Annotated in this window: 101 protein-coding genes and 1 tRNA gene (1 of these 102 only partly in view); 30 read left to right on the top strand and 72 right to left on the bottom strand. The window is 64.6% G+C overall.

Going from position 1 to position 115343, the window contains the following annotated elements:
• The 4 genes from BB934_RS27600 to tpiA form a co-directional block, all read right to left on the bottom strand.
• Positions 1-561 carry the 5' portion of a VOC family protein gene (locus tag BB934_RS27600; protein ID WP_099512534.1) on the bottom strand. 303 nt of this gene lie to the left of the window's left edge, so the window shows 561 of its 864 coding nt (coding positions 1-561); its start codon is at positions 559-561; its stop codon lies off the left edge, out of view.
• Between the two features lie 345 nt (positions 562-906).
• A complete protein-coding gene (locus tag BB934_RS27595; protein ID WP_099512533.1) occupies positions 907-2535 on the bottom strand; it encodes a CTP synthase in 1629 nt (542 codons plus the stop codon).
• 105 nt (positions 2536-2640) lie between these two features.
• Positions 2641-3039: a preprotein translocase subunit SecG gene (gene secG / locus BB934_RS27590; RefSeq protein ID WP_099512532.1), complete on the bottom strand. Its 399-nt coding sequence runs from the start codon at positions 3037-3039 to the stop codon at positions 2641-2643.
• Positions 3040-3309: 270 nt separating this feature from the next.
• A complete protein-coding gene (gene tpiA, locus BB934_RS27585; RefSeq protein WP_099512531.1) occupies positions 3310-4077 on the bottom strand; it encodes a triose-phosphate isomerase in 768 nt (255 codons plus the stop codon).
• A gap of 148 nt (positions 4078-4225) precedes the next feature.
• Here tpiA and BB934_RS27580 point away from each other — a divergent pair, with 148 nt between their 5' ends.
• The 7 genes from BB934_RS27580 to BB934_RS27550 are packed head-to-tail and all read left to right on the top strand — an operon-like array spanning position 4226 to position 11878.
• The gene (locus tag BB934_RS27580) at positions 4226-6109 is read left to right on the top strand and encodes a SurA N-terminal domain-containing protein (protein ID WP_237050118.1); all 1884 of its coding nucleotides are present in this window, start codon (positions 4226-4228) and stop codon (positions 6107-6109) included.
• 3 nt (positions 6110-6112) lie between these two features.
• On the top strand, positions 6113-7633 hold the full coding sequence (trpE, locus tag BB934_RS27575; RefSeq protein ID WP_099512529.1) for an anthranilate synthase component I: 1521 nt from the start codon (positions 6113-6115) through the stop codon (positions 7631-7633).
• A 58-nt stretch (positions 7634-7691) separates the two neighbouring features.
• Entirely contained in the window at positions 7692-8321 is a 630-nt protein-coding gene (locus BB934_RS27570) for an anthranilate synthase component II (RefSeq protein ID WP_099512528.1), read from the top strand.
• A 5-nt stretch (positions 8322-8326) separates the two neighbouring features.
• On the top strand, positions 8327-9340 hold the full coding sequence (trpD, locus tag BB934_RS27565; protein ID WP_099512527.1) for an anthranilate phosphoribosyltransferase: 1014 nt from the start codon (positions 8327-8329) through the stop codon (positions 9338-9340).
• An 11-nt stretch (positions 9341-9351) separates the two neighbouring features.
• Positions 9352-10152 (top strand): indole-3-glycerol phosphate synthase TrpC, encoded by an 801-nt coding sequence (gene trpC / locus BB934_RS27560; protein ID WP_099512526.1) that lies wholly within the window; start codon positions 9352-9354, stop codon positions 10150-10152.
• The gene (gene moaC, locus BB934_RS27555; protein ID WP_099512525.1) at positions 10149-10625 is read left to right on the top strand and encodes a cyclic pyranopterin monophosphate synthase MoaC; all 477 of its coding nucleotides are present in this window, start codon (positions 10149-10151) and stop codon (positions 10623-10625) included. Before trpC ends, moaC begins: the two co-directional genes overlap by 4 nt.
• The gene (locus BB934_RS27550; RefSeq protein ID WP_099512524.1) at positions 10622-11878 is read left to right on the top strand and encodes a molybdopterin molybdotransferase MoeA; all 1257 of its coding nucleotides are present in this window, start codon (positions 10622-10624) and stop codon (positions 11876-11878) included. Before moaC ends, BB934_RS27550 begins: the two co-directional genes overlap by 4 nt.
• Positions 11879-12215: 337 nt before the next feature.
• On the opposite strand, the gene BB934_RS27545 is transcribed toward BB934_RS27550, so the two are convergent.
• Complete coding sequence (locus tag BB934_RS27545) at positions 12216-12788, bottom strand: hypothetical protein (RefSeq protein ID WP_157934342.1); 573 nt, start codon at positions 12786-12788, stop codon at positions 12216-12218.
• Positions 12789-13365: 577 nt separating this feature from the next.
• Here BB934_RS27545 and lexA point away from each other — a divergent pair.
• Positions 13366-14070 (top strand): transcriptional repressor LexA, encoded by a 705-nt coding sequence (lexA, locus tag BB934_RS27540; RefSeq protein ID WP_099512522.1) that lies wholly within the window; start codon positions 13366-13368, stop codon positions 14068-14070.
• Here lexA and BB934_RS27535 read toward each other — a convergent pair.
• Positions 14048-16309 (bottom strand): ComEC/Rec2 family competence protein, encoded by a 2262-nt coding sequence (locus BB934_RS27535; RefSeq protein WP_099512521.1) that lies wholly within the window; start codon positions 16307-16309, stop codon positions 14048-14050. The two genes, lexA and BB934_RS27535, sit on opposite strands and share 23 nt — an antisense overlap.
• Before the next feature lie 220 nt (positions 16310-16529).
• Between BB934_RS27535 and gltX the strand changes: the two genes are divergently transcribed.
• The gene (gltX, locus tag BB934_RS27530; protein WP_099512520.1) at positions 16530-17960 is read left to right on the top strand and encodes a glutamate--tRNA ligase; all 1431 of its coding nucleotides are present in this window, start codon (positions 16530-16532) and stop codon (positions 17958-17960) included.
• A 170-nt stretch (positions 17961-18130) separates the two neighbouring features.
• On the top strand, positions 18131-19423 hold the full coding sequence (gene gltA / locus BB934_RS27525; protein WP_099512519.1) for a citrate synthase: 1293 nt from the start codon (positions 18131-18133) through the stop codon (positions 19421-19423).
• A 197-nt stretch (positions 19424-19620) separates the two neighbouring features.
• On the opposite strand, the gene lpxB is transcribed toward gltA, so the two are convergent.
• The 46 genes from lpxB to BB934_RS27290 form a co-directional block, all read right to left on the bottom strand.
• A complete protein-coding gene (gene lpxB, locus BB934_RS27520; RefSeq protein WP_099512518.1) occupies positions 19621-20799 on the bottom strand; it encodes a lipid-A-disaccharide synthase in 1179 nt (392 codons plus the stop codon).
• Complete coding sequence (locus BB934_RS27515) at positions 20792-21655, bottom strand: LpxI family protein (protein ID WP_099512517.1); 864 nt, start codon at positions 21653-21655, stop codon at positions 20792-20794. The genes lpxB and BB934_RS27515 overlap by 8 nt, the downstream gene beginning before the upstream one ends.
• Positions 21655-22464, bottom strand: a complete 810-nt coding sequence (lpxA, locus tag BB934_RS27510) for an acyl-ACP--UDP-N-acetylglucosamine O-acyltransferase (RefSeq protein ID WP_099512516.1) — start codon at positions 22462-22464, stop codon at positions 21655-21657. The genes BB934_RS27515 and lpxA overlap by 1 nt, the downstream gene beginning before the upstream one ends.
• Entirely contained in the window at positions 22464-22928 is a 465-nt protein-coding gene (fabZ, locus tag BB934_RS27505) for a 3-hydroxyacyl-ACP dehydratase FabZ (protein WP_099512515.1), read from the bottom strand. Before fabZ ends, lpxA begins: the two co-directional genes overlap by 1 nt.
• Positions 22929-22968: 40 nt before the next feature.
• On the bottom strand, positions 22969-24033 hold the full coding sequence (gene lpxD / locus BB934_RS27500; RefSeq protein ID WP_099512514.1) for a UDP-3-O-(3-hydroxymyristoyl)glucosamine N-acyltransferase: 1065 nt from the start codon (positions 24031-24033) through the stop codon (positions 22969-22971).
• 38 nt (positions 24034-24071) lie between these two features.
• Positions 24072-26456 carry an outer membrane protein assembly factor BamA gene (bamA, locus tag BB934_RS27495; protein WP_099512513.1) on the bottom strand — a complete coding sequence of 795 codons (2385 nt, stop codon included), beginning with the start codon at positions 26454-26456 and terminating at the stop codon, positions 24072-24074.
• Positions 26457-26622: 166 nt separating this feature from the next.
• A complete protein-coding gene (gene rseP / locus BB934_RS27490; RefSeq protein WP_099512512.1) occupies positions 26623-27786 on the bottom strand; it encodes an RIP metalloprotease RseP in 1164 nt (387 codons plus the stop codon).
• A 37-nt stretch (positions 27787-27823) separates the two neighbouring features.
• Positions 27824-28990 (bottom strand): 1-deoxy-D-xylulose-5-phosphate reductoisomerase, encoded by a 1167-nt coding sequence (dxr, locus tag BB934_RS27485; RefSeq protein ID WP_099512511.1) that lies wholly within the window; start codon positions 28988-28990, stop codon positions 27824-27826.
• 6 nt (positions 28991-28996) lie between these two features.
• Entirely contained in the window at positions 28997-29854 is an 858-nt protein-coding gene (locus BB934_RS27480; protein WP_099512510.1) for a phosphatidate cytidylyltransferase, read from the bottom strand.
• 2 nt (positions 29855-29856) lie between these two features.
• Entirely contained in the window at positions 29857-30564 is a 708-nt protein-coding gene (locus tag BB934_RS27475) for an isoprenyl transferase (RefSeq protein ID WP_237050388.1), read from the bottom strand.
• 88 nt (positions 30565-30652) lie between these two features.
• Positions 30653-31213, bottom strand: a complete 561-nt coding sequence (frr, locus tag BB934_RS27470; protein ID WP_099512508.1) for a ribosome recycling factor — start codon at positions 31211-31213, stop codon at positions 30653-30655.
• Between the two features lie 70 nt (positions 31214-31283).
• On the bottom strand, positions 31284-31997 hold the full coding sequence (gene pyrH, locus BB934_RS27465; RefSeq protein ID WP_418294768.1) for a UMP kinase: 714 nt from the start codon (positions 31995-31997) through the stop codon (positions 31284-31286).
• 72 nt (positions 31998-32069) lie between these two features.
• Positions 32070-32999 (bottom strand): translation elongation factor Ts, encoded by a 930-nt coding sequence (tsf, locus tag BB934_RS27460; RefSeq protein ID WP_099512506.1) that lies wholly within the window; start codon positions 32997-32999, stop codon positions 32070-32072.
• Positions 33000-33104: 105 nt separating this feature from the next.
• Positions 33105-34127 carry a 30S ribosomal protein S2 gene (locus tag BB934_RS27455; protein ID WP_099512505.1) on the bottom strand — a complete coding sequence of 341 codons (1023 nt, stop codon included), beginning with the start codon at positions 34125-34127 and terminating at the stop codon, positions 33105-33107.
• Positions 34128-34290: 163 nt separating this feature from the next.
• Positions 34291-34755, bottom strand: a complete 465-nt coding sequence (locus BB934_RS27450) for a GNAT family N-acetyltransferase (RefSeq protein WP_099512504.1) — start codon at positions 34753-34755, stop codon at positions 34291-34293.
• A 58-nt stretch (positions 34756-34813) separates the two neighbouring features.
• Complete coding sequence (gene dnaE / locus BB934_RS27445; RefSeq protein ID WP_099512503.1) at positions 34814-38287, bottom strand: DNA polymerase III subunit alpha; 3474 nt, start codon at positions 38285-38287, stop codon at positions 34814-34816.
• A gap of 379 nt (positions 38288-38666) precedes the next feature.
• Positions 38667-39992 carry an MJ1477/TM1410 family putative glycoside hydrolase gene (locus BB934_RS27440; protein ID WP_099512502.1) on the bottom strand — a complete coding sequence of 442 codons (1326 nt, stop codon included), beginning with the start codon at positions 39990-39992 and terminating at the stop codon, positions 38667-38669.
• Between the two features lie 176 nt (positions 39993-40168).
• Positions 40169-42226, bottom strand: coding sequence for a calcium-binding protein (locus tag BB934_RS27435; RefSeq protein WP_162299199.1), 2058 nt, complete (start codon positions 42224-42226; stop codon positions 40169-40171).
• A gap of 948 nt (positions 42227-43174) precedes the next feature.
• The gene (locus BB934_RS27425) at positions 43175-43870 is read right to left on the bottom strand and encodes an ABC transporter ATP-binding protein (RefSeq protein WP_099512500.1); all 696 of its coding nucleotides are present in this window, start codon (positions 43868-43870) and stop codon (positions 43175-43177) included.
• Between the two features lie 2 nt (positions 43871-43872).
• Positions 43873-45162, bottom strand: a complete 1290-nt coding sequence (locus tag BB934_RS27420; protein WP_099512499.1) for a lipoprotein-releasing ABC transporter permease subunit — start codon at positions 45160-45162, stop codon at positions 43873-43875.
• Positions 45163-45168: 6 nt separating this feature from the next.
• On the bottom strand, positions 45169-46497 hold the full coding sequence (gene proS / locus BB934_RS27415; protein WP_099512498.1) for a proline--tRNA ligase: 1329 nt from the start codon (positions 46495-46497) through the stop codon (positions 45169-45171).
• A 396-nt stretch (positions 46498-46893) separates the two neighbouring features.
• Entirely contained in the window at positions 46894-47229 is a 336-nt protein-coding gene (locus BB934_RS27410) for a DUF1467 family protein (RefSeq protein ID WP_418294726.1), read from the bottom strand.
• A 10-nt stretch (positions 47230-47239) separates the two neighbouring features.
• Positions 47240-47644 (bottom strand): methylmalonyl-CoA epimerase, encoded by a 405-nt coding sequence (gene mce / locus BB934_RS27405; protein WP_099512496.1) that lies wholly within the window; start codon positions 47642-47644, stop codon positions 47240-47242.
• Between the two features lie 20 nt (positions 47645-47664).
• Positions 47665-49338, bottom strand: coding sequence for a ribonuclease J (locus BB934_RS27400; RefSeq protein WP_099512495.1), 1674 nt, complete (start codon positions 49336-49338; stop codon positions 47665-47667).
• A gap of 5 nt (positions 49339-49343) precedes the next feature.
• Positions 49344-50168 (bottom strand): biotin--[acetyl-CoA-carboxylase] ligase, encoded by an 825-nt coding sequence (locus BB934_RS27395; protein ID WP_099512494.1) that lies wholly within the window; start codon positions 50166-50168, stop codon positions 49344-49346.
• Between the two features lie 2 nt (positions 50169-50170).
• Positions 50171-51613 carry an NADH-quinone oxidoreductase subunit NuoN gene (nuoN, locus tag BB934_RS27390; protein ID WP_099512493.1) on the bottom strand — a complete coding sequence of 481 codons (1443 nt, stop codon included), beginning with the start codon at positions 51611-51613 and terminating at the stop codon, positions 50171-50173.
• Positions 51614-51620: 7 nt separating this feature from the next.
• Positions 51621-53132: an NADH-quinone oxidoreductase subunit M gene (locus BB934_RS27385; RefSeq protein ID WP_099512492.1), complete on the bottom strand. Its 1512-nt coding sequence runs from the start codon at positions 53130-53132 to the stop codon at positions 51621-51623.
• A gap of 2 nt (positions 53133-53134) precedes the next feature.
• Positions 53135-55192, bottom strand: a complete 2058-nt coding sequence (gene nuoL / locus BB934_RS27380; protein ID WP_099512491.1) for an NADH-quinone oxidoreductase subunit L — start codon at positions 55190-55192, stop codon at positions 53135-53137.
• 106 nt (positions 55193-55298) lie between these two features.
• Positions 55299-55607: an NADH-quinone oxidoreductase subunit NuoK gene (nuoK, locus tag BB934_RS27375; protein WP_099512490.1), complete on the bottom strand. Its 309-nt coding sequence runs from the start codon at positions 55605-55607 to the stop codon at positions 55299-55301.
• An 11-nt stretch (positions 55608-55618) separates the two neighbouring features.
• The gene (locus tag BB934_RS27370; protein WP_099512489.1) at positions 55619-56233 is read right to left on the bottom strand and encodes an NADH-quinone oxidoreductase subunit J; all 615 of its coding nucleotides are present in this window, start codon (positions 56231-56233) and stop codon (positions 55619-55621) included.
• A gap of 138 nt (positions 56234-56371) precedes the next feature.
• A complete protein-coding gene (gene nuoI / locus BB934_RS27365; protein ID WP_099512488.1) occupies positions 56372-56860 on the bottom strand; it encodes an NADH-quinone oxidoreductase subunit NuoI in 489 nt (162 codons plus the stop codon).
• Between the two features lie 14 nt (positions 56861-56874).
• Positions 56875-57900, bottom strand: a complete 1026-nt coding sequence (gene nuoH, locus BB934_RS27360) for an NADH-quinone oxidoreductase subunit NuoH (RefSeq protein ID WP_099512487.1) — start codon at positions 57898-57900, stop codon at positions 56875-56877.
• Positions 57901-57912: 12 nt separating this feature from the next.
• Entirely contained in the window at positions 57913-59991 is a 2079-nt protein-coding gene (nuoG, locus tag BB934_RS27355; protein WP_099512486.1) for an NADH-quinone oxidoreductase subunit NuoG, read from the bottom strand.
• 8 nt (positions 59992-59999) lie between these two features.
• Positions 60000-61301: an NADH-quinone oxidoreductase subunit NuoF gene (gene nuoF, locus BB934_RS27350; protein WP_099512485.1), complete on the bottom strand. Its 1302-nt coding sequence runs from the start codon at positions 61299-61301 to the stop codon at positions 60000-60002.
• A gap of 14 nt (positions 61302-61315) precedes the next feature.
• Positions 61316-62368: an NADH-quinone oxidoreductase subunit NuoE gene (gene nuoE, locus BB934_RS27345; protein ID WP_099512484.1), complete on the bottom strand. Its 1053-nt coding sequence runs from the start codon at positions 62366-62368 to the stop codon at positions 61316-61318.
• A 114-nt stretch (positions 62369-62482) separates the two neighbouring features.
• Entirely contained in the window at positions 62483-63673 is a 1191-nt protein-coding gene (locus BB934_RS27340) for an NADH-quinone oxidoreductase subunit D (protein ID WP_099512483.1), read from the bottom strand.
• Positions 63674-63691: 18 nt separating this feature from the next.
• A complete protein-coding gene (locus BB934_RS27335) occupies positions 63692-64294 on the bottom strand; it encodes an NADH-quinone oxidoreductase subunit C (protein ID WP_099512482.1) in 603 nt (200 codons plus the stop codon).
• A 14-nt stretch (positions 64295-64308) separates the two neighbouring features.
• Positions 64309-64893, bottom strand: coding sequence for a NuoB/complex I 20 kDa subunit family protein (locus BB934_RS27330; RefSeq protein WP_099512481.1), 585 nt, complete (start codon positions 64891-64893; stop codon positions 64309-64311).
• Complete coding sequence (locus BB934_RS27325) at positions 64884-65249, bottom strand: NADH-quinone oxidoreductase subunit A (protein WP_036351452.1); 366 nt, start codon at positions 65247-65249, stop codon at positions 64884-64886. The genes BB934_RS27330 and BB934_RS27325 overlap by 10 nt, the downstream gene beginning before the upstream one ends.
• A gap of 462 nt (positions 65250-65711) precedes the next feature.
• Positions 65712-65788 (bottom strand) — tRNA-Asp (locus BB934_RS27320).
• 158 nt (positions 65789-65946) lie between these two features.
• Positions 65947-66450, bottom strand: coding sequence for a MerR family transcriptional regulator (locus BB934_RS27315; protein WP_099513253.1), 504 nt, complete (start codon positions 66448-66450; stop codon positions 65947-65949).
• Positions 66451-66472: 22 nt separating this feature from the next.
• Positions 66473-66784: an integration host factor subunit alpha gene (locus BB934_RS27310; RefSeq protein ID WP_009491113.1), complete on the bottom strand. Its 312-nt coding sequence runs from the start codon at positions 66782-66784 to the stop codon at positions 66473-66475.
• 123 nt (positions 66785-66907) lie between these two features.
• Positions 66908-67885 (bottom strand): beta-ketoacyl-ACP synthase III, encoded by a 978-nt coding sequence (locus BB934_RS27305; RefSeq protein WP_099512480.1) that lies wholly within the window; start codon positions 67883-67885, stop codon positions 66908-66910.
• 12 nt (positions 67886-67897) lie between these two features.
• Entirely contained in the window at positions 67898-68932 is a 1035-nt protein-coding gene (gene plsX, locus BB934_RS27300; protein ID WP_099512479.1) for a phosphate acyltransferase PlsX, read from the bottom strand.
• A 139-nt stretch (positions 68933-69071) separates the two neighbouring features.
• Positions 69072-69587 (bottom strand): YceD family protein, encoded by a 516-nt coding sequence (locus tag BB934_RS27295; protein ID WP_099512478.1) that lies wholly within the window; start codon positions 69585-69587, stop codon positions 69072-69074.
• Positions 69584-70129 carry a ubiquinol-cytochrome C chaperone family protein gene (locus BB934_RS27290; protein ID WP_099512477.1) on the bottom strand — a complete coding sequence of 182 codons (546 nt, stop codon included), beginning with the start codon at positions 70127-70129 and terminating at the stop codon, positions 69584-69586. The genes BB934_RS27295 and BB934_RS27290 overlap by 4 nt, the downstream gene beginning before the upstream one ends.
• A 102-nt stretch (positions 70130-70231) precedes the next feature.
• Between BB934_RS27290 and BB934_RS27285 the strand changes: the two genes are divergently transcribed.
• Positions 70232-70687, top strand: coding sequence for an outer membrane protein assembly factor BamE (locus BB934_RS27285; RefSeq protein WP_099512476.1), 456 nt, complete (start codon positions 70232-70234; stop codon positions 70685-70687).
• 125 nt (positions 70688-70812) lie between these two features.
• On the opposite strand, the gene BB934_RS27280 is transcribed toward BB934_RS27285, so the two are convergent.
• The 12 genes from BB934_RS27280 to BB934_RS27225 form a co-directional block, all read right to left on the bottom strand.
• Entirely contained in the window at positions 70813-72939 is a 2127-nt protein-coding gene (locus tag BB934_RS27280) for a sodium-translocating pyrophosphatase (RefSeq protein WP_099513252.1), read from the bottom strand.
• Between the two features lie 155 nt (positions 72940-73094).
• Positions 73095-74327, bottom strand: coding sequence for an MFS transporter (locus BB934_RS27275; RefSeq protein WP_099512475.1), 1233 nt, complete (start codon positions 74325-74327; stop codon positions 73095-73097).
• Positions 74302-75291 carry a thiamine-phosphate kinase gene (gene thiL / locus BB934_RS27270; RefSeq protein WP_099512474.1) on the bottom strand — a complete coding sequence of 330 codons (990 nt, stop codon included), beginning with the start codon at positions 75289-75291 and terminating at the stop codon, positions 74302-74304. The genes BB934_RS27275 and thiL overlap by 26 nt, the downstream gene beginning before the upstream one ends.
• Positions 75292-75319: 28 nt before the next feature.
• Positions 75320-75802 carry a transcription antitermination factor NusB gene (gene nusB, locus BB934_RS27265; protein WP_099512473.1) on the bottom strand — a complete coding sequence of 161 codons (483 nt, stop codon included), beginning with the start codon at positions 75800-75802 and terminating at the stop codon, positions 75320-75322.
• A gap of 2 nt (positions 75803-75804) precedes the next feature.
• Complete coding sequence (ribH, locus tag BB934_RS27260; RefSeq protein WP_099512472.1) at positions 75805-76293, bottom strand: 6,7-dimethyl-8-ribityllumazine synthase; 489 nt, start codon at positions 76291-76293, stop codon at positions 75805-75807.
• Positions 76294-76544: 251 nt separating this feature from the next.
• Positions 76545-77180 carry a riboflavin synthase gene (locus tag BB934_RS27255; protein ID WP_099512471.1) on the bottom strand — a complete coding sequence of 212 codons (636 nt, stop codon included), beginning with the start codon at positions 77178-77180 and terminating at the stop codon, positions 76545-76547.
• Positions 77180-78328: a bifunctional diaminohydroxyphosphoribosylaminopyrimidine deaminase/5-amino-6-(5-phosphoribosylamino)uracil reductase RibD gene (ribD, locus tag BB934_RS27250; protein WP_099512470.1), complete on the bottom strand. Its 1149-nt coding sequence runs from the start codon at positions 78326-78328 to the stop codon at positions 77180-77182. Before ribD ends, BB934_RS27255 begins: the two co-directional genes overlap by 1 nt.
• The gene (gene nrdR, locus BB934_RS27245; RefSeq protein WP_099512469.1) at positions 78325-78834 is read right to left on the bottom strand and encodes a transcriptional regulator NrdR; all 510 of its coding nucleotides are present in this window, start codon (positions 78832-78834) and stop codon (positions 78325-78327) included. The genes ribD and nrdR overlap by 4 nt, the downstream gene beginning before the upstream one ends.
• A 16-nt stretch (positions 78835-78850) precedes the next feature.
• A complete protein-coding gene (gene glyA, locus BB934_RS27240; RefSeq protein ID WP_099512468.1) occupies positions 78851-80155 on the bottom strand; it encodes a serine hydroxymethyltransferase in 1305 nt (434 codons plus the stop codon).
• A gap of 366 nt (positions 80156-80521) precedes the next feature.
• Positions 80522-81787 (bottom strand): L,D-transpeptidase family protein, encoded by a 1266-nt coding sequence (locus BB934_RS27235; RefSeq protein WP_099512467.1) that lies wholly within the window; start codon positions 81785-81787, stop codon positions 80522-80524.
• A gap of 258 nt (positions 81788-82045) precedes the next feature.
• A complete protein-coding gene (locus tag BB934_RS27230) occupies positions 82046-82507 on the bottom strand; it encodes a DUF6163 family protein (protein ID WP_099512466.1) in 462 nt (153 codons plus the stop codon).
• Positions 82507-83559 (bottom strand): enoyl-CoA hydratase/isomerase family protein, encoded by a 1053-nt coding sequence (locus BB934_RS27225; protein WP_099513251.1) that lies wholly within the window; start codon positions 83557-83559, stop codon positions 82507-82509. Before BB934_RS27225 ends, BB934_RS27230 begins: the two co-directional genes overlap by 1 nt.
• Positions 83560-83873: 314 nt before the next feature.
• Here BB934_RS27225 and hemB point away from each other — a divergent pair, with 314 nt between their 5' ends.
• From hemB to BB934_RS27200, 5 genes are all read left to right on the top strand, one after another.
• On the top strand, positions 83874-84917 hold the full coding sequence (gene hemB / locus BB934_RS27220) for a porphobilinogen synthase (protein ID WP_099513250.1): 1044 nt from the start codon (positions 83874-83876) through the stop codon (positions 84915-84917).
• A gap of 414 nt (positions 84918-85331) precedes the next feature.
• Positions 85332-86681, top strand: a complete 1350-nt coding sequence (locus tag BB934_RS27215; RefSeq protein WP_157934340.1) for a branched-chain amino acid ABC transporter permease — start codon at positions 85332-85334, stop codon at positions 86679-86681.
• Positions 86682-86690: 9 nt separating this feature from the next.
• Entirely contained in the window at positions 86691-87953 is a 1263-nt protein-coding gene (locus BB934_RS27210; protein WP_173909498.1) for a threonine ammonia-lyase, read from the top strand.
• A gap of 10 nt (positions 87954-87963) precedes the next feature.
• On the top strand, positions 87964-88446 hold the full coding sequence (locus BB934_RS27205; RefSeq protein ID WP_099512464.1) for an RDD family protein: 483 nt from the start codon (positions 87964-87966) through the stop codon (positions 88444-88446).
• Between the two features lie 315 nt (positions 88447-88761).
• Complete coding sequence (locus BB934_RS27200) at positions 88762-89508, top strand: arginyltransferase (RefSeq protein WP_099512463.1); 747 nt, start codon at positions 88762-88764, stop codon at positions 89506-89508.
• Positions 89509-89653: 145 nt separating this feature from the next.
• Here the strand turns inward: BB934_RS27200 and parC are convergent, their stop codons facing one another.
• The gene (parC, locus tag BB934_RS27195) at positions 89654-91900 is read right to left on the bottom strand and encodes a DNA topoisomerase IV subunit A (RefSeq protein WP_099512462.1); all 2247 of its coding nucleotides are present in this window, start codon (positions 91898-91900) and stop codon (positions 89654-89656) included.
• A gap of 66 nt (positions 91901-91966) precedes the next feature.
• A complete protein-coding gene (recO, locus tag BB934_RS27190; protein WP_099512461.1) occupies positions 91967-92698 on the bottom strand; it encodes a DNA repair protein RecO in 732 nt (243 codons plus the stop codon).
• A gap of 199 nt (positions 92699-92897) precedes the next feature.
• Between recO and BB934_RS49325 the strand changes: the two genes are divergently transcribed.
• Entirely contained in the window at positions 92898-94748 is a 1851-nt protein-coding gene (locus tag BB934_RS49325; protein ID WP_237050116.1) for an OmpA family protein, read from the top strand.
• Positions 94749-94795: 47 nt separating this feature from the next.
• Here the strand turns inward: BB934_RS49325 and BB934_RS27175 are convergent, their stop codons facing one another.
• Positions 94796-96568, bottom strand: coding sequence for an adenylate/guanylate cyclase domain-containing protein (locus BB934_RS27175; protein ID WP_099512458.1), 1773 nt, complete (start codon positions 96566-96568; stop codon positions 94796-94798).
• 204 nt (positions 96569-96772) lie between these two features.
• Here BB934_RS27175 and BB934_RS27170 point away from each other — a divergent pair, with 204 nt between their 5' ends.
• Positions 96773-98521 (top strand): methyl-accepting chemotaxis protein, encoded by a 1749-nt coding sequence (locus BB934_RS27170; protein ID WP_099512457.1) that lies wholly within the window; start codon positions 96773-96775, stop codon positions 98519-98521.
• Here the strand turns inward: BB934_RS27170 and era are convergent.
• The 5 genes from era to BB934_RS27145 form a co-directional block, all read right to left on the bottom strand.
• On the bottom strand, positions 98518-99435 hold the full coding sequence (era, locus tag BB934_RS27165) for a GTPase Era (RefSeq protein ID WP_099512456.1): 918 nt from the start codon (positions 99433-99435) through the stop codon (positions 98518-98520). The genes BB934_RS27170 and era overlap by 4 nt on opposite strands.
• On the bottom strand, positions 99422-100132 hold the full coding sequence (gene rnc, locus BB934_RS27160) for a ribonuclease III (protein WP_237050115.1): 711 nt from the start codon (positions 100130-100132) through the stop codon (positions 99422-99424). Before rnc ends, era begins: the two co-directional genes overlap by 14 nt.
• Positions 100133-100136: 4 nt before the next feature.
• The gene (lepB, locus tag BB934_RS49320; protein WP_162299198.1) at positions 100137-100913 is read right to left on the bottom strand and encodes a signal peptidase I; all 777 of its coding nucleotides are present in this window, start codon (positions 100911-100913) and stop codon (positions 100137-100139) included.
• Between the two features lie 165 nt (positions 100914-101078).
• On the bottom strand, positions 101079-101477 hold the full coding sequence (acpS, locus tag BB934_RS27150) for a holo-ACP synthase (protein WP_099512453.1): 399 nt from the start codon (positions 101475-101477) through the stop codon (positions 101079-101081).
• Entirely contained in the window at positions 101474-102232 is a 759-nt protein-coding gene (locus tag BB934_RS27145; protein ID WP_099512452.1) for a pyridoxine 5'-phosphate synthase, read from the bottom strand. The genes acpS and BB934_RS27145 overlap by 4 nt, the downstream gene beginning before the upstream one ends.
• 442 nt (positions 102233-102674) lie before the next feature.
• On the opposite strand from BB934_RS27145, the gene rpsF reads away from it, so the two are divergent.
• From rpsF to BB934_RS27085, 12 genes are all read left to right on the top strand, one after another.
• Positions 102675-103079: a 30S ribosomal protein S6 gene (gene rpsF, locus BB934_RS27140; protein ID WP_099512451.1), complete on the top strand. Its 405-nt coding sequence runs from the start codon at positions 102675-102677 to the stop codon at positions 103077-103079.
• A 2-nt stretch (positions 103080-103081) separates the two neighbouring features.
• Positions 103082-103342 carry a 30S ribosomal protein S18 gene (rpsR, locus tag BB934_RS27135; RefSeq protein WP_036353512.1) on the top strand — a complete coding sequence of 87 codons (261 nt, stop codon included), beginning with the start codon at positions 103082-103084 and terminating at the stop codon, positions 103340-103342.
• Between the two features lie 259 nt (positions 103343-103601).
• A complete protein-coding gene (locus BB934_RS27130; protein WP_099512450.1) occupies positions 103602-104564 on the top strand; it encodes a DUF2232 domain-containing protein in 963 nt (320 codons plus the stop codon).
• A gap of 23 nt (positions 104565-104587) precedes the next feature.
• On the top strand, positions 104588-105154 hold the full coding sequence (rplI, locus tag BB934_RS27125; protein WP_099512449.1) for a 50S ribosomal protein L9: 567 nt from the start codon (positions 104588-104590) through the stop codon (positions 105152-105154).
• Positions 105155-105561: 407 nt separating this feature from the next.
• Complete coding sequence (locus BB934_RS27120) at positions 105562-107055, top strand: replicative DNA helicase (RefSeq protein WP_099512448.1); 1494 nt, start codon at positions 105562-105564, stop codon at positions 107053-107055.
• Complete coding sequence (alr, locus tag BB934_RS27115; RefSeq protein ID WP_418294725.1) at positions 107052-108218, top strand: alanine racemase; 1167 nt, start codon at positions 107052-107054, stop codon at positions 108216-108218. Before BB934_RS27120 ends, alr begins: the two co-directional genes overlap by 4 nt.
• Positions 108218-109627 carry a DNA repair protein RadA gene (gene radA, locus BB934_RS27110; RefSeq protein WP_099512447.1) on the top strand — a complete coding sequence of 470 codons (1410 nt, stop codon included), beginning with the start codon at positions 108218-108220 and terminating at the stop codon, positions 109625-109627. Before alr ends, radA begins: the two co-directional genes overlap by 1 nt.
• A gap of 144 nt (positions 109628-109771) precedes the next feature.
• Positions 109772-110992, top strand: a complete 1221-nt coding sequence (locus tag BB934_RS48850; RefSeq protein ID WP_099512446.1) for a calcium-binding protein — start codon at positions 109772-109774, stop codon at positions 110990-110992.
• A gap of 332 nt (positions 110993-111324) precedes the next feature.
• Positions 111325-111936, top strand: coding sequence for a CvpA family protein (locus BB934_RS27100; RefSeq protein WP_099512445.1), 612 nt, complete (start codon positions 111325-111327; stop codon positions 111934-111936).
• A gap of 110 nt (positions 111937-112046) precedes the next feature.
• Positions 112047-113534: an amidophosphoribosyltransferase gene (gene purF / locus BB934_RS27095; RefSeq protein ID WP_099512444.1), complete on the top strand. Its 1488-nt coding sequence runs from the start codon at positions 112047-112049 to the stop codon at positions 113532-113534.
• A 3-nt stretch (positions 113535-113537) separates the two neighbouring features.
• On the top strand, positions 113538-114284 hold the full coding sequence (locus tag BB934_RS27090) for an SDR family NAD(P)-dependent oxidoreductase (RefSeq protein WP_099512443.1): 747 nt from the start codon (positions 113538-113540) through the stop codon (positions 114282-114284).
• A 423-nt stretch (positions 114285-114707) separates the two neighbouring features.
• Positions 114708-115328 carry a LysE family translocator gene (locus tag BB934_RS27085; protein WP_099512442.1) on the top strand — a complete coding sequence of 207 codons (621 nt, stop codon included), beginning with the start codon at positions 114708-114710 and terminating at the stop codon, positions 115326-115328.
• Positions 115329-115343 lie beyond the last annotated feature (15 nt).

Raw genomic sequence — 115343 nt, 5'->3', positions numbered from 1 at the left:
GCGGAACCGGTCCGGGTCCGGGGCCGCCAGGGTCACGGACGAAATGCGGGACGCCCTGTTGTCGTGGCGCTGGAATTCCGGATTCCAGAAATTCTCCGGGTAGTGCTGCTGGCACACGAAGAAGCCGGCCTTGGGAGAATTCTGTGCCGAGGCGAAAGCCAGGGTGAAGGCGACCTTCGTCTCGCTGCCGTCAGGGCGGCGGCCGCTGCGCTCGAAGTGGAAGGGCTCGAAGGACCCGATGCCCTTCTCGGAGAACACGGCCGCATCGGCCTTGGCGTCCTGGCTGTCGAGGACGAGCATGGCCAGCCCCTCGCGATCCAGCAGGTAATCCTTGACGAAGGCGCCGAAGCTGAAGGCGCTGGCCTGGTGAGGGGCGATGGCGGCGCCCTCGCCCACCGTGATCAGCTCGATGAAGGAGCCTGAGAATTGCACGAGCCGGTTTTCGGTGCCCCACGGATGCCGATTGCGCGCTCCGACCTGGAATCCCAGACGCCGATAGAAGCTTCCGGCTTCGTCGAGATCGCGAACGGCAACGACGAGATGATCGATCCGGCGGGTCATCGAGCTCTTTCCTGTGACGAGAGCATAGACTTAGGCAGGAAGTCGGGTTTGGCCAATATGTGCTCCTGTCGTCCTCCTTCCCATAAGTCTCTGCTAGCCCGAGACTTGTCTTCGGCCTGCCGCGAGTTGGGCGCCCCTCCTCCCCCTTGAGGGGAGGAGTTGGAGGTGGGGGTGTTGGCGCCAGAGCCTGATCGGCTATCGCCCACACCCCCACCCTGACCCTCCCCACAAGGGGGAGGGAAATAACGCCATACTTTCATGAGGCGAAAAAGCCGAACTGCCACTCAAAACGAAAATCACCGGCACAAGGCCGGTGATGACGTGGCAGTGTGGCAGCATGGACGCCTAAACCAGCCGGCTTTGCTCCACGGCCGCGTGGATGAAGCTCTTGAAGAGCGGATGCGGCTCGAAGGGGCGCGACTTCAGCTCGGGGTGATACTGGACGCCGATGAACCAGGGATGGTTCTCGTATTCGACGATCTCGGGCAGCACGCCGTCGGGCGAGACGCCGGAGAATCGCAGGCCTTTCCCTTCGAGCTTGTCGCGATAGGTCATGTTGACCTCGTAGCGATGGCGATGGCGCTCGGAGATTTCCGTGCCGCCATAGATCTCCGCCACCTTGCTGCCGGGCTCGAGGCTCGCCTGATAGGCGCCGAGCCGCATGGTGCCGCCGAGATCGCCGCTGGAGGTGCGCTTCTCGAGCTCGTTGCCGCGCAGCCATTCGGTCATCAGGCCGACGACCGGCTCGGAGGTCGGGCCGAACTCGGTGGAGCTTGCATCCTGGATGCCGGCAAGCGAGCGCGCCGCCTCGATGACGGCCATCTGCATGCCGAAGCAGATGCCGAAATACGGCACCTTGCGCTCGCGGGCGAAGCGGGCCGCCCGGATCTTGCCCTCGGCGCCGCGCTGGCCGAAGCCGCCGGGAACCATGATGCCGTGAATGCCCTCCAGGAACGGGGCCGGATCCTCATGCTCGAAGATCTCGCTCTCGATCCATTCCAGGTTCACCTTGACCTGGTTGGCGATGCCGCCGTGGTGCAGGGCCTCGATGAGCGACTTGTAGGCGTCCTTCAGGCCCGTGTACTTGCCGACGACGGCGATGGTGACCTCGCCCTCGGGGTTGTGCACGCGCTCGGAGATCTTGGTCCAGCGGGACAGGTTCGGCACCTTAGCCGTGTCGAGACCGAAGGCCGCCAGGACCTCGCTGTCGAGCCCGGCCTGATGATAGGCCAGCGGCACGTCGTAGATGGAGCGGGCGTCCCGCGCCTCGATCACCGCCGTCTCGCGCACGTTGCAGAACAGGGCGAGCTTGCGGCGCTCGTCCTTCGGGATCTCGCGGTCGGTGCGGCAGAGCAGGATGTCGGGCTGGATGCCGATGGAGCGCAGCTCCGCAACGGAATGCTGGGTCGGCTTCGTCTTCAGCTCGCCGGCGGACGGGATGAATGGCAGCAGCGTCAGGTGGACATAGATCGCCTGCCCCCGCTCGAGATCGTTGCCGAGCTGGCGGATCGCCTCGAAGAACGGCAGGCCCTCGATGTCGCCGACCGTGCCGCCGATCTCGACCAGGACGAAATCGAAGCCCTCGTTGCCGGTGAGAACGAAGTCCTTGATGGCGTTGGTGACGTGCGGGATCACCTGGATCGTGGCGCCGAGATAATCGCCGCGCCGTTCCTTGGTGATGATGTCGAGATAGATGCGCCCGGTGGTGATGTTGTCGGCCTTGGTGGCCGGAACGCCGGTGAAGCGCTCGTAATGTCCGAGATCCAGATCGGTCTCAGCGCCGTCGTCGGTCACGAAGACCTCGCCGTGCTGGTAGGGACTCATCGTCCCCGGATCGACGTTGAGATATGGGTCGAGCTTGCGAAGCCGGACCTTGTAGCCGCGTGCCTGGAGAAGCGCTCCCAGGGCCGCCGAAGCCAGTCCCTTGCCGAGCGAAGACACCACGCCGCCGGTGATGAATACGTACCGCGTCATGGACCCCTATCCATAAACATCGGGGGCCGATTCGCAATCGCGAACCGGACCACCCGAAAGCCATCCACAAAAAGAGAGGGCCGGAAGGTCCGGCCCTGGTATCGTTTACTGCTGAGGCGCTGCCGGTGCCGGAGCGCCGGGAGCCGGAGCCGCCGGCTGCTCGCCCTGGAGCCGCTGCAGCTGCTCGAGGACGTTGCCGCCCTGCGGAGCCGCCGGCGCCTGCTGGCCCGGCGCCGGAGCGGCGCCATCGAGAATCGAGCGAGGAGCACGCGTCGAGGTCGCCATCACGGTGAGCGCGATGCTCGTCACGAAGAAAAGTGCCGCCAGGATCGCCGTCGCGCGGGTAAGTGCGTTGGCCTGCCCGCGACCGGTCATGAAGCCGGACACGCCGCCGCCTCCGCTGCCGCCGAGACCCATGCCACCGCCCTCGGAGCGTTGCAGCAGAACCACGCCGATCAGGGCAAGCACGATGATCAGGTGGACAATGATGAGAACTGTTTGCATCGTTTTCCAAAAACCTCAAGCGGCTGCGCACAAGGCGTCAGCCGCTCGCAATCCGTTCGTTGCGGCGGCCTGTAGCATAGGTGGGCGCAGGATCAAAGACCCGCAAGGGCGCTTTTGTTGAAGCGCTCCCCTGTCATCCCCGCGAAGGCGGGGATCCATAACCACGCCGTCTCAAAAAGGGGCGATCAGCGTGGCGCGTTTTTCTGTGCTGTCAGCGGCTATGGATCCCGGGCTCCGCTGCGCGGCCCCGGGATGACAGTAGCGGACAATTTACCCCAGATAAGCCCCGGCAATCGCCAGGAAATCGGCTGCGACGAGGCTCGCGCCGCCGACCAGGGCGCCGTTGACGTTCTCGACCGCCATCAGCTCGGCCGCGTTCGAGGGCTTCACGGAGCCCCCATAGAGGATGCGGACCCGGGCTGCATCGGCCTTGCCGACGAGGCGGCGCAGCTCGTCGCGGATCAGGGCATGGACCTCCGCCACGTCCGCCACGGTCGGAGTCAGGCCGGTGCCGATGGCCCAGACCGGCTCATAGGCCACCACGAGGTTGTGGCTGTTCGAATCGACCGGGATCGAGCCGCGCAGCTGCTTGCGGACCACGCTGAGGGTCTTGCCGGATTCGCGCTCTTCCCGGGTCTCGCCGACGCAGACGATGGCCGTGAGGCCCGCCCGGTGCGCGGCGACCGCCTTCGCGCAGACATCCACGTCCTTTTCCTTATGGTACTGCCGCCGCTCGGAATGGCCGGCGAGCACATAGGCCGCGCCTGCATCGGCCAGCATCTCGGCCGAGAGGTCGCCGGTATAGGCGCCCGATTCCTTGGCGTGACAATCCTGACCGCCGATGGCGATGCGCGAGCCGATGGCGCGCTTGGCAAGCAGGCCGATCAGCGTCGCCGGCGGGCAGATTGCCAGCTCCACCTTGGCCTTCAGGCCGGGCGTGTATCCGGCATGGATCTCCTCCAGCACCTTGGCCGAGCTCTTCAACCCGTTCATCTTCCAGTTGCCCGCAACCAGCGGGCGCGGCCTATCGACGCTCATGTGAGGCACTCCTGTCACGCTTGATAAGTTGGCACTAGCAGAGGCTTACGCCCTCTTTCAACCAGACTTGCCCTTTTCGTAGAGGCGCTGATCGTTTATCGGCAGGTTTAACGAGTTTTTGGGAAACGGGTTCACGATGCTTCGGAACATGCGCAAGGCTGGGCAGACCGCGGTCGGCAAAGCCATCGCCACGATCTTTTTCGGCGCTCTCATCGTCAGCTTCGCCATCTGGGGCATCGGCGACATCTTCCGGGTGACGCCCGCCTCGACGGTGGCGGAGGTGGGCAGCACCAGCATCTCGGTCAATCAGGTGCGCAACGCCTATACCAACGAGATGCAGCGCCTTGGGCGCCAGTTCCGCACCGTCATCACCGCGGAACAGGCCCGGACGTTCGGCCTCGACCAGCAGGTGGTCAACAATCTGGTGACCGAGGCGGTTCTGGCGGAGCAGGCCAAGCAGATGGGGCTCTCCGTCTCGGACCAGCTCGTCGCCGCCTCGATCATGAACAATCCGACCTTCAAGGGCGCCGACGGCCAGTTCAACCGGGGGCTCTTCGATCAGGCCCTGCGCAATGTCGGCATTTCCGAGGCGGGCTTCGTGCAGGAGCAGCGCGCCGCCATGGCCCGCCTGCACCTCGCCGAGGCGATCGCCGGCGACATCAATGTGCCGGTGGCCGCGAAGGAGGCCATGCATCGTTATGCCAGCGAGCGCCGCGCCGCCTCCTACGTCCTGCTCAACCAGGCTGCGGCCGGCGAGATCCCCGCCGCCACGCCCGAACAGCTTCAGAGCTTCTTCAACGAGCGCCGGAGCGAGTTCCGCGCGCCGGAATACCGGGCCGTCAGCGTCATGGCCCTCGATGCGGCAGCGCTTGCCAAGCCTGACACCGTGTCCGATGCGGATGCCCGCCAGGCTTACGAGCAGCAGAAGGCCAGGTACGGCTCGCCCGAGCGCCGCACGATCCAGCAGATCACCTTCCCGTCGCCGGCCGAGGCCGAGGCTGCGGCCGCCAAGCTGAAGGAAGGCACGACCTTCGAGGCGCTTGCCGCCGAGCGCAACGTCTCTCCGGGAAGCCTTGATCTGGGCACCTTCACCAAGGCGGAGATGCTCGATCAGGCCGTGGCCGACGCGGCCTTCGCTCTCGAGCAGGGCGCGACGAGCGCGCCGGTCACCGGCCGGTTCGGGCCGGTGCTGGTGCGCGTCACCCAGATCCAGCCAGAGGCCGTGCGCCCCTTCGAGGAGGTTGCCGCGGAGCTTCGCCAGGGCCTCGCCGTGCAGCGCGCCCAGGGGCAGATCGAGCGGATCCACGACGAGATCGAGGATCTGCGCGCCGGCGCCAAGCCGCTGGCTGATATCGCCAAGGAGAAGGGCCTGACCCTGATCCAGGTCCCGGCCGTGGATTCCAGCGGCCTCGACAAGGCCGGCAACCCGGTCAACATCCCCGAGAAGGACCCGGTGGTGAAAGCCGCCTTCGCCTCCGATATCGGCGTCGATAACGAAGCGCTGCGCACAGGCACCGGCTATGTCTGGTACGACGTGACCGGCATCGAGGCTTCGCGCGAAAAGAACCTCGACGAGGTGCGCGATCAGGTCGCCGCCCGGTGGCGCGAGGATCAGGTCGCCCAGCGCCTGTCGGAGAAGGCCCGGCTGATGACCGAGCGTCTCGACAAGGGCGAGGCCATCGAGGCAGTGGCGCAGGAAGCCGGCGCCTCCGTCGTGAATGCCACGGACCTGGCCCGCAACACCGCGAAGGACGATCTCGCGGCCGAGGCGGTCAACCGCATCTTCGCGGTGCCCGTGGGCAAGGCAGGCAATGCCGCGAACGGGGCGGATTCCCGCGCGGTGTTCAAGGTGACGGCCGCCACGGTGCCGCCGCTGGTCACCACGACGCAGGCGGCCCAGAACGTCGAGAACCAGCTCCGCACCGGCTTCGGCGACGACCTGATCAGCCAGTACATCGCCCGGGTGCGCCAGGATCTCGGCGTGACGATCAACCAGCAGGCCCTGAGGCAGGCGACCGGCGGCGAATTGTAGGCCATGACGATCGCGCCCGATTTCGACACCTTCGCCACGGCCTACGAGGCTGGCGAGGCCGGCGTTCTGCGAGCGACCCTTGTGGGCGATCTGCTGACGCCGGTCGCGGCTTTCCTGAAGCTGCGGCACGAGCGGAAAGGTTCGGCCTTCCTGCTCGAGTCCGTCGAAGGAGGCGCGACCCGCGGCCGCTTCTCTATGATCGGGCTCGATCCCGACCTCGTCTGGCGCTGCCAGGACGGTGTCGCCTCGATCGACCGGCATGCCTTGAGCCGCATGCAGGAATTCCAGGTGGACAAGCACCCGCCCCTGGAGAGCCTGCGCGCGCTGATCCAGGAAAGCGCCCTGCCCCTTTCCGACGATCTGCCACCGATGGCGGCGGGGCTCTTCGGCTATCTGGGTTACGACATGGTGCGCCTCATGGAGCGGCTGCCCGAACCCAATCGGGATGTGCTGCAGGTCCCGGACGCGATCCTGATCCGCCCCACCGTGATGGTGGTGTTCGATGCGGTGAAGGACGAGATCTCGCTCATAACGCCCGTGCGCCCGCAAGGAGGCACCTCGGCCAAGGCGGCCTACGAGACCGCGCTCTCGCGCCTCGACGAGGTGACGGCGGCGCTCGAGCGCCCGTTGCCGATGGACGACCGCAGCGATCCGACGCAGATCCATTTCGAGCCGCCGGTCTCGAACACGACGCCCGCGGAATTCGAGGCGATGGTCGCGAGGGCCAAGGACTACATCCGCGCCGGCGACATCTTCCAGGTTGTGCTGTCCCAGCGCTTCGAGGCCGCTTTCCCCCTGCCCGCCTTCGCGCTCTACCGCTCCTTGCGGCGGGTCAATCCGGCTCCCTTCCTCTGCTATCTCGACTTCGAGGATTTCCAGATCGTCTGCTCCTCGCCGGAGATCCTGGTCCGCATGCGCGACGGCAAGGTCACGATCCGCCCCATCGCCGGCACCCGCCCACGCGGCGCGACGGCCGCCGAGGACAGGGCCCACGCGGAAAGCCTGCTCGCGGACCAGAAGGAGCGCGCCGAGCACCTGATGCTGCTCGATCTCGGGCGCAACGATGTCGGCCGCGTAGCCGAGATGGGTTCCGTGCAGGTCACGGATTCGTTCTTCCTCGAATATTACAGCCAGGTGATGCACATCGTCTCGAACGTTGAGGGACGGCTCGACCCGAGCTTCGACGCCCTCGACGCGCTCGTAGCGGGCTTTCCGGCCGGCACGGTCTCGGGAGCGCCCAAGGTGCGCGCCATGCAGATCATCGACGAGTTGGAGAAGGACAAGCGCGGTCCCTACGCCGGCTGCATCGGCTATTTCGGCGCCAACGGCGAGATGGATACATGCATCGTGCTGCGCACCGCCGTGGTGAAGGACGGCCGCATGGCGGTCCAGGCCGGCGCCGGCATCGTCTACGATTCCGATCCGGCCTCCGAGCAGCAGGAATGCATCAACAAGGCTAAGGCGCTGTTCCGCGCGGCGGAGGAGGCGGTGCGTTTCGCAAGCCAGGCGAGGGTCGGGCAGTGACACCGTTCGAAACGCTTCCCTTGACCGGGGCCGCCGCTTACGCGAACGTCGGCGCGCCATGACCCGCGTTCTCGTCATCGACAATTACGACAGCTTCACCTGGAACCTGGTGCATCTGCTAGGTCCCCTTGCCACCTCCGTCGACGTGGTGCGCAACGATGCGATCACGACCGACGAGGTGCTGAGCCATCCGCCGGATGCCATCGTGCTTTCTCCCGGCCCGTGCACGCCCAACGAGGCAGGGATCTGCCTCGATCTGGTGAAGCGCGCCTCCCCCGACATCCCGACCTTCGGCGTCTGCCTCGGGCTGCAGGCCATCGGCCAGGTGTTCGGCGGCACGGTCTCGCGGGCGCCGATGCCGATGCACGGAAAGGTCTCGGATGTCGAGCACGGGGGTCAGACGGTTTTTCGCGGCATCAACGGCCCGTTCAAGGCGACCCGCTACCATTCGCTGATCGTGGATCGCGAAACCTGCCCCGACGATCTGCTCGTCACGGCCGAGACGTCGGACGGTCTCGTCATGGGTCTGTCGCATCGCTCGCTGCCGATCCATGGGGTGCAGTTCCACCCCGAGAGCATCCTGTCGGAGCACGGGGTGACGATCATGCGCAATTTCTTCGAACTCGCAGCGGACTGGAATGCCAGGCACCGCGCGACCGGCGGCCCGGCCGCCCAAGCAGGATTGTAAGAAAGATGGAATCCTTCAAGTCCTACCTCGCCAAGGTCGCCACGGGCGCATCGCTCACCCGCGAGGAGGCACGGGATGCCTTCGACGACCTGCTCTCCGGCGAGGTCACCCCCGCCCAGGGCGGCGCCTTCCTGATGGCCCTGCGGGTGCGCGGCGAGGCCCTCGACGAGATCGTCGGCGCGGTCACGGCCATGCGCGGACGCATGCTGCGGGTCAATGCGCCGGACAAGGCGATCGACATCGTCGGAACCGGCGGCGACCACAAGGGCAGCTACAACATCTCGACGCTCGCCTCGATCATCGTAGCCTCCTGCGGCGTTCCCGTCGCCAAGCACGGAAATCGCGCGGCGTCCTCGAAATCCGGAACCGCGGATGTGCTCTCGGCGCTCGGCGTGAAGCTCGGGCTCGCTCCGGAGGATCTGGGGCGCTGCCTCAACGAGACCAAGCTGTGCTTCATGTTCGCCCAGACCCATCACGCGGCCATGCGCCACGTGGCTCCCACCCGCGTCGAGCTGGGCACGCGCACGATCTTCAATCTGCTCGGCCCGCTCGCCAATCCGGCCGGCGCCAAGCGCCAGCTTCTCGGCGTGTTCTCAGAGGCTTGGATCGAACCGCTCACGCAGGTTCTGAAGGAACTAGGTTCCGAAAAAGTCTGGACCGTGCACGGCTCCGACGGGCTCGACGAGATGACCACGACCGGCCCGACCTTCGTGGCGGCCCTGGAGAACGGCGCGGTCCGGCGTTTCACCGTGACGCCCGAGGAGGTCGGCCTTCCGACCGTTACCCTGGACGAGCTTCGCGGCGGCGATCCGGAACACAATGCGGCGCAGCTGCGCGCCGTTCTGGACGGAACCCGCACGCCCTATCGCGACGTGTCTCTGCTCAACGCGGCTGCGGCCCTCGTCATCGCGGACGAGGCTGCGAACCTGCGCGATGGTCTCGACCGTGCGTCGCGGGCTCTCGACAGCGGCGCCTCCAAGGCGACCCTCGAGCGTCTCGTCAAAACCTCGAATGCCTGAGCGGGATTGTCATGAGCGACGTTCTCAGCAAGATCGAGGCCTATAAGCGCCGGGAGATCGCAGCCGCAAAAGCCGCGATCCCGCAGGCCGAGATCGAGCGCCGCGCGCGTGCGGCCTCGCCTCCGCGCGGTTTCGCGAAAGCCATCGAGCGGCATCTCGATGAAGGACGGCCCGCGCTCATTGCGGAGGTGAAGAAGGCCAGCCCCTCGAAGGGCCTGATCCGCGCCGATTTCGATCCGCCAAGCCTCGCACGCGCCTATGCGGAGGGCGGCGCCACGTGCCTCTCCGTTCTCACCGACGAGCCCTCGTTCCAGGGCAAGCCCGAATACCTCGCCCAGGCCCGCGAGGCATCCGGCTTACCCGCCCTGCGCAAGGATTTCCTGTTCGAGCCCTATCAGGTCTACGAGGCCCGCGCCTGGGGCGCCGACTGCATCCTCGTGATCATGGCGAGCGTCTCCGACGAGGAGGCCCGCGCGCTGATCGACACCGCTCACGACCTCGGCATGGACGTGCTGGTCGAGGTGCACGACCGGGCGGAGCTGGACCGCGCCCTGCCTCTCAACACCAAGCTGGTCGGCATCAACAACCGGAATCTTCGCACCTTCGAGGTCTCGCTTAGCGTCAGTGAAGAGCTGGCGCCCCTGATCCCCTCCGACCGCATCGTCGTCGGCGAGAGCGGGATTTTCACGCTTGGGGATATCGAGCGCCTGACGAAGGTGGACATCCGCACGTTCTTGGTCGGCGAGAGCCTGATGCGGCAGGCGGATGTGGCGGCGGCCACCCGCAAGCTCCTGTTCGGCGAAGCCGCATGACGACGCTCACGCATCTCGATGCGGCGGGCGAGGCCAACATGGTCGACGTCTCGGAGAAGGATGTCACCAGCCGCACCGCGATAGCGGAAGGATGCGTGATCATGCGGCCGGAGACATTGAGCCTGATCCGCCAAGGCGACGCCAAGAAGGGCGACGTGCTCGGCACGGCGCGGCTTGCCGGGATCATGGCCTCCAAGCGCACGCACGAACTCATTCCCCTGTGCCACCCGCTTCTGATCTCGAAGGTGAAGGTCGATTGCGCCCTCGACGAAAGCCTTCCCGGCGTTCGGGTGACGGCGGAGGTGAAGGTGTCCGGCCAGACGGGCGTCGAGATGGAGGCTCTGACCGCCGTGTCCGTCGCCTGCCTGACGATCTACGATATGGTGAAGGCCGCGGATAAGGGCATGCGGATCGAGAGCGTCCGTCTGTGCCGCAAGAGCGGCGGCCGCTCGGGAGACTTTGAGGCGCCATGAGCCTGATATCGGTCGAGGATGCCCTCTCCCGCGTGCTGGCGAATGTCGCGACGCCGCTCGGGATCGAGGCTGCCCCCCTCGCCGCCAGCGCCGGCCGCACCCTCGCCGAAGATGTCGGCGCCCTGCGCGACCAGCCGCCCTTTCCGGCTTCCGCCATGGATGGCTATGCGGTGCGCAGCGCCGACTGCGTTCAGGTTCCGACAACCCTTCATGTGATCGGCACCAGCGCGGCCGGATCCCGCTTCACGGGAACGGTCGGAGCCATGGAGGCCGTGCGGATCTTCACCGGGGCGCCCGTTCCGGATGGCGCCGATGCGGTGGTGCTGCAGGAGGACACGGAGCTCTCCGGCGACCGGGTGACGGTGAAGGAGGCGGCTCGCGCCGATCGCCATATCCGCGCCGCCGGTCTCGACTTCCGCGCCGGCGACGTGCTCCTGCAGGCAGGCCTTCGTCTGGATTCGCGCCATATCGCGCTTGCCGCCGCCATGGGGCACGGCACGCTCGATGTCCGCCGCCGGCCTAAGGTCGCCGTCCTCGCCACGGGCGACGAGCTGGTGCGGGCGGGCGAGCCCGTAGGGCCGGACCAGATTACGGCCTCGAGCCTTCCCGCCACTCTGCTGATGGCCACGAAGGCCGGTGCCGAGGCCATCGATCTCGGCATTGCCCGGGACACGCTCGAATCCCTCGACGAGCGCATCCAGGCGGCAAGGGATGCGGAGGCCGACATCCTCGTCACCCTGGGCGGCGCCTCGGTCGGCGAGCACGATCTGGTGCAAAAAGCCCTGAGCCGCCAAGGCATGGATCTCGGCTTCTGGCGCGTAGCCCTGCGGCCCGGAAAGCCGCTCATGCACGGACGCCTCCGCGAGACGCTGCTGCTGGGCCTTCCCGGCAATCCGGTGTCCTCGCTCGTCTGCGCCGTTCTCTTCCTGATCCCGGCGATCCGCGCCCTCCTCGGCGACCAGCGCGCCGCGGACGATCCCACGGAGGACGCGATTCTGGGCGCCGACCTGCCCCCGAACCGGGAGCGGCAGGACTACATGCGCGCCTCGCTCGCCCTCAAGGACGTGCCTCTGAGCCTCGCCAAGGGCAGCGAGCGTGTCATGCTCCCGGTTGCGACACCGCACCTCATGCAGGATTCGTCCATGCTGAGCATCCTGGAGCGTTCCGACGCCCTCCTCGTCCGCCCGCCCCACGCTCCTGCGGCGACAGCCGGCGAGCCCTGCCGGATCATCCGGTTGGAACGGTTTTGTTAGACCAGCTGGCTAAATTGCCAAGCTACTTTGCTGCGGTCGCTCTTCAGTTGGGAAGGCAAATTTATGCTCGCCCGCTCATGGATTTTTTGTCGCTTACCCTCTCAATAGACGTTTGCCCGGGCATATGAAATAATACTATATTGCATTATAGATGTAGCCTGAAAGTCAGGCTGCGAGGGGGCTTCATGACTGCTTTCACGTACGGTAACTTTCCCAACCTTTCTCTCGATGAGATTCTCGTCGGCGCCGTTGCTCAGGGCACTTCGAACGCCAACATTTTCACGCTGACAAACCCGATCAACGGCTACACGATTAATTTCATCGGTACTGGGTTCACTTATAATGGCGCTGTTCCTACCGGCGGTACCATCCAGGAAGTAGCAGCTGTATTCACCCGAGTTTCGAATTCGACGAGATTTCCAGCATAGTCGAACTTCTGGGACATTATGTTGCCATTGGCTTCCCAGATGACCATGTAGCCGCCGTTGAGCGGTATTGTTCTAGCATCTTGCAAGGCGCCTGAGGATGCATTGACCTGACGCTGGGAGAAGATCACTGCTCCCGAGCTATCCAACATGGCCGTATAGATCGCGCCATTCGTCTCGGTTCCGGCTTGATAGCTGATGACGAAATTGCCGTTGGCCAATGCGGTGACAGATGCATTCGACGGCCAGCCGCCGGCAGGAGCAGGACCGACATGATTGGCGATGACATGGGTATCGCTGACGACCGTACCATCGAAGGCCAACACCTTGGCTTTGATTACTGTTCGTCCCAGTGCTGGATCATACTCGGTCCAAGTGCTGACAAAGTTCCCGTTTGCGGAGACGGCCGTGCCCGGTCCAGACTGTGTCTGAATAGTCTGATTGATGTATGAAGCATTGTTCCAGGGAGTCACTCCGCCAGCCATGCTCATCTCCGTTCATCGTAGTTACTAAACGTTATAATAGAGCGTTTATGGCACCAAAGCGGGATGGAAAGCAACCCTCCGAGTCTCAAAAGTTCACTTTTGGTTTACGCTATCGGTTAAAGGCCGAATTTTCCGCGCTTTCACAGAAAGATCAGCAACGCGATCGCAGCGAAAGCGAGATCAGAGATTATGCCAGCCTGTATTCTACGTCCCATCTATTTATATAGGCTCGCAGGAAATATTGTCCCCACATAGGACAGACAATTCCTATTCGATCTTACTTTTCGTAAGGAGCAGTGAATTAAATTTATATTATACTCACCATATCTTCCGCATTCATCGCAATAATCCGGGTTGTAGGATTATTTGCATGAGAATAAGCGCAGGATGACCTTGGACTTCGTCGGAGGTCCATAGCAGACGCGTCTCATGGGGCGATCGAGGCTGGAGCACGCAAGTTTCGTCGAGGTCGGTTTCGCCGAAGCTTAGCGGCACACTTGCGGAACACAGCGAGAACGGCTACCTTGTTCCTGCTTTGTTTCAGAATCGCTCCCGTGTGGAGCAGTAAGGGCCAGCCATGCTGACGCGTAAACAGCACGAATTGCTCCGCTTCATTCATGAGCGGCTGCGTGAAACCGGGGTTCCACCGTCCTTCGACGAGATGAAGGATGCGCTCGATCTCAAGTCGAAATCCGGCATCCACCGGCTCATTACCGCGCTCGAGGAGCGTGGGTTCATCCGGCGCCTGCCCAATCGGGCCCGGGCGCTCGAGGTGATCCGCCTGCCCGAGAGCACCAGCGGCGCCGGCAGCCAGCGCCGCTTTACCCCGAGCGTGGTCGAGGGCGGTCTCGCCGGCAAGGCGAAGACTGCGCCGCAGCCGCAGGCGGATCCGCGCGACCGGGAAATGTCGATCCCGGTCATGGGCCGGATCGCGGCCGGCGTGCCGATCTCGGCGATCCAGACCCGGAGCCATTCGATCACTCTGTCGGGCGATTTCCTCTCGCAGGGCGATCACTTCGCCCTGGAGGTGCGCGGAGACTCGATGGTCGAGGCCGGCATCCTCGACGGCGATCTCGTGGTGATCAAACGCCAGGACACGGCCAATACGGGCGACATTATCGTGGCGCTCATCGACGACGAGGAGGCGACCTTGAAGCGCTTCCGCCGCCGCGGCTCGTCGATCGCGCTGGAAGCCGCCAACCAGGCCTACGAGACCCGCGTGCTCGGCCCCGACCGGGTCAAGATCCAGGGCAAGCTCGTCAGTCTGGTTCGCCGGTACTGACATCCTCGTCAGGGAAATCCTGCTCGGGAACCGGCCGCGCGTGTCGCGGCCTGTCCTGAGCGGGCAAGACGGCGGGTGGAGCGGTGTTTGCCGTCACCAGAGGCAGCACTTCCCGCCCCTTCCGGACCGACAGGATCTCGACGGTTTGCGTCCCGAAGCGCAACGTCACGGCGCCACGCTCCTTCAATGCATCGCGGTCGAGCAGAAGGCTGACCGAACAGTTCGGCGGCGCCTGAATCCGACTGACGATCACAGCGGCGCGGCGGCAATCCTCCTCGAAGGCTGCGAAATCCTGCACGAAGGCGATCCGCCTTCCCTCCCCGGCGATCACGACGCATCCGGCACTATCGCAGCGGGAATCCTGTCTGAGCCCCGCATCGTCGACGCTTCTATCATCTCCATCGGCGCGCAGCCATTGCTCGGCAACGAAGTCGGACGGACGGCCGACCAGCGCGAGTTGCCCGCCGGCGCTGCGAATGGCGGCGCCCGCCCCGTCCCGGTCAGCGAAGATGTCGTAGCGCGGCGGCGTTGCAGCCATGACGAGGCCCGCTCCCGCAGGGAGCACGGCCAGCCAGCGCAGGGCGGACGCCGGGATTGTCAGCACGAGCAGCGCTAGGCTCAGGAGCGCCAGCGCGCCGATGCTCAGAGCCGGTACCACAAGCGTCGATCCGCTGAAGTTGCCCACCCAGGCGGACACCTCGAGCACCTGCGATACGGCGGCTCCCATGAGCTGCCAGACCGGCCTGTCGAGTCCGAACGGATAGGCCAGCACGCCGAGGACCGCCGAGGGCATGACGACAAGCGAGACGAGCGGCAGGGCCAACGCGTTGCCGACAAGCCCGTAAGGGTTGAGGCTCTGGAAGTGGTAGGCCGAGAAAGGTGCTGTCGCCAGGCTCGCCACCAAGGTCGTGATCAGCAATCCGAACAGCGCCTGCCCGCTCCATTTTAAGGACCGCTCGAGCACGGCCGAGGGCCCGCTTTCGCCCTTCAGATGCATCAGCGGCACGAGCGCCATCATCGCCGCAACGGCGCCGAAGGACATCTGGAAGCTCGGCCCCAGCAAGGCCTCCGGCTCGCGGGCAAGGACGATGAGCGCCGCGATCGACAGGTTGCGGATGCTCAGGGCGGGCCGGTCCACGAGCATCGCGCCGAACATCACGAGGGTCATGACGAGGGAGCGCTCCGTGGCAACGTCCGAACCGGAAAAGATGCAGTAGACCGTCGCACCGACCATGGCCGAGACGGCAGCGATCTTCTTCACCGGCCAGAGCAAGGCGAATGCCGGTGCGAGAGCGAGAAGAGCGCGCACCAGCCAGAAGAACGTGCCGGCCGCGAGCACCATGTGGAGCCCCGAGATCGACACGATGTGATAGATGCCCGCTCCGCGCAGCACGTCGTTCGTGGGCTCCGGAATGAGTCCGCGCTTGCCCGTCACGAGCGCCGCGCCGACGCCGCCGGCCGGCCCGCCGATGGCGGACGCAATGCGTTGGGTCAGCACATTGCGCGCCGCGTCGACCTGTGCCGCCAGCTGCAGGGTCCAATCCGGCTTTACGGCCGGTTCGAGAACCCGCACCTGCCCGACCATGGATCCCACGGCCCCGATCCCCTTGTAATAGGCGTCGCGCGCAAAATCGTAGCCACCCGGCCAGGCGGCCTCGGGCGGCGGCAGCAGTCGGGCGGTGCCGGCAACGAACTGCCCTGCGCTAAGCTGTGCCCCTTTACGAACCGAGACGCGTACGAGACGCGGCCGCTCGGTTTGCGCGCCATCCTTCAGCTCAACCAGCCGCAGGAGCAGCCGCTGCCCTTCCTCGCGATCGATGAAGCCCGTGAGGGGCGCGATGACGACGCGGTTGAGAACGGGCGCGGCAACGCTGCCGGTCCGAATGGCGCCGGCAGCGAAACCGGCAAAGATCGCGGCAAGGGCAATCGTCGCGGACAGCGCCCATACGCGGCCGCGCAGGACGAAGGCACCGATGCAGGAGATCGCAAACGCCCCAATGGGCGCCCAGAGGGCCGGTGTCCCGTCGGCCTGGAAGAACAGGAGGATGCCGATCCCGAAGCACACGGCGATCCAAGGGAACAGCCGGCGCTGCTCGATCTCCCGGGCGATGGCCCGCGAGAGCCGGCCGCGCCCGTCGAAAGGGCCCCAATCGATGCCGGCGCTCCAGGCCCGCGGCAAAGCCACAGCCCGCGCCGAAGCATGCGGGATCCTGCGAGACTTTGCCTGGGTGTCTTCCATCGTCGCTTCGGCTTAACGCGGGTTCCGATGCCTATTCTATAGACAGGCGCATCGTCATTGCGGACCCAGCGGGCCACGCCAGTGAAAAACGGGTCCACTTTTCCGCACGATGCGCTAAACACCGCACTCTCCGGCCCAAACCGCCCTATGGATTGAGTCGGATGACGCCGCGGCCGGATACGCCGCGCGACCTCACATTCCTCAGTCAAGGTTTCCCGCGATGACCGTCGTCACCCGCTTCGCCCCCTCGCCCACCGGCTTCCTGCATATTGGAGGGGGACGCACGGCCCTGTTCAACTGGCTCTATGCCAAGCGGCATGGCGGCAAGATGCTGCTGCGTATCGAGGACACGGACCGGGAACGCTCCACGAATTCCGCCATCGCCGCAATCCTCGATGGCCTGACATGGCTCGGCCTGGATTGGGACGGCGACGCGATCTACCAGTTTTCCCGGGCTGGCCGGCACAAGGAGGTCGCCGAAAGCCTGCTTGCCCAGGGCCGCGCCTATTACTGCTATGCCAGCCAGCAGGAGCTGGAGGAGATGCGCGAGAGCGCCCGCAAGGAAGGTAAGCCCCTGCGCTATGACGGCCGCTGGCGCGACCGCGACCCATCCGAGGCTCCGGCGGGCGTGAAGCCCGTCATCCGCCTGAAGGCGCCCACAGAGGGCGAGACGGTGGTCGAGGACGAGGTCCAGGGCCGCGTGGTCTGGCAGAACAAGGATCTCGACGATCTCGTGCTCCTGCGCTCGGACGGGACGCCGACCTACATGCTTGCGGTGGTGGTGGACGATCACGACATGGGCGTGACCCATGTGATCCGCGGCGACGATCATCTCACCAATGCCGCACGCCAGACGCAGATCTATCAGGCGCTCGGCTGGGACGTGCCGACCATGGCGCATATCCCGCTCATCCATGGGCCGGACGGCGCCAAGCTGTCGAAGCGTCACGGAGCATTGGGCGTCGAGGCCTATCGCAGCATGGGCTACCTTCCAGAAGCCTTGCGCAACTATCTCGTGCGCCTCGGCTGGAGCCATGGCGACCAGGAGATCTTCTCGACCCAGGAGATGATCGACGCCTTCGATCTCGGCAGCATCGGGCGCTCGCCCGCCCGCTTCGATTTCGCCAAGCTGGAGAACATCAACGGCCACTACATGCGCCAGTCCGACGACGAGCGGCTGGTGCGCGCTTTGGAAGATCTGCTGCCGGAACTGGATAAGGACGAGCACCATCTCGGCCGCACCTTCAAGCCGGCCCTGCGCGAGAAGCTACTCGCGGCGATGCCCGGCCTGAAGGAGCGCGCCAAAACGCTCGTGGAGCTTCTCGACAGCGCCTATTACCTCTATGCCCAGCGCCCGCTGCATCCGGACGAGAAAGCGGCGAGCCTCCTCGCGGACGGCCGTTCGCGCCTCGCCGGCCTCGACGCAAAGCTCGACGCCGTTTCCGACTGGTCGGCGCAGAGCGTGGAGGCGGTGGTCCGCGAGCATGCTGAGGCGATCGGGGTCAAGCTCGGCCAAGTGGCTCAGCCGCTTCGAGCGGCGCTCACCGGGCGGGCGACATCCCCGGGTCTTTTTGATGTGATGGCGGTGCTGGGCAAGGACGAAACGCTGTTGCGCTTGAGAGACCAGTTCAAGGATGCATCTGCCGCATAGCAAGCATTTCTCGCCTTTAGACGTGCTTGCTCCCACCATACGGATAAGCTACCGAAGGCGCCATAATCCTACCCGACCGGCAAACCCTGGTCTGGCAGCCCGGAGGCCTACCCTGCTCCCTTGGTTGCCCTAGGTTCTGCCCGGCCTCCGTTTTGAAAGGGCCATGACGCATGAGTTCCCCCACCAGCACAGTCACCGTTGACAACAAGTCCGTGGAACTGCCGGTAAAAGAAGGCACGATCGGCCCGAGCGTCATCGACATTTCCAAGCTCTACGGCCAGACCGGGATGTTCACCTACGATCCCGGCTTTACCTCGACGGCCGCCACCGAGTCGAAGATCACCTATATCGATGGCGACGCCGGCATCCTGCTCTATCGCGGCTATCCCATCGACCAGCTCGCCGAGCACGGCGACTTCCTCGAGACCTGCTATCTGCTCCTCTACGGAGAGCTGCCGACCGCAGCCCAGAAGGCCGATTTCGACTATCGCGTCACGCGCCACACCATGGTGCACGACCAGATGCACCGGTTCTTCACCGGCTTCCGCCGCGACGCGCATCCGATGGCGATCATGGTGGCCTGCGTCGGCGCGCTCTCGGCCTTCTATCACGACTCGACCGACATCTCCGACCCGCACCAGCGCATGATCGCCTCGATGCGCATGATCGCGAAGATGCCGACGCTCGCCGCCATGGCCTACAAGTACTCCATCGGCCAGCCCTTCGTGTATCCGCAGAACGATCTGGACTATACCTCCAACTTCCTGCGCATGTGCTTCGCGGTGCCGGCCGAAGAGTACAAGGTCAACCCGGTGCTCTCGCGGGCGCTCGACCGGATCTTCATCCTGCATGCCGATCACGAGCAGAACGCCTCGACCTCGACGGTGCGGCTCGCCGGATCCTCGGGCGCGAACCCCTTCGCCTGCATCGCGGCCGGCATCGCCTGCCTGTGGGGGCCTGCCCATGGCGGCGCCAACGAAGCGGCGCTGAAGATGCTTGAGGAGATCGGAACGCCCGACCGCATTCCGGAATACATCGCGAAGGCCAAGGACAAGAACGACCCGTTCCGTCTCATGGGCTTCGGCCACCGGGTCTACAAGAACTACGACCCGCGCGCCCGCATCATGCAGAAGACCACCCACGAGGTGCTCAACGAGCTCGGCATCAAGGACGATCCGCTCCTCGATGTGGCCGTGGAGCTCGAGCAGATCGCGCTGAAGGACGATTACTTCGTCGAGAAGAAGCTCTATCCGAACATCGATTTCTATTCGGGCATCACGCTGAAGGCAATGGGCTTCCCGACCTCGATGTTCACGGTGCTGTTCGCGCTCGCCCGCACGGTCGGCTGGATCGCCCAGTGGAGCGAGATGATCGAGGACCCGTCCCAGCGCATCGGCCGCCCGCGCCAGCTCTATACCGGCGCGACGGAGCGCGACTACGTGACGGTCGCGCAGCGCGGATAAGCGACGCAGACATGCTGGAACTGAAAAGGGGCCGAAAGGCCCCTTTTTGCTTTCGATTGTTCTCGCAATCGGGACATTTATCGCGTCATGGCCGGCCTTGTGCTGGCCATCTCGATTGGAATACCGCTGCGCCTTTCGCATCGGGATCACCGGCACAAGGCCGGTGATGACGTGGTGGTGCCACCTCTGCGACTCTTTTAGACGCGTTCTTTCGAGCCGAGCACATCTTCCACGACCCGCGCCGCCCGCTCGCTCGGCATCTCATTGCCAATCTTCATCAGCTCATCGAGTCTGCGGAAAGCCTCGATCTGTCTTTGGCGCTCGGGCGTGTCGCTCAGAAGCGGCAGGAGCGCATCAGCGAGCTTTTCGGGCGTGCAATCCCACTGGATCAGCTCCGGGATGACGTTCTCGCCGAGCACCAGGTTGGTGAGGACGATGGAGGGTGCCTTGATGAGATATTTCAGGACCTCCTCGATCTTCGAGACCCGGTAGGCGACGACCATCGGCACGCCGGAGAGGCCGAGCTCAAGCGTCACGGTCCCTGACGCGGCAAGGGCGGCATCGGCCTCGCGGAAAGCCGTCCATTTGGCAGCCTCCCCCTCGACGATCCGCGGCTTCACGCTCCAGCCCTCGGCCTGTGTCCTGATCTCCTGCGCGAGATGGGAAACCGCTGGAATCGTGACCTCGAAAGATCGCGGCGAGCGCTCCTTCAGCAGCGCCAGAGCCGCGCCGAACGGCTCCATCAGGCGGCTCACCTCGGAGCGGCGGCTGCCGGGCAGGACGAGAAGCCTGATCGGCCCGTTGTCCTTGCCCCCTCGCTCTCCGGGCACCGGTCGGATCTCGTCGAGGCGCTCGATCAGCGGGTGACCGACGTAAGTTGTCGGCGGACCACCGAGGCGCCTGTGTGCCTCCGGCTCGAAGGGCAGCAGGGCCAGAAGGTGATCGACATAGGCGCGCATCTTCGGAGCGCGGCCCGGCCGCCAGGCCCAGACGGAGGGGCTGACATAATCGACGATGGCGATCTGCGGCGCGCGTTGCCGGACCGCCTTGGCGACCCGGTGGGTGAAGTCCGGACTGTCGATGATGATGAGCATGTCCGGCCTCGCCTTCACGATGGCGTCGGCGGTGAAGCGGATGTGCCTGAGGATCGACGGCAGCCGCGCGATGACGGCGGAAAATCCCATCACCGAAATCTCTTCGAGCGGAAACAGGCTGGCCAAGCCTTCCTTTGCCATCGCGTGGCCGCCCACGCCGCCGAAGCTCACGCGGTCGGCTCCGAGGCGCGTCTTGAGCGAGCGCATCAGCTTGGCACCGAGCTGGTCGCCCGATTCCTCGCCCGACACGATCCAGATCGTCAGCGGCTCTGTGTCAGCCAAGAGGTCGCTCCATCCAGGGAAGGTCGACAGTCGTGAGAAACAGTCCCAGACGGTCGGCCGTGCGCAGGGTTTCGTCCTGCTCCAGCACGAAGGTGGAGCCTGCGCCGATGGCGATCCCGGACAGGCCTGCGCTGGCTGCTTCGACCACGGTCTTCGGCCCGATTGTCGGCATGTCGACGCGCAGATCCTGCCCACGCTTGGCCGCCTTGATCAGCACTCCGCCCTCTTCCCGACGGCGCAGACCGAACCAGGCTTGCCGCATCTTCCTGACCCGCCGCATCATCCTGTCGGTGCCCTCGGGCCCCTCGATCGCCAGGACATGGCGGTGAGCGACGATGGCGCCCTGGCCGATATCGAAGGCGGACAGGGATGCGAGAAGATCGAGGCCGAAGCCGATGGCGTCCCAGTCGTCGGCGCCGGGCTGCAGCGCACCGGTCAGGGCGCGGGACGCGACGAGGTCGGGGGCAAGCTCATGAGCGCCGACGACCCTGTGCCCCCGCTCCTCGAGCAGCATCACCGCCCCGCGAAGAACCTGATCGTCCCCGCGGCTGATGACTTCCTTCACCTCCTGCATGTTCCGCAGCAGCGAATAGGCGCTAAGAAGCGCGGAGAAGCCGGGACGGCGCACGGCGCCGACGAGGGAGACGGCCTGCGGCCGCCACCCTTCGAGGGTGCTCGTGATGGTCTTGAGGTCGAGAAGATCGACGGTGGCGTGGGCGCGGCGCTGCAGCTCGGCCTCAGCGAAGCCGCGGAACGCCATTACACGCACCTCCTGTCCCGTCCGCTCGAGATGGTTCACGAGTTGGATGGGAAGCTGCCCGGCCCCGGCGAGAATCGCGATTGGGCCTGCGGGCATCAGGCGACCGAATTGACCGGGTCCCGCGGCGTGCAGATGGCGCGATCCTTGCCCTCACGGATGAAGTCGAGGATCTCGTGCACGAAGGGATGATCGTCGAACTCGCCGGCGACGTCTTCGACACGCTCGGACAACGTGCCCTCATCCGCAAAGAGCAGGCGATAGGCGCGGCGGATGTCGTGGATCTGCTCGCGGGTGAAGCCGCGCCGGCGCAACCCAATGATGTTGAGGCCGGCGAGATGCGCCCTGTTGCCCATGGCCATGCCATAGGGGATGAGATCGTTCTCCAGTCCCGACATGCCGCCGACGAAGGCGTGTGAGCCGACGCGTGCATATTGGATCACGGCCGAGCCGCCGCCGAAGATCACGAAATCGCCCACCGTGACATGGCCTGCCAGCATCACGTTGTTGGACAGGATGCAGTCGTTGCCGACCTTCGTGTCGTGGCCCACATGGGAATTGGCCAGGAAGGCGCAGCGGTCGCCGATGATCGTGCGCAGACCGCCGCCCTCGGTGCCGGGATTCATGGTCACGCCTTCGCGGATCATGCAATCGGAACCGATCTCGAGGGTCGACGACTCGCCCTTGTATTTGAGATCCTGCGGGATGTGGCCGATCGAGGCGAAGGGGAAGATGCGCGTCCGGGGGCCGATCTTCGTGCGTCCGGCCAGAGCCACATGGCTGAGGAGCTGGCAGCCCTCGCCGAGCTCGACCTCGGGACCGATCGTGCAGAACGGGCCGATCTTTGCGCCGGCGCCGATCTTCGCACCGTCCTCGATGACGGCGGTCGGATGAATTACGGTTTCCATTATTCGAGCACCAGCATGGCACTGACCTCGGCCTCGCAGACGATCTTGCCGTCGACCTTCGCTTCGCCCTTGTACCACCACATGTTGCGGCGGTTGTTCAGCTTGCGCATGTGGAACTCGACCCGGTCGCCCGGCTCGACAGGCTTGCGGAACTTCACCTTGTCGATGGTCATGAAGAACACCTGCTTTGGCTTGGCCTGCTCGGCTATCTTCGCCTTGACGCAGATGGCTCCCGCCGTCTGAGCCATCGCCTCGATCAGGAAAACGCCCGGGAAGATCGGACGGGAGGGAAAATGGCCGCTGAATTGTGGCTCATTGAAGGTGACGTTCTTGATGCCGATGCAGGACTTGTCCCCGTCGATCTCGATGATCTTGTCGACCAGGAGGAAGGGATACCGGTGCGGCAGGAGCTCCAGAATCTCCATAATATCGGCGGTTTGAAGCGTGTTGGGCGCTTCGGACATGGCTTGAACTCCGGACGATAGTGGATGCCTTCAACGAACGTTACGAAGACGCGTCGTCGTCTTTGGCGGAATTGTCTCCGGATGCAAGCTTTTTCAGAGCCGTGATCTCACGGAACCATTCGCGCATCGGGCGTGCCGGGATGCCGCCCCACCGTGCCCCTGCCGGAACATCCCCGTTGACACCGCTGGTTGCGGCGATCTGGGCGCCCATGCCGATCCGCACATGGCCCTTCACGGCAACCTGGCCGCCGATAGCGGCGTAGTCCTCGACGGTCGTGGAACCGGCAATGCCGACCTGGGCGACGATGACGCAATGCCGCCCGATCACCACGTTGTGCGCGATCTGGACTAGGTTATCGATCTTCGTCCCCTCGCCGATCACCGTATCCCGGCTCGCGCCGCGGTCGACGGTGGTGTTGGCGCCGATCTCCACGTCGTCCTGGATAATCACTCGCCCGACCTGGGGCACCTTCAGATGCCCCTGCGGTCCCATGGCGAAGCCGAAGCCGTCCTGGCCGATGCGCACGCCGGGATGGAGGATGACCCGATTGCCGATGAAGGCGTGGGAAACGGTCACGTTGGCGGCAATCGAGCAGTCCCGTCCGATCTTCACCTGAGGACCGATCACCGCATGGGCCCCGATCAGGGTGCCGGATCCGATTTCCGCATGCGGACCGATGACGGCGCCGGGATCGACCCGGACCCCGTGTTCCAGCCGGGCCGAGGGATGGACGAAGGAGCCCGGTGAGATTCCCGCCGCGGCGAAGGAGGATTCCGGCCGCAGCGCAGATGGGAACAAGAGGCCCAGCACCTGCGCGAAGACGCGATAGGCCAGCGGGGTAACGATCGCCACCGTATGGGCGGGCACCTTGGCGGCAAAGCGCGGCGTGACCAGGCAGGCGGCGGCGCGAGTGGCTGCCAATGCGCTCCCGTAGGCGGGATTGTCCATATAGGCGAGATCGCCCGGGCCTGCGCTCTCAAGGGGAGCGACGCCACGAAGCAAAAGCTCCCCGTCGATACCGTCGGGGAGCGCTGCATTCGCCATCTCCGCCACCTGACGTAAAGTTAACGTCTGGCTTTGCGGAAAGAAATTGGATTCTGTCATGAAGAATAAGTGAGGGCGCCGGTAGGCGCCCTCCCCGATTAGAAGCGTGTGCCGCCCGTGAAGCGGAACGCCTGAGTCTGATCTGCACCGATCTTGACGCCGTTCGCCAGAGGAACGCCCTCTTCCTTCGAGAGAGCATACGCGTAGTCGAAGCGGATCGGGCCGAGGGGCGAGGACCACAGGATGGAGGCGCCGATCGAGGACCGGATCATCTTGCTGTCGAGCACGTTGATGCAGTTCTGCGGCTCGTTCGGGTTCTGCACGCAACCACTGATCGGATCGAGGATGCTGCCGCCACTCACGCCGAACGTGGTCGGGCCGTCGTAGCCGTAGAGTGTACCGGCATCGGCGAAGATGGCGCCCTTCAGGCCCAGCTCACGCGGCAGACCCCAGATCGGGAACTGCACTTCGAGCGTACCGCCGAAATACGTGGTGCCGCCAACTGCGTTCGCACGGCTGTCGAGGCTCGAGATGTCGCGCGGGCCGATGCCGTTCGGGGCGAAGCCGCGAACGAGAGACGGTCCCATGAAGAAGTGGTCGACGATGCGCAGATCGCCGTTATCGCCACCGTCGTCTCCGCTTTCGAAGCCCATGATATGGCCACCCTGGATTCGGGCGATACCGACGACATCCTCGAACAGCTCGCGATAGTACCGGGCATCGCCGGTGACGCGGAAGTAACGGGAGTCACCGCCGAGGCCGGCGAAGTCCGTCTTCACTTCGGCATAGAAGCCGTTGCGCGGCTCGCGAATGCTATCGAGCGTGTTGTAGTTGAAGGTCAGGCCGGCGAGCGACGTGAGCGTGTCGCCCTGCGATTCCTTGATGGCCAGCGAGGCCTCGCCATTGCCTTCGCAGAACGCACGGTTCGGCGTGTTGTTGGCGTTGAGCAGGGTATAGCCTGGGATCGGCGCCGAGCAGTCGTTGAACGGCTGGTCGACGTCGTTCGGGATGGTGAGATTCTGCTGGTACAGCGAGTAGCGGGCCGTGACCGTGAACTCTTCCGTCATCGGAAGGCCGAGGCGCAGCGTACCGCCGGTCATCCGGTTCTCGTAACGGGAATACCGGGTCTGGTCGCTGAACTTGGAGAACAGGTCGATACCCGCCGACATCCGGTAGCCGAGGAAGTACGGCTCGGTGAAGGAGAAGTCGACGCCGTAGGCGCGTTGGCCGAGCTGGCCGGCGAGACGGACGAACTGGCCGCGACCCAGGAAGTTGGTCTCGGTGACCGAGACTTCGCCGATGAAGCCGTCGGCCGTCGAGTAGCCGCCCGAAATCGCGAACGAACCCGTGGACTGATCCTCCACATCCACGTTCACGATCACGCGGTCGGCCGAGGAGCCCGGCTCGTTGGAGATGCGGACGCGCTTGAAGTAGCCGAGGCTGTTCAGGCGGCGCTCGGCACGGTTGACGAGCACCTGGTTGTAGGCGTCGCCCTCGCCGAGCTCGAACTCGCGACGGATCACGTAGTCGCGGGTACGGCTGTTGCCGCGCACATTGATGCGTTCGACGTAGATCCGAGGGCCTTCCTCGATCACGTAGCCGATGTTGACCGTGCGGGTCGCGGGATCGCGGGTGCCGACCGGACGCACCAGGGCGAAGGGGTTGCCCTGGCGGCCGACGCTGATGGTGAGCGCCTGGACCGACTTCTCGACGGCGTCCGCGTTGTAGATGGAACCGGCAGAGGTCGAGACGTCCCTGCGGACGGTCTCGGCATCGACGCCAGGCAGCCGGGAATCGACGCTCACATTGCCGATCCGGTACTGCTCGCCCTCTTCGACGGCGATGGTGATCACGTAGCCGCCGGCATTGGGGTCGAACTGAACATCGTTCGAAACGATCCTGAAGTCGGCATAGCCGTTCTTCAGGTAGTAGCGGCGGATCAGGTCCAGATCGTTCGAAAGCCGATCGGGATCGTAGACATCGGTGCTCTTGAGGAAGCTCAGGAGGTTCGTCTCGGTCGTCTGTATGATGCCGCGCAGGCGGCTCGACGAAACCTGGTTGTTGCCGACGAAGCGGATTTCCTTCACGCCGGTCTTGTCACCCTCGTTGATGGTGTAGACCACGTCGACCGTGCCGTTGGGCAGATCGACGATGCGCGGAGTCACCGAGGCAAGGCCGCGTCCGGAACGGCGGTAGACCTCGAGGATCCTCTGGACGTCGGCATCCACGGCTGCCTGGTTATAGGGAGCGCGGGCGCGGGCCTGCAGCTGGTCTTCGATGAGGGCCTTTTCGACCCTCTTATTTCCCTCGAGCACGACGCGGTTGACGACGGGACCCTGTGCAGCCGAAACGCGGCGATTCCCCGGGGCCGCCTGCTGCGCGAAGGCGCTGTCCGCGGCGGTCATCCCTGCCATCAGCGCGCTGATCGCGATAATGGCGGTGGTGGCCGGCATTTTCCGGCGAGGCGTGGTCGTCGACATCATCAACTGGCCCGTTTCTTTATCTTCTGTCCTTAGCGAGGAAGGCCCCGCAGGTTGGAGACGAGTGCCGCCAACCTTATCCATGTGGACGCTTGTACAAACTTTCGCCGTCATTGCAAACGGCACATCCACAACAGAGTACCAATTTTTAAAGGGCGTGGCGTCCTTGTCACGATCCCTGCGCTAGGAAACTACTGCCAAGGTGAACGAGGTCATTCCAAGTGGCGAAAAGCATGAGCATCGCCACCAGGGCAAACCCGATTCTGAAGCCGATTTCCTGTGCTTTCTCGCTCAGAGGACGTCCGCGAACCGCTTCAATGGCATAGAACAGAAGATGGCCGCCATCCAGCAGCGGAATGGGAAAAAGGTTAATGAGGCCTATCGAGACGGACATGAAGCCGATCAGGCTGACGAGACTGTAGACCCCACCCAAGTCGAAGGCGGTCCCGGAGGCGCGGGCGATTCCGATAGGCCCGGAGAGCTGGTCGGCCGATTCCCATCCCAGCACGAGGCGGCGGATGAAGTTGAGGGTTCGATCGACCAGATTCCAGGTCTCCACCACCGCCGCCTTGAGCGCTCCCCAGGGGGTATAGGTCAGGCGTTTGATCGCCGAGGGGTCCCTGGACGCCTCGACACCGAGAAGGCCGATGCGCTGCTTGCCGAAGGGGCTGGTCCGCTCCACGAAGTTGGGAATTGCCGTTAGGGCAACAGTTTCGCCGCTACGCTCGACCGTAAAATTCAGGGGTTCGCCTGCGCTTGAGCTCACGATGAGCTGCATGTCGGCAAAGGTCTGGATCTGCCGTCCGTCGACCGTCAGGATCAGATCCTTGGGCTGGAAACCGGCCTTCTCGGCGGCGCTGCCGGCCTGAACCGCCTCGATCCGAGGCTCCAGGACTTGCCGTCCGTTGAAGTAGTTGAAGCCGGCGAAGATGGCGATTGCCAGGATGAAATTGGCGATCGGGCCCGCAGCGACGATGGCTGCACGCTTGGCCACATTCTGATGGGGAAAACTGATCGCCCTCTGATCCAGGGGCATCCGGTCGAGCTGGTCCTGGTCGGGCACGCTGGCGGCGTTGAGGTCGCCCACGAACTTGACATAGCCGCCAAGCGGAATCGCCGAGATCTTCCAGCGGGTGCCCTTTTTATCGGTCCAGCCGACCAGCTCGCGCCCGAATCCGATGGAGAAAGCGGTAACGCCGACACCGCAGAGGCGCCCGACCCAGAAATGGCCGAACTCGTGGATGAACACGACCACCGTGAGCACCACAAGGAATGAGATCAGGGTCAGGAACAGAGACCCTGTCGCCCCGCTGATCATGGTGAAAAATTCCATCTTCGTCCCTTTCGCGCTCGGTCAGAGCTGCGTTGTCTCAAGCATGGGCAGGTATGAGGCTCCGTGCCGCTACCCGTGTCTCCCGGTCGATCTCCAGGGCGTCCGCAACGGCGGCAGGTGCCAAAAGTCGTCTTCCCGAAAAGGTGGAGCAGACGCTCTCAACCAATTCTGAAATATCGTAAAAACGGATGTGACCAGCCATGTAGGCCTCGACGGCGATCTCGTTGGCGGCGTTCAGGACGGTCGGCATAGCACCGCCTGCCTGCAGCGCGGCCTTGGCCAGAGATAGGCACGGAAATCGTTCCTCGTCAGGCCGGTCGAAGCTTAAACGGCCAATCGCGGCAAGATCGAGACGCGGCAGGTCCATCCGCAGCCGTTCCCGATGACGCAGGGCGTTGGCGATGGGTACCTTCATGTCCGGCAGGGCTAGGCCGGCGGTGACGGCACCGTCGCACCATTGCACCAGCCCGTGAACGATGGCCTCGGGATGGACCAGAACGTCCAGGCGCTCCGCCTCGAGATCGAACAGGTAGTGAGCCTCGATGAGTTCGAGGCCCTTGTTCATCAGGGTGGCCGAGTCGATGTTGATCTTGGAGCCCATGGACCAGACCGGATGAGCCGAAGCCTCCCTGGCATCGGCCATCGCGATGCGCTCTTTCGTCCATGTGCGAAACGGGCCACCTGATGCGGTGATCACCGCTTTTTCCACATCGCGGTTCGAGCCGGCCGCAAGAGCATGGTCCAAGGCATTGTGCTCGGAATCCACCGGCATGATCTCGACCCCGAGGCGGCGGGCATCGGCCATGAAGGCGGAGCCGGCGCAGACAAGGCTCTCCTTGTTGGCCAGGGCAATCCGCCTGCCCGGCTTCAGGGCTGCGTGAGTGGGGGCTAGACCGGCGGTCCCGCTGATCGCGGCAAGGACGACATCGGCCTCGCGCCCGACCGCTTCGAGCACGGCGGATTGGCCTGCCCCGCTCGCGATCCCGGTGCCGGACAATGCGTCTCTGAGAGTTCCGCCTCCGCGCTCATCTGCGAGGGCTGCGAACTTCGCCCCAAGGCGCCGGGCGACCTGGGCCAGGCCGGCAGCATCGTGTCCTCCGACGACAGCCTCGACGCGGAGTTCGCCCCGGTGGGCCAGGACGACGTCGGCCGTCGAGCGGCCGATCGAGCCTGTGGCGCCGAGAATCGTGAGAGAGCGGGTCATCGATCCCTATGCGGTGAAACGAGCGGTCAGAAGTGCGAGCGCTACGATGAGGCACACGGCCCAAAAGCCGTCGAGACGGTCCATCACGCCACCATGTCCTGGAATGAGATGGCTCGAATCCTTGACGTCGCAATGGCGCTTGAGAGCGGATTCTCCGAGATCCCCGATCTGGCTTGCAATGGAGGCGACAATGGAGAGAACCGCGATGCCGGGCAGGCCAAACGGCAGGCTCAGACCGTAACGATTGCCGGCCGTGGCCACCAGGAGCCCGCCGAGCGCCGCAGCGATAACTCCGCCGATGAAACCGGACCAGGTCTTCTTCGGGCTGATCGCCGGGCACAGCTTCGGCCCACCGAAGGTCCGGCCGGTGAAGTAGGCGGCAATATCAGTCGCCCAGACGACTGCGAACATCCACAGAAGGCCGAGGATCCCGAGATCGAGGTGGTCGCGCACCATGGGTGGGATCAGGACGATCACGGCGGCATAGGCGAAGCTTGCAACGGCCCACACCTTGCCGGTTGTCCCGCGGGCCGCGAGAGCGGCCGCCGCCGGGAAGGCAATCCCCGCCGCGAGGAAAAGGCCCGGACCGGCATCGACCATGAAGAGAATGCTCAGAACGGCAAGGCCAATTCCGAGGATGGCCTGCACCAAACGGCGCGGCTCAGCGCCCGTCATGCTCGTCCACTCGACCATGACGGCAATGCCGGCAGCGAGCCAGAGCAGTGCGAAGGGCCAGCCGCCCCAATAGGCGGTCAGGAGAGCGACGGCGATCATGACGATGGCGGAGAGAACCCGGGTCGTCAGTTCCTGCGATGGGGCCGGCTTCGGTTTGGAGGGCAAGGACGAGCCTTGGTCTGAGACCATCGTCAGCCCGCCCGGGCGCTCAAGCCGCCGAAGCGGCGGTCGCGCCTGCAGAACTCGTCGATCGCCGCCTTGAATGCCGCCTCGTCGAAATCCGGCCAGAAGCAAGGCAGGAAGACGAATTCGGAATAGGCCGTCTGCCAGGTCAGGAAGTTCGACACCCGCTGCTCGCCCGAGGTGCGGATGACCAGATCGGGATCCGGGATGTCATGAGTGTCGAGAGCGGCTCCCACCGTATCCATATCGATGGCAGCGGGGTCGAGCGTGCCCTCCTTCACCCGGCGGGCAAGGGCACGCATAGCGGAGACGATTTCCTGGCGCCCGCCATAGTTGAAGGCGATGACGAGGGTCAGGCCCGTATTGACGCGCGTGAGGTGCTCGGCCTCGTCGAGCAGCAGCCGGATGTCGGAGGCCAGCCCTTCGCGCTCGCCGATGATCCTGACGCGGATGTTGTTGGCGTGGAGTTCTGCGAGATCGTGCCGGACGAAGCGTTTCAGCAGGCCCATCAGGTCCGAGACCTCCTGGGCCGGACGGCGCCAGTTCTCGGCCGAGAAGCTGTAGACGGTCAGGTAGCGGATGCCGAGATCGCCGGCGGTGCGCACGGCCCGGCGGATCGCCTCGACCCCGCGCCGGTGACCCTCGAACCGGGGCAGCCCCCTCTGGGCTGCCCAACGGCCGTTCCCATCCATGATGATGGCAACATGGGCCGGCATCCCCTCGCCTGCTTCCTTGCCGGCCAGGTCGGGAGCCGTCCGTTTGGCTTCACCGCTCATGTTTCCATCCCGATGCACGCCTTAAGGATCAGACGTGCATGATTTCCTTTTCCTTCGCCGCCAGAAGGGTGTCGATCTCGGCGACGAACTGGTCCGTCGCCTTCTGCACCTGGTCGGCGTGGCGCTTTCCGTCATCCTCGCTGATGGCGCTGTCCTTCTCAAGCTTCTTGAGCAGGTCGAGACCGTCGCGGCGCACGTGGCGGACCGCGACCTTCGCCTCTTCGGTGTATTTGTGCGCGACCTTCACCATCTCCTTGCGGCGCTGCTCGTTCATCTCAGGGATGCGCAGGCGGATCACCTGACCCTCTGTCTGCGGATTGAGGCCGAGGTCGGATTCCCGGATCGCCTTCTCGACGGCGGCGACCATGCCCCGGTCCCAGACCTGGACGCTGAGCAGGCGCGGCTCCGGCACGTTCACGGTGGCAACCTGCGAAATCGGCATCATAGCGCCATAGGCATCGATCTGGAGCGGATCGAGCAGGTTCGGCGAGGCGCGCCCGGTCCGCAGGCTGGCCAGGTCGTTCTTGAAAGCGTTGATGGCGCCCTGCATGCGGCGCTTCACATCGGCGAGATCAAAGGTCGTAGCCATCAGATTCTGTCCTTACGCGAACTATTTAACGGGCTTACGCTTCCAAGGGTCCTGCATCAAGACCCTTGGATCAAGGGGCGACGACCGTAGACGGCACTTTCCCCTGAAGAAGGGCGGTCACGGAGCTGGGAGCATGGACCGAGCCCACGATGATCGACAGCCTGCTCTCGCGGGCGAGCGCGAAGGCCGCCGTGTCCATGACCTTCAGGTCCCTGGCGATGGCCTCGTCATGGGTCAGGCGGTCGAATCGGATCGCATTGGGATCCTTCTTAGGATCGGCCGAATAGACGCCGTCGACCTGCGTGGCCTTCAGGACGGCATCGCAGCGCAGCTCGGCCGCCCGGAGCACGGCGGCAGTGTCGGTGGTGAAAAACGGGTTGCCGGTGCCGCCGGCGAGGACGACCACCTGACCTTTGTCGAGATGGTGCAGGGCCGGCTGGCGGGCGTAAGTCTCGCAGATGGTCGGCATGGAAACGGCCGACATGGTCCGGGCCGGAACGCCAGCCGCGTTCAGGGCGGTCTCGATGGCCAGCGAATTCATGACCGTGCCGAGCATGCCCATGGAATCGGCGGTGGGTCGGTCGATCCAGCCGGCAGCGCTCATGCGGGCGCCGCGGATGATGTTGCCGCCGCCGATGACGACGGCGATCTCGAAGCCGGCGCGGGTGGCTGCTGCGAGGTCCGCCGCCAGGGACGAAAGAATCTGCGTGTCGAGCCAATACCCGTCGGGGGCCATCAGGGCCTCTCCCGAGAGCTTCACCAGGATGCGCCGGAACGTTGCCATCATCAGACCTTTCTTTTCGAATCCTCTCATGAAAACGGCGGCTGGAGAGCCGCCGTTTTACCTGGGTTCGATTTAGGCCTTGAGACCGGCCTGGGCGGCGACTTCCGCTGCGAAGTCCGGAGCCTCTTCCTTCTCGATGCCCTCGCCGAGGGCGTAGCGGACGAAGGCCTTGAGGGTCACCGGCTTGCCGGCCTTGGACTCGGCTTCCTTGAGCACCTGGGTCACGGTCTTCGAAGGATCGTGCACGAAGGGCTGCTCCAGGAGGGTGACCTCCTTAAAGTAGCTCTTCAGGCCGCTCTCGATGATCTTCTGCATGACGTGATCCGGCTTGCCGGCGTTCTTGTCGCGCAGGATGGCGCTCTCGCGCTCGACGGTCGCCTGGTCGACGCCGGAGGCATCGAGGGCGACTGGGTTCGTGGCAGCCACGTGCATGGCGATCTGGCGGCCGAGCGTGCCGAGAACGGTCACGTCGCCCTCGGACTCGAGCGCCACGAGGACGCCAATCTTGCCGAGGCCTTCCGTCACCGCGTTGTGGACGTAGGACGCAATCACGCCCTTGGACACTTCGAGCTTCGCGATGCGGCGCAGGGTCATGTTCTCGCCGATGGTGGCGATCAGCTCCTGCAGGCGATCCTTCACGGTCGTCTGCGAACCGGGGAAGTGAGCAGCCTCGAGTGACTCGATGGTGCCGTTGCCCATCAGGCCGATCTTGGCGGCTTCGCGGACGAAGGCCTGGAACCCATCGTTGCGGGCGACGAAGTCGGTCTCGGAGTTGACCTCGAGGATCGTCGCGGTGTGACCGGACGACTCGACGGCAACCAGACCCTCGGCGGCCACGCGGCCAGCCTTCTTGGCGGCCTTCGACAGGCCCTTCTTGCGGAGCCAGTCGATCGCGGCCTCCATGTCGCCGTTGGTCTCGGCGAGCGCGGTCTTGCAGTCCATCATGCCGGCGCTGGTCGTCTCGCGCAGCTCTTTCACCATCGCAGCGGTGATGTTCGCCATGGCTTTTCCTTTCAAAGGTTCATGCATAGAGGGAGCCCGGCGCTCGTGGAACGCCGGGCTCGATCAATCGTTCAAGCGGCGCTGCATGATGCTGCGCCGGGACAGTTACGCAGCAGCGGCTTCGATCATCGAGCGGGACTGGTTGATCCAGCCATCACGCTCGAGACGGCCGTTCAGCTTAAGGTCCTTGTCGAGCTGGGCGACATCGCCCGGCTGCATGGCGGCAAGCTGCCAGTAGTGGAAGATGCCGGCTTCGTTCAGCTTCTTCTCGAGCTGCGGACCGACGCCGTTCAGCTTGGTCAGGTCGTCCGGAGCGCCGCGGGGGGCGGCCAGACGCTCGAACTGCTCGCCTTCGTAGGCGGCGGTCGCCGTCTCGGCTGCCGGAAGCTCCTCGGCCATCGGGTTCTCGGACTCGCCGATATCGATGCCCATGGCGCCGGCGCCGCGGGAGATGCCGTCGAGAGCGGCGCGGGCGACCAGATCGCAATAGAGCGAAATCGCGCGGCCGGCGTCGTCGTTGGCCGGGACCGGGAAGGTGATGCCGTCCGGATCGCAGTTCGTGTCGACGATGGCGGCCACCGGGATTCCGAGGCGCTTGGCCTCCTGGATCGCCAGCTGCTCCTTGTTGGTGTCGATGATGAAGATCAGGTCGGGCGTGCCGCCCATGTCCTTGATGCCGCCGAGAGCGCGCTCGAGCTTCTCCTTCTCGCGGGCGAGCATGAGGCGCTCTTTCTTCGTAAGGCCCTGGCCGCCGCCGGAAAGGATCTCGTCGACCTTGCGCAGGCGCGAGATCGAGCCGGAGATCGTCTTCCAGTTGGTCAGCATGCCTCCGAGCCAGCGGGCGTTGACGTAGTACTGAGCCGAACGCTTGGCCGCATCGGCGACGGCGTCAGCAGCCTGACGCTTCGTGCCGACGAAGAGCACGCGGCCGCCCTTGGAGACCGTATCGCTGACGGCCTGGAGGGCGCGGTGCAGCATCGGAACCGTCTGGGCGAGGTCGATGATGTGGATGTTGTTGCGGGTGCCGAAGATGTATTGACCCATCTTCGGGTTCCAACGGTGGGACTGGTGTCCAAAATGCGCGCCAGCCTCGAGCAGGCTGCGCATCGAAAAATCGGGAAGCGCCATAGTTTATTCTCCGGTTAAGCCTCCGCGGAACAGTGGACCGGTCGAGCCGGCCACCGGGGTTTCCTCATGGGCTCATGAGGGGATTCCGCGTGTGGGATGTGGGCGCATATAGGGGTAAAGGCGCCGAAATGCAAGCCGGGGAATGCCGGCACCAAGTGGAGGCTCAGGGCCCCTCCTCCGGAGGCGCAAAACGCTTGCCCAGAAAGAAGCGGGCGTGGCCTTCAGGCCTCTCGCCATCCCGATTCTCCAATATTCCAAAGGCTTCATAGCCAAGCTTTTCATAGAAACGCCTGGCGCGCCGGCTCGACGTGTCGAGCCACGCCCCATGACATCCCCGCTCGCGGACAACGTCCTCCGCGAGTGTCATGATTCTCGTGCCCAGACGCTGCCCGCGGGCCTCGTCGGCGACCCACAGCATCTTGACGAGCAGCCAGCCATAGGAGGTCCCGCCGATCAGGCCGCCCAGGATCTCGCCCTGCGCGTTCCGGGCCACGATGCCGAAGGGGGCATAGTCGCTTGCGGGAATGTTCTGCCGCAGGGACGCAAGGAGATGCGCCTCGATCTCCTCCGCAAAGGCATCGGGATCGGCCTCGACGGTGAGGAGGACATCGGAGAGCGGGCTATCCATGGCGGCACGTATTCCGGTGGCTTTCGAACGGGGATTCCCGCGTGTCCGGCAGGCGCCCCTAGTTCATATGCACGTCTACGACGCCCGGGACCGCGCGCAGCGCTCCGGCGATCTGGGGCGTCGCCATGTACTTGCCGGGCAGCTTGACCTCGACCTCCCGGTCGCCGTCGTCGAGAATGAGAACGAGGGACACCTCTCCCTCACCCCGTCCCTTGAGCCGCTCATAGACGCTCATGATCGGACGTTCGTCGCGCAGGAAGATGCGCATGCTCTTCTGGTGCTTGGCGACCGCCTCGTCGAGCGGCTCCGCCATGCCGATGCGCGCCCTCACCTCCTCGCCCTCGAGGCCGGCCTGCAGCATGAGGACCACGGCGGATCCGGGCTCAAGGACTTCGCGGAGGCGCTGAAGGCCCTCCGAGAAGATGATGGCCTCGAACTGCCCGGTCTGATCCGATAGGGTGAGAATGCCCATCTTGTTGCCGGTCTTGGTGCGGCGCTCCTGCCGATCGAGCACCGTTGCAGCCACCCGGCCGACGGAATTGCCGGCCTTCACCGAGCGGCAGAATTCCACCCAGGTCTGTACCCTCAGCTTCTTGAGGAGATCTCCGTATTCGTCGAGCGGATGGCCGGACAGGAAGAATCCGACGGCATCGTATTCCCGCTGCAGCCGCTCAGCCGCGGGCCATGGCTCGTAAGGTCCGATGCGCAGCTGCACGCCCGCCGCGGCAACGCCGCCGAACATGTCGACCATGCCGCCGTTCGCGGCCTCGTGGGATTGCTGCGCGAGGCTCATCATCGCGTCGATGGAGGCGCAGGCCCTCGCCCGGTCCGGCTCCAGCTCGTCGAAGGCGCCGGCCGCGATCAGGTTCTCCAGCGTTCGCTTGTTGAGCATGCGCGGGTTGATGCGCCGGGCAAAATCCGCGAGATCCGTGAACGGCTTGTCGCCCCTCGCCTCGATCACGCTCTCGATGGCCTGGCGCCCCACGCCCTTGATGGCGGCAAGCGCATAGAGAATCTCGCCCTTGCCCTCGGAATCGTATTGAACGTCGAAGACCACGCGGGAGCGGTTGATCGACGGCGGGATGACCTTGAAGCCGAGACGCTGCGCCTCGCGGCGGAATTCGGAGAGCTTGTCGGTGTTGTCGAGATCGAGCGTCATGGACGCCGCCATGAACTCGACCGGGAAATTGGCCTTCAGATAGGCGGTCTGGAACGCGACCAGCGCATAGGCGGCAGCGTGGCTCTTGTTGAAGCCGTAATCCGCGAACTTCGCGAGAAGATCGAAGATCTCGTTGGCATTCGCCTTGTCGAGGCCGCCCTCCTTCGCACCGGAAACGAACCGCTCGCGCTGGGCGTCCATCTCGGACTTGATCTTCTTGCCCATGGCGCGGCGCAGAAGGTCGGCATCGCCGAGCGAATAGCCGGAGAGGACCTTCGCTACCTCCATCACCTGCTCCTGGTAGACGATGATGCCGAAGGTCTCGCGCAGGATCGGCTCGAGCTTGTCGTGGGGATACCAGTGCTTCTTGTTGTGCTCGTCCTTACCGAGCTTGCGGGCGCAATAGACCGGGATATTGGCCATCGGGCCCGGGCGATAGAGCGCGACGAGGGCGATGATATCCTCGAAGCGGTCGGCCTCCATCTCGACGAGGGCCTTGCGCATGCCGGCCGATTCCACCTGGAACACGCCGACCGTCTCGCCGCGCTGGAGCATCTCGTAGGTTTTGCGGTCATCCAGCGGCAACGCCGAGAGATCGACCTCGATCCCTTTTCGCCGGATGAGATCGACAGCGGTGCGCAGGACGGTCAGGGTCTTCAGGCCGAGGAAGTCGAACTTCACGAGGCCCGCCTGCTCCACCCATTTCATGTTGAACTGGGTCACGCGCATGCCGGTCTTCGGATCGCGATAGAGCGGCACCAGCTCCTGCAGTGGCCGATCGCCGATCACGACGCCGGCGGCATGGGTCGAGGCGTGCCGGTGCAGGCCTTCGAGCTTCTGCGCGATGTCGAGCATGCGCTTGACGACCGGCTCCTCGTCGATGGCCGCCTGGAGCTTCGGCTCGCCCTCGATGGCTTGCGCGAGGGTGACCGGATTGGCCGGGTTCTGCGGCACGAGCTTGGTCAGCTTGTCGACCTGGCCGTAGGGCATTTCGAGCACGCGGCCGACGTCGCGCATCACGCCGCGGGCGAGCAGCGTACCGAAGGTGATGATCTGCGCGACCTGCTCTTCGCCATAGCGCTGCTGCACGTATTCGATGACGCGCTCGCGCCCCTCGACGCAGAAGTCGATATCGAAATCCGGCATCGACACGCGTTCCGGATTGAGGAAGCGCTCGAAGAGGAGCGCGAAGCGCAGGGGATCGAGATCGGTGATGGTCAGCGCGTAGGCAACCAGCGAGCCCGCGCCCGAACCGCGGCCGGGGCCCACCGGAATATCGTGGTCCTTCGCCCATTTGATGAAATCGGCCACGATCAGGAAGTAGCCGGGGAACTTCATGTTCCGGATGATCGTGATCTCGTAGTCGAGGCGGTCGCGGTAATCCTGCTCGGTCAGGCCCGGTGCGGTGCCGTGCACGGCGAGGCGCTCGGCGAGCCCCTCCTCCGCCTGGCGCTTCAGCTCCTCGCCTTCGTCGAGGCTGGCGGCGTCGGCGCCCGTTCCGAAACTCGGGAGGATGGGTTTGCGGGTCTTCACGCGCGTGGCGCAGCGCATGGCGATCTCGACGCTCGCCTGCAGCGCGTCCGGCAGGTCCGCGAACAGCTCCATCATCTGCTGACGCGTTTTGAAATGATGCTCCGGCGACAGGCGGCGGCGTTTGTCGTTGGAGACGATCTGCCCCTCCGCGATCGCAAGCAGCGCGTCGTGCGCCTCATAATCCTTCGACGCCGAGAAAAAGGGCTCGTTCGCCGCCACGACGGGCAGGCCATTGCGTTCGGCGAGCGCCAGCATTTCTCCCTCGATCGGCCGCTCATCCTGCAATCCGTGCCGCTGGATCTCGACATAGAGCTGATGGCCGAAGGCGCTCTTGAGGATGTCGAGCCGCGCTTGGGCCAGATCCTGGCGTCCGCCGTGGCGCAGCGCAGAATCGAGGGGGCCGGTGAAGCCGCCCGTCAGCGCGATCAGGCCCTCGCTGTGAGCGGAGAGGACCGGAGCCGCAACGCGCGGATCCTCCCCGAGCGGCACGCCGAAATAGGCGTGGCTGACCAGGCGCATGAGATTGCGGTAGCCCTCCTCGTTCTGAGCCAGCAGCACGATGTTCGCAGGCTGCGGCACCACGCGGGCGACCGGGTCCGCCTCCTCGAAGCAGACCGAGAGCTGCACGCCGGCGATGGGCTGGATGCCGGAACCCGCGAGCTTTTCGGAAAACTCGAGGGCGCCGAAGAGATTGTTGGTGTCGGTGAGCGCGAGCGCCGGCTGCTTGTCCGCCGCCGCGAGCTTGGCGAGCTGCGCAATCTTCAGGGCACCCTCGAGCAGCGAATACGAGGAATGCACATGCAGGTGGACAAAGCCGATATCGTGAAGAATGCGCGCCATGAAACTCTACTCGTCGATGGCGCGCATAGTGGCACGATTCTTTTCTAAGAAAGGATTGAAGGACTTCCTTCCTGTGAATCCACAGGATCTCCTGTGGACGGCTGCTATCAAGCGATGGGAGAAAGAACCAGAGCCCAGATTGCCACGGCGGACCCGAACATGGCGAGCGAAGCAATTTCGGCGGTGGTCTCGAGGATGAAGCGAAGCATGGTCTGATCTCCGTGTTCCCAATATGTTCATATTTGTTCATTGGATGTTCTGTGTAAAGCGCGTGAACAACCTGCCGTTGGGACGGAGTCAACAAAGCCTTAATGGCTTGAAACGCAAACGGCCGGCGCTTGGACGCCGGCCGTTTGCGTTCAGATGATCGAAGGACGCTTCAGAGCGTGAAGAGTTGGAAATGCGCCGCGCTCAGCACGGTGCCGGGAGCCAGCTTGGCAAAGGGCGCCTGCCCGGTCGGACCGGACCCATCGGCATCGTAGTAGAGGGTGCCGCTCGCCTGGTCGTAGACGATCCGCTGCGCACCGGTACTTGCCTTAAGCCCGACATGGAACAGGCTCGGGGAGAGCGTGCCGCCTGTCTGGCTCCACCAACCACCATTCACCCCGGGATCGAGGCCGAACGACGTCGTCTCCAGCGCAATCCTGTCTTCCATCGGATTGAAGTCCGCAATCATGTCGACATTCTTGGCACGTGGCTGCGTATCGAAACGGAACACGTCCCACCCGGCGCCGCCCACCAGCAGGTCGCTACCCTCGCCGGACAACGTGTCGGCGCCATCCCGGCCGTTCAGGGCATCGTTCGCGCCCGCTCCCTTCAACAGGTCATCGGAAGCACTGCCCATCAGGATCGCATCTCCGGCGGCGATGCTGCCGGCGGCAGCCTGCGCGGCCTTCGACGACGCGTACGGCACGTCGTAACTGAGCTTGTCGAGATCGCGCGGACCGACATAGGGCACATATCCCGTCTTGGAGACATCCTTCAGATAGGTCGAGACCGCGCTCTTGTCCGACAGATACTCGACGTTGAGGACGAACTTGCCCGCCTTGCGCGCGATGTCGAGATACTTGCGGCTATAGGCAATCTCCTGGGACGCATTGCGGATGCCGTCGCCGTCGAGGCCGTAATAGAGGTCCTCCTTGGCGATCCCATCGATGACGCTCAGATACTTGCGGTATTTGAGAAGGCCTTCGCCGTTCTGCGGGATGATGAGGAAGTTCGGGTTGATCTCCCGCGCAACCGCCGCGATCTTCGCGACGAAATCGACCATGTCCTTCGCCGCGCTGGAACGCCGCGGCGCGAAGTACTCGTAGGCATCGACGATATCGAGATAGGCCCCGTCATAGCCGGCCTTCGCCACCTCGCGGATTCGATCCAGCGTCAGCTTCTGCCAGTCGGGATGCCAGTAGCGGACCTTGTAATTGCCGTCCCAGTCGGGATTCTCGCGCTCGAGCCATGCGGGCTTCTTCGTCGCCCAGCCCTTCTTCCAATAGTCGCGGTAGTCCTCGGCCTCGCCGATGCTCACATAGGAGACGAGCTTGTGCGCCCCCTTGGCCTTCATCAGTTTGATCTGGCTGGCGCTGAAGCTGCCGTGGCCGTCCTGCTCGTAATCGATGACGACCAGGTCGTGTCGCGATTTGGCAATGGTCGTCGGTTTCGCATTCTGAAGCTGATAGCCCCAATCTTTCGGCTTGTATTTGGGCATCTCCGCTCCCGCACGACGTCACTCGCGTCATGTGATCTAAAAGGGCGATTTGACGCAACGGAAATATTCCCTTGATGTCAGGGCAGGCTCGTTCCGGTGGAATGCGCTGGACAGTGGTCAAAAAGAAGCCGGCGCTTTCGGCGCCGGCTTCTGACATTGCTCTGGGATCAGTTGCGTCAGAGGGTGAAGAGCTGGAAGTGCGCAGCGGTGAGCGCCGTGCCGGCATTCACCTTGGCGAACAGGATCTGATCGTTCATCCGCCCGGCTCCATCCGCATCGAAGTAGATCGAGCCGCTTGCCTGATCGTAGACGATCCTATGGGCCGCCGAAGTGGCCTGCGCTCCCATTGCGAACACGCTGCTCTGAAGCGAGGCATAGCTGCCGGCCGCCACCGGCGAAAACGCGTGAACGATACTTTCATTCGGGCCTTGCCCCCAGAACTTGCTGGTGTTCAGCGCGATCCGGTCGCCTTCGGCCCCATTGAAGTCGGCAAGCGTGTCGACATTCTGCGGCGACGTGCTCGTGCCGCCTGCCACACCGCCCGACCAGGGGTTCGTGTCGATCCGGAACTGGTCCGCGCCGGCATTTCCCAGGAGCCAGTCGAAGCCCTCACCGCCGGAGATCGTATCAGCTCCGTCGCCGCCTTCGATGTAGTCGTTGCCAGAAAGTCCATAGAGCTGGTCGCTGCCGCCCCAGCCGTAGAGCGTGTTGCCCCCTACACTGCCTGTCAGCACGTCGTTGTAGCTCGAGCCCTGCAGGCCCTCGATCGACACGAACACGTCGCCGGCTGCATCACCCGCCGAGCCGGTACCGGTTGCGAGGCTTGCCACCACGCTGGAGGCCGCACTCCAGTAGACAGCAAAGTCGAAGCCCTCACCGCCGTCGAGCTGGTCGCCGCCGCCGCGGCCCTCGAGTTGGTCGTCGCCACCGCTGCCGTAGAAGCCGTCCCAGCCGGCCGTGCCATAGAACTGGTCGCTATGGGCCGAGCCGGTCAGGCCCTCGATCGAGATATAGACATCGCCCGCTGCCTCGCCCGTGTTGCGGGCCATATTGAGCAGATCGACCAGCACGCCCGAAGAGGCATCGGCATAGGAGGCGAAGTCGAAATCGGCACCGCCGTCGAGACGATCCGCCCCTTCGCCGCCCAAAAGATGGTCGCCGCCGGCGCCCCCCGAGAGCGTGTCTGCGCCGCTCAAGCCCTTGATCAGATCATGGCCGGCGTCGCCCCAGAAGGTGTTGGCGGCGCCATTGCCCTCGAGCTTGTCGCTGTGGGTCGACCCGTCGATGATCTCAATGGAGACGTAGGTGTCGTCGGCCGCTTCGCCGGTGTTCCGCGACACGTCCCAGAGATAAACCTGCACGCCTGATTGGGCATGGTAATAGCTCGCCGTATCACGGCCGTTTCCGCCATCGAGCCGGTCGCCCCAGGATCCCCAGCCGCCCTCGAGCTTGTCGTCACCGTCGCCGCCCGCGAGGGTGTCGCTGCCGCCTGCCCCGTTGAGGGTGTCATTGCCCGCGTCACCCCAGAACGTGTTTTCGTAGGTATCGCCTTCGATCACATCGCCGAACAGCGTACCATCGATCGCCTCGATGTCGTTGTAGGTGTCGCCATAGGCGCCGACATTGTCGTTCACGGACGACATATAGATCTGAACCGCAGTCAGGTTCTTGTAATAGCTGACCGTGTCGCGGCCGTCTCCGCCCTCGAAGGTATCGGCGCCGCTCCCGCCGATCAGGAAGTCGTCGCCGTCATTCCCGTAAATATCATCGCTTCCGCCGGATCCATCGATGGTGTCGTTGCCGCCGCCCCCTTCAAGGCGGTTGCTGTAATTGTTGCCGGTGATTTTGTCGTTATGCTCGGAGCCGACGATGCCTTCGACGGAGGCGTAGCCATCACCGGCCGCATCGCCCGTATTGTGGCTCACGTCAAACATGTTCACAACGACAGCACCGGAAGCAGGCGCGTAGCTTGCGATGTCGAAGCCGTCGCCGCCGTTGAGCCTGTCCGCTCCTGCGCCACCGACGAGGATGTCCATGCCCTCGCCGCCGTTCAGGGTATCGTTGCCATCGCCGCCGTCGAGCACGTCCACATCATAGGGGTTATTGGCCCCATTGAGCACATCGTTGCCGCCCAGCCCGTTCAGCATCCCTCCGCCGGAAAGCACGTCATCCCCTTCGGTGCCCTCTTTATAATTGAGGTACTGAGCCCCGGTGCCGGTTTGGATGACCCTCATGCGACCGTCCCTGAGCGCATCGATCAGTTCAAAGCGCTCTCTTTCGACACGATTGCTGTCTTCGAGCCTAATTCTATCGATGTATTCGTCCTCAACGCCTCGGAATTGCACAGAGCCAGGGCTCCTTTCGCCGTCATAGTAACGTTCGGCGTCCCTTATGACCATGTTCGACCCATCCGAGAATCTGATGGTCGTAGTCGTCTGCACCACCGCTCGACTTGGATGGCCCTCTGTTGTGTAGTCGTCTTGTATTCTAATGTATTTGACCTCTGTGTTCACCTGCACTTGCCTGGGGATATAAACAGTCCCTCCGTTCTTTGGCAGAGATACGGCCTCGCCTCTGTCTCCAGTGGCGGCAATAACCGCTGGCGTCGTAACGACTGTTACAACCCCCTTTTTATCCGTGATGATCGTAGTGATGCTCCTATCGTCATTCACGACTAGTCTTTTGTCTTTAATGTTATCCCCATTCGTATTGACGCCACCGTTGGGAAGAATTCTAACGTCAACGCGAACGCTGGAGCCGCCGCTGACGCCGCCAACACCGCCTTCACCTGTGCCAGCCATGGCACCCCAATAGATACCTTTCTTCCCGTCCTGGCCACCGGCCTTGCCGCCGTGCGCTGCCATGTATAGCAAATAAGCTTCTTCGAGTGGGGTTAGGAACATAGCGCGCCTCCGCTTGCAGACATCGGGCGGCCTCTGACTACATACGGCTGCCGGCACTCTATCGATGAGGCGAAATAGAGAAGACTTAAACTCTCGATTTAGATAGGATTGTTACCGTAATTTAACTTTTTTGCTTGAGCCAATTACTACAAGACGCACATTCCGATACGTCAAATATTACATAAGTTGCAGCTTATTAACGAAATTGAAGCCCCAAACTCTCTTGCATGCTGGTGAGATGACCGCTGCCATGCGGTCACCAAATGCCGACGAAAGACGTTACGGCAACTGCACGACCAACCCGTCCCGTATCGTCACTCGCCGGTCCATGCGGGCGGCTAGGTCCATGTTATGCGTGGCGATGAGGGCCGCGAGCTTGGAGGCGCGGACGATGGCCACCAGAGTCTGGAAGACGCGGCCGGAGGTGTTGGGGTCGAGGTTGCCGGTGGGCTCGTCGGCGAGCAGGAGACGCGGGGCATTGGCGACGGCGCGGGCGATGGCGACCCGCTGCTGTTCGCCGCCGGAGAGTTCGCCGGGGCGATGATCGAGGCGTTTGCCGAGGCCGAGAAAGGTCAGGAGCTGCGTGGCGCGGTCCTGCGCCTCGGCCTTCGACAGGCCACGGATGAGCTGCGGGATCACCACGTTCTCGAGAGCCGAGAACTCCGGCAGGAGATGGTGGAACTGATAGACGAAGCCGAGTTCCTCGCGGCGCACGCGCGTGCGCTCCTGATCGGTCATGGAGGCGGTCGGCTTCGAGCCGACGAAGACCTCGCCGCCATCGGGCTTCTCGAGCAGGCCGGCCACGTGCAGCAGGGTCGATTTGCCGGTGCCCGAGGGCGCGACGAGGGCGACGATCTCGCCCGGCCAGATCGCCAGATCGGCGCCACGCAAAACGTCGAGGAAGCTGTCGCCCTGCGGGTAGCGGCGCTCGACTTTGGAGAGGTAAAGAGCGGGTTGGGAGGAGGCTGCCGACATACTCAACCGTAACGCAACGCTTCGACAGGATCGAGCTTCGCGGCCCGCCACGAGGGATAGAGGGTCGCGAGAAGCGACAGCACCATTGCCATGATGAGGATGGTCGCCACCTCGGTCGGATTCACCTCCGCCGGCAGCCGGCTCAGGAAATAGAGCTCCGCCGGGAAGAGATTGGTGTTCGTGAGCCGCGAGATGACGTCGCGGATCGTCTCGACATTGAGCGCGAGCAGCAGGCCGAGGCCGAAGCCTGCGATCGTTCCGACGATCCCGATGGACGCTCCGGTGATGAGAAACACGCGCATCACGGAACCGCGCGTCGCACCCATGGTTCGCAGGATCGCGATGTCCTCCGACTTGTCCTTCACCAGCATGATCAGGCCGGAGATGATGTTGAGCGCGGCCACGAGCACGATCAGCGTGAGGATCAGGAACATCACGTTGCGCTCGACTTCGAGCGCACCGAAGAAAGTGCGGTTGCGTTGGCGCCAGTCCGTCATGAGGATCGGCCGGCCTGCCGCCTCGTCGATGGCGGCGCGGGCCTGGTCTACCCGGTCGGCATTGTCGAGATAGACCTCGATGAGCTGGACGTCGTTCTGGCGGTTGAAGTAGTTCTGCGCCTCGGTCAGCGGCATGAAGACGAAGGTGGAATCGAATTCCGACATGCCGATCTCGAAGATCGCCTTCACCGGATAACCCTTGACCCGCGGTGCCGTGCCGAAGGGCGTCGACGCGCCGCGCGGCGTGATGAGCGTGAAGGTGTCGCCGGCCTGCAGAGAGAGAGCGTCGGCAAGGCGGCGCCCGATGGCGACGCCCTCCCCGTTCTCGAACTCGTCGAGGCTGCCCTGCCGCAGGTTGCCGGCGATGTGCTCGATCTTGCGCAGATCTTCCGGCCGGATGCCGCGCACGAGGACACCGCTGCCGTTGTATTGCGAGGAGCCAAAGGCCTGTCCTTCGACGAGCGGGATGGCGCGTTTGACTCCCGGCACGGCCGCGATGCGGGCCGCGACCTCCGGGTAATCGGTAAGCGGACTTTCCAGCGGCGCGACGAAGATATGGCCGTTGATGCCCACGATCTTGTCGAGCAGCTCCTTGCGGAAGCCGTTCATGACCGAGAGCACCACGATCAGCGTCGCGACCCCGAGCATGATGCCGAGAAACGAGAAGCCGGCGATCACCGAGACGAAGCCTTCCCGCCGGCGCGTGCGCAGGTAGCGTCCGGCGAGCATCCACTCGAAAAGCGAGAAGGGTTTCGTCCCTGAAGGTGCCGTCTTGGCTTCCGCTGTCTTGGCCATGAGCGCCTATTGACGGCTTGTCAGGCGGGAGACGACATCCTCGAGCGAGAGCAACTCACGCTCGCCCGTCGCACGGCTCTTCAGTTCCACCTTGCCTTCGGCAAGGCCCTTCGGGCCGATCAGCACCTGCCATGGAATGCCGATGAGATCGGCGGTGGCGAACTTGCCGCCGGGACGCTCGTCGCGGTCGTCATAGAGCACGTCGCGTCCGGCCGCTCCAAGTTCGCGATAAAGACGCTCGCTCGCGGCATCGGTTGCGGAGTCGCCGGCCTTCAGGTTCAGGATCGCCACATCGAAAGGCGCAACCGCCTCCGGCCAGACGATGCCGTTCTCGTCATGGCTCGCCTCGATGATGGCGGCGATCAGGCGGCTCGGACCGATGCCGTAGGAGCCCATATGGACCTCCCGCTCCTGCCCGTCCGGCCCCATGACCTTCGCACCCATGGGGGCGGAATACTTGGTGCCGAAATAGAAGATGTGACCGACCTCGATGCCCCGCGCCGACATCTTCTTGTCGGCGGGAACGGCCTCGAAAGCATCGGCTTCGTGCATCTCGGAGGTCGCGGCGTAGAGCGACGTCCACTTGTCGACGGTGCTCTGGAGTCCGGGAATGTCGTCGAAATTCGTGTCCTCCGAGGGAATGTCGAAATTCAGATAATCCGCGTGGCAGAACACCTCGCTCTCGCCGGTCGAGGCCAGGATGATGAATTCGTGGCTCAGGTTTCCGCCGATGGGGCCGGTATCCGCGCGCATCGGGATCGCCTTCAGGCCCATGCGGGCGAAGGTGCGCAGATAGGCCACGAACATCTTGTTGTAGGAATGCACGGCCCCTGCCTGGTCGAGGTCGAAGGAATAGGCATCCTTCATCAGGAACTCGCGCGAGCGCATGACGCCGAAGCGCGGGCGCACCTCGTCGCGGAACTTCCACTGGATATGGTAGAGGTTCAGCGGCAGATCCTTGTAGGAGCGCACATAGCCGCGGAAGATCTCGGTGACCATCTCCTCGTTGGTCGGCCCGAACAGCATGTCGCGCTCGTGCCGGTCCTGGATGCGCAGCATCTCCTTGCCATAGGCGTCGTAGCGGCCCGATTCCCGCCACAGATCGGCGGACTGAATCGTGGGCATCAGCAATTCGACGGCGCCGGAGCGATTCTGCTCCTCGCGGACGATGGCATTGACCTTGTTCAGCACCTTCAAACCGAGCGGCAGCCAGGCATAGATTCCCGCAGCCTCCTGGCGGATCATGCCGGCGCGCAGCATCAGCCGGTGAGAGACGATCTCCGCTTCCTTCGGCGTCTCACGGAGAATGGGAAGAAAGTAGCGGCTCAAACGCATAAGGGACGCCCTTGGGTCTCGATCGGAACAGGTAATAGGTAGCGACTCGCTTCCAGCACACAACACAGGCACCGGGCAAAAGACAAGCTGTCATCGCCCGGAGCGGCCTGCGGCGAGATGGATTAGACCAAAGATCAATACAAGAAATGCCGAAAAATGCATCAGGGCCTGCCTATAAAAGGTGACACCGCTGGGTAAGGTGATTATAAGCAAAATCCTAACGTCTCAGACCTTCAAAGGTCCGAGGCTACGGTCCGAGTTTCGGGAGGAACAAGGTCCCCAGGCGCCCTGAGGCGCTGGCCTGAGAAAGCCAGGGATCAAAAATTGCCAAAAGGCAGTATAGGCAAGGCGAAAGCCTTGCTTTTTCTTTTTAAGCGCCCGTTTTTCGCGTGACGTTCAGAGCCCCGCCAGCGGAAAGACGGCAGCGACGATGACGAGGACGACGGAGGCCACGAGGGTCGTCCAGATCGCCTTTTCGCGCAGGGCCGGAAGAGCCGGCGCGCCAGGCTCGCTTCCCCGCACGACCTCTCCGGTTTCCATCTGGCTGCGGATTCCGAAGGGCAGAACGGCGAAGAGCAGAATCCACCAGATCACGAAATACAATGCGAGACCGCCGCTCACCCGCAGACCGAACGCACTGACGGCAACGGCAATCGCGGCGGCCGAGACTAGCGCCACCACGGCGAGCGTGGACCAGAGCGTTCCGGCCAGAACTTTTACAAAGCTTATCAACAGCTTGTCCTCAAGCCTGCTCGAGTTCGATGAGGGTGCCGTTGAAATCCTTCGGATGCAGGAAAAGCACCGGCTTCCCATGCGCTCCGATCTTCGGCTCGCCGGAGCCCAGCACCCTGGCCCCGGAATTCACAAGCCTGTCCCGGGCGGCATGGATGTCGTCGACCTCGAAGCAGATGTGATGCATGCCCCCATCCGGGTTTTTCTCGAGGAACCGGGCAATGGGAGATTCCGCTCCCAGCGGCTCCAGCAGCTCGACCTTGGTGTTCGGGAGCGTGATGAAGACCACCGTGACGCCATGCTCTTCGAGCGCCTCGGGGGCGGACACTTCGGCGCCCAGGGTGTTGCGATAGATCTCCGAGGCCGCCGCGATGTCGCGCACCGCAATGGCGACATGGTTGAGACGTCCGATCATGGCTCCCTCCCCCTCGATTCTCAGGCCTCGATCACAAGGACGTGGCAGGCCGGCTTCTTGCCCCATTCCTGGTTCACGGCAGCGCGGACGGCACGATGCACCGCGTTCTCCACGGCCTCCGGATCCCGGCGCTTGGCCTTGGACAGCCCATCGAGCAGATCGGCCACCGTATCGGCGATGATATCGGTCATCTCGCGGCCCTGACGATTCTTGTCGGGCAGACCCATGGCATCGATGACCGGGTCGCCGACGAGTTCGCCCCTGTCGTCGATGGCGATGGCAACGGTGACGATGCCGGCAAAAGCCAGCTTGCGCCGCTCGGGCAGCGCCCGCTCACCTGCGCGGATGACGATGTTCCCGTCCCGGTAGAGGCGCCCAGCCGGGATCTTGTCGACGATCTCGGCCGGTCCCGGCGCGAGGCGGACAAGAGTTCCGTTGCGAGCCTTGACCACCTCCTGCACGCCCTGGGCCCGCGCGAACTTGGCATGCTCGCTCAGATGCAGGGCTTCACCATGGGCGGGAATGGCGATGCGCGGACGGGTCCATTGATACATCTGCGCGAGTTCGCCCCGCCGCGGATGGCCCGAGACATGGACCAGTTCGTTACGGTCGGTCGTGACCTCGATGCCCTGCTCGATCAGCCTGTTGATGATGGAGCCGACTTCCTTCTCGTTGCCGGGGATGGCGCGGGACGAAAAGATCACCCGGTCGCCGGCAGAGAGCGCGATATCGGGATGCTCATCCTGCGCGATGCGGGCGAGCGCGGCCCTGGGCTCACCCTGGGATCCGGTGAGGATCGCGACCACCTTGTCGCGCGGCAGATAGCCGAAATTCTCAGGCGAACGAAATTCCGGCAAGCCTTCCAGATAGCCGCATTCCTTCGCCACCTCGACCACCCGATCCATGGCGCGGCCGACCACGATCACCTCGCGCCCGCACTCGCGGGCGGCTTCGGCGACCGAGCGGATGCGCGCGACGTTGGAGGCAAAGGTCGTCACCGCCACCCGGTGCGGCGCATCCTTGATCAGTTGCGCCAAGCTGCGGGAAACGTCGGACTCGCTGGGGCTGGTGCCTTCGCGGACCACGTTGGTGGAATCGCAGACGAGCGCGAGAACGCCCTCGTCGCCCAGAGCGCGGAACGTCTCTTCCGACGTCAGGCTGCCGAGATAAGGCGTGTTGTCGAGCTTCCAGTCGCCCGTATGCACCACGAGACCTTGCGGGGTCCGGATGGCAAGTGCATTCGATTCAGGAATCGAGTGGGCCACTGGCACATATTCGATCTCGAAGGCGCCCAGCTTCAGCCGCTGACCGGGCACGATCTCGTTCAGATCGACCTTCGGCGCATTGGGCTCGGAGAGGCGGCGCGTCTCAAGAAGGCCGATGGCGAACTTCGTCGCGTAGACCGGGGCACGAAGACGCGGCCACATCTCGACGAGAGCGCCGATATGATCCTCATGGGCATGGGTGATGAAGATGCCGAGAAGGTTATGGCGCTCCTCCTCGATGAAGCTCAGATCCGGATAGACGAGATCGATGCCAGGAAGGTTCTCCTCGCCGCCGAAACCCATGCCGCAATCGACAAGAATCCACTGCCGGTTCGCTTCGGGGCCAAAGCCGTAGAGCGCAGCGTTCATGCCGATTTCGCCGAGTCCTCCAAGGGGAAGAAAGACCAATTCGTCCTGGTGGGAAGCCATTCAGTTCAAAACCTTTTCGTGCCAGCGTCGGGCTTGGCTATATCGTGTAGCAAATTGGGAAAATAAAGGTCGCCCGCATCGATGAGTTCCACCCCGTGGGGGCTTTTCAGCTGCAGACGTCCGAACCTGTCGAGACCTTCGAACACACCCTTCTTTTCGCCCGCGGGCAATCGAAGCCTCACCTCTTCCCCCACTCCCGCTGCCCGCTCCAACCAGAGCCGACGGATTGCGCCGAAAGGATCAGATGCATTCATGCGGGACGAAGTGCGCCATGCCGAGAAGGTTCTGGCGAAGGCTGCAGCAAGGGAGCGGAGCAGGATGTCCCTGGTGAGGTCGGGCCTGACCGTCGTCAGCGCAGCGGCCGGATAGGGCGTGCCGGTCGGAGCGAAGGCGACGTTGACGCCGAATCCGATCACGATGGCGAGGGGCCCATCCGCCTGAATCTTGTGCCCTTCGAGCAGGAGGCCGGAGACCTTGGCGCCGTCGAGCAACAAGTCGTTGGGCCATTTCAGGGAGAGATTCGGCGCCCCGATTCCCGTCACCTCCTCCACCGCCTCGTGCAGGGCTAGGCCTGCCACGAAACCGAGTTGGGGTGCTGCGGCGACTTCGCAGGGGTCGATCAGAAGGAGGCTGGCATAGAGGTTGCCCTGGGGCGACGACCATTGCCGCCCGTGACGCCCCCTGCCCGCCAGCTGCTCGGCAGCGGTGATCCAGAGCTGCCCCGGATCGCCGGAGCGAGCGGCCTTCAGGGCGTCGTCGTTCGTCGAGTCCGTCGCCTCGAGCGAGACAAGCCGGTAACCGGTAGACTCAGTCTCGGGCGACAGGTTCACGACTAGAACAGCGACCGCGCAGCGGCACCCGCTGCGGCGACCAGCGGCGACGGGACGATGCCGAACAGGACGACGAAGATGCTGCTGACTGCCAGCACGAGCTTCACGCCCATCGGCATGGCATCGTAGCGCTCGCCCGGCGCATCGAAGTACATCACCTTGACGATGCGCAGGTAGTAATAAGCGCCCACTACGCTCGTCACCACGCCGATCACGGCGAGGGCGACGAGGTTGGCCTGGATAGCGGCGGCGAAGACGTAGAACTTGGCGAAGAAGCCGGCGAGCGGCGGAATGCCGGCGAGCGAGAACATCATCATCGCCAGGCAGAAGGCCAGGGCGGGATGCGTGCGGGAGAGGCCGGAAAGATCGTCGATCGAATCGAACATCACGTTGCCGCGGCGCATGGCGAGGATAATCGCGAAGGAGCCGAGCGTCATGGCGAGATAGATCGCCATGTAGATTGCGACGCCCTGGACACCGTCCGGCGTGCCGGCGGCAAGGCCGATCAGCGCATAGCCGACATTGCCGATGGAGGAATAGGCCATCAGGCGCTTCAGGTTGCGCTGGCCGATGGCGGCGAACGAGCCGAGCGCCATCGAGGCAATCGAGATGAAGACGATGATCTGCTGCCACTGCACCAGGATGCCCGGGAAGGCATCGATGAAGACGCGCGTCGCCATCGCCATGCCGGCCATCTTGGGCGCGGCGGCGAAGAACGCCGTCACGGGCGTCGGCGAGCCCTCGTAGACGTCGGGCGTCCACATGTGGAACGGCACGGCCGAGATCTTGAAGGAGATGCCGGCGGCGATGAAGACGAGACCGACGATGGCGCCGATGCCGACGGTATTGCCCTGCAAGGTCGAGGCGATGGTCGGGAAGGACACGCTGCCGGTAAAGCCATAAACCAGCGAGGCGCCGTAGAGCAGCATGCCGGAGGACAGGGCGCCGAGCACGAAATACTTCAGGCCGGCTTCTGTCGAGCGCACGTTGTCGCGGTCGAAGGCTGCGATCACGTAGGACGACAGGCTGAGCAGCTCGAGGCCGAGATAGAGCGCGATCAGATCGTTCGCCGAGATCACCATCATCATGCCGATGGTCGAGAGCACGATCAGGATCGGGTACTCGAAGCGGCTGATCCCTTCGCGGCGCATGTAGTCGAGCGAGAGGATCACGCCGCCGGCGGAGGCGATCAGCGTCAGCGCCTTCATGAACTTGGCGAAGCTGTCCACCACGAAAGAGCCGGCCATGGTCTCGACCCGCTCGGACGGCAGCATGAGCACCGCCACGAAGGCGACGGCCAGAAGCGCGAGCGCGATGATGTTCATGCCGTAGCCCGGGCGCTCGCCGCGGAAGGCGCCGAACAGCACCATGACGAGAACTCCGGCCGCCATGAGGATCTCTGGCAGCATCGGACCGAAGGCGGGAATGGTGAGGGCGGGATTCATCGTGACCTCAGTGTGCGGCAAGAGCTGCCGTTTTCACGGTGGCAAGCGCGGCCTGGACGCTGTTCATGAGCGCATCCGTCGGCGCAGCGAAGGCGTCGAGGATGGGACCGGGCTGGATACCGTAATAGATGATGAGCAGAATGAGCGGCGCGAAGGTGATGATCTCGCGGCGGTTCAAATCCGTGATGGTCTGGAGCGCCGGCTTGTCGAGCTCGCCGTAGACGACGCGCCGGTAGAGCCAGAGCGCATAGGCTGCCGAAAGGATCACTCCCGATGCCGCAAAGAACGCGACCCAGGTGTTGGAGCGGAAGGCGCCCATCAGGGTCAGGAACTCGCCGATGAAGCCCGACGTGCCCGGCAGGGCGACGTTCGCCATCGTCAGGATCAGGAACACGACGGCATAAAGCGGCATCCGGTTCACGAGGCCACCATAGGCCTTGATCTCGCGGGTATGCATTCGGTCGTAGATCACGCCGACGCTGAGGAAGAGCGCACCGGAGACCAGACCGTGCGAGATCATGGTGAACATGGCGCCCTGGATGCCCTGCTCGTTCATGCTGAACAGGCCCATGGTGACGAAGCCCATATGCGCTACCGAGGAATAGGCGATGAGCTTCTTGATGTCCTCCTGCATCAGGGCGACCAGCGAGGTGTAGATGATCGCGATGACGGAGAGCGCATAGACCAGCGGCGCGAAATAGAGTGACGCATCCGGGAACATGGGCAGCGACACTCGGATGAAGCCGTAGCCGCCCATCTTCAGCAGCACGCCCGCCAGGATCACGGAGCCTGCCGTCGGCGCTTCCACGTGCGCGTCCGGAAGCCAGGTGTGAACCGGCCACATGGGCATCTTCACCGCGAACGAGGCGAAGAAGGCAAGCCACAGCCAGATCTGCAGGTTCGGCGCGAACTTGTAGCCCAGGAGGGTCGGAATGTCCGTCGTGCCCGCGGTCCAGTACATGGCCATGATGGCCAGGAGCATCAGGACGGAGCCGAGCAGCGTGTAGAGGAAGAACTTGAAGCTCGCATAGATGCGCCGCTTGCCGCCCCAGATGCCTATGATGAGGAACATCGGAATGAGGCCCGCCTCGAAGAACAGGTAGAACAGCACGAGATCGAGGGCGCAGAACACGCCGATCATCGTGGTTTCGAGGACAAGGAAAGCGACGAAATATTCCTTGATCCGGGTCTCGATCGAGTCCCACGAGGCCAGGATGCAGAACGGCATCAGGAACGTAGTGAGCAGGATGAGCGGAATCGAGAAGCCGTCGACGCCGAGCTTGAAGCGGATGGTCTCGGTCAGCCAGGAATGGCTTTCCACGAGCTGGAACGAGGCCGAGGCGATATCGAACCGGGCCCAGGCGACGAGCGACAGCAGGAAGGTGGCGATCGTCGTCGCAAGGGCGGCCCAGCGGGCGTTCGAGCGGGCGGCCTCGCTATCGCCGCGCAGGGTCAGGATGAAGGCCGCGCCGACAAGCGGCAGGATGAGAAGGCCGGAGAGGATGCCGAAGCCGAGCATAGTTACACTCCCCTGAAGAGATAGAAGGTCACGAGAGCTGCAACGCCGATCAGCATCGCGAAGGCATAGTGATAGACATAGCCGGTCTGCACCCTCACCACGCCGCGCGTCACGTCGAGGACGCGGGCGGAGATGCCGTCGGGCCCGAGCCCGTCGATGATCTTCTGGTCGCCGGTGCGCCAGAGGAAGCGGCCGATGGCCATGGCGGGCCGCACGAAGATCGCGTCGTACAGCTCGTCGAAGTACCACTTGTTCAAGAGGAAGCGGTACAGGATCGGGTGATCGGCGGCGAGCTTCTCCGGCTGCTTGCTGTCGATGATGTACATGTAGACGGCCAGCAGGAAGCCGAGGATCATCATGATCGTCGGCAGCAGCGGGACCCAGCCCGGGAGATGGTGCATCTCTTCCAGGATGTGGTTGTCGGGACGGGTGAACAGAGCGCCCTTCCAGAACTCCTGGTAGCCTTCGCCGATGAAGGCGCCGTGGAAGACGATGCCGGCGACAACCGCGCCGGTGGCGAGCACGAGCAGCGGCAGCAGCATCACGAGCGGGCTCTCATGGGGCGTGTGGTCGCCGTGATGGCCGTGCTCATGCTGGGCATGGGTCGCCGGCTCGACGTCGTGACCGTGTGCATCGTGCTCGACGCCCTCGTGCTGGCCATGCGCGTGCTGGTCGTGATGGCTGTGGCCCCAGCGCGCAGTTCCCTCGAAGGTGAGGAAGAACAGACGCCAGGAGTAGAACGAGGTCATGAAGGCAGCGACAACCGTCGCCAGGAAGGCAAAGGAGCCCGCCGAGGAATGGGCCGCATAAGCCGCCTCGATGATCGCGTCCTTGGAATAATAGCCTGCGGTGAACGGAAAGCCGGTCAGAGCCAGGGTGCCGACCGCCATCATCGCCGTGGTGAACGGAATGTACCGGCGCAGGGCGCCCATATGGCGGATATCCTGCTCATGGTGCATGGCGTGAATGACCGAGCCGGCACCCAGGAACAGCAGCGCCTTGAAGAAGGCGTGCGTGAACAGGTGGAACACGCCGGCGCCGTAGGCGCCGACACCAAGGCCCACGAACATGTAGCCGAGCTGAGAGCAGGTCGAATAGGCGATGACGCGCTTGATGTCGTTCTGAACCAGACCGACCGTCGCGGCGAAGAAGGCCGTGATGCCGCCGATGACAGTAACGACAGCGAGAGCCGAAGGAGCATATTCGAAGATCGGCGATAGGCGCGCGACCATGAAGACGCCGGCGGTCACCATGGTGGCGGCATGGATGAGGGCCGAGACCGGGGTCGGGCCTTCCATGGCGTCCGGAAGCCAGGTGTGCAACAGGAACTGAGCCGACTTGCCCATGGCGCCCATGAAGAGCAGCAGGCAAGCAATGGTCAGGGCATGCCACTCGATGCCGAGGAACATGAAGCGTGCGTTCTGGAACTCTGCGACGCGCGGGAAGATCTGGTCGAAGGTGACGCCGTTGAACAGCACGAAGACCATGAAGATGCCGAGCAGGAAGCCGAAATCGCCGACGCGGTTGACGATGAAGGCCTTCATGGCCGCCGCGTTGGCAGAATCCTTCTGGTACCAGAAGCCGATGAGCAGATAGCTCGCGAGGCCCACGCCTTCCCAACCGAAGAACATCTGGACGAGGTTGTCCGCCGTCACCAGCATGAGCATGGTGAAGGTGAAGAGCGACAGATAGGCGAAGAAGCGCGGACGGTGCGGATCCTCGTGCATGTAGCCGATGGAATAGAGGTGCACGAGGGCCGAAACGGTATTCACCACCACCAGCATCATGACGGTCAGCGTGTCGATCCGGAACGCCCAATCGACCTGGAGATCGCCGACCGACATCCACTGGGCCACCTGGATACGTTCAAACACCGGCCCGGAGCCAGGCTCAGCATTGGTGAGGAAGCCGACTTGAATGAAAGCCACCCAGGACAGGACCGCCGCTACGAAGAGCAGCGCGGTCGTGACGATCTCGCTCGGCCGGGCGCCGAGGACCCGTCCGAAGATGCCTGCGATGAAGAAGCCGACGAGCGGCAGGAAGACGATTGCGTGATACATTGTCGTTTACTTCGCCGTTCGGGCCTGGCTCATGGCCGCATGATTTTGGTCAGAAAACCGGTTCCCACTTTTCGCTGACGCGGACCGCTGGTTCTGAATCATGGGCTTAGCCCCTCAACCTGTTGATGTCTTCAACCGCGATGGAGCCGCGATTGCGGAAGAAGACCACCAGAATGGCCAGGCCGATCGCCGCCTCCGCCGCCGCGACCGTGAGGATCAGCATGGCGAAGACCTGGCCGACGATGTCGTTCAGGTGGGTCGAGAAGGCCACCATGTTGATGTTCACGGCGAGCAGGATCAGCTCGATGGACATCAGGATGACGATCACGTTCTTCCGGTTGATGAAGATGCCGAACACGCCGAGCGTGAAGAGGACGGCGGCGACGGTGAGATAATGACCCAGTCCGATTACCATGTCGTCTCTCCTTAGATGCCCTGGCGGAAGGGAACCTTCCGCACCTCGACGGCGGTCTGCTGCGTCCGGGCATTCTGCTTGGAAATGTCCTGGCGCCGCACGCCGACCCGCTCGCGCAGGGTCAGGACGATGGCGCCGATCATGGCCACCAGCAGGATCAGGCCTGCCGCCTGGAAGAAGTAGAAGTAGCGGGTGTAGAGCACCTGGCCGAGAGCCTCGGTGTTGGTCATCACGTCGGCGGCCGGAATCGGCACGGACGGGGAGCGCACCAGACCCGGGTCGATGGTGTAGGTCCCGACCACCAGGATCAGCTCGAGCAGGAGGATCACCCCGATCAGGCCGCCGATGGGCAGGTATTGCAGGAAGCCCTGGCGAAACGCGGCGAAGTCCACGTCGAGCATCATGACGACGAAAAGGAAGAGCACCGCGACCGCGCCCACATAGACGATGACCAGGATCATCGCCAGGAACTCCGCCCCCATCAGCAGGAACAGGCCCGCCGCATTGACGAAGGCTAGGATGAGGAACAGCACCGACTGCACGGGGTTGCGGGAGGCAATCACCATGAAGCCGGAGGCGATCGTGATCGTCGCGAACAGATAGAAGAAGGCGGCGGTAACCGTCATGCTTAAGCTCAAGCCGCCCGAGGCGACCCCTTCCGACGTGGCTCCGGAGAATCCGGCGGCCTGTCTATAAAATCCGAATCCGGGGGGCACAACCCGCCGGACCTGCTTGCCCCCTGCCCTTGCCTGGCAGGACGCCTTTTACCGGTAGGGCGCGGTCTTCGCGAGGTTTCTCGCGATCTCGCGCTCCCAGCGCTCCCCATTATCGAGAAGCTTGGCCTTGTCGTAGTAGAGTTCCTCGCGGGTCTCCACAGAGAACTCCAGGTTCGGACCCTCCACGATGGCGTCCACCGGGCAGGCTTCCTGGCACATGCCGCAATAGATGCACTTCACCATGTCGATGTCGTAGCGCGTCGTGCGGCGGGTGCCGTCGTTGCGGCGCGGGCCGGCCTCGATGGTGATGGCCTGGGCCGGGCAGATGGCCTCGCAGAGCTTGCAGGCGATGCAGCGCTCTTCCCCGTTGGGATAGCGCCGCAGGGCGTGCTCGCCGCGGAAACGAGGCCCGCGATGACCCATCTCGAAGGGATAGTTCAGGGTCGCCTTCGGCTTGAAGAAATACTTCACCGTCAGGACGAACCCTGAGATGAACTCCTTCAGCAGGAGCGATTGGGCAATGCGATCGAGCTGCATGGGGCCGATCTCCTTTAGCGGACGCCCGGCGCATTGCCGGTCGCCATCAGGACAGCTGCCACGATGATGACCATGGCCAGGGAGAGCGGAAGGAAGACCTTCCAGCCGAGGCGCATGAGCTGATCGTAGCGGTAGCGTGGCACCAGGGCTTTCACCATGGCGATAAGGATGAAGAGGAAGCTCGCCTTGAGAACGAACCAGATCACGCCCGGGATCCAGGTGAAGGGCGCGAACGGGATCGGGGAGAGCCAGCCGCCGAGGAACAGGATCGTGCCGAGCGCGCACATGGTCATGATGGCCACGTACTCGCCGAGCATGAAGAGCAGGTACGGCGTGGACGAATACTCCACCATGTAGCCGGCCACGAGCTCGGACTCCGCCTCAGGCAGATCGAAGGGCGGGCGGTTCGTCTCGGCCATGGCGGAGATGAAGAACACCACGAACATCGGGAACAGCGGCAGCCAGTACCAGCCGAGGATGCCGAGGCGGGTATTCTGCGATTCCACGATGGCCGACAGGTTCAGGGTTCCGGCGCACATGAGCACGGTCACGATCACGAAGCCGATGGAGACCTCGTAGGAGACCATCTGGGCTGCCGAGCGGAGCGCGCCGAGGAACGGGTACTTCGAGTTCGAGGCCCAGCCGCCCATGATGACGCCGTAGACGCCGAGCGACGAGATCGCGAAGATGTAGAGGATGCCCACATTGATGTCGGCGATGGCCCAGCCGGCATTGAGCGGAATGACCGCCCAGGCTGCCAGAGACAGGGTGCACATCACCAGCGGCGCCAGCAGGAACATGCCCTTGTTGGCCGGCGCCGGGATCACCGGCTCCTTCAGCACGAACTTGAGCAGGTCGGCGAAAGACTGGAACAGGCCCCAGGGGCCGACCACGTTCGGGCCGCGGCGAAGCTGCACCGCCGCCCAGACCTTGCGGTCGGCATAGAGCGCATAGGCGATGAAGATGAGGAGAGCCACGAGCATGAGCAGGCTCTTGCCCAGCATGATCGCGACTGCGAGGACGATATCTCCGAAATCCATGATCCGTTCCTCTTACTCCGCCGCTTCGAGCTTCAGCGACCGGGCGAGCGCGGAGCACTCGGCCATGACGCCGGAAGCGCGGGCAATCGGGTTCGTCAGGTAGAAATCCTTCACCGGGCTCGCGAAAGCCTCGCGGCCGAGGGTCCCGCCGACATTGGCGAGCGCCTGGACGGCTGCGGCGGCATCCGCAGGCTGGACCGTATCGATCGCCGCGAAATGCGGGAAATGCGCGTAAAGCTTGGCGCGCAGCGCATTCAGCGAGTCGAACGGCAGGCGGTGGCCCAGCACGTCGGACAGGGCGCGCAGGATCGCCCAGTCCTCACGGGCCTCGCCGGGGGCGAAGGCTGCGCGGTTGGCGAGCTGCACCCGGCCTTCCGTGTTCACGTAGGTTCCGGACTTCTCGGTATAGGTTGCCGCCGGCAGGATCACGTCGGCGCGGTGCGCGCCGCGGTCGCCATGGGTGCCCTGGTAGATCACGAAGGCGCCGGGTGCGATCTCGATCTCATCCGCACCGAGGTTGAAGAGCACGTCCACATTGCCCTGCGCCATGGCCTGGGCGTTCAGGCCCCATTCGCCCGGCACGAGACCGAGATCGAGGGCGCCGACGCGGGAGGCGGCATTGTGCAGGACCGAGAAGCCGTTCCAGCCATCCTTCACCGCACCCACGTCGCGAGCGAGCTGCGCCACGGCCGAGAGAACGGCAAGGCCGTCGGAACGGGAGAGCGCGCCCTGCCCCACGATGACCAGCGGACGCTCGGCGGCCCGCAGCTTTTCGATGAAGCTGTGGCGGCCGGCAGCAAGATCGGCCAGCGTCTCGGGACCGGCACCGAGATAGTCATAAGGGTAGGTCAGATCGGCATGCTCGCCGATCATCGCGATCGGCGGCGGCGCCATGCGCCAGCGCTTGCGGATGCGCACATTGACGAGCGAAGCCTCGATGCGCGGGTTCGAACCCACGATCAGGATCGCATCCGCATCTTCGATGCCGGCGATCGTGGAATTGAAGAGATAGGAGCCGCGGCCATAGACCGGCGACAGCAGGCTGCCGTCCTGGCGGGCATCGATGTTGGTGACGCCGAGGCTCTCCATGAGCAGCTTCAGCGCATACATCTCCTCGACCGCGGCAAGATCACCGACGATCGCGCCGATGCGCTTCGGATCCGTTCCCTTCACCCGGCTGGAGATGGTGGCGAAAGCCTCCTGCCAAGACGCCGCGCGCAGGCGACCGTTCTCCCGCACGAAGGGACGGTCGAGGCGCTGCAGGCGCAGGCCGTCCACGATCTGGCGCGTCTTGTCGGTGATCCACTCCTCGTTCACCGCCTCGTTCACGCGCGGCAAGATGCGCATGACCTCGCGGCCGCGGGAATCGACGCGGATCGAGGAGCCGACCGCATCCATCACGTCGACGGAATCGGTCTTGGTGAGCTCCCAGGGACGGTAGTGGAAAGATTCCGGCTTGTGGGTCAGCGCGCCGACCGGGCAGAGATCGGCCACGTTGGCCTGGAGCTCGGAGCCGAGGGCCTTTTCGAGATAGCTGGTGATCTCCATGTCCTCGCCGCGCCACAGAGCGCCGAGATCGGGCACGCCGGCGACTTCGGCCGTGAAGCGCACGCAGCGGGTGCAGTGGATGCACCGGTTCATGGAGGTGCGCACCAGCGGGCCGAGATACTTGTCGGTCACCGCGCGCTTGTTCTCGTGATAGCGGCTGGTGTCGACGCCGTAGGCCATCGCCTGGTCCTGCAGGTCGCACTGGCCGCCCTGGTCGCAGATCGGGCAGTCGAGCGGGTGGTTGATGAGGAGGAACTCCATCACCCCTTCCCGCGCCTTCTTCACCGTCGGCGACTTGGTCGAGATTTCCGGCGGCTCGCCGTTCGGGCCGGGCCGGCAGTCGCGCACGCCCCAGGCGCAGGAGGCCACCGGCTTGGGCGCGCCCTTCACCTCGACGAGGCACATGCGGCAATTGCCGGCGATCGAAAGCCGTTCGTGGTAGCAGAAGCGCGGAATTTCCGCTCCCGCCGCCTCGGCGGCCTGGAGCAGCGTGTATTCCGCGGGAACGTCGACCTCGACGCCATCAACGATGATTTTCGCCATCTTCAATCTCACTCCGCCGCGATCAGGACGGATTCGGAATGCGGGTTAACCGCGTAATCGTCGATCCGCTTCTCGATCTCATGACGGAAATGGCGGATGAGACCCTGGACCGGCCATGCCGCCGCGTCGCCGAGCGCGCAGATGGTGTGGCCTTCGATCTGGGTCGACACTTCGAGCAGCATGTCGATTTCGCGCTTCTGGGCGCGGCCCTCGGCCATGCGGTTGAGCACGCGCCACATCCAGCCCGTGCCCTCTCGGCACGGCGTGCACTGGCCGCAGCTCTCGTGCTTGTAGAAATACGAGATGCGGGCGATGGCGCGAACGATATCCGTGGACTTGTCCATCACGATCACGGCGGCGGTGCCGAGGCCGGACTTGAGATTCCGCAGCGTGTCGAAATCCATGTAGGCGTCGGCGATCTGGTCGGCCGGCACGATCGGTACCGAGGAGCCGCCCGGGATGACGCCTAGCAGGTTATCCCAGCCGCCGCGGATGCCGCCGCAATGTCCGTCGATCAGCTCGCGGAAGGTCAGGCCCATGGCCTCTTCCACGTTGCAGGGCTTGTTCACGTGGCCGGAGACGCAGAAGAGCTTGGTGCCGACGTTGTTCGGGCGCCCGATGCCGGAGAACCACGCTGCGCCGCGGCGCAGGATCGTGCCGGCGACGGCGATGGACTCGACATTGTTGACGGTCGTCGGGCAGCCATAGAGGCCCATATTGGCCGGGAACGGCGGCTTCAGCCGCGGCATGCCCTTCTTGCCCTCCATGCTCTCGATGAGCGCCGTCTCCTCGCCGCAGATATAGGCACCTGCGCCGTGGTGGACGTAGAGGTCAAAGGGATAACCGTGGATGTTGTCCTTGCCGATGAGCTTCGCCTCATAGGCCTCGTCCACGGCGCGCTGGAGCGCATGACGCTCGGCCACGTACTCGCCGCGAATATAGATGTAGGCCGCGTGCGCGCCCATGGCGAAGGAGGCGATGAGGCAGCCTTCGACGAGAAGATGCGGATCGTTCCGCATGATCTCGCGGTCCTTACAGGTCCCCGGCTCCGACTCGTCGGCGTTCACGACGAGGTAGTGCGGACGCCCGTCCGACTGCTTCGGCATGAAGGACCATTTCAGGCCCGTGGGAAAGCCTGCGCCGCCGCGGCCGCGCAGGCCCGAAGCCTTCATCTCGTTGACGATCCAGTCGCGGCCCTGCTCGAGCAGGAACTTGGTTCCGTCCCAGTTGCCGCGCATCTTGGCGGCCTCAAGGTCCGGCGAATGGAAGCCGTAGAGATTGGTGAAGATACGATCTTTGTCCTGAAGCATTCCCGATCACTCCATCAGGACGACTTGTTGTCTTTGTCGACCGTCACGCCCGGCTTGCTCTCGCTGCCGTCGCGGCGGGTCTCGGCTTGTGCAGGCGGCGTACCGGCCTCGGGCGTCGTCGGGCTCACCGGCACCGCCTCGCCTTCCTTCTTCGGCGTCGCCACGTAGGACTTGCTGCTCTGGGGAGCCGGCTGCGCGCCGGCATCCTTCGGCTCGACCTTGGTCGCCTTGGACGGATCGGCCGCTTCCTTCTGGTCGGTCCGGCTGATCGGCCGCTCACCTTCCTTGGCGCGCTTGGCCGGGGTATCGGCGGCATCGCTCTCAATGGCGCGTCCTGCCGACGGTTTGGCGGCCTTGGCCTCCTGCGGGATGCTGGCGACGGCGGCTGCAGCCTCGCCAGTCTCGGCCTTTGCCTGCTCCTCGAACCGCTTGCGCCAAGCCCCGACGACGGAACCGTCATAAAGTGCCGGGTCCTGGAGCGTGTTGACGGCCTCGAAAGGCTCGGACCGGATGCGGCCGATCTGGGACCCGACCTTCACCGGTCGGCCTGCGGCGAGATCGTCGAGAAGCGTCTCGAAGTTCTCGGTCGTCAGATCCTCGTAATAATCGTCGTTGATCTGCACCATCGGCGCGTTGGAGCAGGCGCCCAGGCACTCGACCTCGAGCCAGGAGAATGTGCCGTCCGGGGTGACATGGTTCTGATCGCCGATGCGGCGCTCGAGAACTCGTCTGATGTCGCCCGCTCCGCGCAGGACGCAGGGCGTCGTACCGCAGAACTGGATGAAGTATTTTCCAACCGGCTCGAGGTTGAACATCGTGTAGAAGGTCACCACTTCCATCACCCGGATGGCCGGCATGTCGAGCTTGGCGGCGACAGCCTCGATGGCCTTGCGCGGCAGCCAGCCGCCGGCCTGCTCCTGGGCTTTCGTCAACAGGGCAATGACCGCCGAGGCCTGCCTGCCCGGCGGGTACTTGGCGATTTCCTTGTCCGCGAAAGACTCGGTCTCCGGGGAGAGAACGAAGCTCTCGGGCTGCATGTCTTCAGGCGCGAGCTTGCGAACGGCCATACACTCTTCTCCTCATCGTCATGGCCGGGCAAAAGGCCCGGCCACACGACTTGAACCAGTTCTGCACGCTTCGGAGAGCGTGACGTCCTGCCCCGGCATCGGGGCCGGTCTTGCTTAGCGGTCGACCTCGCCGAACACGATGTCGATAGAACCCAAGATTCCGGCGACGTCGGCCAGCATGTGGCCGCGGCACATGAAATCCATGCCCTGAAGATGAGCAAAGCCCGGAGCCCGGACCTTGCAGCGATAGGGCTTGTTGGTGCCGTCGGACACCAGATAGACGCCGAACTCGCCCTTCGGGGCTTCCACCGGCACATAGACCTCGCCCGCAGGGACGTGGAAGCCTTCGGTGTAGAGCTTGAAGTGGTGGATCAACGCTTCCATGGAGCGCTTCATGTCCTTGCGCGACGGCGGCGCGACCTTGCCGTCGAGCGTGGATACCGGTCCCTGCCCGTCCGGCGCGCGCAGCTTGTCGAGGCACTGGCGCATGATGCGCACGCTCTGGCGCATCTCCTCCATGCGAATGACCTGGCGGTCGTAATTGTCGCCGTTCAGGCCCACGGGGATGTCGAAATCCATCTCCTCGTAGAGCGAGTACGGCTGCGACTTGCGCAGGTCCCAGGCCACGCCGCAGCTGCGGACGATCGCCCCCGAGAAGCCCCACTTCCAGCAATCGTCAAGCGTGAGGACGCCGATATCGACGTTGCGCTGCTTGAAGATGCGGTTGCCGATGACGAGGGTATCGAGATCGTCGAGCACCTTCAGGAACGGATCGCAGAACGCCTCGATGTCGTCGATCAGCTCCGGCTGGATATCCATGTTGACGCCGCCGGGGCGGAAATAATTGGCGTGCATGCGCGAGCCGGAAACGCGCTCATAGAAAATCATGAGCTTCTCGCGCTCCTCGAAGCCCCAGAGAGGCGGCGTGAGCGCGCCGACATCCATGGCCTGCGTGGTCACGTTGAGGAGGTGCGAGAGAAGACGCCCGATTTCGGAATAAAGCACCCGGATCAGCTCGGCGCGGCGGGGCACCTCGATGCCGAGCAGCTTCTCGACCGCCATGCAATAGGCGTGTTCCTGGTTCAGCGGCGCGACATAGTCGAGCCGGTCGAAATAGGGGTTCGCCTGAACGTAGGTCTTGTACTCGATCAGCTTCTCGGTGCCGCGGTGCAGCAGGCCGATATGCGGATCGACGCGCTCGACGACCTCGCCATCCAGCTCCAGCACGAGGCGCAGGACGCCGTGCGCGGCCGGGTGCTGCGGGCCGAAATTGATGGTGAAGTTGCGGATATTATGCTCGCCCATGGGTCGCCTTCCGCTCCTTTAGGTCTTGGCTTTCTCGTCGCCCGGCAGCACGTAGTCCGTGCCTTCCCAAGGCGAGAGAAAATCGAAGTTGCGGAATTCCTGATTGAGCTTGACCGGCTCGTAGACCACACGCCCCTGACCGTCGTCGTAGCGGACTTCGACATAGCCGGTCATGGGGAAGTCCTTACGGAGCGGGTGCCCTTCGAAGCCGTAATCCGTCAGGATGCGGCGAAGGTCCGGATGGCCCGAAAACAAGATTCCATAGAGGTCATAAGCCTCGCGCTCGAACCAGTTCGCCGCCGGCCACAGGTCGACGAGCGAGGGAACAGGGGTCACCTCGTCCGTCTCGACCTTCACGCGGATGCGCTGGTTATGATGCGGCGCGAGCAGGTGATAGACCACGTCGAAGCGGTTCTCGCGGGCCGGATAATCGGCGCCGCAGATATCGATGAAGCAAACGAACCGGCACTGCGGATCGTCACGCAGGAAGGTCGCCGCCCGGACGATGTCCTCGCGGCGGACGACGATCGTCAATTCGCCGAAGGCAATGGCCCTGTCCTCGACCGCCTCGCCGAGGGACGAGGCGATATGATCGCTCAGGACTTGGAGATCAGCACTCATGCAACGACCTTTGCTCAGCGCTCGATGGTGCCGGTCCGGCGGATCTTCTTCTGCAGAAGCAGCACCCCGTACAGAAGCGCCTCGGCCGTCGGCGGACAGCCGGGAACGTAGATGTCCACCGGTACGATCCGGTCGCAGCCACGCACTACGGCATAGGAATAGTGGTAATAGCCACCGCCATTGGCGCAGGATCCCATGGAGATGACGTAGCGCGGCTCCGGCATCTGGTCATAGACCTTGCGGAGAGCGGGAGCCATCTTGTTGGTGAGTGTGCCGGCGACGATCATCACGTCGGACTGGCGCGGCGACGCGCGCGGGGCGAAGCCGAAGCGCTCGACGTCGTAGCGCGGCATGGACATCTGCATCATCTCGACGGCGCAGCAGGCCAGGCCGAAGGTCATCCACATGAGCGAGCCGGTGCGCGCCCAGGTGATGAGATCCTCGGTCGAGGTCACGAGGAAGCCCTTGTCGGACAACTCCTCGTTCATCGAAACGAAATAGGGGTCCGTCGAGCCGACCGGCTTGCCGGTGTTCGGGTCGATGACACCGCGGGGAGCGGGAGCGACCAGGGTCGACTGGTTATCGGAGATCAATCCCATTCAAGGGCTCCCTTCTTCCACTCGTAGATGAAACCGACCGTCAGGACGCCGAGGAAGATCATCATGGAGATGAAGCCGAACCACCCCAGGTTCCCGAAGGTAATGGCCCAGGGAAACAAGAATGCCACTTCCAGGTCGAAAATGATGAAGAGAATGGCGACGAGATAGAACCGCACATCGAACTTCATGCGAGCATCGTCGAAGGCATTGAACCCACACTCGTAGGCAGACAGCTTCTCGGTATCGGGGCGGCTATAGGCGACGATGAACGGCGCCACGAGCAGCGCCACTCCGATCAGGAGCGAGACGCCGATGAAGATTACGAGAGGCAGGTAGTCGGCGAGGAGATTCGTCATGCGACACCTAGAAGGAACAGAACTCGGGCCTAAGCCACCAATCTTAAACGCATTTAAGCCTCAGAAAGGCCCGACAAAAGCCCCTGCGACATCACGCCAATTGCGCGGGAGGCTTAGCTGAGTTCCCCTTCCGTGACAAGTGTTTGCACTGCCGCAAAAAGAACCATTCCAAACTGGGATGCGACCCGTTCTGCCGCTTTAGCCGCCTTGCCGGTTGGCAGTCATCCCAGCCTGAGCCTCAGCCTTGCACTCGGCGCAAATCTCGTCGATTTCTTCCCGGGTCGAATGCTCGATCCCCGCAAAGACGTTCTGAACCGGCTGACAGAGCTTGGCCAAGCGTCGGAAGTCGATAGGAGAATGCATGTACAGGCAAAAAGTGCCCGCCTCGACTCGGCAGGCATCGCCGGAGCGACGCGCCGGATGGCGGGCTGTGGTATCGAACTTCGCATTTTGAAGGGAAAGTGGCGCGGGCGACGGGGCTCGAACCCGCGACCTCCGGCGTGACAGGCCGGCACTCTAACCGACTGAGCTACGCCCGCGCATCGGACCGCCGAAGCGGTGTGGGTGCGGTTTAAGGTTCACCCACCCCCCTGTCAAGGGTCCAAAGCAGTCATTTTCCAATGCCCGGGAGAAACCTGAACCGCCAAGGCAGGAAAGGGCCAGAGACCCAAGGCGAAGTCCTTGCGGCGTTGAGATTTCATTCGACCAGGGGAGGCCCGCCAGCTCCCTTCAGGGAGGAGAGCACTCGGTCGCATTCATAGAGATCATCGAGGGCAGCCTGGAGACCACGGAGAGCATCCGGAGGCAGGCCGCGCTCGAGCGAGACATGCGATGCTTTACCCTCGTCGGCGAAGTGACCTTCCTCGGCAGGCTCCCCCTCGTCCGGCTCTGCGTCGACAGTCTCGGGATGAAGTGCGGCGACGCTTTGCTCGCCCCGCCCGATCGCGTGAACGAAACGGACGCCCTCCTCCTTCAGGATGCGCTGAACGCCCTTGATCGTGTAGCCTTCGCCGTAGAGGAGATGGCGGATCCCCTTGAGCAGGTCGACGTCGTCGGGGCGGTAGTAGCGCCGCCCGCCGCCGCGTTTCAGCGGCTTGATATGGCTGAAGCGGGTCTCCCAGAAGCGCAGCACATGTTGCGGGACGTCGAGATCCTCGGCGACCTCGCTGATGGTGCGGAATGCGTCGGGGCTCTTGTCCATGACGCCGCTCGCCATAACCGGATCAATCCTCGCCTTCGAAGGTCTCACCGTTGATGTGGGCCTTCAAGACATTCGACGGCTTGAAGACCATCACCCTGCGCGGATCGATCGGAACCTCGACGCCGGTCTTCGGGTTGCGGCCGACGCGCTCGCCCTTGCTGCGTACGATGAACGAGCCGAATGAGGACAGCTTCACCGTCTCGCCGGCAGCCAGGCTGTCGCAGATCTCAGCCAGGACCCGCTCGACCAGTTCGGCCGATTCGGTCCGCGAGAGACCGACCTTCTGGTACACAGCCTCGCTCAAATCCGCTCTCGTTATCGTTTTGCCAGCCATTGAGCTCCCCAGCGCGAATGAGTTCGTTGGTCGTGTCGTCGATAGACGCTATGCAGATGGCTCCCCACGGTCAACCGCCAAGGTAGAACAGTTGGTTACCACCAGAGTCGAATTGCCTTGATCCTACCAGCGGATCAAGGCGCTCCCCCAGGTGAAGCCACCGCCGATGGCCTCGATCATCACGAGGTCGCCGTCCTTGATCCGCCCATCCTTGCGGGCCACGTCCAATGCCAGCGGGATCGAGGCGGCCGAGGTGTTGCCGTGCCGGTTGACGGTGATGACGACCTTGTCCTGGGCAATTCCGAGCTTGTCGGCGCTCGCGGTGATGATCCGCCGGTTGGCCTGATGCGGAACGAACCAGTCCAATTCCTCGGCGCTCGTACCGGTGGCGGCGAAGGCGTCCTGCACCACGTCCGCCACCATTCCGACGGCGAACTTGAAAACCTCGCGACCCTCCATCTTCAGGACGCCCGTTGTCTTGGTGGAGCCGGGGCCGCCATCGACATAGAGCTTGTCCCGGTAGCGCCCGTCTGAGCGCAGATGGGACGTCAGGACGCCGCGATCGCTGGAGGTGCCCTCCCCCTCCTGGGCCTCGAGCACGATGGCCCCAGCCCCGTCGCCGAAGAGCACGCAGGTGGTGCGGTCGTTCCAGTCGAGGATACGGGAGAAGGTTTCGGCGCCGATCACGAGGGCGCGCTTGTGCGAGCCCGATTGCAGGAATTTATCGGCTGTCGCGACTGCGTAGACGAAGCCGGTGCAGACGGCCTGGAGGTCGAAGGCGACGCCGTGGGTCATGCCCAGACCGTTCTGGATCATGGTGGCTGTCGACGGGAAGGTGTAGTCCGGCGTCGACGTGGCGCAGATGATGAGATCGATGTCATTGGCCGTCAGCCCGGCATCGGCGAGGGCCGCCTCGGCCGCCTTGGTGCCGAGAACCGACGTGGTCTCGTCGTCGTCTGCGATATGACGCGCCTCGATGCCGGTGCGCTGCACGATCCACTCGTGCGAAGTCTCCACCACCTTTTCGAGGTCCTGGTTCGTCAGCCTGCGCCTCGGCAGATAGGAGCCGATGCCGCGTACGATGGAACGGGTGCGTTTCAAGATGCGTCTTCCTCAGGCCGTCTGGCCAACCGGGTCTTGCTCGAGCATGGTCCGGATCGTGTTCATCAATTCAAAATGCGCCATGTCGTAAGCGACATCGATGGCGCTGGCGAAGCCGAGATCGTCCGTCCCGCCGTGGCTTTTGACCACCACCCCTTCGAGACCGAGAAATACGCCCCCATTGACCTTGCGCGGGTCCATCTTGTCCCTGAGAGCGTTAAAAGCCTGTTTCGCGAACAGATAGCCGATTTTCGCCATCAGGGTGCGGCTCATGGCGGAGCGGAGATACTGAGCGATCTGCTTGGCCGTTCCTTCGGCGGTCTTCAGGGCGATATTGCCTGTGAATCCCTCGGTCACGACCACGTCGACGGTTCCTTTGCCGAGATCGTCGCCCTCGACGAAGCCGCGGTAATCGAGGTGCGGCAGGTTCGATTCCTTGAGAATCCGCCCCGCTTCCTTGACCGCCTCGATGCCCTTGATCTCCTCAGTGCCGACATTGAGAAGCCCGACGGTCGGGCGTTCCAGATCGAACACGATGCGGGCCATGGCCGAACCCATGATCGCCATGTCCACCAGATGGCCGGCATCCGCACCGATCGTCGCACCGACGTCGAGCACGATGCTCTCACCCCGCATGGTCGGCCACATGCAGGCGATGGCCGGGCGCTCGATATGCGCCATGGTCTTGAGGCAGACCTTGGCCGTCGCCATCAGGGCGCCGGTATTGCCGGCAGAGACGGCGGCATCCGCCTCCCCGTCCCGGACCGCCTGCACGGCGCGCCACATGGATGACTTGCCCCGCCCCATCCGGATGGCCTGGCTCGGCTTTTCATCCATGGAGATGGCGATATCGGTATGCCGCAGCTCGGTCGCCTCCTTCAGCTTGGGATGAGCGTTCAGAAGGGGCACGACGAGGGTTTCGTTGCCGAACATCAGGAAGCGAAGGCCGGGGTGGCGCTCCAAGGCCAAGGCAGCCCCCGGGACCACGACGGAGGGACCATGGTCGCCCCCCATCGCATCGAGCGAAATGCGCACCGGCTTCGGCATGAACGATTGTTCTTTCTTTTAAGTCATTCAACGGGGGCGGAAAATAGCGGTTTGCGACGGCTCCGCAACTGAATTCTCTGGCCCCGGAATCCGCCTCCGTAGGCCTGACATATGCCTTAAGGGCCGCCCCCGCCAGCCCTTATTCGCCCCCCTTCAGCTTGCCTAGGGCGGCAAACGGCGAATCCTTCTCGTCGGCGGGATCCTGATAGCTGAAATCGATGCCCGGCTTGCGGGGATAGGGATCGAGCCCGAGAGCCAGGAACTCGGCGGTGAGCGCTCCGAGGTCGATCTGGCCGTTTACGATCTCATCGGGCGGATTGTACTCGTTGATATCGGTCGGAGGCTCTGCCGGCATGCCGGAGGACTCGGCGAAGTCCACCTCGACCTCCTCCTCGATGATGGAATCGAAGGGTTCCAGCGTCGTGACGCAGATCTGGGTAATGGACGCCTTGACCAGCCCCGTGACATTGATGCCTTTGGCCGAGGTTTTGAGCTGGTAGATCCCCAAGAGAGACTGGATCGCGGGAAGGCCGAAATCCTTGGCCAGAGCAACGCATTCCTCGGCCGTTGCCACTACTTGAACCTCCTGCCCGCGCGGAGGAACTCTCCCGACGTCGACGAGCCGCGACAAGGGGCCTACGGTTTCGGGGGTCATCTGTTGCCTCCTTGCGCAAAGGTCTCAGGATCGGGGAAAGTCGGTCCGGTCGCCAGGAGGGTGTCCAGATCGGCCGTCCGGAAGCCCCCATCGGCTGCCAGGGCATAACGCGCCAGGGACGTAGCCGGTGCCTCGCCGCCATAGACGTTGCGCCCGAGGGCGACGGCGAGTTCTGCCTCGTTCTGGCCGTCGAGGGGTCCGTCATAGGCATGAGCCCGGCCGTAGAAGGACTCGGCGATCTTCTTCATCCGCTTGGGCACCACGGTATCGCCGACCCCCATTTCTCTTAAGGAGGCATCCATGTCCCGGAAGAAGGCATCGGTCAGGTCCTTGGCAACCTCGTCCGCAGGCGTGGGCAGTACGCGCAGCGCGCGCAAAGCCAGAACCATATGCAGGGACAGGGCTTCGAACCGCCCCTCCAGCGTATCGGGAATGCCAAGTGCCGCGTAGAGCCCCGGAGAGCGCGACGCCGTGGCGATTCTCTTATAAAGAGACGCGATGGCAACGCGACGGGGATCCTTGCGGAAGAGACTGAAGATCAAGGCTCTGCCCTTCCAAGCTTGTCAAAATCGTAGCCTCGGGTTACGCCATCACCGTCGAAAGGCGCAAGCTTATCCGCGCCGCATTTCTGGAAGAACCGTACGATGCGTCGATATCACAGCCTCTTGGTGCGCCTGGCGAGCGCAGCCGTTCTCGCCTTGTCCGTCACCGCCTGCAATGGCGTGGGCGAGGAGTTCCAGCGCGGCTATGTCGTAGATGAGCGGGCCATCGCTCAGGTCAAGAAGGGCATGAGCGCCGATCAGGTCCTCCAGACCCTCGGTACGCCTTCCACCGTATCCACGGTCGGCAACCGCAACTGGTATTATATCAGCCAGCGGTCCCGCCGGACGCTCCAGTTCATGGGCGAGCAGGTGGTGGATCAGCAGGTCACTGCCGTTTATTTCGACCCGAGCCTGCGGGTCGAGCGCGTGGCGCTCTACGGGCTGCAGGACGGCAAGGTCTTCGACTTCATCAGCCGGACCACGCCGGCCGGCGGCGAGGAATCCAGCTTCCTCGGCCAGATCTTCAAGGGCATGACAAGCTTCAATCCATTCAGCTGATCGATCAGCCGTCTGAGTTTATCCAATGGCCGGGCCCGTCCCGGCCATTTTTGTTTGGCTTGATCGTACCAACAAAAAACCCGCGGCTTTCGCCGCGGGTCCCGGATCGCTTTGAGCGACCGTTCCTATGAATGCGCCAGGATTGCCAGAAGCAGCAGGGCGATGATGTTGGTGATCTTGATCGCCGGGTTCACGGCAGGGCCCGCGGTGTCCTTGTAGGGATCGCCGACGGTGTCGCCCGTGACGGAGGCCTTATGGGCTTCCGAACCCTTGTGATGGGTGGTGCCGGAGGCATCCGTGAAGCCGTCCTCGAACGACTTCTTCGCGTTGTCCCACGCACCGCCGCCCGACGTCATCGAAATGGCGACGAACAGGCCCGTGACGATCACGCCGAGCAGCATGGCACCCACGGCAGAGAAGGCCTCGGACTTCCCCGCCACCCAGTAGACTACGAAGTAGGTCACGATCGGCGCCAGCACCGGCAGCAGCGAGGGCACGATCATTTCCTTGATCGCAGCGCGGGTCAGCATGTCGACCGCGCGGCCGTAATCGGGACGGTCCGTACCCGCCATGATGCCCGGCTTCTCACGGAACTGACGGCGCACTTCCTCCACCACTGCTCCCGCCGCGCGGCCCACCGCCGTCATGGCGATGCCGCCGAAGAGGAATGGGATGAGGCCGCCGAACAGCAGGCCGACCACCACATAGGGATTGGTCAGCGAGAAGTTCGGCGCCACACCCTGGAAGTACGGATACTGCGCCGCGTTCTGCGTGAAGTAGTTCAGGTCAGAGGTGTAGGCTGCGAAGAGCACCAGAGCGCCGAGGCCGGCTGAGCCGATGGCGTACCCCTTCGTCACGGCCTTCGTGGTGTTGCCGACCGCGTCGAGAGCGTCCGTCGACTTGCGGACCTCCTTGGGCAGACCGGCCATTTCCGCGATGCCGCCGGCGTTGTCCGTCACCGGACCGAAGGCATCGAGCGCCACGATCATGCCAGCAACACCCAGCATGGCGGTCACGGCGATGGCGATGCCGAACAGACCCGCGAACTTGAAGGCCACGACGATGCCCGCGATGATCACGATGGTCGGCAGCGCCGTGGATTCGAGCGAAACGGCGAGGCCCTGGATCACGTTCGTGCCATGGCCCGTCACGGAGGACTGGGCAATGGACCGCACGGGACGGAACCCGACGCCGGTATAGTACTCGGTGATGACCACGATGAACGCCGTCACGGCGAGACCGACGATGGCGCACCAGAACAGGGCCTGGCCCGTGAACTGAGCACCGGCCACCGGTCCGAAGCCGATCATCTGCCACGTGACGAGGGCGATGGCGACGGCCGAGAGAACTCCCGTCACGATCAGACCCTTATAGAGCGCGCCCATGATGGACTCGTTCTGTCCGAGCTTCACGAAGAAGGTGCCGATGATCGAGGTGACGATGCAGGCGGCGCCGATGGCGAGCGGATACATCATCATCGTGTCGAGGGTGGCCTGGCCGGCAAAGAAGATCGCCGCGAGCACCATGGTCGCGACCACGGTCACCGCGTAGGTCTCGAACAGGTCGGCGGCCATGCCGGCGCAATCGCCGACATTGTCGCCCACATTGTCGGCGATGGTGGCCGGGTTGCGCGGGTCGTCCTCCGGAATACCGGCCTCGACCTTGCCGACGAGGTCGCCGCCCACGTCGGCGCCCTTGGTGAAGATGCCGCCGCCGAGACGGGCGAAGATCGAAATCAGCGAAGCGCCAAAACCCAAGGCGACGAGGCTGTCGACGACCACGCGGTCGGACGGGGCCAGACCGGCGATGCGGGTGAGATAGCCGTAGTAGAGCGCCACGCCGAGAAGGGCGAGGCCCGCCACCAGCATGCCGGTGACCGCGCCGGCCTTGAAGGCCACGTCGAGGCCGCCGCCGAGGGATTGGGTGGCAGCCTGGGCGGTGCGGACGTTGGCACGGACCGAAACGTTCATGCCGATGAAGCCGGCCATGCCGGACAGAATCGCACCGATGGCGAAGCCGATGGCGACCCGGAAGCCGAGGAGGTAGGCGATGACGATGAAGAGGACGACACCGACGATCGCGATCGTGAAATATTGCCTGCGAAGATAGGCTTTTGCGCCTTCGGCAATCGCGCCGGCGATTTCCTGCATACGCTGAGACCCGGCGTCCCGCTTCATCACATCGCTAATGGCCCAGAAGCCATAGGCGATCGAAAGCAGGCCACCCAGGATAATTAGGGTAAGTGCCATCATGCCATCCTTGTTATGGGAAAGCAGAAAGCCGCTCATCAAAGCTGTTTTTCAGCCCTGATCGGCCCCTACCCCCAGCGAACGTCATACTTGGTGGCAAAAAACTAGGCAGTTCGCAATGATCTCCCCGGCCCAACTCACAGGAAGGCCTTAATACTTTAAGCGGGTACGATCCCCTTGGTCCTCTGCTGCCACGCTAGCAGAACTAGCGCAACCATGACGGGCGGGAAGACCATCCAGTTCACGCTCACCCAGCCGCCCACACTCAGGAGCTTCCCGGAGGAAAACGAGGCCAGGGCAACCGAACCGAAGATCAGGAAGTCGTTGGCCGCCTGGACCTTGGCGCGCTCTTCCGGGCGGTAGCAGTCGGTCACCATGGCGGTCGCGCCGATGAAGCCGAAATTCCAGCCGATCCCGAGAAGCACCAGGGTGATCCAGAAATGGGCGATGGTGATTCCCGACAGGCCGATGATCGCGGAGAGGGCGATCAGCACGAGCCCGGTCGCGGTTACTCGCCCTTTTCCGAACCGGGTGATCAGGCGGCCGGTGAAGAAGCTCGGTCCGAACATGGCCAGGATATGCCATTGGATTCCCAGCGCGGCCGCGCCTACCGGATGGCCGCAGCCGATCATCGCCAGGGGCGCCGCCGTCATCATGAAGGTCATGAGGCTGTAGGAGACCAGGCCCGTGACGACGGCCACGATGAACCGGGGTTGCCGGACGATCTTGCTCAGAGGCCGGCCGCCAGCCTTGGGCGTCGCAACGCTCACGGGGGTCGGCCGAAGGAACGAGACGACGATCATCGACAGGAAGGCGAGGGTCGCCTGCCCGAGGAAGGCGCCGGCGAAGGGCGCCCCCTGAACCGCATCCCGGGTCCAGATCACCGTCTGAGGACCGACGATGCCGGCCACGAGGCCGCCGGTCATGACCCAGGAAATCGCCTTCGGCTTGAAGGACTCGGAGGCGGCGTCCGTCGCTGCGAAGCGGTAGCTCTGGTTGAAGGAGCCGTAGCTGCCGATGATCAGGGTGCCGAGGCAGAAGAGCATGAAGCTCGCCGAGGCGATGCCGAACGCTGCGAGGCAGCCGCCGGCAAGGCCGATTCCGGCTCCGACCATATAGCCGATGCGGCGCCCCGCCTTGCGCATGAACATGGCCGCCGGGATGGTGCCGAGGGCGAGGCCGAGATTCAGGAGGCTGACCGGGAGCGTCGCCAGTTCCTTGTCGGTCGCGAGAGCCTGCCCCACCAGCCCGCCGAGAGACACGACGATGGACGGACTCGAGCCGCCCAGCGCCATGGCGGCGGCGAGTACCACGGCATTGCGTTTGGCGAGGGCGTCGTTGCTGGGAGGAGCCTGGAAGGAAGTATCAGAAATGCTGGTAGGAGCCGACATCGAAGCGTCTTTCGAGACCGTTCATCCGAAAGACCGGCAAGTCGTGTCCTGCGACGACTCGGCCAATGACGGACAGGGGGATCCCCACGCTATCAGCCTGTTTGCGGAAGCTGTCGAGTTTGTTTTCCGGAACCGTGCAGAGAATTTCATAATCGTCCCCGCCGGTCAGCGCCAGGTCGAGGAGGTCAGGCGAGGCCTGAACGGCTCCGGCCGCCGCGGCGGAGAGCGGCACCTGGGCGGCCTCGACCACGGCCGTGACGCCGCTGGCGCGCATCATCTTGGCGAGGTCGCCGGCCAGACCATCGGACACGTCCATGGCCGCGCTGGCATGGTCTCGCAGCGCCTCGGCGAGCTTGTGGCGAGGATAGGGGTGGAGGTAGCGGTCGGCGAGGTGCGCTTCGTCGTCAGGTGAGAGCCTCTGCGCCCAAGCTGGACGGCTGCGCAGCTTCAGGCCCAGTGCCGCGTCGCCGATGGTGCCTGTGACGCAGATCAGGTCGCTCGCCTGGGCCGTGGTGCGAAGGACCATGCGGCCGGTCGGCACCTCGCCGACGGCGGTGACCGACAGGGTCAGGGGTCCCTTCGTTTTCACGGTATCGCCGCCGAGGAGCGGGCAGGAGAAATCCCGGGACGCCGCTCCCAAACCGGCCGCGAAAGCGGCGAGCCAGCTTTCGGTCCAGTCGTCGGGCAAGGCGAGGCTCAAGAGGAAACCGGCGGGATCGGCGCCCTTGGCGGCAAGGTCGGAGACGTTCACGCCGAGCGCCTTGCGCGCGATGGAGGCGGGAGAATCCTCGGGCAGGAAGTGGATGCGCTCGACCAGGGCATCGACGGTCACGACGAGATCGTGCCCGGGCGTCGGCGTCAGGCAGGCCGCATCGTCCTTGAGGCCCAAGCCCCCCGCGCCGGCGATGGGGGCGAAGAAGCGGGCGATGAGGCTCTCTTCGCCCGGGCGCTCCTTCGAACTCATCGGCTGACGGTCCCTGCCCGCATCGGCGTTACCGCTTCCCCTGCCCTGCGGCCTTCTTCTCGAGCTCGCCGGGGCGAACCTCGCGGGTGACCTTGTCGAGGACCGCGTTGACGAGGCCCGGCTCGTCGTCGCCGTAGAAGCCGTGGGTCACGTCGACATATTCGGTGATGACGACGCGGGCAGGCACGTCCTTGCGGAACATCAGCTCGTAGCCGCCGGCGCGCAGGATCGCGCGCAGCACCGCCTCGATCCGCTTCAGCGGCCAGTCGGTGGCGAGCGCGTTGTCGATCTTCACGTCGATCTCGCGCTGGTTCTTGACCACGCCCGAGAGGATGTCGCGGAAGAAGGTGTTGTCCGAAGGCTTGAACTCGATGCCCTCGACCTCGCGTCCGATCCAGAAGGCCTCGAACTCGGCGAGCGCGTCGAGGACGGTCGTGCCGGATATGTCCATCTGATAGAGAGCCTGGACGGCAGCGAGACGAGCGGCCGAGCGCTCTGCTGGCTTCGTCATGATCAGGCCTCCAGTTTCTGTTTGATGCGCAGCACGGCCAGAGCCGCATCCACCGCTCCGCCACCCTTATTCAATTCATTCACGCTCGCGCGGGTCCACGCCTGCTGCTCGTTCTCGACGGTGAGGATGCCGTTGGCCAGCGGAATGCGGCGCTCGACCGACAGATCCATCAGGGCGCGGGCGCTCTCGCCGGCGACGATGTCGTAATGTCCCGTCTCGCCGCGGATCACGCAGCCGAGCGCGACGACGGCGTCGTAGGGCTTGCCGGCCTTCTCCGCCGCATCGAGAGCGATGGCGATGGTGCCCGGGATCTCGAGCGCGCCGTCGAGGGTCAGCACGTCCATGCTGGCCTGCGCCGCCTCCACCGCCTGCTGCACGCCGCGCAGAAGCTCGTCGGCGATGTCGTCGTAGAAGCGGGCCTCGACGACCAGGATGCGGGCGCCGGGAACCGGCGGACGGGGGCTTTTCGGCTTATCGGAAGGCGCGACCATTAGAAATCCGTTCAGAATTCGAGAATATGCCTCACCGCTCCCCTTGCGATGCTGACTCGTCAAGCTCTTCCCTCATCCTGAGGAGCCCGCGGAGCGGGCGTCTCGGAGGAGGATCCAGCGAACACTGGAGACGCCCTGATCCTTCGAGACGGATTGCCGACGCAATCCCCTCAGGATGAGGACTTATGGAAAAGCCACATAGCGGGCCAGCCTCTCAGGATGAGGGCTATGTCAAGGAAAGTTGAACGTCCCTACTCCCCCCGGCGCGCATCCGCAAGCCGCGCCGCGTAGCGGGCCATGAGATCGACCTCGAGATTGAGCTTGTCGCCCACCTGCCTCTCGCCCCAGGTGGTGACGGTGAGCGTGTGCGGGATGATCAGCACGGAGAACATGTCGTCGTTGACCGAGTTCACGGTGAGCGACGTGCCGTCGAGGCAGACGGAGCCCTTCTCGGCGATGAACTGTGCCAGGGCCGGGGGCGCCTTGAGGACGAAGCGGGCAGTCGGCCCCCAGGGATCGTCGCCCGCCGTGATCGCCTCCTTGGCGACGATGGTGGCAAGGCCATCCACGTGCCCGGTCACGATATGCCCGCCGAGCTCGTCGCCGATCTTGAGCGAGCGCTCGAGATTGACCCTCGTGCCCGCCCGCCAGTCGCCGACGGTGGTCCGCTCAAGCGTTTCGGCGGCGGCGTCCACGTCGAACCAGCAGCCGCCCTCTCGCGGACCCACGGCGACCACGGTGAGGCAGGGGCCGCCGCAGGCGATGGAGGCGCCGAGCGCGATTCCGGCGGGATCGTAGGAGGCATGAATGCGCAGCCGCTTGAGGGCTCCCTGGGATCCCTCCTCCGCTGCAATCTCACCGACATCGGTGACGATACCCGTAAACATCAGGGTCTCTCCCAAAACATGAAAAGATCGGGGCCGATCTGCTCCTCGGCCCGCAGATCGAGAATATCCATGCGGTCATGCAACGACGGCCCGAGGGCGGGCACGTCGCCCTGCCCCCGCGCGGACCGTCCGGTGATCAGGACCAGCTCATCGATGAGATCGGCGCTCGCGAGCGCATCCGCCAGACCGGGGCCGCCCTCGCAGAAAACGGTCGTGATCCCGCGCGTGCCGAGAAGCTGGAGCGCCTCCTCCAGGCGGACATGGCCGCGCTCGTCCGCCGAGACCCGCATGACCTCGACGCCCTGCGCGACGAGAGCCCGCTCCGGCTCGACCGGAGCCTCGACGCTGGTCACGATCCAGGTCGGAATCGCACGGGCGCCTGTCACGACCCTCGCGCCAACAGGCGTACGCAGGTGAGAATCGACGACGATGCGGACCGGCGAGCGGGCTTCGAGCTCCGGCAGGCGCACGGTGAGCAGCGGATCGTCGGCGACAACGGTTCCGACGCCGACCATGATCGCGTCCGCATGGGCGCGCATCAGGTGAACTTTCCCGTTGGCGATTTCGCCCGTGAGCATCAGGCGCGGGCCATGGCGGGAACCGGCGAAGCCCTCGGTGCTGCGCGCGAGTTTGACCGTCACGGCAGGCCGCCCCTTCGTAACCCGGGTGATGTGGCCGCGATGGAGCCTGCGGGCTTCCTCGGCAAGGCAGCCAGAGGTCACGGCGATCCCCGCACTTTCGAAACGGTCCCGCCCCTGCCCGGCGGCGAAGGGGCTCGGATCGGGCGCGCCGACCACCAGCCGTCCGATTCCGGCAGCGAGAATGAGATCGGTGCAGGACGGGCCGTGATCGCTGCTGCTGCGGGTGGCGCAGGGTTCGAGCGTCACATAGAGGGTTGCGCCCCTGGCGCGCTCTCCGGCCGCCTCAAGCGCCATCCGCTCCGCATGCGGCCTGCCGCCCGGCTGCGTCGCTCCTTGAGCGATGATGACCGGCGCCCCGCCGCTTTCGTCCACCACCACGGCGCCGACGGATGGGTTCGGCCAGGTGAGGCCGAGATGGCGCTCGCCCAGGGCGATGGCCAGGCGCATGAAGCGCTCATCCTGAAGTGTCCGCTCGGATTTCTGCCCTATCGCCCCCGTGGACCTCATGGTTCGCTCGGGGCGCGCTTCTTCTTCGGCGGAGGCGGAAGTTCGTCCTCGCTTTCGCCTTCAGCCAGCTTGCCAAGAATCTCCTCGAAGTCCTTGGCCTCGCGAAAATTCTTGTAGACGGAGGCGAAGCGAACATAGGCCACGTCGTCGAGGCCCTTCAGCCCTTCCATGACCAGTTCGCCCACCGTCTCGCTCGGCACCTCGCCGTCGCTCATGCTCTCGAGCTGGCGCACGATGCCGTTGATCATCCGCTCGACGCGCTCCGGATCCACCGGACGCTTGCGCAGTGCGACCTCGACCGATTGCTGGAGCTTGTCCCGGTCGAAGGGCACGCGCCGTCCGGAGCGCTTCATGACCGTCAGCTCGCGCAGCTGCACGCGCTCGAAGGTCGTGAAGCGGCCGCCGCAATCCGGGCAGATGCGGCGGCGGCGGATGGACGAGGAATCGTCCGTGGGGCGGGAATCCTTCACCTGGGTGTCCAGGCTCCCGCAATAGGGGCAGCGCATGGGTTAAGCCTAAACCTCAGGCGTAGATCGGGAAGCGGCGGGTCAGCTCGTGGACTCGGCCCTTGACCGATTCCTCGACCGCCGCATTGCCCTCGTCGCCATTCTTGGCAAGGCCGTCCAGGGTCTCGACGATCAGCTCGCCCACCTTCTTGAACTCGGCGATGCCGAAGCCGCGCGAGGTGGCGGCCGGGGTGCCGAGGCGGATGCCGGAGGTGACCATCGGCTTCTCGGGGTCGAAGGGCACGCCGTTCTTGTTGCAGGTGATGTGGGCGCGGCCGAGCGCGGCCTCGGCGGCCTTGCCGGTGAGCTTCTTCGGGCGCAGGTCGACCAGCATGAGGTGGTTGTCCGTGCCGCCGGCGACGATGGCATAGCCGCCTTCGAGCATGGTGTCGGCCAGCACCTTGGCATTGTCGGCCACGGCGCGGGCATAGATCTTGAACTCGGGACGCAGCGCCTCGCCGAAGGCCACGGCCTTGGCGGCGATCACATGCATGAGCGGGCCGCCCTGGAGGCCGGGGAAGATCGCGGAATTGACCTTCTTGGCGATGTCCTCCTCGTTGGTGAGGATCATGCCGCCGCGCGGGCCGCGCAGGGTCTTGTGGGTCGTGGTGGTGACCACATGGGCGTGCGGGAACGGCGAAGGATGGGCGCCGCCGGCGACGAGGCCCGCGAAATGGGCGATGTCGACCATGAAGAAGGCGCCGACCTCGTCAGCGATCTCGCGGAAACGGGCGAAGTCCCAGAAGCGGGAATAGGCCGAGCCGCCGGCGACGATCACCTTCGGCTTGTGCTCGCCGGCGAGACTGGCGACCTCGTCCATGTCGATGATCTGGTCGCTCTCGCGCACCTTGTAGCTCACCACGTTGAACCACTTGCCGGACATGTTCACGGGCGAGCCGTGGGTGAGGTGGCCGCCGCAGGCCAGATCGAGGCCCATGAAGGTGTCGCCGGGCTTCATCAGCGCCATGAACACGGCCTGGTTGGCCTGGGAGCCGGAATTGGCCTGCACGTTGGCGAACTTGCAGTCGAAAAGGCGCTTGGCCCGCTCGATGGCGAGTTCCTCGGCGATGTCGACGAACTGGCAGCCGCCGTAATAGCGGCGGCCCGGATAGCCCTCCGCATATTTGTTGGTCATCACCGAGCCCTGCGCTTCCAGCACGGCGCGGGAGACGATGTTCTCGGAGGCGATCAGCTCGATCTCGTCGCGCTGGCGGCCGAGCTCGAGCCCGATGGCGCGGGCGATCTCGGGATCGCTGTCGGCGAGGCTTGCCGAGAAAAAGCTGTTGGAGAGATGATTGCGTGCCGCTTCACTCGCGCTCATGGGTACCCTCGCCTTCCTGTGAGCCCGGCACGAGCCGGCCGCTCGGTCTGCATTTGCCCAGGCCTTTATCATGGCAGGCTGAAGGGAGCCAACCTGTTCTGGAGACATGCCTACTAGGCTTTGGAAATGCAACAGCCTGCCGGAGGGGCGGGCTGTCCGAAAGGACGGAGGCATTTTCCCTCCCCCTTGTGGGGAGGGATCAAGGGTGGGGGTGTGAGCGATAGCCTATCAAAGTCAGGCGCCGACACCCCCGCCTCCAACTCCTCCCCACAAGGGGGAGGAGGGCTTGGGATGCGTCAGTCCAAAACGAAATCACCGGCACGAGGCCGGTGATGACGTGGTGTTGAAGCTGGCCTCTTGCAGGTCTCAGTTCTGCAGGAACATCTCGGCGTCCGGCTCGGTCGGGGTGCGGCTTGCGACCGGGATGGCGTTGCCGAGGCCGTCCTTGTTGTAGATGTCGTCGCGGAACTGCACGAGGCCGTCCGGGGTCGCCCAGGCGGTGACGTAGACCCAGTGGATCGGAACCGGCTGCGTCAGGCGCGCATCGATGCGCTCGCCAGACTTGAAGGCGGCGTCGATCTGCTCGCGGCTCCAGCCGGGCGTGTCCTTCAGCAGGAATTCGATGTAGTCGCGCACGTTCTGCACCCGGATGCAGCCCGAAGACACGAAGCGGAAATCGTCACCGAAGATGCCCTTGGACGGCGTGTCGTGCATGTAGACGCCGTGCTGGTTCGGGATGTTGATGCGGACAAACCCCATGGAGTTCAGCTCGCCGCCCGGATCCTGGCGGAAGCGGTAACGGGTCGCCTCGTCCGAGAACCAGTTCACCTGCGTGGGCGAAAGCTCCGTGTTGCCGTTGAAGATGCGGATCTTGTTGTCCGTCAGGTAGTTCGGCTCCTTCTGCATCTTCGGGATCAGATCCTTCTTGATGATCGAAGCGGGCACGGTCCAGAACGGGTTGAAATTGACCTCGACCACCTTGGAGCTCAAGAGCGGCGACTGACGGTCGATCTTGCCGACGCCGGCGGCGTGGCGGGTGTGGACGACGCCGCCCTCCACCGTCTCGACGAGAGCGGCGGGGATGTTGGCGACCACGTACTTGTTGCCGAGTCCGCCGATGAGGGTGCGCAGGCGGCTCACGTTGATCTCGAGCTGGCGGATGCGCATCTCGGCCGGCACGTTCATGGCCTGGACCGTGGGGGCCGTCACGGTACCCGTGGAGCTGATGCCGTGGCGGGCCTGGAAGCGGCGCACGGCGGCCTCGACGTAGGAATCGTAGATCGGCGATTCGCCGGCGGTCTGGTCGAGATCGCCCGTGATGATGAGGCGCTGGCGCAGGGCGATGACGGCCGGGCTCTTCGAGCCGACCCGCAGGCCCTGGACACCCTGGACAGGCTGCCAGCCGCCGCGAGCGGCGATGTTCCGGTAATACTCGATCATCTGCTCGGTGGCAGCGAGAGCGTCAGGCGAGAGCATCGGCGTCGAGGTGCGCTGCACGCGGGTGCGGGACACGGCCTCGTAATTCTGCGACCACTCGGCCTGGCTCTGGGCGAATTGCTGGGCCAGGGCGCCGGTGGCGGGCGTGAAGATCAGGGCGAGCGATCCGGTCAGGAGGGTACGGCGAGACAACATGAGCGCAAGCTCTTCCCGGTTAGAGGTGATCGACAAGGGAGCCTCGGACCTTGAGCCCGCATTGCCCCCACTCCCAGCGATAAGTGCCGGTTTAGGATTAAAGAACGGTATCGAAAACAAGGAACATCGGGGCCGTTTTATGGCAAACCGACTTGGCCGGCATCCCTTGTGCCTCGCAACCGCCTCTGACGCCTATGTAACTTTGGAGTGTAGCCTTGAGGATACACTTCTGCGTGAGGAGCTTGGCCTCGGCCGTTCCTACTGCCCCTCTCGCGCGGCAAGCCATGCGACTCCCAGGTAAACGGCGATCAGCGTCAGGAAAAAGGCCACGGTCACCAAGCCGCCCGAGACGATTCCCGGGAAGAAGGCGGCGAGAATCAGGTGGCTCATGATGGCCAAAAGCCACATGATCCCGCCCCAAGTGCTCGCCATCCACAGGCCCACCGCGGCGATCAGGTCGATCAGGGAGAAATAGATCACGGTGGCCTGATAGCCGGTCGACCGGGCCTCGAACTGGCCGATGGGCGTCCAGATGCCGAGGATCACCGCCCAGGAGCTGAGGCCCTTCATGATCCAGAGAATCGCCAGGATCCGCATGAACCAGGTGAGAACGAACCCCCAGCGCATGATCCCGGTCGCGACGGGGCGCTCCTCGATGCGGTCGGACATATAGTCCCGGGCCGAATGGCCGGTGGCGCTCTGGTTGCCGCTGCGTGCCATCAGATGGCCTCCAGGTCCTGCGGCCCGAGGCTCGCGAAATGGTGTTCGATCACGGCCGGGTCGATAGCCTCGATCGAGGCCGGCCGCCATTGCGGCCGGTTGTCCTTGTCGATGAGGACGGCGCGGACGCCCTCGTAGAAATCGTGGCCTTCGCCGATCCGGGAGACGATGCGGAACTCGGTCCTCATGGCCTCCTCGAAGTCCATGGCCACGCCGCGACGCACCTGCTCGAAGGCGAGGCTCATGCTCGTCGGCGACTTTGCACGCATGCCGGCCGCCGTCTTCGCCGCGAATTCAGAGCCCCCGGCGGCAGCCTCGTCGAGGCGCGCCAGGATGGCGGCGACGCCGTCGGCCGAGAAGCAGGCGTCGATCGCTTCCCGTTCAGCCTCGAGGAGAGCGGGGCCGGGATCGGCCGCGAACCGGGCCAGAGCCGCGTCGACCGGCTCGCCGGCCATCAAAGCGTCGCGCAGGGCGGGGATGCTCTCGCTCGCGACCGAATGGGTCGCCAGGCCGAGCATGACGGCATCGGCGCGCTTCACCCGATCGCCCGTGAGCGCGAGATACATGCCCGTCTCTCCCGGCAGGCGCGGCAGCGCATAGGTCGCGCCGACATCGGGAAAGAAGCCGATCCCGACCTCGGGCATGGCGAAGAGGTAGCGCTCGCCGGCGACCCGGTAGGCGCCGTGCAGGGACACACCGACCCCGCCGCCCATGACGATGCCGTCGATGAGGGAGATATACGGCTTGGGGTAGCGCTTGATCGCGATGTTGAGCTGGTATTCCTCGCGCCAGAAGGCGAGCGCCGGCTCGCGCCTGCCGGCCTTGAGGTCGTCCGTGAGCTGCCGGATGTCGCCGCCGGCGCAGAAGGCCTTCTCGCCCGCGCCCTGCACGACGATCCGCGTGACCGCAGGATCCTGCGCCCAGGAATCGAGAGCGCGGCGCATCTCGCGGACCATGGTCAGGGTCAGAGCGTTGAGCGCCTTCGGACGGTTGAGCGTGATGAGGCCCGCCTCGCCCTGCTTCTCGCAGAGAACTTCAACGCTCTCGTCCATGAAACGCTCCTTCATCTCGACGCGGCTTAGAACAAGGCGCAGGCCGGCCGTCAATGGACACAGTGTCATTCCCGGCCGGAGCGCGGCGGAGGGGAAGGGAATCCAGTTGCAAGTCAGCGCTATGGATCCTCTTCCCTCGCCTTCGGCTCGCAGACGATGACACCCTGAGCCTGCCGTCAGCGCATGGCTGATTTGACGTCAATCTTCCACGGATCGGGCCGAACTGCGACCTCGAACCCTTTTTTAGAGCGTTTTAAATGTGCTAACCCTCTGGATATCCGCCGGCGCATCGAAGCCGGCGCCGGATGAGGATGATGTCGAAACTGTCGCCGTTCCCCCGCCCCGCTTCGGGGGAAGCCCCTGCCCGCTCCCTGAACCTGTCCCACCGCCCGCGGCGCAACCGCAAGGCCGAATGGTCGCGGCGGCTGGTGCGCGAGAACGTGCTGACGGCAAACGACCTGATCTGGCCGATCTTCGTGATCGAGGGGGCGAGCGGACGCCAGGCCGTCGCCTCCATGCCCGGAGTGGAACGGCTGACAATCGGCGAGGCCGTGCGCGAGGCCGAACGGGCCGCAGCGCTCGACATCCCGGCCATTGCCCTTTTTCCCTATACCGATCCGTCCTTGCGCGACCCGACCGGGTCCGAATCCCTCAACAGCCGCAATCTCGTCTGCCGCACCGCCCGCGAGATCAAGAAGGCCGTGCCGAATATCGGCATCGTCTGCGACGTCGCCCTCGACCCCTATACCAGCCACGGCCATGACGGGGTGATGGAGGGCGAGCGCATCCTCAACGACGAGACGGTCGCGCTCCTGGTCCGCCAGGCCGTGCTCCAGGCCGAGGCCGGCGCCGACATCATCGCTCCCTCCGACATGATGGACGGGCGCGTCGCCGCCATCCGCGAAGGCCTCGACGAGGCCGGCTTCCTCGACGTGCAGATCATGGCCTATGCGGCGAAATACGCCTCCGCCTTCTACGGCCCGTTCCGGGACGCCATCGGCACCAGCGCATGCCTCGTCGGCGACAAGCGCACCTATCAGATGGACCCGGCCAACTCGGACGAAGCCCTGCGCGAGGTGGCGCTGGATCTCGACGAGGGCGCGGACATGATCATGGTCAAGCCGGGCATGCCCTATCTCGATGTCGTGCGCCGGGTGAAGGACACCTTCGCCGTGCCGACCTTCGCCTACCAAGTCTCCGGCGAGTATGCCATGATCCAGGCCGCGGCCGGGAATGGCTGGATCGACGGGGAGCGTGCGATGATGGAAAGCCTTCTGGCCTTCAAACGTGCTGGCGCGGATGGCATCCTCACCTATTTCGCCCCGCAGGTCGCCGAAAGGCTGAAGAAGCAGGGCTGATTCCACAGCGATCGCGGGCTGCCCTTCGTGACCGGCTCGAGGACTCTTCAGGGCCGGCTCATAGAGCGTGTCCCGCGTATTTTCCTTACCTTTGCGGGAAGAGATGAAGGGTGGGGATCGCAAAGTCAGAGCGCTGCGGTTCATCCAGATTGCACGAGGCAAAGACGGCGCGTCCCCTCTCCCGAGGGGGAGAGGGGCAGGGGTGAGGGTGTGGCATTCGACAAGCCCAGCGCCACCGCTTCCGCCGCGACACGTCTCCCTCACCGCTTCATCCGGCACCGGCCTTCCCTCACCCCAGCCCTCTCCCAGCCGGGAGAGGGAGGATCGCGCATCGCCGCGATCTCTCACCCGGTCAGACCATCCCCACCCCTTTGCCTCGCCGCAAGGGGAAGGCAAAGGCCGCGCATGCCCATCATGGGCCGGTCACTGGGAGCGGCGCGGCTCGCATCCCTCCTGCTAGCTCTTTGCCTCCTCTCCGCCTGCGGCATCTCCATCGATGCCGATCAGGTGCGGGTCTGCCGGTCCACCCTGCCGGCGCTCAATCCCGGAGCGGTCATCACCGTGGAACGCGTGCGGGAAGGCCCGGCGCCGCGCAGCCTGCGCGTCGATTACGTGGCCCAGCATCCGGATCGCCCCGCTCTTGAACGCTATGCCATCTGCCAGTTCGCCGCCGAGGGGCTCGCGGCCAACAAGGCGGACCTCGTCGGACTCGGCACCGAGGAAGGCCCCATGTCCGGCGCCAGCCTCTATCTCCTGAAGCGCTATTATCTCGACACCCCGGAGGGCGCCGCGGGCGATCCCGGCAGCCGCGCCGACGCCGATGTGGCCGATATCCCGTTGAGCGTCGCCTACTGGCTGCAGCAGATTCTGGTCAGCCTGCCGAGGACGGCGATCTATGCCTTGCTTGCGGTTTCATTCGCCCTCGTCTTCGGCCTGAGCGGGCGGATCAACCTCGCCTTCGGGGAACTGGCCGCCATCGGCTCGGCGGCGACGGTCGCCGGCACCTCGATCCTGCTTGGTTACGGCGTCAGCTCGCCGGTGCTCGGGCTTGCAGCCGGTCTCGCGGCGGCGCTCTTCGCAGGCGCGATCCACAACGCGGTCGGCGGGTATTTCACCATCGGCCGCATCACGGCGGAAAGCCCGCAGCCGAGCCTGATCGCGACCGTCGGCATGTCCCTCTTCCTGATGGAATACTTGAGGCTCGTGCAGAGCCCGGTCACGGTCTGGCTGCCGCCGATCTGGTCGGAGGCCTGGCCCCTCGCCCGTGCCGGCGAGTTCATCGTGAATCTTACGCCGATCACGGTTATCACCGCCGGCATCGGCGTTCTTGCGGCATCGAGCCTTCTCTGGCTCGTCCAGGCGACCGGCTTCGGACGCGCCTGGCGGGCCTCTGCGGACGACGCCCGCGCCGCGGCGCTGATGGGCGTGAACGGACCCCGTCTCCTCCTGCAGACCTTAGGTGTTGCCGGGGCGATGGCGGGCCTTTCCGGCATGCTGATCGTCGCGCAATATGGCGGCCTGGGCTTCGCCGGCGGGTTCCAGTACGGGCTCAAGGCCCTGATCGCCGCCATCATCGGCGGGATTGGCTCGATCCCCGGTGCGATGCTAGGAGGCTTCGCCGTGGGATTGTTCGAAACCCTGTGGTCTGCCTATCTGCCGATCGAGATGCGCGACATGGCGCTTTATGTGGCCCTGGTCGTGTTCCTGATCTTCCGGCCCGGCGGCCTGCTCGGCTTCAAGGATCCGACACCAAGACCCGTTTAAGGGCCTATAATGAGAAGTCCGGAGGACAACGTGGCCGAATACGCCATCACCATCGAGGACGTGCAGCGCGCAGCGAAGACGATCGAGGGCAAGGTCCTGCGGACGCCCCTCGTACCCGCCCCTCGCCTGTCGCAGCTCACCGGCGCGACGGTTTTCGTGAAGCACGAGAACATGCAGCCGACCGGCTCGTTCAAGGAGCGCGGAGCCGCCACGAAGCTGGAAAGCCTTGAGCCGGCCGAGCGTGCCCGCGGCGTCATCGCCATGTCGGCCGGCAACCATGCCCAGGCCGTCGCCTATCATGCGCGCCGCCTCGGCATCCCCGCGACCATCGTCATGCCCGAGGGCACGCCCCTGGTGAAGGCGGAGAACACGCGCTCCTACGGCGCAAAGGTGATCCTGGACGGCGAGACGCTCTACGAGTCGGCGGCCCGTGCCCGCGAGATCGCCGACGCGGAAGGGCTCGTCTTCGTCCACCCCTACGACGACCCGAAGGTGATGGCCGGCCAGGGCACCATCGCCCTCGAAATGCTCAGCGATGCCCCCGACCTCGACCAGATCGTCGTGCCCATCGGCGGTGGCGGGCTGATCTCCGGCATCACGGTGGCCGCCAAGGCGATCAAGCCCGACATCGAGATCGTCGGCGTCGAAGCCGCCCTCTATCCGTCCTTCCGCAACGCGATCCGCGGCGAGAATCGGCCGATCGGCGGGGCGACGCTCGCGGAAGGCATCGCGGTCAAGACCGTCGGGCAATTGCCGCTGCCCATCGTGCGCGATCTCGTCCCCGTGATCTTCCCGGTCGAGGAGGCGATGATCGAGCGCGCGGTGAATGCCTATGCCACCCTGCAGCGGACCATGGCGGAAGGCGCAGGCGCCGCGGGGCTCGCGGCCATGCTGGCGAATCCCGAGCACTTCCAGGGCAAGCGCGTCGGCCTCGTGCTCTGCGGCGGCAACATCGACGCGCGCATCCTCGCCTCCGTGATGGTGCGCGAATTGGAGCGCGACGACCGCATCACCTCCTTCCGCATCACCTCCAACGACCGTCCGGGCCTGCTCGGGCGCGTCGCGAGCCTGCTCGGCAGTCTCGGCGCCAACATCCTCGAGGTTTCCCACGGCCGGCTGTTCCTCGACGTGCCGGCAAAAGGCGTTTCCATCGACATCACTATCGAAACACGGGACAGACAACATACATTGGAGGTGTTCGAGTCCCTGGCTGCTGAGGGGCTCGCACCGCAGCGGATCGAATCCCGCAGCCTGCCCGAGACCGCCTTCTGAGGAGAGACCGATGGTCAACCGACCCTACCCGCCGACCCTGAACTACCCGTCCTTCGAGGCGGATTCCCGGCTGACGGAAGGTGTCATATCCCGGCGCTTCTGGGCCTATCTGATCGACCTCGTGGTCATCGCGCTCTGGGTCGTTCTGATCTCGATCGCCATCTTCTTCCTCGGTATCATCACGCTCGGTCTCGGCTGGGGCCTGTTCTTCGCCCTGCCGCTCACCGCGCTGATCTTCATCGTCTACAACGCGGTGACGATCGGGGGCTCGGCGCAGGCGACGGTCGGCATGCGCTATATGGGCCTGCGCGTCATCGACCCGCGGACCGGCCGGGGACCCTCTCCGCTCGCGGCAGCGGTGCATGCGCTGTTCTTCTACGTCGCGATCTCGACCTTCCTGCTCTGGGCCTGCGACGTGCTGGTGGGCTTCGTGCGCGACGACCGGCGCTTCATCCGCGACCTGCTCACCGGAATGATGGTGGTCAGGGCTTAGGCCGTACGAACATGGCGCTGCTTCCCTCCCCCTTGCGGGGAGGGATGAAAGGGTGGGGGTCGTAAAGTCGGAACGCTGCGCTTCCTTTAGACGATCAGCGGTCGCTACAATATCTAACTGGATTAATCGCTCGCCCGGTCGCACCACCCCCACCCCCTACCCCTCCCCGAAAGGGGAGGGAAGAAGCCGGCCACGCGACCCGCCCGCAAACAAACCCCTGTGACATTCCCCCTTCTTTTCCTGGACGCCGCCGACACCAATGTTATCCTTGGGCGTTGACGAAGCGCTCTAGGTTTCTCCACAGGGCTTTCCCGCTTGACGAGCCAACCACGCGACGCCCCGCAATTCTACCTCACCTCCCCATCCGCGTGCCCCTATCTGCCGGGCAAGGAGGAGCGCAAGGTCTTCACGCATATCGTGGGACGGCGCGGTCGGGAGCTGAACGAGATCCTCACGCAAGGCGGCTTCCGCCGGTCTCAGACCATCGCCTATAGACCCGCCTGCGATACCTGCCGGGCCTGCGTATCGGTGCGCGTCCTCGTCGACGAGTTCGAACCGTCGGGCAACCTGAAGCGGGTTCTCAAGGACAATGCCGACCTGATCGGCCAGGCGCTGCCGAACCGGCCGAGCTCCGAGCAGTACTCGCTGTTTCGCCGCTACGTGGACCTGCGCCATGCCGATGGCGGCATGGCCGACATGTCGGTGCTCGATTATTCCATGATGGTCGAGGACAGCCACGTGGATACGAAGGTCATCGAGTACCGCCGGCGCGGCATCGACAGCGGCATCACCGGCAAGGGATCGGGCGACCTGATTGCGGTGAGCCTCACCGACGAGATGAGCGACGGCCTGTCCATGGTCTATTCGTTCTACGAGCCGGAGCAGCACGACCGCAGCCTCGGCACCTTCATGATCCTCGATCACATCCGGCGTGCCAAGGCGATGGGCCTGCCCTATCTCTATCTCGGCTACTGGGTCGATGGCTCGAAGAAGATGGCCTACAAGGCCCGCTTCAAGCCGCAGGAGCGGCTCCTGGCGCACGGCTGGGTGCGGGCGGAGTAATGTTCACCCGTCATCCCGGACGAAGCGCAGCGAAGATCCGGGATCGCGAAAACCAGTCCGCACTACAGCGTTGCGGTTTTGGCATCGCATCCTGAAAGCGATCCCGGATCGGCTCAACGCCGTCCGGGATGACTGCTGATCGATCTCACTCCCCGAACTTGTTCGACTTCGGGAAGCCTTTCGGCGGCAGGCGGCCGGCTTCGGTGCGGTCGCCCATCCAGTCGCGCAGGTCTTCCTTGGCAACCGTCCAGGTGCGGCCCGAGGTGTCCTTCCAGGTCAGGCCCTCTTTCAGCTTGAAGACCTTGGCGTCGGAGACGCCGCCGTCCTTGTAGCGCTGGAGGCGCACGCCCTTGCCGCGGGTCATCTCCGGCATCTGCTTTGCCGGGAAGATCAGGAGCTTGCGGTTCTCGCCGATGATCGCGACGTGATCGCCTTCCGCCTCCGTGCAGACCACCATCTTTGCCGGCGCATCGAGGTTGAGGATCTGCTTGCCCTTGCGGGTATTGGCCGTGACCTCGTCGGTCGGCACCACGAAGCCGCGGCCGTCGGAGCCGACCACGAGCAGCTTCGAGCCGGCGCGATACGGGAAGGCCGCGATGAAGTCGGCGCCCTCCTCCAGATCGACCATCAGGCGGATCGGATCGCCGAAGCCGCGGCCGCCGGGGAGCTTGGAGGCGTCGAGGGTGAAGAAGCGCCCGTTATCCGCCGCCACGACGATCTTCGACGTGGTCTCGGCGAAGAAGGCCGTCTTCAGCGCATCGTCGCCCTTGAACTGCACGCCCGAGAGATCGGCCTGATGGCCCTTCATGGCGCGGATCCAGCCCTTCTCGGACACGATGACCGTGATCGGCTCGCGCTCGATCATGGCCTCCGCGAAGTCGATGTCGGAGGTGTCCGGCGCTTCGGCGAAGGACGTGCGGCGTCGTCCCAGGGCCGTGTCCGGTCCGAAGGTCTTGCGGACCTCCTTGATCTCGGCGGAAATCGTCTTCCACTGCACCTTCTCGGAGCCCAAAAGCTCCTCGATCTTGGCCTTCTCGGTCTGCAGGTCCTTCTGCTCGCGCTTGAGCTCCATCTCCTCGAGCTTGCGTAAGCTACGCAGGCGGGTGTCCAGAATCGCGTTGGCCTGGATTTCGGTGAGCTTGAAGAAGCGCATCAGCTCCTGCTTCGGCTCGTCCTCCTCGCGGATGATCTTGATCACCCGGTCGAGGTCGAGATAGACGATGAGCAGGCCGCCCAAGATCTCCAGTCGCCGCTCGATGGCGGCGAGCCGGAAGCCCGAGCGGCGGACCAGCACCTCGCGGCGATGGTCGAGCCATTCGCGCAGGCACTCAGCAAGGCTCAACACCTTCGGCACCTTGCCGCCGGCGAGCACGTTCACGTTCATCGGGATGCGGCTCTCGAGCTCGGTGAGCTTGTAGAGCGATTCCATCAGGATGATCGGATCGACCGTCTTCGCACGCGGCTCCAGAACGACTCGGATGTCCTCGGCGGATTCATCGCGCACGTCGGCGAGCAGCGGCAGCTTCTTCTCCTGCAGCAGCTCCGCGATCTTCTCGATCAGGCGCGACTTCGGCACCGCATAGGGGATCTCGGTGACGACGATGTGCCAGTTGCCGCGGCCGAGATCCTCCTTGGCCCAGCGGGCGCGCACGCGAAACGAGCCGCGGCCGGTGCGATAGGTCTCGGCCATGGCGGATGGCGTGTCGACGATGATGCCGCCGGTCGGCAGATCGGGCCCCGGCACGAACTGCATCAGCTGCTCGGAGGTGGCGCCGGGCTTGGAGATCAGGTGGAGGGCCGCGTCGCAGAGTTCGGCGGCGTTGTGCGGCGGGATCGAGGTCGCCATGCCGACCGCGATGCCCTGCGAGCCGTTGGCGAGCAGGTTCGGGAAGGCGGCCGGCAGCACCACCGGCTCCTCGTTGGTCTGGTCGTAGGTCTCGCGGAAATCGACGGAATCCTCGTCGATTCCTTCGAGCAGCAGCCGCGCCACCTCCGTCAGCTTCGCCTCGGTGTAGCGCATGGCCGCGGCGTTATCGCCGTCGATATTGCCGAAATTGCCCTGCCCGTCCGCCAGGGGATAGCGCTGGGCGAAATCCTGCGCCATGCGCACGAGGGCATCGTAGATCGACTGGTCGCCGTGCGGGTGGAACTGGCCCATCACGTCGCCGACGATGCGGGCGCATTTCTTGGGCGCAGACCGGGGATCGAGGCGCAGCAGGCGCATGGCGTGCAGGATGCGCCGGTGGACCGGCTTCAGGCCGTCGCGTGCGTCCGGCAGCGCCCGGTGCATGATGGTGGAGAGCGCATAGGCGAGATAGCGCTCCTCTAGGGCATCCTTGAGATTGATGTTCTCGATCTCGCCCCCTGACGGCGGATTGACCGGCTTACCCATGACTCGAAATCCTCAACAGCGAATCGCTTCTTATCATCTGAAATGAGAACATAACAGAAACAAACCTCATTCGTCCCCAGCCGTGGCCAGTGCGACGAAACGCGCCCGCTCCTCCGGCGCCCGCTGACCCTGGGGCTCGAAGACGTTGTGATGCAGGAAGAAGTCCGTGAGCGCAAATCCCTCCCTGATCTCCTCTTCACGCGGCCGGTTGTACCAGCTCTGGCCGATCAGGAAGCCCGGAAGCCTGAGCAGGCGGTCCTTGTAGGGCTCCCCGGCCGCAGCCGAAACGGCCCGGCCGCTCTTCGGAGAGACATAGGTCAGATCTCGCTCGCTGCCGGTGGCGGCGCAGCTCGACAGGTCCAGGCCGAAGCCGAGCTCGGTGAGCATGGCAAGCTCGAAGCGCACGAACAGGGCCGGCGCGAGATCGGGATCGTCCAGGTGGTCCACGAGAACCGTCAGGGTCTCGTAGAGAGCGAAATGCGGGTCGCGCTCGGGGAAATAGCGCAGGAGATGGGCGAGCGTCGCCAGGCCGTAGAGGGCCATGGACGAGCCCATCAATTGGGCGGCCCGCAGATTCAGGCCTTCGACCTGATAGGTGCCCAGATGCTCGTCGAGCCGCGCCCGCCAGGTTGCCTGCACGGTGTTGCCGGGCTGGAGAACCGCCTGCAGGCTCTTCGAGCGGCCGCCATGGACCAAGCCCAGATGGCGCCCGTGGCCGCGCGTCATCAGCTCGAGAATGATGCTCGATTCCCCGTGTTTGCGGGCGCCGAGAACGACGCCTTCGTCAGTCCATTGCATCGGTCCCGATGGCCTTGGGCGAAAGTGTTTCCTGGACTCCTGATGTAAGCATTCAGGCCGCATTCATCCATGTTTTTCAACGATATCCGCGAACTTCTAAAATTCTGTTTCAAAAGCGGAATTCCGCTTTCGACGGAACCAAACTCCTGCCTTCTCATTGTCGATCACCTTTAATCTGCCAATTGATGAACCGAGGATCATGAAGCTTTCCAGCCTGTTTCTTGCGAGTACCGCCCTCCCCCTGATGCTGCTGCCGGTGCATGTCTCGGCCCTCCCATCGGAGCCCGCAACGCCTCTCGTCCTGGCCCAGGCCGGACCGGCAACCGACGAGGAGCTGCCGCCCGGCGTGCGGAGACGCCAGGGGCAGGATGGAGAGCGCGGCGGCCGTCCAGGCGGCGAACGCCGACAGGGCGGACAGGATCAGGGCGGCCCCGGCGCCTCTGAGGAACGCGGTCCCCGTCCGCCGCGTGGCGCAGGCCCGGGCGCGCAGGGTCCGGACGACGACACTCAACGCCCCCGCCGCGAGCCCGGCCCGCCGGCCGAGCGCCCAGCGCAGCCTGCGCCCGCCGGTGCCGCCCCGGCCATACCGTCTCGTCCGGCACAGCAGGCTCCCGCCGAGCGGGCTCAGCCCCCGGCGGCAACACCCGCAAGTCCGCAGCGTCCTGCCGCTCAGGAACGCGAGCGGCCGCCGGCAGAACGCCCGCGGCCCCAGGCCCCTGCCCAGGCCCCTGCCCAGGCCCCTGCCCAGGCCCCTGCCACGGAGACCCGTCCGGCCGCGCCTCCGCCGGCTGCCGCTCAACCGGCAACGCCTCTGGCGCCCGCTCAGCAGCAGAGGCCGGCGCAGGACACCACCAGGCCGGTCGAACGTGAACGGCCCGGCCGCTCCGACAGTACGGAGAATCCCGACAGGACGCGCGGCCAGCGGCCGACGCAGGTGCAGCCCGCCACCCCACCGGCTCCGCCTCCGGCGACTGCGCAGCCCGTTCCTCCGTCGGCGCCCACTCCCGCAGCGCCCCCTGCAACCCGCGCCCAGCCGGTGCCTCCCGCACCCTCGGCTCCGTTCCAGCAGGCGCCCGGACGGACTGCCCCTCAGCAGGCGGCTCCCAACGCGACGCAACCGTTGGATGCTTCACGCGTCCGGATCGAGGATCTGCGCAGCCAGCGCCGCGAGCGGCGGGAGGGCAACCGGGTCATCATTGAGGAGCCCGGCAACCGCACCATCATCCGCGAGGGCAATCAGGTCATCATCCGCAACGATGAGACCGAACGGTTCCGCCGCACGTATCGCGACGCCGATGTCCGCGTCGAGCGGCGCGGCGCCGGAGAGGAAGTGACCATCGTGCGCCGTCCGGACGGATCGGAGATCGTGACTTTGCGGGACGAGTACGGCAACCTGGTCCGCCGCTCACGGCGCGAGGCTGCCGGCCGCGAGGTCGTGCTCATCGAGAACAGGCGCGGCGACCGCCGTCCGACAGGGTACGGGTATGCCGAAGAGGAGATCGTGCGGCTGCCGCCGCCGGTCGTCCGGATTCCGCGCGAGGAGTACATTGTCGATGTGGAGGATGCCTCACAGGAAGATCTGGTCGAGGCGTTCACCGCTCCTCCCGTCGAGCGCATCGAGCGGTCCTACACGCTCGACGAGGTTCGTCGCTCTCAGCCGCTGCGCGAACGCATGCGCCGGGTTGACGTGGATACCGTCACCTTCGAGTTCGGCTCCTGGGAACTGGCGGGAGATCAGGCCGGCGCTCTGACGGGTATCGCCCAGGCGATCCGATCGGCCCTGTCTCGAAACCCGAACGAGATCTTCCTGATCGAAGGCCACACCGATGCGGTCGGCGCGGACGAGGACAATCTGACTCTCTCCGACAGGCGAGCGGAGACGGTTGCGACCATCCTCACCGAACGCTTCCAGATCCCCGCCGAGAACCTGACGACCCAGGGCTACGGCGAGCAGTACCTCAAGGTGAATTCGCAATCTCCCGAGCGGCAGAACCGCCGGGTGGCCATGCGCCGGATCACCCCGCTGCTTCAAGGACAGAACCAGCAATAAGGTGAAGGGACCGGGGGCTCTTTAAATCTTCCGGTCCTTTTTAATCTTCATTCTGGAAGGCCTGCCTGGCGCAGGCCTTCCGCGAAGCGATCCAGGACTTCCTTGCTGAAGGCCAAGGCCTGCAGGATGTCCGAGATCCTGATTTCGGGATAATCCTTGAGCAGTTCACCGACGCTGTCCCGGGCTTTGTCGAGTTCTCCCGCCAAAGCATAGGCCGGCGCCAACGTCCGGTGGACCCAGATCGCGCTCGGCTTGGACCTCAAGGCCTTTTCCATCCATTGCGCCGCCGCCTCGTAGCGCCTCGCAATGAAGTGAGCACCACCGATGCCAACTTCGCAGTTGAAAGCCATCGGATCGAACGGGCTCAGGCGCAGTGAACGTTCGAACTGATCGATAGCGGTTTCGGGATCGTCCAGATAGTCGCGCAACCAACCGCTCCGGTTCCAAGCCCAGGCCGAGTTGGGATCGAGAGACAATGCCCGATCGAGCATCGACGCGGCACGCTGGAATTCGCGCGTGATCGTGAGAGCCGCGCCAAGCACCGTCAGGATGAAGGGATCATCGTGGGCCAGGGCCGCGGCAGCCTGCGCAAGGCGCAACGTCTCGCGCTTATCTTCCTGGATATTCGTCGACCAGTTGTAGACGACGCGCTGCCCGCGGCACCACGCGGCGAGCGACAGGGCCGATGGATAATCGGGATCGAGACGCAGAGCCTCCTCGAGCAGCTTCGTCGCTTCGCAGTTGTCACCGTATTCGAGCGACCAGACATAGGGCAGCGCACGCATAACGAGGTCGTAGGCATCGAGGTTGTCGGGACGCTTGCGCCTTGCCCGCTCGATTTCGGCGGCGCGGATCGACGGCTCGATCGATCCCACCACGCTGGCCGTTATCTGATCCTGCAGGTCGAAGACGTCTGCGACGACACCGTCGTAATGCTCGGCCCACATATGCATCCCCGTTGCTGCATCGATCAGCTGCGCGGTAATGCGGATCCTATCACCGGATCTCCTAACGCTCCCTTCGAGCACATATCGCACACCGAGTTCGCGACCGATTTGCGGCACGTTCACCGATCGTCCCTTGTAGGTGAAAGTCGTGTTTCGGGCGATGACGAGAAAGGACCTGAACCGGGACAGGGCCGAGATGATGTCCTCGACGATACCGTCGGCGAAGTATTCCTGCTCTGGATCCTTGCTGAGATTGACGAAGGGCAGAACGGCGATGGAGGGTCTGTCCATCGCCGGTGCGGCAAGCTTCCGTCCGCCGGCGGCAACCGCGGCGTCCGCACTTAACAGGATGCAATAGACCCGGATCGGCCGGCCGATGTTCTTGAACTGGTGCTCGCCCTGGTCCTCGAACGTGTAGGGAAGCTTGTCGCGCACTTCTTCGTAGACTTTGCCGGACAGGCAGATGCCCCCCGGCGGCGACATCTGCTCCAAGCGGGACGCGATGTTCACCCCGTCGCCGAAGATGTCGCCATCCTCCTCGATCATGATGTCGCCGAGATTGATCCCGATCCGCAGCTTGAAAGGCTTGACCGGCTCGTCCGAAGCGGCGGCGACCGCTTCCTGCAGGTCGACCGCGCAGCGGACGGCCGCCAGCGGGCTCGCGAACTCGACGAGGAAGCCGTCTCCGACCGTCTTCACCAGCCGGCCTCGATGGGCCTGAATTCCCGGCTCGATCACCTGCCGTCGCAGATCCCTGAGGCGAACCAGGGTGCCTTCCTCATCCTTCGACATCAGGCCCGAATAGCCCACCACGTCGGCGGCAAGCACCGCTGCGAGACGCCGTTGCGTCGCCTGATCGGTAGGGCTGCTCATTCACGCTCCAGAATGTCAGCGTCGAACGGACCGATTACTTTAGGGAATATTTGGCGTCGGGACAAATGCGTGCGCGGACCGCTCGCCGGAAAAGGTCTCGCATCTGTCGTTTACGACCTTCGGCGGAAGCGGGCCAAGTATTTCGCCTTCCTTAACCTTTTCAGGTGACGTTGAGTTAACAACATAAACGACGAGAGCCCGGCAATGTTCGGTATTCTGCGGCGCGCCCCGCAAATCGACGATGTGAACGAAGTCATTCGCCTCGTACCGGAGGAATCGACCCCGCCAGCCCCGCGCGAAGACCGCCTCAATACCGAGGTCGTGGACACGCTGGAGGCCGATGTTCTGAAAGCGATCCAGGGAGTCACCCAGGCGATCGCGGTGGCGGCAGCGGATGTGGCAGCCGTCGAGAAGGATTTGGCGGACATCCGCGCCCATGCCGGAGAGCTGGCCTCTTCCGGCCGGACCGCATCCCAGGAAACTCTCTCGCTCGCGTCGTCGACGGAAGAACTGGCCGTGACGTCGGCCGAGATCGGCCGCGCGATGGAGCATGCGAGCGAGCGCGTCGACAACGCGATCCAGGCGGCGCAGAAGGCTAGCGATCTCATCGCGCAACTCTCCGCCGCCACGGCCGAGATCGTCGGGATCGTGGACACGATCTCCTCGGTGGCGCGCCAGACCAATCTGCTCGCGCTCAATGCCACCATCGAGGCCGCCCGCGCAGGCGCCGCCGGTCGGGGCTTTGCCGTCGTGGCGAGCGAGGTGAAGGTGCTTTCGACCCAGACCGGCAAGGCTGCGGACGACATCCGGCAGCGGATCGACCGCCTGCGCGACACGGCCCAGTCATCCACCGGCGCGGTGACCGAGGTCGTCGAGGCGATTCAGGGCGTGCGTCCGGTCTTCGACAGCGTGCGTCATTCGATCGGCGAACAGAACACGGCGATTGCTGAGACGTCGCGGCTCGCCAGCGTGACCTCCGGCAGCGTCGGCAAAGTGAGCGAACGCGCGGGCGACGTCGATTCCATTTCTCTCGGCGCGGGCCAAAGGGCCCATCAGGCCGACCGCGCGACGACAATCGCGGACGGTCTCGCGAAGGCCCTGGGCCAGCGCTTCGTCACGGTCGTGCGCCAGAGCGAAATCGGCGACCGCCGGCAGGCGGACCGCCTGCCGGTCGACCGTCCGGCAACGATCCGGATCGGAGGGCGAAGTGCCGCGTCACGGCTGATCGACATCAGCACCGGCGGCGTGCTGCTGGCTCCCGTTCCCGACCTGAGGGTCGAGGTGGGCGGCAGCGCCGATCTCGACATTCAGAATCTGGGCCGCGTCCCCGTGCGGATCGTCGCCACGAGCGCGATGGGTCTCCATTGCGCCTTCGGCCGCCTCGATGCCGAGGCGCGGGCGCGGATCGACGGCTTCATCGCCCAGGTCGAGGCGGCCTACAGGCCGCGCATCCTTCTCGCCCAGGAAACGGCCCGTCAGGTCGAGGGCCTGATCGAGCGGGCGGTGGAGGACGGCGCGATCTCCCGCGAGGCCGCGTTCGATATGGATTACAGGCTGGTGCCGGGCACGGATCCCGTTCAATACGGCACGGCCTATCTCCCGGTCTTCGAACGGCTGCTGCCGTCGATCCTCGAGAGGGTGCTGGCCTCTGATGCGAGCATGGCCTTCTGTCTCGCCATCGACCGCAACGGCTACATCCCGGTCCACAACCGGATCTATTCTCAAGCCCAGCGCACGGGCGATCCGGTGTGGAATGCCGCCAATTCCCGCAACAAGCGCATCTTCGACGACCGCGCCGGCATCACCGCCGCGCGCTCCACGCGCCCCTTCGTCGTGCAGGCCTATGCCCGCGACATGGGCGGCGGCAAGATCGTGATGATGCAGGAGGTGGATGCACCCATCCGCATCTTCGGACGCCACTGGGGCGGGCTGCGCACGGCCTACAAGCGCTAGCCGCCGCGCGGGAACTCCAGGCCCATCTCGCGATAGCGCTCGGGATCGTCGCTCCAGTTCTCGCGCACCTTCACGAAGAGGAAGAGGTGGACCTGCGCCTCGGCGATCTCGGCGATCTCCCTGCGCGCGGCCTGGCCGATGGCCTTGATGGTCTGCCCGCCCTTGCCGAGCACGATCTTGCGCTGGCTGTCGCGCTCGACGAACACGGTCTGCTCGATGCGCACGGAGCCGTCCGGACGCACCTGCCACTGATCCGTCTCGACGGTGGACTGATAGGGCAGCTCCTCGTGCAGGCGCTCGTAGATCTTCTCGCGGGTGATCTCGGCGGCGAGCATGCGCAGCGGCGCGTCGGAGATCTGGTCTTCCGGATAGAGCCAGGGCCCTTCCGGCATCATCGCCGCGAGCTGGCGCTTCAAGGTCTCGATGCCGTCGCCCTTCAAGGCGGAGATCATGAAGGTATGGGCGAAAGGCACCGCCTCGTTGACCTTCGCGGCCATCTCCAGCAGGCGCGAGCGCTCGATCAGGTCGATCTTGTTGAGGATCAGCACCTTCGGCCGCTTGAGATCCGGAAGCTTTGCCAGGATCGCCTCGGCTTCCTCGTCGATGCCCTTGCGCGCGTCGAGCAGCAGCGCAATCACGTCCGCATCGCCCGCTCCGCCCCAGGCCGAGGTCACCATGGCCCGGTCGAGGCGGCGCTTCGGCTTGAAGATGCCGGGCGTATCCACGAACACGATCTGCGCCTCGCCCTCGATGGCGATGCCGCGCACCAGCGCCCGCGTCGTCTGCACCTTGCGCGAGACGATGGAGACCTTGGAGCCGACGAGGGAGTTCAACAGGGTCGACTTGCCCGCATTCGGCGCACCGATGAGGGCGACGAAACCGGCCTTCGTGCCGGTCTGCTCAGGCTGCTCCATGGTCTTCCTCCGTCCAGACGCCCTCTTTCATGAGAAGGCTCCGCGCCGCCGCCTGTTCCGCAATACGCTTCGACGTGCCTGAGCCGAACTCGTTCTCCGCACCCTTGACCTTCACGACCACCCGGAACTTGGGCGCGTGATCCGGCCCGATCTGCTCGACCACCGAATAGGTGGGCGGCGGGAGGCCTCTCCCCTGCGCCCATTCCTGCAGCGCGCTCTTCGGGTCGCGGAGCGGGCGGCGGGGGGCCTCAACCAGTTCCTGGAAAGCGCGCTCGACGAGATCCCTGGCGGCCTCGTAGCCGCCGTCGATGAAGACCGCGCCGATGATGGCTTCGCAGACATCCGCCAGGATGGTCTGGTTGCGCCGCTCGCCGGCATGCGCCTCGCCGGCGCCGAGCTTCAGATAGGGACCCACATCCCAGGCCGTGGCGATCTCGGCGCAGCTTTCCCGGCGAACGAGTTCCGCCAGACGCCGGGAGAGCTCGCCTTCCGGCGCCCCGGGGAACGTCCTGAAGAGCAATTCGGCGATGGCGAGGCCGAGCACACGGTCGCCCAGGAATTCCAGGCGCTGATAGCTCTGCCCACCGGCCTGCGGAGCGCTGACATGGGTCAGCGCCTCATCAAGGAGCTCAGGTTTTTCAAAGCTGTAGCCAAGCTTCTTCAGAAGCTCGTCGAGATTCGGCTTGCGGCGGGCCACGGCTTTAGCGGATCCGCTCGAAGAGGCGGTTCCAGCGGATCTTCTGCGGCCATTCCCAGGGACGCCACAGGGACGCGCTCTCGTCGATGGAGAAGAAGATGATCTCCGCCCGGCCGACGAGGTTCTCGAACGGCACCTGGCCGACGCTCGCATCGTCGCGCGAGTCGGTCGAGTTGTCCCGGTTGTCGCCCATCATGAAGAAATGGCCGGGCTGCACCGTGTAGACGTTCGTGTTGTCCCAATAGCCGCGGTCGTTGTCGCGCTCGATGACGAAGTGGCTGACGCCGCCCGGAAGCGTTTCGCGATACTGGGGCACGCTGATGGTGCGGCCGTAGAGGTCGGTGGTCTTGTAATCCTCCACCCGCTCGCGCTGGACCGGCTGTCCATTGATGTGCAGCACGCCGCCGATGACCTGGATCTTGTCGCCCGGCAGGCCGATCACGCGCTTGATGTAGTCGGTCGAGTTGTCCTTCGGCAACTTGAACACGGCGATTTCGCCGCGCTTCGGCTCGGAGCCGAAGATGCGCCCGGAGAAGATGCCGGGGCTGAAGGGAATCGAGTGCTTCGAATAGCCGTAGGAATATTTCGACACGAAGAGATAGTCGCCGATCAGCAGGGTCGGGATCAGGGATCCCGACGGGATGTTGAAGGGCTGGAACAGCACCGTGCGCACGACGACCGCGATCAGGAGGGCCTGGATGATGACCTTGATCGTTTCCCAGAGGCCGCCTTCTTCTTTCTTCACGCTGGTACCTACGTATTTGCTGGTTTTGTCGCTCACGTCACTCGACCTATGATCCTGAAAGGGAACGGCGGGCCCGTCCTCCGCTGCCGCGACCGTCGAGAGAGGATTGCACTCAGCCCCGAGTGCAAACCGCTTCCGACGGCATCGCTGCCGGGCCATGCTCTAACCTAAGGTGCGTCCCGCCGCAACGCAGGCCCTGCCTCAGATAGGAAGCGCCTCGATGATCACGAAGGCTTGAGCCATCGGCGGATCGTCCGTGAGGGATATATGGACGACGGCCCTGTGCCCCCGCGGCGTCATGGCTTTCAGGCGCTCGAGCGCCCCGCCGGTCAGGCGCATGGTCGGCCGGCCGCTGGGCAGGTTGACCACCTCCATGTCGCGCCAGAATACGCCCCGGCTCAGGCCGGTCCCGAGAGCCTTGGCGCAGGCCTCCTTGGCGGCGAAGCGCCGGGCATAGGATGGGGCGCGGGCGGCGCGGCGGTCGCTCCGCGCCCGCTCGCCCTCGGTGTAGATGCGGTGGGTGAAGCGGTCCCCGAAGCGCTCGATGGACTGCTCGATGCGCCGAATGTCGCAGAGATCGGACCCGATCCCGAGGATCATGCCGGCACCTGCGCCCGGCCCTCGTCCATGGCGGCGCGCATGGCTCGGACCGCCTCGTCGAGGCCGAAGAAGATCGCCTCGCCGATCAGGGAATGGCCGATATTGAGCTCGACGATCTGCGGAATCGCGGCGACGGCGCGGACCGAGTCGAGGGCTAGCCCGTGCCCCGCATGAATCTCGAGACCGATTTTGGCGCCGTGCTCGGCAGCCCGGCGCAGGCGCTCGAGTTCGTAGACGATCCTGGCCTGGTCCCCGTCGACCACCGCTTCGCAATAGGTGCCGGTGTGGAGCTCGACCACGGGAGCCTGGAGGTCGCAGGCCGCGTCCATGACCTCGATCTCCGGCTCCACGAACAGCGACACCCGGATGCCCTCACCCCTCAGCTCCTTGATGGCGGGCCGCAGATGGACATGGGCGCCGATGATGTCGAGCCCGCCTTCGGTGGTGCGCTCCTCGCGCTTTTCCGGCACGAGGCAGGCCGCATGCGGCCGCAACTGCGTGGCGAGGCCGATCATCTCGGAGGTCGCCGCCATCTCGAAATTGAGCGGCACGAACAGCTCCTGCTTGAGGCGCCTCATATCCGCATCCCGGATGTGGCGCCTATCTTCACGGAGATGGGCGGTGATCCCGTCCGCCCCCGCCAGAACAGCCATATTCGCGGCCCGGACCGGGTCCGGATGAATGCCGCCCCGTGCATTCCGCACGGTTGCGACGTGATCGATATTGACGCCGAGGCGTAGGGGAGGAGCGCTCATAAAGGTGTTTTAGCCTAGCCGGGCCCGTTGACCAGAGTGCCTTTATCGTCCGGCGATGCTATTAACGGCAAATAGCGGCCGGAGTGTCATTCCCGGCCGAAGCGCAGCGGAGGGGAAGGGAATCCATAGCGCCGAGCTGGACCGTGGATCCCCTTCTATCGCTACGCTCACCGGGGATAACACCGTCGTATCCTTACCCTTGCCTTCCCACCCCAAATCGACTATAGCCCCCGCTTCGCGTTCGCTCCGGCCGGGGGCTGAACGGACGGTGCGGCTTGCCGCATAGGGGTTTTCTTCACTCCGTCGTCCCGTGTCTCCGCCTTCGACAATCGCTCGGGCCTTGCAGGCTCGAAGGGCTTGGCGCCGATCGGATGCGCGAAACGGCCGAGACACTCTTCATCCAGTGCCGAGGCTTGACCTCAAACCCTGAGAAAGGCCCATTATGCCTCTCTATGAGCATATCTTCATGGCTCGCCAGGATGTCACCCCGCAGCAGGTCGAGGCTATGGTCGACCAGTACAAGGGCGTCATCGAGCAGAACGGCGGCAGCGTCGACAAGACCGAGATGTGGGGCGTGAAGTCCCTCGCCTACCGCATCAAGAAGAACCGCAAGGCGCATTTCACGATGTTCAACCTCAACGCCCCGGCTCCGGCTGTGGCCGAGATGGAGCGTCAGATGCGCATCAACGAAGACATCCTTCGCTTCATGACCATCAAGGTCGAAGAGCTCGAGACCGAGCCGTCCGTGATGATGCAGAAGCGCGACCGCGACGAGCGCAAGGACCGCGAGCGCCGTGAGCGCGACGGTGGCAGCTTCGAAAGCGCCAGCGAAGGCGAGGAGGCTTAATCATGGCATTTGGTGCAACCGGTGGCGCCGCTGGCGGCGGCCGTCGTCCCTTCTTCCGCCGTCGCAAGACCTGCCCGTTCTCGGGTCCCAACGCGCCGAAGATCGACTACAAGGACACGAAGCTCCTGTCCCGCTACATCTCCGAGCGCGGCAAGATCGTTCCGTCCCGCATCACGGCCGTGTCGGCCAAGAAGCAGCGCGAGCTCGCCCAGGCGATCAAGCGCGCCCGCTTCCTGGGCCTCCTGCCCTACGTGATTCGTTAAGACTACTGGGCTGCCCGGTCTCTGAACCGGGCAGCCTACCGGATAGCCATCCTCATCCTGAGGAGCCGCCAAAGGCGGCGTCTCGAAGGGTCAGAATGGCGGTTCTGGCGCTCTCTGGAACCTCCTTCGAGACGCAGCTCCGCTGCTCCTCAGGATGAGGTTGAGGGTTTCTCTATTCTTCGCCCAGCGGTGAAAACCCGCCGGGTCAGTTGGAGCGGAACGCTCCTAACCCTGCCATGAGCAGCGGGACAGCGAGACGATGAATTTTGTAGCAACAGGCATAGGCGCGGGCCTCGTATCGGCCCTTCTGACCGCGGTGATCGTCAAGGCGACGCCGCTGGCTGCCGTGCTGTATCTGCTCGCCCCCATTCCCGTTCTGATCGCTTCGCTGGGCTGGGACCACCGCTCCGGCCTCGTGGCGGGCATCGTCGGCGGCGTGGCCATCGCCCTGATCCTGTCGCCGCTCAGCGGCATCGGTTTTGCCCTCATCACCGCTCTGCCCGCCTGGTGGCTGTCCTATCTCGCCCTGCTCGGGCGCCCTGGCGCGGACGGCACCATGGAATGGTTCCCGGTCGGGCGGCTGCTCGCCTGGACCGCGGCCACGGCGGCGCTGACCATCATCGCCGCCGGCGTGATCTCGACGGGCGGCGATTATGGCGCGTTCGACCAGAATGCCCGTGCAGTGGCTGAGGCCTTCGTGAACACCCAGTTCACGTCCACCGGCCCCGAAGCCCTGAGCGCCGAGACCCGCGAAGAGCTGGTCGGCCTCCTCGCCCGCGCGACGCCGCTTCTGTCGGCGCAGGGCTTCACCACCATTCTGGCACTCTATCTCTGGGCGGCCGCCCGCATCGTCCAGGCCTCGAAGCGGCTGCCGCGTCCCTGGCCTTCGGTGCCGGAACTCGTCATGCCGCGATCCGCCGGGCTGATCCTCGTCGCCGCCCTGGCGATCGCCAGTATCGACGGCTTCGTCGGCGCGCTGGGCATGGCGCTTGCCGGCGCCTTCATCATGGCCTTCTCCCTGCAGGGCCTCGCGGCCATCCATGACCGCACGCGCGGCAAGTCCGGGCGCGCGTTCATGCTGTCGGCCCTCTATGTGCTCATCGTCATTACCCAGGGCATCCTGATGGTTGCCCTGGCCCTGTTCGGCCTTGCCGATTCCGTCTTCGGCCTGCGCCGTCGCTTCGGACGGCGGCCGGGTCCGCCGTCAACCCTTTCCACCTGATCACGAACCTAAAGGAGACAACCATGGAAGTGATCCTTCTCGAGCGCGTCGCAAAGCTCGGCCAGATGGGCGAGACCGTGAAGGTCCGCTCCGGCTATGCACGCAATTTCCTCCTGCCGCGCGGCAAGGCTCTGCGCGCCACGGACACCAACAAGAAGCATTTCGATGCCCAGCGCGCCCAGCTCGAGGCCCGTAACCTCGAGCGCCGCAAGGAAGCGGAAGTCGTGGGCGAGAAGCTGAACGGCCAGAGCTTCATCATCCTGCGGCAGTCCGGCGAGACCGGCGTTCTCTACGGCTCGGTCTCGACCCGCGACCTCGCTGAGACGATGACCGAGAACGGCTTCACGGTCGATCGCAACCAGATCGCCATCAACCAGCCGATCAAGACCATCGGCCTGCACAACGTGCCCGTCGCCCTCCATCCGGAGGTCGAGGTTCACGTGACGATCAACGTCGCCCGCAGCCCCGAGGAAGCCGAGCGTCAGGCGCGCGGCGAGTCGGTCACGACCCGTGAAGAGACCAACCTCGACGATCTCGGCCTCGAGGTCGGCGCTGCCCTGGCCGAAGCCGGCGGCGACGAAGAGCTCTAAGGCTCTTCGGTCGTTCCTGCGGCTCGACCGGCTGGGAGACTCCCTTCACGTCATCACCGGCCTCGTGCCGGTGATCCCGGTCTGTGAAGCGCCGCGGCTCTTCGCATCGGGATGGCCGGGACAAGCCCGGCCATGACGAGAGGATTGGATTAAGCTGGAGCGCTTGTTCCAGTTCTTGTTTTGTTCTAAAATCGCGCTCTCCGTCGATTCGACGGGGAGCGTTCTTCTTTGGGTTTCGGGGTTGCTGGAGAGTCAAGCCGAAGTCTTACGAAAAGATGAACATTGTGAGAATCGAGGACAGTGAGGACAGATCGGGAAGAGTCCCGGCTTCGTGTCCGCGCGGCAACCTTTAGGACACCAATTGCGGTCTAAGAGACTCTAACCCTTCCCTGTTTCCGGAGCGCCAGATGGCCACCGCCAACGCCCTGATCGCCCGTCTCGAGACCGCCGAGCCGCAGTTTCGGACGCCGCCCAGCAATATCGAGGCCGAACAGGCCCTGCTGGGCGCGATCCTGGTCAATAACGATGCCTATTACCGCGTCTCCGATTTCCTCGAGGCCGGCCACTTCATCGAGGATCTGCACCGGCGGATCTACGAGGTCGCGACGAGCCTGATCAAGGCCGGCAAGGTCGCGACCCCGATCACCATGAAGACCTTCCTGGGCGATCAGGACCTCGGCGGCATCACGGTCTCGCAATATCTCGCCCGCCTGGCGGCCGAGGCGACGACCGTCATCAACGCCGAGGATTACGGCCGCACGATCTACGATCTCGCCGTGCGCCGGAACCTGATCAATATCGGCGAGGACATGGTGAACGTCGCCTTCGACGCTCCCGTCGAAACCTCTCCCCGCGACCAGATCGAGGAGGCCGAGCGGCGCCTCTACGCGCTGGCGGAAACGGGCCGCTACGACGGCGGCTTCCAGCGCTTCTCCGATGCGCTCACCGCAGCGATCGACATGGCCGCCGCCGCCTACAAGCGCGAAGGCGCCCTCTCGGGCATCTCGTCGGGCCTGATTGACCTCGACAAGTCGCTCGGCGGCCTGCAGCCCTCGGATCTGGTCATCCTCGCCGGACGCCCGGCGATGGGCAAGACCTCGCTCGTGACGAACATCGCGTTCAACATCGCCAAGGCCTACCGGGCCGAGAAGCAGCAGGACGGCTCCCTGAAGACGGTCAATGGCGGAATCGTCGGCTTCTTCTCCCTCGAAATGTCGGCGGAGCAGCTCGCGACCCGTATCATCGCCGAGCAATCGGGCGTGCCCTCCTACAAGATCCGCCGCGGCGACATGCGCGAGGACGATTTCTACAAGATCACCGAAGCCGCCCGCGAGATGCAGTCGATTCCATTCTACATCGACCAGACCGGCGGCATCTCCATCGCGCAGCTTGCGGCGCGCGCGCGCCGTCTCAAGCGCCAGCGCGGCCTCGACATCCTCATCGTCGACTATCTCCAACTCCTCTCCGGCTCCTCCAAGAAGGGCGAGAACCGCGTGCAGGAGCTCACCGAGATCACCACCGGCCTCAAGGCACTCGCCAAGGAACTCTCGGTGCCGCTGGTCGCGCTCTCGCAGCTCTCCCGCCAAGTGGAATCGCGCGACGACAAGAGGCCGCAGCTCTCCGACCTTCGTGAATCGGGCTCGATCGAGCAGGACGCCGACGTGGTCATGTTCGTTTACCGCGAAGAGTACTATCTGAAGAACAAGGAGCCGAAACCCGGCACCGAGGAATACTTCAAGTGGCAGTCGGAGATGGATCAGGTTCACGGCAAGGCCGAGGTCATCATCGGCAAGCAGCGTCACGGACCGACCGGCACCGTGCAGCTCGCCTTCCAGGCCGACATCACCCGCTTCACCGACCTTGCGGATGAAGACAAACTTCCCGAACGGATTGGCGATTGACCAAGCTTAGATCTCAGACCAACACCATTCGCGAGATCCCTGAGAACGCCGCGGGTGGCGTCCTCCATATCGATCTCGACGCCCTCGCCTCGAACTGGCGCATCCTGCGCGGAAACGCCGGCGGCGTAGACACCGCGGCTGTCGTCAAGGCCAATGCCTATGGCATCGGCATCGAGCAGGCCGTGCCTGCCCTTGCCCATGCGGGCTGCCGCACCTTCTTCGTCGCGCATCTGAGCGAGGCGATTCGCGCCCGTGCCGTTGCGTCCGATGCGGCGATCTATGTGCTGAACGGGCTCCTGCCCGGCACCGGCCCGACCTATGCGGAATTCGATCTGCGCCCGGTGCTCGGCTCCCTCGAAGAGATCGGGGAATGGGCTGCGTTCTCCCGCGCGCAAGACCAGAAGCTGAAGGCCGCGATCCATGTCGATACCGGTATGAACCGGCTCGGCCTCACCGTGCCGCAGGGCCTGACGCTCAAAGACTCAAGTGAGCTGAAGGATTTCGAGACCGCGCTCCTCATGAGCCATTTCGTGAGCGCGGAGGAGAGTGACAATCCGCTCAACATTCAGCAGATCGAAGCCTTCCAGGCCGTGAAGGCATCGCTTCCCGGCATTACGGCATCGCTCGCCAATTCCTCGGGCATCTTCCTCAAGGAGAAGCCGCATTTCGACCTCGCCCGTCCAGGCTACGCGCTCTATGGCGGCAACCCGACGCCGGACCGGGACAATCCCATGCGCGCGGTCGTCGGTCTCGAAGGCCGGATCGCACAGCTGCGCTGGGTCGAGGCGGATCACACGGTCGGCTATAACGGCCGCTGGCTTGCCCTCACGCGGCGCCGCATCGCGACGCTCTCGGTCGGATACGCGGACGGCTACCCGCGCTCATCGAGCGCTCGCGGCAAGAGCGGCGACGAGCTGCTCGCCGGCATGGCGCTCGTGGCGGGCCAGCCCTGCCCGTTTGCCGGCAACGTCTCCATGGACCTGATCACCGTTGACGTGACGGACGTGCCGGAAACCCAAGTGAAGCGGGGCGACACCGTTACCCTGATCGGCGGCGACCTGACCGTGGACGAAGTCGGCCGACGCGCCGGGACCATTGGCTACGAGATCCTCACCAATCTCGGATCGCGCTACGCCCGCGCCTATCGCGGCGGAGAAGGCTGATGGCCAAGCGTCACCCCTCCTTCGTCTGCCAGGAATGCGGCGCGGTCTACAACCGCTGGAAAGGCAAGTGCGAGGCCTGCGGCGGCTGGAACAGCATCGTCGAGGAAACCGGCGCCGCCAGCCCGATGTCTGGCCCTGTCGCCACGCGCCCGTCCCGCGCCAAGGGCCGGATCTTCCCGCTCGAAGGCCTTTCCGGCGAGACCAAGGAGGCGCCGCGAACGCCCTCCGGCATCGCCGAACTCGACCGCGTCACCGGCGGCGGCTTCGTGCACGGCTCGGTCATCCTGCTCGGCGGCGATCCGGGCATCGGCAAGTCGACCCTCCTCATGCAGGCCTCTGCAGCCCTGGCCAAGCGTGGCGAACGCGTCGCCTACATTTCCGGCGAAGAGGCGGTGGCGCAGGTGCGCCTGCGCGCCGAGCGTCTCGGCCTCGGGCAGGCGCCCGTCGAACTCGCCTCGGAGACCAATGTCGAGGACATCATCGCCACCCTGAGCCAGGGTCGCCCGCCGGCGCTTGCCATCATCGACTCGATTCAGACCATGTGGACCGAGACGGTGGAATCGGCCCCCGGCACCGTGACCCAGGTGCGCGGCTCCGCCCAGTCACTGATCCGCTTCGCGAAGACGAGCGGCACGGCCGTCATTCTCGTCGGCCATGTCACCAAGGACGGCCAGATCGCCGGGCCTCGCGTCGTCGAGCACATGGTCGATGCGGTGGTGTCGTTCGAAGGCGATACCGGCCATCACTTCCGCATCATGCGTGCCGTGAAGAATCGGTTCGGCCCGACCGACGAAATCGGCGTCTTCGAGATGTCGGATCAGGGCTTGCGAGAGGTGCCGAACCCGTCCGAGTTGTTCCTCGCCGGCCGCGACATGGCGACGCCGGGCACTGCCGTCTTCGCCGGGATGGAGGGCACGCGTCCGCTGCTCGTCGAGATCCAGGCCCTCGTCGCGCCCTCCTCCCTCGGCACGCCGCGCCGCGCCGTGGTCGGCTGGGACCAGAGCCGCCTCTCCATGGTGCTCGCCGTCCTTGAGGCCCATGGCGGGCTGAAGCTCGGCATGCACGACGTCTATCTCAACGTCGCCGGCGGCCTGCGCATCACCGAGCCCGCCGCCGACCTCGCGGCCGCTGCGGCCTTGATCTCGTCCCTGTCAGGCAATGCGCTGCCGCCGGACACGGTCTATTTCGGCGAGCTGGGTCTCTCCGGCGCGATCCGCCCGGTGGCGCAGGAGCAAGCGCGTCTGAAGGAAGCAGCCAAGCTCGGCTTCTCGAGCGCGATCTCGCCTCAGCCGCGGCTCGACAAGTCCAAGGGCTCGAAGAGCGAGCGCCTCCCTCTGGCCACCTCGGCCATCGGCCACATCACCGACCTCGTCGCGAATATCGCGGTCCGGCGACGAAAAGCATCCTAGATCTGCCTCTTGGTCGCACTGCTAGATCTAGCAGCCGGATTGACAGTTTAGAGTTATTCTATATCTCCTTCTGAGCTTCGATTACCCTTTCGAATTACCTCGGACGAGGTAAGGGCGGACCCACGAGCCTCAGAAGAGAAAACCATGGCCACGATCTCTGTTATTTCTCCCCTTCCCCTGACATTCCCGGAAAATCCCTCACCCAATTTCGTCGTGGCAAAGTTTGAAGTGGTCGATGCTCAACCCGGCGAGACCTTCACGTTCGAGCTCTCCGACAGCCGCTTCGCCATCCGATACGTCGAGGCGGATGATCTCTATGAATTGTACCTTCCGGTCGGAGGCAGCAGCTTCAATTTCGAGGTTGCGCGGACTATCGACCTGACGCTTGAAGGGGTCGGAGACCAGGAGAGCACGGTTGCGGAAACGGATGTCTCGGTCGGTCTAACCGACGTCAATGAGGCTCCGACCGGTATCGCGGTCACGGGCGGAACGATCGCGGACAATGCTGCCGTCGGCACGGAGGTCGCAAGCCTGAAAGCCGTCGATGAGGATACGGGCGATAGCTATACCTACAGCCTCGTGACCGGTCCGGATGGCGCAACTGCTGCGACCAGCAGCCTCTTCACGATCGCGGGCGACAAAATTACGCTCAAGGCCGGTCTCGATGACAAGGATATCGGCACCTATACGGTTTATGTGAAAGCCACGACCCTGGTCGGTGGCGAACCTCAATCCATCGTGAGGCAGCTGACATTGGCCGTTACCGATTTCGTCGAGACGACCAACGGGACTTCCCGCAACAACACGCTCAGGGGCACCGAAGGCGCCGACATCATCAACGGCGGCGGCGGCAACGACAAGATCTATGGCCTTGGCGGAAACGACACGCTCAACGGCGGTACGGGCAAGGACAAGCTCTATGGCGGCGCCGGACAGGATACCTTCGTGTTCGATACGCCCGTGAAGAAGGGCCACTTCGATCATATCGAAGACTTCAAGGCCTCTGACGATACGATCCAGATCAGCCTCGCGGCTCTGAAAGCCTTCAAGGTGAAGGGCCCGAAGACAAGCGACGTGATCTCGAAGAAGGGCTCGGACGATGGTGGCAAGCCCGATAAGAACTCCAACAAGTCCGTCGGTTTCGACAAGATCTTCAAGAAGGGCCAGAAGCTCGAGAAGAAGTTCTTTAATGTCGGCACGAAGCTCAACGACACTCCGGACGGGTCGAACGACTACGTCTTCTACAACAAGAAGAACGGCTTCGTTTATTTGGATATCGACGGCTCCGGCAAAGGCAAGGAGATCGAGATCCTGAAACTGAAGCCGGGGACGATGCTGAGCGCCGACGACTTCCTGTTCATCTGACGCATCACCGCTTTGAGGCCCCGATGCATATCGGGGCCATTTCCCCTCGGTTTCTCTCAAAACTTGGCAAGGGGCAGCGCGACGTCGAGGGACTTGAGCGAGGGACTTGAGAAGGTGCCTTTGCCCTCGCTCGCCCCGCTCGATGGCCGGAAAATCGGCAAGCCGATCATCCTGGTCCCCCCAGAATCGGCCAAGGACACCGGTCCGGGTATGGCCTGCACACAGGCAGCTGGACTTCCCAGGGTGACGAAAGCCTTTCTTAACGCTATAGAGCCAGGCTTCGAACCCGCAAAGGCGGCTCCATTCCTGTCATCTCGCGTAGGCCCGGCCCCATGCCCGTTTCCGTTCTGGACCTCGTCGTTATCGGTATCGTCCTGATCTCCGCCCTTCTGGCCGCCGTGCGCGGCTTCACCCGCGAGGTGCTCGCCATCGTCGCCTGGGTCGTCGCGGCCGCTGCCGCCTGGTACCTGCACCCGACCGCCCTGCCGATCGCGCAGCAATATATCAGCAGCAATACCGTCGCTCTCGTGGCGGCGATCGGCGGCATCTTCGTCGTGACCCTAATCATCGTCTCGATCATCACGGTGCAGATCTCCGACCTGATCCTCGATTCCCGCATCGGCGCCCTCGACCGGACGCTGGGCCTCGTCTTCGGCGCCGCGCGCGGCTTCCTGATCTGCGTGATCGGCTGGGCTTTCCTGGGCTGGCTGCTGCAGGGCAAGGAGCCCCCGTGGGCCACCGACTCGCGGACCCGGCCTGCCATGGAAAACGCCCGCGACAGCATCATCGCCATGCTGCCCGAGAATGCCGAGGTCCTGATCCAGCGCCTGCGCAACAGGGAGGCACCGGCAGAGGCAGAGCCGGCCGAGCCCGATCCGCAGCGCCCGGCGACGCCTGCGCCTGCGGCCCCCGCCGCACCGCAGACGCCCCAGCGGCGAAGCTGAGCGTTACGCTTCACGTTTCCGACAGCGTCACAATAGCCATTGGCGTTCGGCCCGAGGCCGACTAAATAAGGGCCGGCGCCGGTAGAGGCGCGAATCCCAAGGATCGATCGATGTCTGCTTTGTCTGAGACGTGGCAGGTCACCCCGAAACAGGTGAACCTGGACCTCGACGGCGATACCCTGCGTGAAGAATGCGGCGTGTTCGGCATCTACGGGCATCCGGATGCCGCTGCCATCACGGCGCTCGGGCTTCACGCCCTGCAGCACCGCGGCCAGGAGGCGGCAGGCATCGTCTCCTTCGACGGGTCGGTCTTCCACTCGGAGCGCAAGCTCGGTCTCGTCGGCGACAACTTTTCCGACCGGGCGACCATCGAGCGCCTCGACGGCCTGTCCGCCATCGGCCATACCCGCTACTCGACCACGGGCGCGACGGTTCTGCGCAACGTGCAGCCGCTCTTCGCCGAGCTCGACGGCGGCGGTTTCGCGGTGGCCCATAACGGCAACCTGACCAACGGCCTGACCCTTCGCCGCAGCCTCATCCGCGACGGCGCCATCTGCCAGTCCACGACCGATACCGAGGTCATCGTCCACCTGGTCGCCCGCAGCCGCAAGGACCGGGTGATCGACCGCTTCGTGGAGGCGATCCAGAAGATCGAGGGCGCCTATGCCCTGGTAGCGTTGACCAACAAGAAGCTGATCGGCGCCCGCGACCCGCTGGGCATCCGCCCGCTGGTGCTGGGCGAGCTCGACGGCCGCTACATCCTCGCCTCCGAGACCTGCGCCCTCGACATCATCGGCGCCCGCTTCGTCCGCGATGTCGAGAACGGCGAATGCGTGGTGATCTCGGACGATGGGCTCGAGTCGTTCCGCTTCGCGCCCGAGCAGGCGCCGCGCCCCGACATCTTCGAATACATCTACTTCGCGCGCCCCGATTCCATCGTGAACGGCCGCAGCGTCTACGATGTCCGCAAGGGCATGGGCCGCGAGCTGGCTCTCGAATCCGCCGTCGATGCGGACGTGGTCATTCCGGTCCCGGATTCAGGCGTGCCGGCCGCCTTGGGCTTCGCGCAGACCTGCGGGCTTCCCTACGAGCTCGGCATCATCCGCAACCATTATGTCGGCCGCACCTTCATCCAGCCGACCCAGTCGGTGCGCGAGCTCGGCGTGCGCATGAAGCATTCCGCCAACCGCTCCGCCATTGCCGGCAAGCGCATCGTGCTCGTCGACGACAGCCTCGTGCGCGGCACGACCTCGGTGAAGATCGTGCGGATGATGCGCGAGGCCGGCGCCAAGGAGGTGCACTTCCGCATCTCCAGCCCGCCGATCACGCATCCGGATTTCTACGGCATCGACACGCCGGAGAAGGAGAAGCTGCTCGCCGCCACTCACGATCTCGAGCAGATGCGGCAGTATATCGGCGCGGATTCGCTCGCCTTCCTCTCCATCGACGGGGTCTACCGCGCCATGGGCGAGGAGCGTCGCAACGCGGCGCAGCCGCAATTCACCGACCATTGCTTCACCGGCGATTACCCGACGCCGTTGACCGACCTCGCGGTCGCCACCCCGCGCCGTCTCGCCGTTCTCGCCGAAGCCGACTGAGGAATGATGGACAAGCCCCTTCTGAACCGCGTCGCGGTCGTCACCGGCGCCTCGCGCGGCATCGGCCGCGCCGCCGCGCTCGCCCTGGCCGAGGCCGGCGCGCATGTGATTGCGCTGGCCCGCACCCAGGGAGCGCTGGAATCCCTCGACGACGAGATTCGCGCCAAGGGCTCCTCGGCCACCCTCGTGCCGGTCAACCTGAAGGATCTCGACGCCATCGACCGGCTCGGCGCCGCGATCTACGAGCGCTGGGGCAAGCTCGACATCCTGCTCGGCAATGCCGGCCAGCTCGGCGAGCTCGCGCCGATCACCCATATCGACCAGCCGGTGTGGGACGAGGTGATGGCGGTGAACGTCACCGCCAATTACCGCCTGATCCGCTCCCTCGATCCGCTGCTGCGCGCCTCCGACGCCGGCCGCGCGATCTTCATCACCTCCGGCGCCGCCCACAGGCACAAGGCCTATTGGGGCGTCTATTCGGTCTCCAAGGCGGCCCTCGAGGCGCTGGTGCGGACCTACGCCGCCGAGACGGTGACGACGCCGGTCAAGGCGATGCTCCTCAATCCCGGTCCGCTCCGCACCGCCATGCGCCGCGCCGCCATGCCGGGCGAGGATCCGCTGACCTTGAAGACGCCGGACGACCTCGCCCCCCATATCGTGAAGCTCGCCCTGCCCTCCTGGGACCAGACCGGCAAGATCTACGACTTCACGCAAGACGGCAAAGTCATCGAGCCGCAGATGCCGGCCTGAGCGTCTGGCTCATAATTCGCTATGCTCGGATGGATCTCCCTCCCCCTTGTGGGGAGGGACTAAGGGTGGGGGTGTGAGCGCTAAACTGGACCAGCGTGGCGCTCACACCCCCACCTCCAACTCCTCCCCACAAGGGGGAGGAGAGTAAGTCTCGCTTTATGGGCCAGCCTCTGAGGACGCACATCCTCTCCCACGGCGTACTGAACAATGGCCGTTCCCAAGAGTTGTCGAGGGCCACCGGGCGCATCCGCCCTCCCCCGAATTTTCCACCTCTGACCGAACCTGCATGCGCCGTCTCCACCAAACGGTGGACGCGGCGAAGGAGCTTGCGGCGCTAGCCTCGCTTCACCTTCGAAAGAGCGCGGTCCCAGCCTGCTCGCACCAGGCAGGACCGGCGCCCCGAACGGCTCGGCGAGGCAGGTCATGAACGGCATGTCGGCATTTCTGTCGGGAGCGACGGTAGGTTTCGTGATCACCGTGCCCATCGGGCCGATGAGCGTGCTCTGCATCCAGCGGGCCCTGGTCTACGGGGCAGTGGCGGGCTTCGCCACCGGGCTCGGGGCCGCGACCGTGCTTGCGGTCTATACCACCTGCGCGGTGATGGGCGTCGGGCCGGTCATCACGCCGGTTCTCGGCAACAGCCAGGCCTTCATCTCCGTGGTCTCGGCCTGCCTCCTGCTCTGGTTTGCGGCCCGTGTCCTGCGGCGCACCGTGTCGCTCGCCGGCTCGGCGACCGAGCGGCGCAGCGCCATGTCGTCCTATTGCAGCGCGGTTGCCTGCGCCGTGCTCAATCCGCTGACCCCGGCGCTTCTGGCGGCCGTGCTGCCGACCGTCGCGGCGCCGGCGCCGACGGCGGCCTCCACGATGATCGCCGGCGTGATCTGCGCCTCCGTGACCTGGTGGCTGATCGTCAGCGGCAGCGTCGCGGCCCTGCGCTCGAAGCTGAACGTGAGCGTGCTGAACCTGATCAACAGGGCCTCCGGCCTGATCCTCGGCGCGCTCGGCGTGCTGATGGCTGCCAAGGCCTGGGAGCTGAGCATCTAGAGCATCGGCTGTTCT

The organism is Microvirga ossetica, assembly GCF_002741015.1.
GTDB classification, from domain to species: Bacteria; Pseudomonadota; Alphaproteobacteria; order Rhizobiales; family Beijerinckiaceae; genus Microvirga; species Microvirga ossetica.
This window is presented reverse-complemented; position numbering and strand designations above follow the sequence as displayed.

Excerpts from the sequence above, each read along its gene's own strand:
- BB934_RS27595 (WP_099512533.1), bottom strand. The coding sequence starts at position 2,535 with ATGACGCGGTACGTATTCATCACCGGCGGCGTGGTGTCTTCGCTCGGC.
- secG (WP_099512532.1), bottom strand. The coding sequence starts at position 3,039 with ATGCAAACAGTTCTCATCATTGTCCACCTGATCATCGTGCTTGCCCTG.
- tpiA (WP_099512531.1), bottom strand. The coding sequence starts at position 4,077 with ATGAGCGTCGATAGGCCGCGCCCGCTGGTTGCGGGCAACTGGAAGATG.
- BB934_RS27580 (WP_237050118.1), top strand. The coding sequence starts at position 4,226 with ATGCGCAAGGCTGGGCAGACCGCGGTCGGCAAAGCCATCGCCACGATC.
- trpE (WP_099512529.1), top strand. The coding sequence starts at position 6,113 with ATGACGATCGCGCCCGATTTCGACACCTTCGCCACGGCCTACGAGGCT.
- BB934_RS27570 (WP_099512528.1), top strand. The coding sequence starts at position 7,692 with ATGACCCGCGTTCTCGTCATCGACAATTACGACAGCTTCACCTGGAAC.
- trpD (WP_099512527.1), top strand. The coding sequence starts at position 8,327 with ATGGAATCCTTCAAGTCCTACCTCGCCAAGGTCGCCACGGGCGCATCG.
- trpC (WP_099512526.1), top strand. The coding sequence starts at position 9,352 with ATGAGCGACGTTCTCAGCAAGATCGAGGCCTATAAGCGCCGGGAGATC.
- moaC (WP_099512525.1), top strand. The coding sequence starts at position 10,149 with ATGACGACGCTCACGCATCTCGATGCGGCGGGCGAGGCCAACATGGTC.
- BB934_RS27550 (WP_099512524.1), top strand. The coding sequence starts at position 10,622 with ATGAGCCTGATATCGGTCGAGGATGCCCTCTCCCGCGTGCTGGCGAAT.
- BB934_RS27545 (WP_157934342.1), bottom strand. The coding sequence starts at position 12,788 with ATGGCTGGCGGAGTGACTCCCTGGAACAATGCTTCATACATCAATCAG.
- lexA (WP_099512522.1), top strand. The coding sequence starts at position 13,366 with ATGCTGACGCGTAAACAGCACGAATTGCTCCGCTTCATTCATGAGCGG.
- BB934_RS27535 (WP_099512521.1), bottom strand. The coding sequence starts at position 16,309 with ATGGAAGACACCCAGGCAAAGTCTCGCAGGATCCCGCATGCTTCGGCG.
- gltX (WP_099512520.1), top strand. The coding sequence starts at position 16,530 with ATGACCGTCGTCACCCGCTTCGCCCCCTCGCCCACCGGCTTCCTGCAT.
- gltA (WP_099512519.1), top strand. The coding sequence starts at position 18,131 with ATGAGTTCCCCCACCAGCACAGTCACCGTTGACAACAAGTCCGTGGAA.
- BB934_RS27515 (WP_099512517.1), bottom strand. The coding sequence starts at position 21,655 with ATGCCCGCAGGCCCAATCGCGATTCTCGCCGGGGCCGGGCAGCTTCCC.
- lpxA (WP_099512516.1), bottom strand. The coding sequence starts at position 22,464 with ATGGAAACCGTAATTCATCCGACCGCCGTCATCGAGGACGGTGCGAAG.
- fabZ (WP_099512515.1), bottom strand. The coding sequence starts at position 22,928 with ATGTCCGAAGCGCCCAACACGCTTCAAACCGCCGATATTATGGAGATT.
- lpxD (WP_099512514.1), bottom strand. The coding sequence starts at position 24,033 with ATGACAGAATCCAATTTCTTTCCGCAAAGCCAGACGTTAACTTTACGT.
- bamA (WP_099512513.1), bottom strand. The coding sequence starts at position 26,456 with ATGATGTCGACGACCACGCCTCGCCGGAAAATGCCGGCCACCACCGCC.
- rseP (WP_099512512.1), bottom strand. The coding sequence starts at position 27,786 with ATGGAATTTTTCACCATGATCAGCGGGGCGACAGGGTCTCTGTTCCTG.
- dxr (WP_099512511.1), bottom strand. The coding sequence starts at position 28,990 with ATGACCCGCTCTCTCACGATTCTCGGCGCCACAGGCTCGATCGGCCGC.
- BB934_RS27480 (WP_099512510.1), bottom strand. The coding sequence starts at position 29,854 with ATGGTCTCAGACCAAGGCTCGTCCTTGCCCTCCAAACCGAAGCCGGCC.
- BB934_RS27475 (WP_237050388.1), bottom strand. The coding sequence starts at position 30,564 with ATGCCGGCCCATGTTGCCATCATCATGGATGGGAACGGCCGTTGGGCA.
- frr (WP_099512508.1), bottom strand. The coding sequence starts at position 31,213 with ATGGCTACGACCTTTGATCTCGCCGATGTGAAGCGCCGCATGCAGGGC.
- pyrH (WP_418294768.1), bottom strand. The coding sequence starts at position 31,997 with ATGGCAACGTTCCGGCGCATCCTGGTGAAGCTCTCGGGAGAGGCCCTG.
- tsf (WP_099512506.1), bottom strand. The coding sequence starts at position 32,999 with ATGGCGAACATCACCGCTGCGATGGTGAAAGAGCTGCGCGAGACGACC.
- BB934_RS27455 (WP_099512505.1), bottom strand. The coding sequence starts at position 34,127 with ATGGCGCTTCCCGATTTTTCGATGCGCAGCCTGCTCGAGGCTGGCGCG.
- BB934_RS27450 (WP_099512504.1), bottom strand. The coding sequence starts at position 34,755 with ATGGATAGCCCGCTCTCCGATGTCCTCCTCACCGTCGAGGCCGATCCC.
- dnaE (WP_099512503.1), bottom strand. The coding sequence starts at position 38,287 with ATGGCGCGCATTCTTCACGATATCGGCTTTGTCCACCTGCATGTGCAT.
- BB934_RS27440 (WP_099512502.1), bottom strand. The coding sequence starts at position 39,992 with ATGCCCAAATACAAGCCGAAAGATTGGGGCTATCAGCTTCAGAATGCG.
- BB934_RS27435 (WP_162299199.1), bottom strand. The coding sequence starts at position 42,226 with ATGAGGGTCATCCAAACCGGCACCGGGGCTCAGTACCTCAATTATAAA.
- BB934_RS27425 (WP_099512500.1), bottom strand. The coding sequence starts at position 43,870 with ATGTCGGCAGCCTCCTCCCAACCCGCTCTTTACCTCTCCAAAGTCGAG.
- BB934_RS27420 (WP_099512499.1), bottom strand. The coding sequence starts at position 45,162 with ATGGCCAAGACAGCGGAAGCCAAGACGGCACCTTCAGGGACGAAACCC.
- proS (WP_099512498.1), bottom strand. The coding sequence starts at position 46,497 with ATGCGTTTGAGCCGCTACTTTCTTCCCATTCTCCGTGAGACGCCGAAG.
- mce (WP_099512496.1), bottom strand. The coding sequence starts at position 47,644 with ATGATCGGACGTCTCAACCATGTCGCCATTGCGGTGCGCGACATCGCG.
- BB934_RS27400 (WP_099512495.1), bottom strand. The coding sequence starts at position 49,338 with ATGGCTTCCCACCAGGACGAATTGGTCTTTCTTCCCCTTGGAGGACTC.
- nuoN (WP_099512493.1), bottom strand. The coding sequence starts at position 51,613 with ATGAATCCCGCCCTCACCATTCCCGCCTTCGGTCCGATGCTGCCAGAG.
- BB934_RS27385 (WP_099512492.1), bottom strand. The coding sequence starts at position 53,132 with ATGCTCGGCTTCGGCATCCTCTCCGGCCTTCTCATCCTGCCGCTTGTC.
- nuoL (WP_099512491.1), bottom strand. The coding sequence starts at position 55,192 with ATGTATCACGCAATCGTCTTCCTGCCGCTCGTCGGCTTCTTCATCGCA.
- nuoK (WP_099512490.1), bottom strand. The coding sequence starts at position 55,607 with ATGGTAATCGGACTGGGTCATTATCTCACCGTCGCCGCCGTCCTCTTC.
- BB934_RS27370 (WP_099512489.1), bottom strand. The coding sequence starts at position 56,233 with ATGACGGTTACCGCCGCCTTCTTCTATCTGTTCGCGACGATCACGATC.
- nuoI (WP_099512488.1), bottom strand. The coding sequence starts at position 56,860 with ATGCAGCTCGATCGCATTGCCCAATCGCTCCTGCTGAAGGAGTTCATC.
- nuoH (WP_099512487.1), bottom strand. The coding sequence starts at position 57,900 with ATGGATTTCGGAGATATCGTCCTCGCAGTCGCGATCATGCTGGGCAAG.
- nuoG (WP_099512486.1), bottom strand. The coding sequence starts at position 59,991 with ATGGCGAAAATCATCGTTGATGGCGTCGAGGTCGACGTTCCCGCGGAA.
- nuoF (WP_099512485.1), bottom strand. The coding sequence starts at position 61,301 with ATGCTTCAGGACAAAGATCGTATCTTCACCAATCTCTACGGCTTCCAT.
- nuoE (WP_099512484.1), bottom strand. The coding sequence starts at position 62,368 with ATGGCCGTTCGCAAGCTCGCGCCTGAAGACATGCAGCCCGAGAGCTTC.
- BB934_RS27340 (WP_099512483.1), bottom strand. The coding sequence starts at position 63,673 with ATGGGCGAGCATAATATCCGCAACTTCACCATCAATTTCGGCCCGCAG.
- BB934_RS27335 (WP_099512482.1), bottom strand. The coding sequence starts at position 64,294 with ATGAGTGCTGATCTCCAAGTCCTGAGCGATCATATCGCCTCGTCCCTC.
- BB934_RS27330 (WP_099512481.1), bottom strand. The coding sequence starts at position 64,893 with ATGGGATTGATCTCCGATAACCAGTCGACCCTGGTCGCTCCCGCTCCC.
- BB934_RS27325 (WP_036351452.1), bottom strand. The coding sequence starts at position 65,249 with ATGACGAATCTCCTCGCCGACTACCTGCCTCTCGTAATCTTCATCGGC.
- BB934_RS27315 (WP_099513253.1), bottom strand. The coding sequence starts at position 66,450 with ATGGACAAGAGCCCCGACGCATTCCGCACCATCAGCGAGGTCGCCGAG.
- BB934_RS27310 (WP_009491113.1), bottom strand. The coding sequence starts at position 66,784 with ATGGCTGGCAAAACGATAACGAGAGCGGATTTGAGCGAGGCTGTGTAC.
- plsX (WP_099512479.1), bottom strand. The coding sequence starts at position 68,932 with ATGCCGAAGCCGGTGCGCATTTCGCTCGATGCGATGGGGGGCGACCAT.
- BB934_RS27295 (WP_099512478.1), bottom strand. The coding sequence starts at position 69,587 with ATGACCCCCGAAACCGTAGGCCCCTTGTCGCGGCTCGTCGACGTCGGG.
- BB934_RS27285 (WP_099512476.1), top strand. The coding sequence starts at position 70,232 with ATGCGTCGATATCACAGCCTCTTGGTGCGCCTGGCGAGCGCAGCCGTT.
- BB934_RS27280 (WP_099513252.1), bottom strand. The coding sequence starts at position 72,939 with ATGATGGCACTTACCCTAATTATCCTGGGTGGCCTGCTTTCGATCGCC.
- BB934_RS27275 (WP_099512475.1), bottom strand. The coding sequence starts at position 74,327 with ATGTCGGCTCCTACCAGCATTTCTGATACTTCCTTCCAGGCTCCTCCC.
- thiL (WP_099512474.1), bottom strand. The coding sequence starts at position 75,291 with ATGAGTTCGAAGGAGCGCCCGGGCGAAGAGAGCCTCATCGCCCGCTTC.
- nusB (WP_099512473.1), bottom strand. The coding sequence starts at position 75,802 with ATGACGAAGCCAGCAGAGCGCTCGGCCGCTCGTCTCGCTGCCGTCCAG.
- ribH (WP_099512472.1), bottom strand. The coding sequence starts at position 76,293 with ATGGTCGCGCCTTCCGATAAGCCGAAAAGCCCCCGTCCGCCGGTTCCC.
- BB934_RS27255 (WP_099512471.1), bottom strand. The coding sequence starts at position 77,180 with ATGTTTACGGGTATCGTCACCGATGTCGGTGAGATTGCAGCGGAGGAG.
- ribD (WP_099512470.1), bottom strand. The coding sequence starts at position 78,328 with ATGAGGTCCACGGGGGCGATAGGGCAGAAATCCGAGCGGACACTTCAG.
- nrdR (WP_099512469.1), bottom strand. The coding sequence starts at position 78,834 with ATGCGCTGCCCCTATTGCGGGAGCCTGGACACCCAGGTGAAGGATTCC.
- glyA (WP_099512468.1), bottom strand. The coding sequence starts at position 80,155 with ATGAGCGCGAGTGAAGCGGCACGCAATCATCTCTCCAACAGCTTTTTC.
- BB934_RS27235 (WP_099512467.1), bottom strand. The coding sequence starts at position 81,787 with ATGTTGTCTCGCCGTACCCTCCTGACCGGATCGCTCGCCCTGATCTTC.
- BB934_RS27230 (WP_099512466.1), bottom strand. The coding sequence starts at position 82,507 with ATGGCACGCAGCGGCAACCAGAGCGCCACCGGCCATTCGGCCCGGGAC.
- BB934_RS27225 (WP_099513251.1), bottom strand. The coding sequence starts at position 83,559 with ATGGACGAGAGCGTTGAAGTTCTCTGCGAGAAGCAGGGCGAGGCGGGC.
- hemB (WP_099513250.1), top strand. The coding sequence starts at position 83,874 with ATGTCGAAACTGTCGCCGTTCCCCCGCCCCGCTTCGGGGGAAGCCCCT.
- BB934_RS27215 (WP_157934340.1), top strand. The coding sequence starts at position 85,332 with ATGGGCCGGTCACTGGGAGCGGCGCGGCTCGCATCCCTCCTGCTAGCT.
- BB934_RS27210 (WP_173909498.1), top strand. The coding sequence starts at position 86,691 with ATGAGAAGTCCGGAGGACAACGTGGCCGAATACGCCATCACCATCGAG.
- BB934_RS27205 (WP_099512464.1), top strand. The coding sequence starts at position 87,964 with ATGGTCAACCGACCCTACCCGCCGACCCTGAACTACCCGTCCTTCGAG.
- parC (WP_099512462.1), bottom strand. The coding sequence starts at position 91,900 with ATGGGTAAGCCGGTCAATCCGCCGTCAGGGGGCGAGATCGAGAACATC.
- recO (WP_099512461.1), bottom strand. The coding sequence starts at position 92,698 with ATGCAATGGACTGACGAAGGCGTCGTTCTCGGCGCCCGCAAACACGGG.
- BB934_RS49325 (WP_237050116.1), top strand. The coding sequence starts at position 92,898 with ATGAAGCTTTCCAGCCTGTTTCTTGCGAGTACCGCCCTCCCCCTGATG.
- BB934_RS27175 (WP_099512458.1), bottom strand. The coding sequence starts at position 96,568 with ATGAGCAGCCCTACCGATCAGGCGACGCAACGGCGTCTCGCAGCGGTG.
- BB934_RS27170 (WP_099512457.1), top strand. The coding sequence starts at position 96,773 with ATGTTCGGTATTCTGCGGCGCGCCCCGCAAATCGACGATGTGAACGAA.
- era (WP_099512456.1), bottom strand. The coding sequence starts at position 99,435 with ATGGAGCAGCCTGAGCAGACCGGCACGAAGGCCGGTTTCGTCGCCCTC.
- acpS (WP_099512453.1), bottom strand. The coding sequence starts at position 101,477 with ATGATCCTCGGGATCGGGTCCGATCTCTGCGACATTCGGCGCATCGAG.
- BB934_RS27145 (WP_099512452.1), bottom strand. The coding sequence starts at position 102,232 with ATGAGCGCTCCTCCCCTACGCCTCGGCGTCAATATCGATCACGTCGCA.
- rpsF (WP_099512451.1), top strand. The coding sequence starts at position 102,675 with ATGCCTCTCTATGAGCATATCTTCATGGCTCGCCAGGATGTCACCCCG.
- rpsR (WP_036353512.1), top strand. The coding sequence starts at position 103,082 with ATGGCATTTGGTGCAACCGGTGGCGCCGCTGGCGGCGGCCGTCGTCCC.
- BB934_RS27130 (WP_099512450.1), top strand. The coding sequence starts at position 103,602 with ATGAATTTTGTAGCAACAGGCATAGGCGCGGGCCTCGTATCGGCCCTT.
- rplI (WP_099512449.1), top strand. The coding sequence starts at position 104,588 with ATGGAAGTGATCCTTCTCGAGCGCGTCGCAAAGCTCGGCCAGATGGGC.
- BB934_RS27120 (WP_099512448.1), top strand. The coding sequence starts at position 105,562 with ATGGCCACCGCCAACGCCCTGATCGCCCGTCTCGAGACCGCCGAGCCG.
- radA (WP_099512447.1), top strand. The coding sequence starts at position 108,218 with ATGGCCAAGCGTCACCCCTCCTTCGTCTGCCAGGAATGCGGCGCGGTC.
- BB934_RS48850 (WP_099512446.1), top strand. The coding sequence starts at position 109,772 with ATGGCCACGATCTCTGTTATTTCTCCCCTTCCCCTGACATTCCCGGAA.
- BB934_RS27100 (WP_099512445.1), top strand. The coding sequence starts at position 111,325 with ATGCCCGTTTCCGTTCTGGACCTCGTCGTTATCGGTATCGTCCTGATC.
- purF (WP_099512444.1), top strand. The coding sequence starts at position 112,047 with ATGTCTGCTTTGTCTGAGACGTGGCAGGTCACCCCGAAACAGGTGAAC.
- BB934_RS27090 (WP_099512443.1), top strand. The coding sequence starts at position 113,538 with ATGATGGACAAGCCCCTTCTGAACCGCGTCGCGGTCGTCACCGGCGCC.
- BB934_RS27085 (WP_099512442.1), top strand. The coding sequence starts at position 114,708 with ATGAACGGCATGTCGGCATTTCTGTCGGGAGCGACGGTAGGTTTCGTG.